Here is a 115343-nt window from a genome sequence, read left to right as displayed (position 1 = left end):
TACTCCGACCCGTTTCCAACCTTATTAACGGCTGCCATCGCGGCGTGAACGTTTGCCGCTTCGATTCTGACGTTGTTCATCCACGCGAGATGAATAACCTTGCCGGCACGGAGTTCCACCGTGCCTTTGCCACCTTCAACCGCGATCGGTTCCACTACCCTGCCCCCAAATCTGCATCATTGCAACCATCCCGGAATTCAGGAAGAAGTCAATAGACCTCGGCCGGGCAGCCGGGGATGACGGCCACGGTGTTGTCCACGACGCACGCCGTCAGAAAGGCCCGGTACGCCCGGTGGATCGGTGAAGGACAGCGGCTCAGTGGGGTGTAATCGGCGGGCGGCGTTTTGTTGGGGGGGGCCGTCAGTAGGAGTGCCGGCTGCGTGCCTGGCCGATGGCTCCTTGCAAGAACAGAACACGGTTGAGGACGTCCGCGCGTTGTTGGGTCGAGTAGACGGGGACCTGTTCGGTATAGGAGTAGCCGCGTGCCTGGATGTGGACGGCGACAAATCCGCTGATGCGGGTTTCACGGGCCAGCAGGAAAAGCAGGCTCAGCAGAAAGAACCAAATGAAGAGGAAGACCATAACGATGGCCCACGCTGGCGTGTGGGTTGTCGTTGAGGTCTGGTCCGAGGTCGTCACGTTCACATCAGCGAGGGGCCATGTACCAGCCGGCGTGATGACGTGCTGCTCGGTGACGTGCAGGTTGCCGATACTGAGCAAATGCTGCGGCACACCAGGTGAACGGACGGGGTCTAGGGTCATGGATTCTGACTCTAGCAGCGAGGACACCTTTAGCGATGGCGATCGCGGTGCGCCCCGACGAGCGAATGCTCGCCGGGGCGTTCTCTCGTGCGGGTGTCAGTTCTTCTTGAGGTTTACGGTTGTTGTGGTTCCAAGCATGCTGGCCTTGTAGCTGATGGTGCCACCTTCATACTTGAATTCCTTGGTGGCATCACCTGATGCCAGGAGCGCGGATTTAGTCGCCGCAACATCCTTCTGCGAGGTCCAGGTGTACGGTTCGCTGGCGGTGGTCGGGCCGGCAAACGTTCCAACCCAATAGATCGAGGTCGTATTACCACCATCGGTAACCCACTCGATTGTCATTTTGTCGGCGGCGATGGTCGCCTGCTGGTACGACTTCTCACTGTTGGGGTTGCTTTGCTTCCATCCACCGGACAGGTCAGGAATCTTGGGCGCCTCCTGGGCGGCTTTGGAATCGGCGGCACCCGTAATGGTCGTGCCTGCTCCGCCGCACCCCGTCAAAACAAGGACGGCAGCGAGAGCAATGGATGCGATGGATTTTTTCATGAATATTTCCCCCATAGGAAAAAGTGAATGATGCATCGAGAATCATATGCTGGTGCAGGCGCCCGTCCGCCTCGATCGCCGGATTCGCGCTTCCGGGAAGTCGGCAGCTGACCATATAGCCTGTGATCTGCACTGACACTTCTTTGGGGGAATCTTGAAACGCATCCTGACCGCAGCCCTGCTCGCACTTTTTGCCGTGCTCCTGCTGAGCGGATGTGGCAGTGAACCGGCCGCCGCGCCCAGCTCATCCAGTTCTTCCGCGATTGCGACCGCTACACCATCGCCGAACCGGACACCCAGCCCCACCCCCACGTCTACACCGACGCTCACGCCGTCACCAGCAGGTCTGAAGTATTCCCTGTCCTGCACTGCGAACCGTGAGTCCCGGACCACGGTCACCGATTACAAGGCAGCCTGGGCAACCCCGTTCGACCTGTGCACAGTAGGCACAGCCACGGGAACCCAGAGTGCCGCAGAGAAGGCCGCGGGCATTGCCTCCGGGGGAACGTCGCCGGACACAGCCAAGTATCTCTACGCGCTGTGCGCCACCAGCGCCGGGCACTACTTCGAGGGTGAAGTCAGCGCAGCCCAGGCCAAAGAAATTGCGGCAGCACTTACCCTTTGCCCGGATCACCCGAAGCGGGCTGCTTTGGAGGCAAGCGCTGGCGCCGGCGGCGCCCTGGATGCCGACCGCGCTAACGGCAAGCTTGTCTACACGGGCAAATACCTGGTCGGCAAAGACGTTACGCCAGGCACCTGGCAGTCCCAGGGCGACAAAGTAGAGAACTGCTACTGGGAGATCTCAGACGCACAGGGCAACATCCTCGCCAACAACTTCATCAGTGTCGCCCCACAGTTCACTATCGTCATCCCCGCCAGCGCCGCAGGATTTACGGTCGAGGGCTGTGGGTTCCGTTGGATAGGCGGTTAGCCGGGGTGATGAGCGACAACATACGGGGCGAGTGATGAGCGTTTTCCTGCTTATACCCGTGGTCACTCTGGTTCTCTGGCTTGGCCACGCGGGCCTGGCCATCGCCGGCAGCCCTGCTGCCCGCTACACCCGCTGGGTCCTCTTCGGTGGGCTTCCTGTTGTGGCCGCGGTGATGCTTTTGTCCGGCGGAATGGCAGGTTTCATACTCGCCCTTATTACCGCCCTGACTTGGCTTGGGACGATTCTCCTGGAGGTCTTCCTCACAGTTGGGCTGCTGGTTGCGCGGGATGCCCGGGTGAAGAAGGCAATTTGAAGCGCCGGGAAATCTGGGGGACCGCCGTGTTGATTGTCGCTGCCTTATGCGCCTGGGCAGACCATGCCATCAATGAGGCATATTGGGCCGCCGCACGGGAGGGCCTGCTGCTTTACATCGGCATACCCGCGGACTCCATCGCCTCCTGGTTCCGGATTGCGGCGCTCCTGGCTGGTGCCACGGGTCTGTTTCTCCTGGTGCCAGCACTGATTGGCCGCATAGCGCGGAAAATTCCAAGGCGGATCATCGGGTGGACAACTGCGGCAGCGGTTACGGCCGCTGTGCCGTACTTCGGCCTAATGTTCCTCTTCGCGTATTTCGGCGCCTTCGGCATAGGGGACACCGTGAAGATCACAGCCGCGGACGGCCCCTCCGTGCTCATCACCCAGGATGGTTTCGACGGCGACAGCGTCGACATCTACACCGAGCACGACGAGCTCCACTACAAGCGGGTCCGCAGCGCACCGGAAATTTCCGGGTGGCCGCGTGTGAAAGACCAGAATTGCAGGTTGAACACTGCCGGCGGGGCGCTGCGGCTGACCTGCGGGGCGACCACCTTGGTCGTTTGAACGGGTCTACCTGGTCCAAGTGAGTATTTGATGCCTTGAGAGCCACCCAATCTTGCGCTTCAGAGCCACCGATCGTGCGGAAGAGAGCCAGTGGTGGTGTGCTTGGGAGCCACTGGCCCTCGACCTGATCGTTAGGCGCTGGCCAGGGCGGTCTGCTCCCTCATGTTGTAGGTGCCGGTGTCGACCCAGGTGGTGTTGTGGATGATGCGGTCCATGATGGCGTCGGCGTGGACGCCGGCGCCGAGGCGGTGATGCCAGTCCTTCTGCTGATACTGGGTGCAGAACACCGTCGACGTCTCGCCGTAACGGCGCTCCATCAACTCCAGCAACATCGTCCGCATCGATTCCGTCGGCCGATCAAGTAACCACTCGTCTTATGTAGAGCAAACGATTATGCGAAGTGCACCGCTGTCGGGTCCTGTTCATCGGTCTGGGTAGGATCGATCGCTTCGCATAATCGTCTGTCGTCACAGTAGGTCGCGTAGCCATGCAACCAGTTCTGCCCGTTGCTCCTTCCCGTAGGGGCTTTCGGGAATGATGTTCGCTTGGGCGGCGTCGATGGCTCGGCGTTTGGCGTCAGTGCTGGCCCGTGCATAGATCTCCGTGGTTGTCACGCTTTCGTGGCCGAGGAAATCGCGGATGTAGATCAGGTTCACGCCGGCGTCGAGCAGGTGCATGGCTTTCGAGTGGCGCATCACGTGAGGGTGCGCTTTCGATGGAACTGTCTCAGGATGGGTGCTGTGCGCGGCTGCGACGCATTTTTGCAGCACGTAGGCGACTCCCGCCCGACCGAGCGGATTCCCGCTGCTATTCACAAACAGCGGCTCTGTAGGCGCGGCGTGGGAGCGTACTGAGGCGATGTAGCGAGACAGTATCTCGCCGACTTGCGAAGACAATGGGATAACGCGTGCTTTTCTCCCTTTCCCGATGACCCGGGCGGTGTGCGGGCGAGAGAACGTCAGGTCTCCGACCGTCATCCCGCAGATCTCGCTGACTCTGGCACCTGAGTCGTAGAGCACGGACACTATCGCGAGATCTCGCAAAGTGCCTGACGCGGCGGCGACTACGAGTTTCACGGCATCGACGTTCAAGAACTCGACCTCCGCGGGTTTTGGGGCCTTCATCGAGGGAATCTGAAGGAGGCGGCGGCAGATCTCGATGTGCTCGGGCGCCTGGGACTGAACGAACTTTGCGAATGATCTGATGGCAGCGATGCGCGCGTTCGAGGTTGAAGCGGCGCATCCGCGTTCTTCGCGAAGCCAATCGGTGAATCGGCCGATGTGGTCGGGGTCGAGGCTTGCCATGGTGACCTTGTCGGGTGTCATGCCCTCGCAACTGTTCATCCATTTGAGGAGCAGCACGAACGTGTCCCGGTATGAAGCGATGGTGTGAGGGCTGAGCCCTCGCCTTCTCGGCAGGTAGTCGATGAGGAAGGTTTGCAGCAGCGACTGGAACTCTCTCATGATGCACCCTCGAACACACGTTGCGATGTCTGCCGTTGCGCGTCGATGATTCGGAGCAACGTGTCCGTGGTGAATCTTAGGTAGTACTCGGTGCTCTGAATGTCGGCGTGGCCCATGTATGTGGCCAGAAGAGGTAGGGCGACGTAGATATCTGTTCCGTCATCGACCATTTTCTCGAGCGCGTGAACCGCATACGAATGCCTGAGATCGTGCGGGCGAATTGGTCTGCCCTGACGGGTGAGAACACCAGCCTGAGCGAAGATGAGGCTGAGGGCGACGCCCGCATTGCTGCTGCGCGGAAAGTTGCCGCGCGCCGTTGGTATCAGCGGCAGGGCGCCGTCTGCGCCCGCGAGCTCGCATCGTTCCAGATAGCCTGCGACGTACTCCCACAGAGATTCCGACATGGGCAGCAGCCTGGTCCTGTCGCCTTTGGCGTGCGTGATGAGAATCGTGCCCACGCTGACATCCACGTCGGAAAGGGCAAGCGCGCAGACTTCACCGATGCGCATACCGCAGCACCAAAGCAACCGGAGCAGCAACCTCCGCTGCTCGGATTGGGCGCGATCAGCAACGGTGAGGATGCTGGCCATCTCGGACTCTGACACGATCCTCGGCACAAAATCGGTGGTGTCGCGGGCGAGCCCCTCGGGCGGGATCGCCGGCGCGAAACCTTTGCTGGCAAGCCACACACAGAACTGCCGCAAGATGGCGATACGTTTGCACTGGGTTGACGCTGCCTCGTCCGGTTTCCTGGCGGTGAGCTCTTCCATAGCGGCGCGGGAAATGATGTCGAAATCAGTGTGGCGGGCGGCGATGAATCGCGCGATCTCTCGCAGCACGTACTGGTAGCTCACCGGGATGGCATAACCCAGCGAGCGTTTGAAACTCACATACCCGGCGAACTGTTCGCCGTGGGGGCCGGGGAACACGATGATGTCATCCACGAGGCACCTCCAAGCACAAGCAGCGGAGCTTTCCGACGTCGATGGCCATGTACTTGCGCGTGGTGTTCGCGTTCGAATGACCCAGTATTCCTGAGATCACCGGGTAGGGAGTGTCGCCGGAGAGCATGTTCGTAGCCGCGGAGTGACGCAGCGAATGCATCCCATGATGCTTACCGGACGTGTCCACCGAAGCACGGCCGAAGGCAGCGGTTACTACGTTGTGGAAAGAGTTCGAACGACCTTCGAAGCTGTCATGGGGTGCGCGATGGTGCAAGAACACGTGATCGTTAACGCTCAGTGGCCTCTCGTTGCGTAGATAGTCGGCAAGGGCGAGTATCACCTCCTCAGGGAGGGGGAGCCTGACTGGGCGGCCGGTCTTGGATTGTGTGAATCTCACCTCGTGCGCACGCCAATCGATGTCCTCCAGACGCAACGCTCTGATATCGCCTGCGCGCATTCCCAGAACAGCGGCCAGAAGCAGCATCGCCCGATCACGTTTGGGGCACTCTTCTCCTGGGGTAGCGACCATCGCCGCGACCTCGCTGACAGCATAGGCCGACGGCAGCGACGCATATTTGTGGCCGGGAATGACCGGCATCGCGGCCGCGACCGCGGGACTGCATAATTCCTCTTCGGCTGCCCACCTCGTAAACGCGCGGATGGCGTAGAGGATCCCGGCCCGGGTTTGCGCGGTCATCCTGGAACACGCTTCCATGTGGGCCGTGACATCCTCGACGGAGAGATCGTCGAAGTCTTCGATAACCAAACCTGCTATGAACTTTCTGATGATGCTGACCTGGCCAAGTCGTGTCGCGTGAGCGAGGCGGCACTGCTCCAAATGCGAGGCATACGCTCCGAACACCCGCCGAAACCGATCGGGCACATCGTCAGAGGCTGGCCTTGACAGAGCAGGAAGGCACCCATCGTTCTCCACGGAAAGCAGGGCTCGAATATGCCTGAGGACGTTGCGGTTGGCTGGCGAAAGCACATTCTCGTTCAGCCCCATCTGTTCGAGAAACTGGTGTTCCTCATCCGCCCCGAACCACTCGAGGTCACGTTCTGAACACCATCGCCGGGCTTTGCCCCAGGAGACTCTGTAGTGCTGAATCGTGCCGGACTTGTACCCCAGTTCGGCGAGCGTCTGAGCCGCCTGAGTGACGAGCTCCTCAATTGTCTTTCTCATCTCATTCCTCCGAATCTGCCTGAACGTCATACCGAGACAAACAGGCTTTCAGAGGAATCGATTATGCGAAGTAATGCTCTCTACTCGAGCAAGAAACCCGGCCGCACCTGGTCAACTTCGCATAACCATTTGCTCTACATAAGATGAGCTATGCGAAGCTTCGCATAGCTCGTCGATGACGAGCAGGGTGAAGGCAGCGTATTTCCGGAGGAACTTGCCGGCGCCGCCGGGGGTGTCTTGAGCTGCGACCCAGGCCTCTTCGAGGTCGGGCATCCGAACATAATGGGCGCGGATCCGATGTTCGCAGGCGCGTTTCGCGATCTCGCAGCCCAGATACGACTTCCCCGACCCGGTGAACCCCTGGAAGACGACGTTCTGCTGCCGAGTGACGAACAAGCAGGTCCCGAGTTGGGTCAGGAGCTGCCGGTTGAGGCCGCGCTCGTCGAGCAGGTCGATGCGCCGCAGGTCCGCGTTGGGGTAACGAAGCCCCGCCCGTCGGATCAGCCCGTCCACTTTCGAGTGCATGAAGGTGGAGTAGGCGTCGTCGACGACCAGGCGGACCCGTTCCTCGAACGACAAGCTGATGCTGAGGGTGTCGTCTTGGAGGTCGATGGCCTCCACCAGCTCGCCGGCGTTCATCTCGCGGAGCTTGCGTTTGGTCTCCCCATCCAGGACGCTCATCGGGTGCCTCCGGCGTAGTAGGCGCCGCCGCGAACATAACCGCCATCATCCGGCTCGGGCTCGGGGGTGTGCCCGGTTTTGTCCTGTCCGGTGTCGAGGATCGGCCGCAGGTGCGCATAGCGGGGTGAGCGGATCGGGCCCCGCAGCGCCAGCGCGCAGGCCGCTTCGAGGCGTGCCGGGGAGAATCGGCGCGACAGTTTCAGCACCGCCAGCGCCGCGTCGAAGCCGGCCTCATCGATGAACACGGTCTCGAAGATCTTGGCTGTCACTGCCGCCGTCGCAGGTCCGACCCGCGCCGCCCACTCCTCGATCCGGCCCCGGTCCCAGGCCTGGAAGCTGCGCCCCTCGGGCAGGTCCGCCTCGTTCGTCCGATACTGGTTGCTGGCCGTGGCCGGCAGCAGCAAATGGCTGGTCAGTCGCTCGTCACGCCGGTAAACCTCCAGCATCGTCTCCGTCACGCGCAAGTCAACGAGGGCGCCGATATGGCTGAAAGGAACGGAATAGAAGTTCTTCGCCCAAACCACGTGAGCGTTGGCGTTCACCTTGCGTTTATAGACCCACGTGCTGATCTCGAATGGGGCCGCCGGCAGCGCCTGCAACAACGGCTTCTCCTCCGCGGTGAACACACTGAGGCGTGACCCGTCACGTTTCTGGAACGGCTCCCGGTTATAGGCATCGATCTGTTCCCGGATCCGCAGGCGCAGCTGCGCCAGCGACGTAAACTTCTCGTGCCGGAGGCCGGCGATGACCCAGGTCGCGACATGGGAGACCGTGTTCTCGGCACCACTCTTGTCTCGAGGGTGGCGAACTCTGCCCGGGAGGACCGCTGCCGAGTAGTGCGCCGCCATCTCCCGGTAAGCGTCGTTGAGCACGACCTCGCCCTCCTTCGGGTGGGAAATCACCCCGGTCTTCAGATTGTCCGGGACCAGGCGCGGGACGCTGCCACCGAAGAACGCGAACATCGCCGTGTGGGCGCGCAGCCACGACTCCTGCTTCATGTCGAGGCTCGCTTCCACGAACGCATACCGGCTGAACGGCAGGCACGCGACGAACAAATACACCCTCGACAGCTCACCCGTCGTCGGATCCAACAGCTGCATCGTGGGTCCGGACCAGTCGACCTCGATACTGCGGCCGGCCTTGTGCCCGACCCTTGACGTCGCCCCCGAGACGGCGGCGTGTTCGCCATAGAGGCGGCAGAACCGGTCATAGCTCATCGTTGCCTGCGCCGTGGACGCTGCGTCGACATACTCCTGGTGCAACAGCTTCAGCGTCACCCCGACCCGGGCCAACTCAGTGTGAACCCGGGGCCAGTCCGGCTGCGCGAAGACGCTCTCATGAACGCCGCGGCCGGGGAACACGGCCGCATACACCTCGGCTTCCGACAGTTCCGCGACGTCATCCCAGACGACGCCGAGCCGGTCCGCTGCATCGAGCACCGCCTGGACGCTATTGCGCGCGATGCCCTGCGCCGAGGCGATCGACCTGCCTGATAAACCCTGATTTCGTAACTGCAAGACAAGTTTCGCCTTGATCTTCCGTACCATTACCGGTACTCCTCCCACCACGTGGCCATCACGTGGTGGGAGGAGCTTTTCAGGTGGCTCTCAACCACGCCAATCGTGGCTCTGAACGACACGATCCGTGATCTGGGCAGGTGGCTCTGCAGCGCACGACAGGTGGCTCCCTTGGAAGCCAGTATTCAGTCCAAGTTCTCCTGCTCTCCTGCAAGCCCTGCTCCGTATACGGGTGGACTGCCCTGAGGCCACTCGTTAGTCGTCCTTCCCTGGCACAGCAGAAGGCCCCGCCGTCGTTCTGACAGCGGGGCCATCCAGGGCGTTGCGCGCTGGTGACTAACTGGTTGGCTGGTCGTACTGCTGCCCGGCAGGGTCGGGCGGCAGGAGGACAAAGACCAGCAGGATGATTCCACCCACGAACGGAATCATGCTGAGCAGGTAGAGCCAGCCACTCTTGTTGCTGTCGTGCAGGCGACGCACGGTCAGGGCGATAGAGGGAACGATGATCACCAGGAACCAGAGGCCGATCAGGGCTACGCTGATGCCTGCAACTGCCCCAAACCGGGGCACCTGTCCATCGGAGTCCGGCTGCCACTGAAGCGACATGACGAGGCACAGGCCGATGCTGACGATGACAGACACCAGGGTCCACCACCAGTATTCGCTGCGGCTGGCACGCCCCGAGAACGTCGCGTACTTCTTGAAGAACCGCTTGACGGCCACCGCGATCGGTGCACCATAATACGGCGCCCAGAGCGGCGGTTCACCGCCAACTGCGGACGCGTACGGCTGTTGCTGTTGCTGTTGCGGATAGCTCAAAGTTTCCCCCAAAGACCAGAGTGATAAGACCCTGTTCATCGTACGGGAGACAGGGTTACCGGGCACGGGTGCTTCTGTAGTCCAGCCAGAGACTCGCGCTACCAGCGGAGGTCTTGTCCTCCCAACGAGCAACTGCCGAAATGTCAGCCGAGGCATGGAAGTGCGGCAGCGGGCTCTAGAGTCTGCCGGGGAGCAAATCGGTCTAGCGTCTGCGGCCCATGATGCGTTCGATCGCCTCTGCCTCACGTTGCGCCTCCCGTTCCGGGTCGATACGCGCAGCACTTGCGCTGGCTCCCAGTACCTGGCTGTAACTGGTGCGGCTCCGGTACTGCCTGAGTGCGTCCGTCCGCCGTTCCACCGGCGTCGCCTGCTGTCTGGACGTCCGCCGGGCAAGCGCCTCCCGATGGGCCGTGAGTTGTGCCAGTCGGGCCGGTTCCGGCTTGTGCCCAATGAATTCAACAATTCCTGGTGGAGGCACCAGGGATCCTGCGTCCGACAGTCTCCACTCCGACAGCGGGGCGGAGGCGTAGTGGGTGGGAGTCATGAGGTACTGCTCAGCCGTGGGGTGGCGGTAGCTGCCCGAGTACATAGCCACGAGGACACCGAGGGATTCGTACTCCATATCCAGGACGACGCTGGTCAGCGGCAGATCGAGAACCAGATCAGGAACGTCCGGAGACCACAGCCACACGTCACGGATGCCTGCCGTCTGATAGCCGCCGTGGCGGCGGTCCCACTCTTTGCTGTCCATTGGCTTGCGCTGGACCTCGAATGCCAGATGCCGGCCGGAGGTTATGTTGCTCTGACGTCGCTGCGCAGCCGGATGCCGGGGATCCAGACCTCATCTTCGACGGACCAAGGGAGGATGTGGTGCTGGTCTCTGGCCCAGTCCATGATGACGCGCTTGCCGTGCAGGTGCTCAGCGGTCTCGCCGTGGCGGCGCAGGCCGTCGGGGGCCTCGCCGGCCTGATGGCGGAAATGCTTGCACCGCGTTTTGGCGTCGACGAGCTGCACCGGGACTTCACGGCCGTCTTCCTTGCAGTCGATGCAGACGATCTCCTTGGAGCCCTTGTACCCGTAGCGGTCGTAGTAGGAATTGTTTCCCCTTTGCATGGCCGCTGCCACGACAATCTCCCCGTCCGCATTGTTGTAGGCGACGAGAGGCTCTGAGGGTTCCCACTGCCGGGGAAAGAGCCGGCGTATCTCGATCATGGGCACAGTATGCGGGGAAGGGCTGACATTTCGTCGTGGTGCGCAAAGCTCTGTGAGTATGGGCCGCCCACGCCGGCCCAGCTGTTAGTTCCGGTTCGATCGGCCCCTGTGGTCGTCATCTGGTGTCCTCCCAAGACTCTTCGTCCAAACATTCAGCATCCGAGCACAGAATCCGCGATCTGCTGCGCGGCTTGTCCTGGTGTGACGTGGGTGGTGTCGATGACCGCGGCTTCATTGTGCAGCCATGTCCGGGCGGCCTCGGCGTACGGTTCCAGGTAAGCGAAGCGGAACGTCGACGGTCCGAGAACTGAGTCATTTTGTATGCGGTCGCGCAACGTGGCCTGGTCAGCATGGAGCACGAAATGCTGGATCGGTATGCCGTGGGCAGTAAGACCGTCGCTGATTTCCCGCCAGTAGCTCTCGACCAGGACAGTCATCGGCATGACGAGCGTGCCTCCGGTGTACTCAAGCACGCGCCGCGCGGTTTCGACGACGAGCGGCCGCCATGGCTCCCAGTGCTGGAAGTTGTCCGTTGCAGGAAGTCCCGGGCTGATGTCCATGAGCACCTCGCCGATCTTCTCGGCATCTAGGACGCGCGCGTTGGGCAGCATTGGCTGCAAGAGGGCGCTGGTCGTTGTCTTTCCCGCTCCGTGGGTGCCGTTGAGCCAAACGATCATGGAACGAACACTACTTCCATGAAGTGTCATGCAGCCTACAGCTGCGGACGATGCTGTTTTCGGAGAAGAACCCACGGTTACCTTCCGTTGCAGATAAAGTCAGCGCATGGGGATATGGGACAAAGTGAAGGCAGCTTTTGGCGGGCAGGCAGAATCAGTGGTGGTTCCGGAGCCTCATCGGTCAGCAGTCACGCCGGGCCCTGCGCATGCACCGTCCGCCCCGGCGAGACCAGTGCCTGAAGAACCCGCAGCGCGCCCTCAGGAGCCGCCGGCCGTGCGTAACTACCAAGCGGAGAAGGTCAAAGCTGCCGCTGCGGGCCAAAGCGTCAAAAGCTTTCGTGCCGGTTATGCTCCGCCGGCAACTGCGAAGAGCCAGCTGGTGGCCGGTCCTGATGGTTTGCCGCCGCTCAGGTTGGTACCTTCCAACAACGGTCTCGACTTGGCGCTGCCTGACGGGGAGTTGGTTGATTACAAGATCCTGGCCCTGCGGCACTTCCAGATCTTCGCGTTCCGCGTCGTAGGCATGGGCTTCTACGAAGACCCGGAGAAGCCCATCAAGTTCCGGAACGGCCAGCGCGTCCAGGCTGTGCGGGAACCCGACAACGGACACGACGCCAACGCCGTCGCAATCCACGCCGGGCGGCCTGCGAAGAAAATCGGCTACGTGAACAAACAGCGGGCATCGTGGGTCGCAAGATTACTTGATTCCGGTCAGGAGCTTGACGGCATCATCATCCAGAGCAAGGCTTCCTCGCCACGCGTCCTCCTGACTACTCCAGAGATGCTGGCATATCTCCAGCGCGACTGACGTGCGGTCGCGATGAATCAGTACTGGCGCCCCAGAGCGATCCGCGACGGACGACACGCCGAAAGTGTCGCGTTCTTGGATATTTCTAAAGTGAGGATGTAGGTTTCAAGTAGAAAACTACAGGAGGTTGCTTTGAAGAACGCGGTCGACGTCGAATGGTCGTTTCGTCGCTTTAGTGCCCACGGAAAGAGCCTTCCTGAGATCATCCTGACAACTCTCACGGACTGCCACAATGAACATGCCGACGGCCAGGCGCTGATCCGGTCGAAGCATAAACGGTCCTACGGTCAGGTGAGTTACACCGTCCAGGAGAGGCTAGAAGAGGCGCTGGCAGGACTTGAGGGAGTCGAATTTAAGCGTCCTGGCCGCGGCAAGCCTAAGGTGCTCGTAGTAAACGGCACTGCTCTCGTTCCTTGGCGGTACTCCAGGTTGGCGACGGCAGATCTGAACCAACAGAAGTATGGAACTTCGGATTCCCGGATCGGCAACTTCTCAATGCCGGTGGGCCCCTCACAGGGCATGCTTGACCTCGGGGATGGCGCCCGCGCTTCCCTGACGCCCGAGGAAATCGAACTTGTTGACGCTCTGCAGGAGCTGGACGGTTCGGAGTCGCTCAAGCACCACCCGGTAGTAGTCGTTGCCTATGCCAGCAACCATCAGGCCCTGCATCATGCCCTGTGGGCTGACGCTCAGTTGGGCGAGGACGGCACGCTTATCCTGCAGAACACCCAGGAGCTGTTCCATGCGGATTCGGCGGATGCCGCAGCGAAGGCGGAGCCGAAGAGCTTCGATTCCGAGCCCCGCCGTGGCCTCAACCTGATGCCTAAGGAAGCATCCGGATCATGACGAAGCAGCTCACTCTGTTTTCAACCGAAGAACTTCTGTCGACTCAGGCTGTCAGGGATTCCTTTGACCCAGCAAGGTTGACCCAGGCACGGCGGCTGGCAGGGATTACCAAACAGACACTGGGGGACGCGGTCGGAGTTTCGGGAGCGGCCATAGGCCAATATGAGGCCGGCGTGACACCACGTCCTGAAATCGTGGGCCTGCTGGCCAGGGAATTAGGCCAACCCGTCGCCTTCTTTGCGATGGGTCGGCCGATTGGAAAACTGGACGTTTCCCAAGCCCATTTCCGCAGTCTTCGTTCGACGCGCGCGTCGGAGAGGCTCAAGGCCACGTCCTTTGTTGAACAGGTGTGGGAGGTGACTTTCGCGCTGGAAAAGCGGGTTGCCTTCCCGGACGTGAATGTCCCGTTCAATGAAGCGGACAGCAGCATGTCTCCCGTAGAAGCGGCGAGAGCCCTGAGGTCTTACTGGGAATTGCCGGAAGGGCCGATTCCCAACCTGGTGGAACTCATGGAGCTGAACGGCATCGTCGTGTCTGTTCTGACCCTTCGTGGCGACCAGGACGAAACTGCGCGTGTTGATGCCTTCTCGACAGCAGCGCTCAACCGCCCCATCGTCGTGGTGACCCCGGAAAGGGCCCGGTCTGTCTACCGGCACCGGTTCACGTGCGCTCACGAGCTCGGCCACCTCGTCCTCCATCGTGAACTTGCCGTAGGGGACCCTCGCCAGGAACGCGAGGCTGATGCCTTTGCCGCCGAATTCCTGATGCCACGGTCAGAAATAGAGCCGGTTCTCCCCGCAACCATCAACCTTCCAAGGCTCGGGCAGATCAGCCAGACGTGGGGTGTGTCACCGGAGGCTCTGGTGTTTCGCATGCAGGAACTCAAAGGCGCTTCAGACGTTTCTGTCCGGCGTGCGTACCAGAAGCTCAGATCCGGCAACCGGCAGGAGGCCTCCGTGGCAGATTACCCGGGAGAAGTCCCCATGCTGCTGACTGAGGCTATGAAGGTTGCCGACAAGTTTGGGTTTTCTGTGGCCGATCTGGCAAATGAACTCAGATGGGCACCGGAACGGGTTAGGCAAGTGCTGGGCCTCGTGGACGAACGGCCCAAGCTCACCTTGGTTCGCTGACGGGAAGCCCTGCATACGGTGCAGTGCATGGGGTGCAGCAGTTGGGGCGAAGTAGGTGCGCAGTAGCCCCCGCACTGTTGGTCCCGCTGGCGTTTGTCCCGCATCAAAAGCACAGTCCTGCAGATGGCGATCAGATCTGATCCACATCTCGTTTGAATTCGCCCACTGCCCGCAACGAACCGCGTAGGAATGGAACCTTGCTGAATTTACCGACCCAGGGGGTAACTGCATGTCACGTATCGAATGGACGAGATACAACGGGGATGACATCGAATCACTTGTTGCGATGTTCATCAGCGGTGATCATCCGGAGGCAGAACGGATTACCCCATCCAAGGGCGACGGTGGCATCGATGTCCTGGTGAAGACCGATAAGACTCGCGTCTATCAGGTGAAGAAGTTTTCAGGGCCTCTTTCATCCAGTCAGGCGAAGCAGATTAAGAAGTCGGTCGACAGGCTGTGCTCTGACCCTCGCCTCAAGGATCTGCAGGTCGACGAGTGGCATCTGGTCATGCCGTGGGACGCCACCCTGGAAACGAAGAAGTGGGTGACGGACTATGTCACGAAGAAAGGGCTGCCCGAGCCGATCTGGGATGGCCTGACTCAGTGTGACTTCTGGGCCAGCAAGTACCCGCACGTGGTTGATTACTACTTGCGGGGAAATGCCGAGCGTATCCGAGAGATGGCGGTGTCGATCGTCCAGGGATTGCGGCTGAAGGACATCAGGGAAAAAGAGGTACAGAGCAGGGACATTGCTGCCTTGGCGGACGAACTCAAGGAGACGGTGGCCATATTGAACCGTGAGGACCCTTTTTACGCCTACGGAATTCATGTTGAGCCACAGCTAAAAACTCCTGACAGGGACGATGTGTGCGAAGCGTTGACTAACGTCAAACCAGGTGTCGTTCTTTCAACGCTGATCGGGGACAGCCGTGTGGCCCTCCGGGTGGACGTATATGTCAAGAACCGCGTGGCCCTGCAGCTGGACCCGCTGAAGATCAACATGGTTATGACGGCAAAGCTTGGTTCCGAGCAAGCGGCTGCAATCGAAGACTTCAGAAAGTTCGGCAGCCCAATGGAGTTGTCGGCCGGCGTGAGTGGTTCATCCAACTTCCCGGGCGGACTTGGAGGAGAGTTCGCGAATGCCGGGGTCACCGTGCTTCCGGCATCCGATATTTCGGACCGGGACCGGGAACTTCGCCTTCTGCTCTTCGACGAGGACGACCGTCAGGTTGACTCACTGGTTGTCCACCGTGAATACACCACGACCGGTATTCCCAGCGAAGACAAAGGCCCGCGTGGCATGGAGTCGCGCCTGACTGATGCCCACAACGTCCTGGAGATTCTCCTGAGATTCGATGTGGATGAACAGAGTTCCGATATGGCCATAACTGCGCACGCTCCACAGGGAAAACTTGCTGTGGACGTCCTGCCCGCGCTGCGCTTCTTCAAGAAATCGACAGCTCCGAATCGGTTAACAGTTGCTCCCCGCTTCGGCCCCGTACCCGATCAACGTCAGCCCCTGATGCCGAGGGACAAGAACATCTCGGATCTCTGGGTTGACGTCGCTGCGGCGCTCAGCCTCATTCAGGAACATACCGCACACAGACTCCACTTTCCTGAACTCGAAAAAATGGAGGAAAGAGCAATCCGCGAGATTCTGCGTGCAGGCGCCCTGCTCCAATGCCAAACGATCACGGAGCACATGGCACTTATTGGAACGGATCACGACGCCACGCTGCCGGACGAAGTAAGAACGGTTACTTTCCTTCTGCCGTGGACGCTTGAATTGCATGAGGGGACTGTTGACCTGGGTTATCTTGCCTACGCTTTCTCGGGCTCCCTTCACAAGCGGGATCAAGAGTACGACGGTGCCAGATACGACGTATGGAGCGTTGATGATGGCAAGGTTCTTGTCAGATGGTCCTCGGAGGAAGAGCAGAAGGCCCTCCCTGGTCTTCCCGTCCTGGGCAGCGACACCTAGGCTGCCCATCGAGACAAAAGCATCTTGCCCGCTTTAGGGGAATTCCTGCTGCACCTAGTACGTTGCAGTCGCCGACAAACCCATCAACAGAAAAGAGATGCACCTTCGTGGCAACCGATTACGACGAACTCCGCACCGACGTCAAGGAGTCCCAGGAGAACTCGCTGGAGGCCCTGAAGACCGCCAAAGCGCCCGACGCCCGGTCCGTGGTCCAGGAGCTGGACGAGGCTGATACTTCGGACGGCCTGACCCCTGGTGGCGAGTTTATTGCCGAAGAGCTCGTCGTTCAGGTCATCCCGCAGGCTGACGATGAGTTCACCTGCTACTCCTGCTTCCTGGTCCGCCACCGTTCGCAGAAAGCGCGCGAGAAGGACGGCCATGCCTACTGCGTCGAGTGTGTTGGCTGAACCCCACTACTGGCCGGCTGTTCCGGAGCGCATCTGGGACAGCATCCGCGAAGAATTCACCCTGCCGACCGCAACGGACCTGGAGACGCATTTTCAGGCACTGGGTAATCCAGAAGCGATGCGCCGTGCAGTCCGGGTGTTCATCGGGGAGGACACATTCTGCCCGGGCTTCCAGCTCAAAGACGGGCTCTTTCACGAACCGGTGCTGTGGCTGTTTGATCAGGCGATGAACCTGAAGATTCCTCACAACGTGTTCGCCGCCTGGATGGTCAGTCGGCTGCATGGAGACGCCAGCTCCCGTTCCCGTCCCGTGGACATGCTGGGCAGCATGGCGCTGCTCCAGAACTCTCTGGCTGCCTTCTGTGACAGGTACCGGCCGGTCGAAAAGCGCCGGTGATGGCTGGCGGCGGTGACCGCACACCGTCTCGTAGACTGCCTCTGGAGCTTGAAAGCTATGGGGGAGACATGAAGAAGAGCAACATGGTGTTCAACACCAAACGGATGCCGGAGAAGTGGCGGCGTCACTTCAAGATCTACCGGGCCAAGATCAGCATCTATCTGGATACTGCGGACTTCGGCACCCCGCTCATGGTGGACGCTTCCGAGATGATGGAATTCCTGCCTGCGGGCGTAAATCAGGCGTCCTTCGTCGAGAACATTGGCCCAGTCAGACCAGGCGCCGAGGCAGTGTGGATAGAAGCAGAAGTCCCGGAAGGGCTGCCCTCGCGCCCAAATGTGCGGCGGATCGGGGCGATGGTGCACCGCAGCACCACGCGTACCAACTTCAAGGTCCAGCCCTTCACCGGCGCCCCGCATGAGTACTGGATCGAAGCATATCTCCGGGACGCGGACGGGCTCTCGATCCGGCTGGAGCAGGACGTCCGGTTCCGGCTCAATGACCGCGGCTTCCTGACTGGCATGGAATTCATGGTGTATCGGAGCGTGCTTCATCCCGGTGGCCCGTTCGGGGACACCAAGAGCATGTTCACCAGTGGCTTCGATGCCGAGGAGGGTCAGGCCCCGGCTGTTGAGGCGATGAACAGGGTGTTTTTTGCGCTGGCTCTCATGAATTGCCGCAACGTCACTTTGAGGGAGCGTGGCTCCAGCAAGGCGAATGGCCCCGGACCAACTGGGGACGCATTCCACGAGGTCGTGATTGATGGGACCGCCCGGAGTTCGGCAGGAGCGATTAGTGGCGCCGGGGACGGTACTGGCAGACGCCACTTGGCGCGCGGTCACTTCAAGACCTTTACCGAAGATGCGCCGCTGCTCGGTAAGCATGTGGGGACGTATTGGTGGGGCTGGCAGCTTCGTGGCCAGGAGGGCTCCGGCGTCATTGAGAAGACCTACACGCTGAGGGCCGACAGCCGCTGACCCTGCCCCTTCTCCAATTTCAAGCTACGCGCTCCCGCTGGCCGGCGGTATGATTGTTCGAATAGATGTTCACATGTTGATAACCCTGTGGAGAACATAGTTTCGATAATACCCGGGAGGTAGTAGGCCGATGAGCGCTGTCGTTCTCGCCACTCTTGATGTGTGGTCCTCGGACCAGCTCGGGCCCCTCTACTGTTCGGTGGCTGTGCCGGCCGGATTCCCGTCTGCCCAGGATTACTTCACCGGCCGCGTCGACCTGAACAAACACCTCATCAATGACATCACCAGCACGTTCCTGGTCAGGGTGTCCGGGCACTCGATGGACGGCGCTGGCATCTCCGATGGCGACGAGCTGGTCGTGGACAGATCGCTGACACCTGTCGACGGCAACGTCGTCGTCGCGATCATCGAGGGGGAACTGACCATCAAGAGGCTGCGGCTGGAGCACGGACGCGTGAGGCTGGCCGCGGAGAATCCGGCTTACCCTGACGTTGTTGTCCCGGAGCTCGCAGAGCTCAGCATCTGGGGCGTCGTTACCCGATGCCTCCATCGGCTTTAGGCCGGTTCGCGTCTGATGCACGATCTTTCAGGCGGCCGGGTCGAGCGGACGGCCCTCATTGACGTGAACTCGTTCTACGTTTCGTGTGAGCGTGCCTTCGACCCGAAGCTGGAGGGTAAGCCGGTGGTGGTCCTCTCCAACAATGATGGCTGCGTTGTCGCCAGATCCAATGAGGCGAAAGCCCTGGGCATCGAAAACGGCGACCCCTGGTTCAAGCTCAAGGCCGATCCCAGACTCGGGGAGCTCATTGCGAAATCCAGCAATTACGAGCTCTACGGAGATTTGAGTTCCAGGGTCATGGAGCTGATCGGCCGCTACAGCTATCTGGTCGAGGTGTATTCGATCGACGAAGCATTCGCCATGCTGCGGGGCGAGCCACACGAGCTGGAGCGCATCGGGCGGGAGATCAAAACTGCCGTGGCCAAGCACGTCGGCCTGCCGGTCTGTGTCGGTATTGCCCCCACGAAGACCCTGGCGAAGTTCGTGAATCGGGTTGCGAAGCAGAACCCTGCCCTCGGCGGGGTGTGCAGCTACGACACGCTTGCTGTGCCTCATCGGGACCACATCATGGCCCGGGTGCCGGTGACAGGTATCTGGGGGATTGCCGGGCGGCTCGGGAAGAAGCTGAACGCCCTGGGGATCTTCACGATCGCTGATCTCAAGGCGACAGACCCCGTGGTCATGCGGAAGAAGTTCTCGGTGCTGATGCAGCGCACGATCATGGAGCTCAACGAGATCCCCTGCATCCCGCTGGAAACCGAGATCGCCAGTAAGAAGCAGCTCATCTTTTCGAGGTCATTCTCGAAGCCGGTAACCTCGGCGGCCAGGATGCACGAGGTGATGGCGATCTACGCCCAGCAGGCTGCCATCCGGCTGGCGAAGGACCACCAGCAGACCAAGCTGATGTCCTGCTTCGCCGGCACGTCCCACTTCAACGAACGGTTCTCCTCGTTCCCGTCTGCGACCGTGAAACTGCCGGCGCCGACGGCAGATCCGGTAGTCCTGACCAAGGCTGCGACCTCAGCCCTGGAGCAGTGGATCGTGGACGGTGTGCCGTATGCCAGGGCCGGAGTGTTGCTGATGGATCTGTCGCCGGCCGGAGCTGCGCCGCAGCTACCCATGTTTGCCACCGCGCACGAGGAAAAACACATCGGGTCTCTGCTGGGGGACATCATGGACAGGTTCGGAACCGGCTCTATTGGCCTGGGCCGTGCCGGGATGGTCGAGGCGCCCGACTGGGGCATGAAGCGCGAGGCCCTGTCTCCGCGCTACACCACGGAATGGGACGAGCTGCTGGTCGTCAAGGCGGCCTGAGAGCAGCAGCCCACGGCCATGTTGCCCACAGGCCACCATTCTGAGTTGTAGCGTTCTAGCCATGGTCTATTCGCTGGATACAACCGAATCCGAAGAGGAAGTACAAGCTGGATTATGGCTGATCCGGAATGCTGGTCAACGCGTCGAAGTCCTGCTGGGCGAACCGGGCCTGCGCGATCCTGAAAAAGGCAGCCGGCTTGCTGCTGTGGATGCGCTTACGCCATATCAGCCCATGTCCAACCAGCTGTCCATCTTCGACATGGTTGCCGTCGACAACCTGCGCGCAGCGGTGAAGTACATCGAGAAGGCAAACGATGTGCCCATGATCGCCTTATATTCGATGATTCGGTCGGCAGTGGAAGCAACGTCTTATGGCCTCTGGCTGTTGCACGCAGGGAAGGTCAGCAAACAAGCCTTCCTGTCCCTGCGGATCTCCTATGAGAACAATGAAGATCTCGCCAGCCTGGGCAAGGTCTTTGCACCTGAACAGGGATCTGGAGACAACGTCCGGAAACGACTCCGCGAGCTTCAACAAGCCATTCCCGCTTACAGGAACCACGATATTTCAGCCCGCCCAACTACAACAGACGTGATTTTGAATGCTGACAAGGCAGTGCCCAAGAGGGATGGCTTCTCAGGGCTCCAGGTGTGGAAATCTTGCAGCGGCCTCGCCCACGCCAACAGCGCGGTTATCCCTCACATCCTGGAACGAAAGTTTGCCGGCGACGTGGAAAACGGCAAGATGTTCCGCCTCACCTCTCGGATGACTATGCTGGGCGCCTTCCTGATCGCGGGCGTCGAGAACGTCGAGACGTTGAGGACCTTGCACCAGGAGGCGACGGCGGCGCCTTCCTGGTTCAAGAAAGCCTAAGACGCCCGGCGGGTGCAAGGCGTCGCCAGTCGAAAAGTCCGAGGGGGGTCTCATCTCCACCGGCTCTGCACCTTTTTGGTGATCTCTGGCAGCCGGTAATCAACGACATCGCTGCTGCCGTATTCGAGCGGGACTTCGGCGGGACAGTCAGCCGGCACCAGGGACACGGACTGGGAATCCACGGTGAAATCAGCGCACGAGCGGGCTGAGTATCTGCCGGCGCCTTCCGCTTCTGTCTTCTGGATGTTGCTGCTGAAGGACACAGGAACGTGGAGGGCCCCGTCGTCCCAGCGGAATGCTCCGAATCCGCGGCGCGTCAATTCGGGCAGAGTTTGCAGCGAAATCTCGAAGGCTTTGTGGTCGCTTAGTCCTCCACGATGGGCGAGGTCCGCGGCGGCCACTGCCAGTTCGTCGGCGTCGTGCCTGATCTGGCTGTGAACCCGTGACTCCGGGTTGCGGCAGCCGGTGAGCAGGATTACACAGCACAGAAGTATGGCCACGGGCCAGCTTGCACGTCTCATTCATCCCCCAATAGACGGTTCCAGCCTCTCACGCCCTCGGGCGTCCAAGGCTGCCACGTTCACGGCCAACGATACAACGAACGATCCAGCGGGTTTTATGCTCATATCCGTGATTTTTTGGTAGCTTGAGCACATGACACTTGTAATCCTTGAGAGCCCGTACGCCGGTCCAACTCCTGAAGCCATCGCCAGCAACGAAGAGTATGCCCGGCGGGCGGTGAAGGACGCGCTGCAAAGAGGCGAGGCGCCTTTGGCCTCACACCTGCTCTATACGCAGCCAGGGATTCTCGATGACACGGTTCCCGAGGAACGAAAGACCGGCATCGACGCCGGCCACGCCTGGCTCGGCTCCGCTGACCAGATGGTCGTTTACGCAGACCTGGGCATCTCCCCGGGGATGCACATCGGCATCGAGCGGGCGAAAAAGCTCTCCGTGCCGGTCTCGTACAGGTACCTGGACGGGCCGGGGCAGTAGCTCAGGGACACTCTGCCTGAATCGGCACATAAACGAAGGGCTTCACGCTGGTACGCCAGCGGGAAGCCCTTTTATGTTGGCTGTGTGCATTTACTCCGTTTCTGTTGGTAGATGAGTCGATCTGTGGTTACACTGAGTCAAGAACTTAGCGAGACTGCACCACCCCCCTCGACACAGAAAGCGCTGGTAAACCATGACAATCGGATTGCTTACGGAAAAGCCAAGTGCGGCCCGCCACTTCGCCGCTGCACTGGGCGGAATGACAGGCACCTACAAGGGGGAGGACTACGTAATCGCGGCCGCCCGCGGCCACCTCTACGAGTTTGCTGATCCCGCCGCCATGGTGGCGCCGGGCCTGGCGGAGCAGTACAAGTCCTGGGAGCTGGAGCACCTGCCCTGGGACCTCAATGACCTGGACTGGAAGCGTGTGATGAAGCCAGGGGCGCAGGCAACGCTGAAGGAGATCAAGACCGCGCTCAGCGGTTGCAGTGAGATCGTCATCGCCACGGACGTGGACCCGTCCGGCGAAGGTACAGCCATCGCGATCAACATCCTCGATGAGCTGAAACTGACGGGCAAGAAGCTCAGCCGGATGTTTTTCACCGATGAAGCTCCTGCCTCGCTTCAGAAGTCCTTCTCGGCCCGCGTGGCAGTTCCGTCGGCACTGAATGACGGCGATTACCTGATGGCGGACTTCCGGGCGAAGTTCGACCTGGCCAGCGTCCAGTTCACCCGCATCGCCACCAAGAGCGCCGGCCAGCGGGCGGTGCTGCGGCAGGGCCGGCTCAAGTCCGCCATGGTGCAGCTGGTCGGCGACCAGCTCAAGGCGTACAACGGCTACCAGAAGGTGCCGTTTTATGAGAACCGGTTCAAGGACGAAAACGGTGTCCTCTACTCCAACGCCGACGAGCCCAGCTTCGCTGACAAGAACGATGTCCCGAACAAGTACGCCACGTCCCCGGTAGTGCTCGATGGCCGGGCCGACAAGCGCCAGGCGCCGCCCCGGCTTCTGGATCTGGCGGGACTGTCCTCGCTGCTCTCCACCAAGGGTGTGAAGGCGGCTCTCGTGCTCTCCACGTACCAAAAAATGTACGAGGATCAGGTCGTCAGCTACCCCAGAACCGAAGACAAGACCATCACCACGGAGCAGTTCAACGAACTGCTGCCGCACATCGACAAGATCGCCGACGTGGTTGGCGCGGACGCCAAGCTGCTCACCCAGCGCACGCCGCGCAAGACCCATGTGAAGGATTCCGGGGCCCACGGTGCCAACCGGCCCGGTCCCAAGGTTCCTGCATCCCTGGATGCGCTCAAGACCAAGTACGGCGTCATCGCTCCTCTGATCTACGAGACACTGGCGCGCAACTACCTGGCGATGCTCGCCGAGGACTACCTCTACGAGCGTCAGGAAGGGCACCTGGAGAAGTACCCGGAGTTCAAGGGAGCGGCGAATGTGCCGAAGTCCCTGGGCTACAAGGCGGTGTTTGATGATGCCGACGCTGATGACAAGGACGAGGACGAGAGCGCCACGGGCCTGGGCACCAGCGCTGATCCGTTCGTGCACGAGGGCTTCCCGAAGCGGCCAGCCCATCCGTCGATGAAGTGGCTCATGAAGCAGCTGGAGAAGCGCGACGTGGGCACCGGTGCCACCAGGACCAGCACCTACGCCGATGTCACCAATGACAAGGCGAAGTTCCCGCTGCTGAACGAGAAGCGCGGCAAGATCACGATGAGCGAATTCGGCGACATGGGCTACCTGCTGCTTCCGGGGACGCACATCGGTGACTTGAGCGTCACCGAATACGTCCAGGCCGAGATGAAGGCCGTTGCCGCCGGCAAGAAGAGTGCCGACGAGGCACTGAAGATCGTGGCGCAGTGGGTCGCCAGCGACATCGCGACGATGCAGACCAACGCCGTCTCGATGAAGAAGGAGCTCGGTGTGACCGAGGTCAAGACCAAGGAAAAGTTCGAGGGCACCTGGGCCAAGAGTGGCGAGCACGTCAGTTTCAACCGCGAGTGGGGCGCCAACGAGCACTGGAAGGGTCACCGTTTCACCGACGACGAGTGCACCAAGCTGCTCAGCGGTGCCGCGGTCTCCTTCGACGCTGTCTCGAAGAAGAAGAAGGCGTACACGGCGGTCGGCACCCTGGAGGAGGGCGTGTTCAACGACAAGAAGTTCTTCGGTTTCAAGCTGGACTTCGACAAGCAGGATCCGACGGCGTCCCCGGTTCCCAAGGTGCTGTGCGGCCACACGTTCACCGCCGACGAGCGTAAGCGCCTGGAGGCAGGGGAGAAGGTCTTCGTTGACGGCCTGAAGTCCTCGAAGGGCAACACCTTCGGAACGACCCTGTACGTGGGTGTGAAGGACGGCGAAAAGCGCGAGAGCCTGATCTTCGACTTCGGCAAGTAGCCCGTGGGGCAGGGGCTGGCCGGCGCTGTTCACCACGAACACAGCCGGTCAGCCCACAGTCCTGTGAGGGCTGATTTTGAGCAGGACATCAGTGTGACAACAACAAGAGAGAAGGTGTGACGTGCCGAAGAGTGTGTACAAGATTCCCACGTCCATTGCCCGAAGTTTCCTCGACCACGAGATCGCGCTCTCCGGCGGCGGCTTCCAGGCGAAGCCAGTGCCAATGAAGGTCCTGCTGTTCTGGGCGGCGTCGATCCTGACGCTGTTCTGGGTGGCCAGCAGCACCTTTGTCGCCTCGGCGGCATGGTGGCTCATCGTCCTGGTGGTCGTTTGGTGGCTGGCGACCACGGCGTTCCTGGGTCAGTACTCCAAGACCAAGGAGATGAAGTACATGTCCGTGCCCGCCCTGCTGGCATATGTGCCGGTTACGGCCCGCCGGGTGCTCACCCGCAAGTCGACCAACCCGAGTGCGTTCTACTCGGTGGTCGGCATCGACAGCATCAACGAGACCGGTCTGATCAAGTACGCGGATGGAACATACGGCCAGGGATACCTGGTCGTGGGTTCAGCGTCGATCCTGCTGTTCGAGGAGGACCGCAAGGCGATCCTGAACCGGGTGGACTCGTTTTGGCGCAAGGTCGACACCTCCTGCGAATACACCTGGGTCACCACCAAGGAGCCGCAGCGCGTCTATCACCAGATTGCCAACCTGGAACGGCGCAACCTGGCGATGGAGACCCGCGATCCTGAGCTGAAGGAACTGCTGGACGAGCAGTACGACATTCTAAAGGACTACGTCGGCGACCAGTTCAAGTCCATCCACCAGTACCTCCTGCTCAAGGGCGACTCGCTGGAGGCCCTGCGGCGCGCCCACAGCGTGCTGCAAGCCGAGGTGGAGACCTCCTCGCTGATGATCAAGGGCTGCACGATGCTCAACGGGGCAGAGGTGACCGAGATGTTCACGGTCCTCTATAAGGGCAAGCACGGCTAGGATCGACAGAACCGCACACGGTGTTTCAGTGTGTCTGGTAACACATGTTTCAATTGATAAGTCAGCGTAATCATCAACAGAGAAAAGAGAACGTTCATGGGTATTCAGGACACCAACGAAACGACCGACACCGCTGTGGACGCTGAGTTCGACGAAGCAGCAGCAGAAGGTCTCAGCGACGAGGACTACGTGGCAGCAGGAGTCGCCTCCGACGCGGACACCACTCCGGAATCATCCGAGTTCGACGAACTGGCCGCCGCCGGCCTCAGCGACGACGACTACCTGGCAGCCAAGCCGGCCAGCGCCTGACCGCCTGAGCAGCTGCCCCCGGCAGCGCCGCAGAGCCCCGTCACCCCTTCGGGTGGCGGGGCTTTCGCGTGTCTGCGTTCCTCTGGCGCTGATCCCAGGGGAAGCGGGGCGGCGTTTTCGGCACCGCGGACCTGCCGGATTCGCTTCACGATGCTGGTCTACAGAGTAGGCATATCTATGTCCAAAATGCTCGTTTCTGCTCAGGAAGCAACATTTTCTGCTTGGCCGTGCGTTGCTCTCGTGTAGGATGAATCTTGACCTCTATCACCTCATAAACCAGTCATTTTGAATACGAAGGGAGCCGGTGATTATGGACGTGCTAACCACAGGCGGATCACCACGCGGCAGCAGTGCTGAAACGGAGCCTTCCGGCGACGCCACAGGCGTTGCTGCGCTGATGGATCAGCTGGAGCAGCCGCAGGGCAGCGCTGAGTCCGTGGAAGCAGAGACGGCCGCTGACGCGCCACGGGGCGGCTTTGCTGCTTCTCTCGCCGCACTGAAGGCCGATGGGAGCGCCAACCCGGGGGACACCGGAAAGGAAACCCCTCAGACCAGGGCCGAGAAGCGCGCTGGACGCCAGGCACGCAAGGACGCCCGGCAGCTGAAGGGCTCGTTTGACGAGTATCCGCACCTGCTGGCGCTCAAGCCCAAGGAAAAGTACGTCTTCCGCTCGGACTACTTCCAGGTCGACGACAACTACGTCGCCTGCATCATGGGCTTTTTCCATGACGACGCCGCACGCGATGATTTCGGGGCGTTCTGGGGCATCAACCGGATTCCCAACGGCCTGGACGACGAGGTGACCGTGGTGGTCATGGAGCAGGTCCGCCGCATGGGCGAGAAGTGGATCGACGACCACATCAAGGTCGCCGAGAAGCTGGACAAGCTCGAAGAGGGTGAACAGGCCCAGTCGGGCACCATGAGCTCCAAGCGCAAGGCCGCGAAGGTGGCCGATGACATGGAGATCGTCTCCGGCGAGATCCAGGACGGCGCCAGCTATCTGCACGTCCACAACCGCCTGCTGATCAAGGCTCCGAACCTGGAGACGCTGGACGCGAGCATCGAGAAGATCAGCCGTTTGTTCATCGACCGCTTCGGCACCCTGACTGTCGCTGCGTACCCCGGTGAGCAGCGCCAGGAGCTCAGCAAGCTGTTCGCCAAGAACGAGAAGAAGCGCGGCAACGGTTTCCACTTCACCTCGATCGAGTTTGCCGGCAGCCACTCACTGGTCACCAACGGCCTCAATGACGCCACCGGCGAGTACGTCGGTTACATGGTCGGCGATGTGAACAACAGCGCCGTTCTCTTCGACGTGAACCGGTACAAGCACCATGTTGTGGTCGCTGATGCGGCGATGAATGACTTCCTGGAGCGTTCTTTCGTGGCCGACATGTGGGGATCGAAGATCTCCCAGTCCGCGATGCTGAACAACGGCAAGACTGTCCACCTGGTTCTCAACGGCGCTGACTTGAACAAGCTGGGTCCGGAATTCAACGGCCTGACCTCCCGGGTGGACATGAGCAGCGGAGACGTCAACATGTTCGAGATGTTCGGTGAGCGCGAGGATGAGCTGAGCATCTTCTCGGCGCACATGCAGAAGCTGGTGCTCATGGCCGAGCAGGCGTACGAACCCACGGAGAATGACCGCTCGATCATCCGTGGCGAGCTGGAAAAGACCGCGACCCGGTTCTACGTCGACCAGGGCATGTGGGCGTTCAACGCCAAGAACCAGCGGGACCGACTGCGCATCGTGGACATCCCGCACGAGCAGGTGCCCCGGCTCCAGCTCTTCGTGACTTATCTGGACACCGAGTACAAGGCCCTGGCCAACGGCTCGACCAGTGACCAGGGCATGATCCAGGCGTACTCGATCCTCTCCTCCGTGTTCGCGAACCTGCTGAATAACAACGGCGACCTCTTCAACACGCACACCAACGCTGCGATCGACGGAGTGCGGGATTCGCGCCGGGTGGTCTACGACTTTTCCAAGCTGATGCGCCGCGGCAAGGGGATTGCCATGGCCCAGCTGGTGAACATCGTGAGCTTCGCAGTGGGCAACCTGGGGCTGAACGACACTCTGGTGATCCACGGTGCCGAGCACATCGAGAAGGCCGTCAAGCCGTACATCGAGAACCAGCTGGAACACCTTTTCGCCCGCGGCGGCCGGGTGGCGTACCTGTACAACGATGTCGACAAGATGCTCGCTGACTCGGATTTCAACCGGTTTGATGCTGCTGACTACACGGTGCTGGGCCCGATGCGCGATGCCACAGTGGCCGCGTACCAGAAGCAGCTCCATCAGGACATCCCGCCGGACCTTGAGGGTCTGGTGACGCAGCGCGGTGAGAACCTCAGCTACCTGCGCCGGGGAGTGACGAACGTGGTGTTCTTCATGGATCTGGCCCTTGGGGTGAACCCGGCCCGGGCCGGGAAGCGGGTCAGGCTGCCGGGGGAGGCGAAGCCCGGAGCCAAGGCTTCCCTGGTCGAAGACCGCCAGACCCAGGAGCGCGAGAAACGTATCAACGACCACGGGGCACAGGCCCGAACGGGACTGCGGGGCCGGAATCAGCCGGCCGGCAGCAAGAAGGTTCTTGGAACCGGTCCTTCCAGGTAATGCGAGATCAGACGAAGAGGAAGGGACGACAAGACATGAAAACTGCGATCTCGCACAACCCTGCGAAGGACAGCGCAGGAGGTGCACGCACCCACACGGGCATCCAGCGTCCGACGTTCATCAAGCGGGCCATCACCCTGGTGATGATGGTCCTGCTGGCGGGTGTGGCTGCACTGGCTTTCAGCAACCCGGCGAAGGCGGCTGAGGACGATCCCGCCAACTACTCCTTCTACAAGCTCTCCAGCTCGCTGGCGGCGTTCTTCTCCAACGCGCAGTCCCCGGACGAGAATGCCGCACCGATTGACGGCGAGGTCTGGGGTTCGGTGATGTCCAACCCGGGCAGCGCCGGCTCGATGCTGGGCTACGTGGACCCCGACTTCAGCTTCTCGATGGAGTTCCTGAACTCCCAGATTTCTGGCTCCTCTTCGGCGGTCGGCTACAACACGCTGATCCAGAGCGCCCAGGGTAGCGACGTGAGTTCCACGCAGACCCCCGGAATGCTGGACTACGCCCACTTCGGTGCCACGCTGAACGCCATGGGGCTGGACTCCATGGGCACAGGCTTGTCGCTGGGCTTCTTTGCGCCGGTTGGTGGCGGTCTGATGATGATCCTCTACATCTTCACCGGCGTCGTTGATCTGCTCTTTGTCGGCATCATCACCACCCTGAAGGCCCTGAACCCGTTCAAGCTGTTCTACGAAGGCGTCAAGGCCGTGAGCCCCACCTTCGCGGAGGGCATGACCGGCGGCGCGGCCGCCCCGGGGTTCCTGGGCGGACTCTCCTCCTGGATCGGTGACTGGTACCAGGTGCTGAATAACATTGCGTGGGCGGTGCTCGTTCCGCTCTTCATCGGCGTGCTGCTGCTGGCGCTGCTGCTCGCCAAGAACATGAACCGCGGTTCGGCGCTGAAAAAGCTGGCAATCCGGGTGGTCTTTATCGGCCTCGGCCTGCCCCTGATCGGCTCGATGTACACCGGGGTGCTGAACTCGATGGGGGATGCCTCCAAATCCGGTTCGGCCGGTTCCACACAGGTCGTGCTGAGCACCTATGTTGATTTTCAGGGCTGGTCCTTCAAGAACCGGCTCTTTGTCCCTGAAGGTGCAGTGATTGAATGGAACGCCTCCGAGAACAAGCCCACGGGCAAGTCGCTGGCGAACGTCCGCAACACCGCCCTGGAGATCAATAAGGCGACCAACCCCAACTGGGCCTCGATCAAGTCCACCCTGAATGTCGCCCAGGACCAGAGCTGGACCAGCGCGGCGCTCAATGACAAGGAAGGCGACACCTCCGGCGGCCTGGGCGGCTACATGAGCACCATCGACCTGCTGGGCCGCTACATCAGCGGCGCGAAGATCGACGCGGCCTCCTACGAGACAGCGATCAAGGGTGACATCTCCACTTCGTCCCCGTACACCAGCGGTGCCGATGGCAAGAAGCAGGTCAGTGACTGGTTCACCAAGTTCAGCGATCCCAAGAAGGGTCTGCCTGAGATCAGCGATCCCGACGAGGTCAAGAACAACCCGGTGATCCGGGTGGCGGACAACACGGGCCTGGTGGCCACTCCTGCCGGGGCAACCAGCGGAGACAAGAAGTTCACCAGCCCGAGCCAGTGGGGCTGCGCCAACTGGGTCTCGAACAGCCAGGGCAAGCCGCTGAACTGCAACATGTCCACGCTGTCGATGTACAACTACCTGAACACCAGCTTCGGCGCGGATTCGATGACCATGTACTCCTCGAACAAGTCGACGTCCGGCGCCACGCGTGAGATGCACAATTCTGTGACGCAGGTCGGCACCGGCACCATGAGCGGACTGTACTGGCTCAACGCCATGGTCCTCCTGGGCAGCTTCGTCATCATCGGCCTGGGCTACGCGTTCTCGATGCTGTTCGCCAACATCAAGCGCAGCTTCCAGCTGATGACGGCAATCCCGTTCGCGACGATCGGTGCCATGTCCGGTATTGCCAAGGTGGTCATCTACGCAATGGCGATGATCCTCGAAGTGATCGTGACGCTGTTTATCTACCGGTTCATTCAGGTCTTCCTGATTTCGATCCCGCAGATCGTTGAGATGCCGTTCTCGGCTGTCCTCAACGGTGTCGCCGCCGGCGACGCCAGCGTGGCGAATCTGCTGACCGGTGGAACGCTCTCGATGGTGATGACGGTGCTTTCGATCATCGCCCTGATCATCTTCACGGTGCTCGCCCTGCGGGTCCGTAAGACGGTGGTGAAGTCGATCAACGAGATCGTGACCAAGCTGGTCGATAAGTTCATGGACACCAACGTGGCTCCTCCCGGCGGTAAGGGTGGCGGCATGATGCCGGCTCTCGCCGGTGGCCTGGCCTCGGGTGCAGGCATGGCCGCAGCCAACAAGGCAATGGGCGGCGGCGTCGGCGGAGCGAAGAAGTCCGGTGGTCCAGGTGGCGGCCCCGGTGGCGTTGTTGCCGGTGGTATTCCGTCCGCGGGCGGTCCTGGTGGTCCTGACGCAGGTGGACCGGCAGGTGCACTCACCGTCGGCGGCGGCGCAGGGATGGATGTTTCCGGTTCCGGCGGAGAAGCCGGTCCTGACGGTGACTCCGGTGGCCCGTTGGCTCTGACGGCTGGCTCCTCAGCCGATGGTTCAACCGGAATGCTGGGCGCGGGTTCCAGCGATCAGTCCACAGCCAAGGCCCTGCAAGCCCAGGGCGGCCTTTCCGAGCCGGGGAGCAAGGGAAGCGGCGACCTCACCGATTCAATGGCCGGCTCGATCGACAAGGCCCAGTCCCAGTACGGAGCCAAGGACAAGGCCATGGCTGATGGTGCAGTCTCCGGCGCGAAGGCGGTCACCAAGGGTGCCGAAGCAGCCGGACGCGGCATGGCCGGTGACGCAGCGGGTGCAGCATCTGCCGGGATGGACGCCTTGGGTCACGCCAGGAATGTCCAGGGCAGTGCACAGCAGGCACAGGCTATCCAGAAGGACATCGACGCCCCGGCTTCTTCAGCCAGCGCCGGTACTTCGGGAGGCACCTCAGCCGGCAGCAACGCAGGTGCCGCGGCAGGCGCAGCAGGGGCAGCTGCCCTGCTGGGCGGCAGCGCAGGCAAGGCGGCCACAGCGGGCAAGGCAGCCGGTGCAGCCAAGACCACGGGAACAGCGGGGAAGAGCCTGAACGCAGGGGCGGCCGCCAAGGGTGCTCCGAGCACCGCTGGTCGCCGTGCAGCACCGACGTCAGCCAGAACGAACAGCTCCGCTGCCCCCAGGCAGCAGGCCCCGTCAGGTCGCCGCACAGCGGTTCCGAACCGGCAGAACACCTCTGCTGCTCCGTCCGCACCGAAGCAGGCACCGCGTCAGCAGGCTCCGGCTTCCCGTCCCGCTCCGGCGGCTCCGCGGCGTCAGGCGCCCGCTCCGGCGGCTCCCCGTCAGCAGGCTCCGGCTCCCAAGGCGAATCCGGCCCCCCGGGCCACGCCGAGGCGGATTCCGGCCACCCGACCCTCGGCTTCCGTTCCGAAGCCGACTCCCCGCCGGCCCCGGAAGGACGGTGATGCATAGCGCGGAGGACTGATGTTGTGAGGTCACGATAGAGACGAAGGGGCTGTGCGAAGGGAAACCTTCCAACAGCCCCTTCGTATGTCTGAATCGAGTTTGTTCTAATTTTCGTTTTCTGCACGTTTTCGAGAAGATTAGAGTGCAATGCGGCTTGCTCTGAATCGCGGATACAGATAGTCTCTTCGATGGAGGGTGTCTTCAGACCCGACAAAACTGCACGTAATCGAACCGATAGTGAGGACATCCATGAACATCATCACGAGCCTGGCATCCCGCGCCGTGGAAACGGCCGCCGGGACAACCGAAGTTCCCGCCCTGCCAACAGCGGCCTGGGACGTTGTCTCGTTCTTCGAGAACGCCGGGGAATTCGTCAAGACCGCCGGCGGCGGGCTGCTGATCGCAATGGGTCTGATCGCCCTTGTCTGGGGCGGCGTCCTGCTTCTGAAGAAGCTGATGGCCGGACAGCAGAACCAGGATTCCTGGATCAAGATCATCATGCTGATGATCGTCGGCGGTGCCATCGCAGTGGGTGGCTTCTCGCTCATCTTCACCATCGGTTCCGGTGGCAAGACGACCATCGAGGACCTTGGCGGCGCCACCTTCCTGTTCGGGTCCCAGCTGCTGGGCCTTGGATAACAGCAGGTAGGCAGCGCCTTCGTCCAGATCATCGGTGAAGGAATGACGGGTCGGCGGCCAACAAGACCGCCGGCCCGTTTTTCTTTTCAGATTTGGGCTCCGGGGGATCGCCCCGTTCTCTCTCCCACCACACACCCACTCGATTCGGCGCATGGCCCGGCAGTTCCGGCCCTGTGAGCGTCATCCCCTCTCACGAAAGGCCCCCGGCTATGGGCATCAAAGATTCAGCAAAGGCACTCGGCACCCGGTTCAAGCTCGATTCGCACCATGCAATCGAGCGCTTTGGTGTTCTCTTCGGGGTGATCGCTGTGAGTTTCGTGGTCATCTTCGGCGCGACCGGCATCTCCGCCTACGCGAACACCGAGGCGTCCCTGAGCAGCAAGGCGCTGTACACACCGACTTTCCTGACTTCCAAGACCAACATCAGTGGCAACGTCCCCGGCATCTTCGTCAACAAGGACCGGACCCGGGCGATGGTGCTCATGCAGTTCAACGACACCAGCCAGGTCAGCGTGAACGCCGATGACTACCAGGGCTTCCTGACCGGTTCGACGAGGGAGCTGAACCAGCAGGGTCTGAACACCACGGTTGCCGGTTCGGTCTACGTGTTCGGCTCCACCGGCTACATGGCCGTGATGCTCGACAGCGACAAGCCGTTCAGTCCGCAGATTATGGACCTGACCATGCGGGCGAACTCCGAGCTGGTCTACAAGAAGGACGATGGCTCGACCAGCAACCGCAAGGACCTGGCTGCCACGGACAGTTCCTTCAAGAAGTACGACCAGTGGCGCGTGTTCTTCAACCCGGGCGGCTCCGAGGCCAAGGTCAGCGCCGCGCTGGACGGCGACAAGGTCGACGTGGGCGCGGTCTTCAACGAGGTCGTCGTCTCGACCGAAGAGCAGAAGATCCGCACCACCATGGATGCCCAGTTGGCCCTTATGCAGACTGACCTGAACCGCATCAAGGACGGCACTGCTGAGCTTGAGCGCACTACGGCAGACAGCGGCACGCTGCGCCTGATGCCTCCCGCGGTCCCGAAGCAGATTGCAGGGGATGCCGTGGACGGCAAAGCAGCAGTCGGCAACACCGCCTCGACGCTGGATCTCAAAACGAAGTTCACGATGCCCCTTGGCTACGACTTCGACTGGCGCAGCGGCAGCGTCAAAGAGGGCTACCTCAAGGGCCTGATCCCCAAGGGCTCCAACTACGTCAGCTACCTGGCCGGACGCGCCAAGGAGACGCCGGACGAGTTTCGGATCAACGACATGAAGTGGCTGCTCAACGACGGCACGGACCTGAAGAAGGACTACGACAGCGGCAACGCCACCGTGAAGCCCCTCTTCGACATCATGAACAAGCTCTCGCAGGCGTACCAGGACTACTACAAGGACAAAAAGGTCTACCAGGTGGACCAGCACAAGAAGCTGCTCGACCTTGAGGTGAGCCTGCGCAACGTGGAGTCGAACTTCACGATGAAGGACGGCGAAGACGTACTGCTCTCGTACTGACCAACAGCGAAACAGCAAGCACTGACCACAACAGATATTCGGCGCGAACACACAGAAGAGAGGGGAATAGCAGATGTCTATTCCGACAGGCGGCGCGGGTGGTCTTGCCAAGGCTGCGGGCTCTGGTGCATCCAATGCAGCAGTTGCCAAGTCAGGAGCTGCTGCGGCAGGTGAGGCGGTCAACGCCTCGGGTAAGGACACCGGCAACAACATGGCCCAGAAGGCCGGCTTTGGTCCCGGAGGCGGTGTCGGCAGCCAGGCTGCGGGTGTGAGCCCTGCGGGTGCTGCCAAGGAAGCGCTGGATAAGACTCCTGCCGGTATGGCAGTCGCAGGTGCGAAGGACGTAGCGAAGATGGGCGCCGGCGGCACGTCGGCGGCCGGTGAGCCCAATGCGAACGACGGCGGCGTAGGCAAGGCCAGCGGCGGTGACCTGGGAAAGGTTGCCGCCGCTGGCGCTGCTGTGCCCGCGGCAGGTGCCGCCGGGCAACTGATGTTCGCCATGATGCTCCTGAACTGGCTCAAGACCATGTTCTTCTCGGCCCTGGCCATGGCGGCAAACCTGATCAACATGATCATCGGCGTGGCTCTGGCGGTGGGAAAAGCCCTCGTTGGAGGCGCGATGGCAGCCGGTGCTGCGGTCTCCACGTTTATGGGCGGCGCCATTTCCGCGGTGACAGGTGCTGTGGCCGCCGCAGCCACAACAGCCCTGGTCGTTGGCGTCGGCGTGGTTTCGATTGTGAGCGGGGTCGGCAACGACACCGCTCAGCGTGACGGCGGACTGTTTGACTGCTCGATTGAGATTGTCGCGGCCTCTGATTCCACCGATGCCGGCCCGGTCGGTGGCGACATCCAGAAGACCACCGAGAATGCCAAGCTCGTCTTCGGTGTTCTCAGCGCCTGGGGGATGTCGGACGAGAACATCGCCGGCATCCTGGGTAACTGGGATGCCGAATCAGGCGTTGATCCCACGGGGGTGGAGACCATCTCCGGTGAGCCGTTCACGCTGGGGCCGAAGAAGGCTGATGCCGAGAGTAAGGGCTTCGACGTCGACCAGATCGCCCCCGCGTACGCTTCCCAGTTTCCCGGTGTGGATCTGCTCGGCATCGGGCTGGGCCAGTGGTCCAACGGCCGCAACACTCAGCTCCGGGACTACGCCAAGGGCGCGGGGAATTCTTCCTGGGCGACGCTGGAGACCCAGCTGGGCTTCATGATCTCCAAGGATTCCGGTGCCCCGGTGATCAAACACATGATCTCCACACCGATCGGTTCAGCCAAAGAGGCCGCTGTCTACTTCCACCACGAGTGGGAGAAATCGGCTGATAACTCGATGACCAAGCGCGAGACGGCCGCCATCAAGTGGTTCGCCCAGATGGGCGGCTGGGACAAGAACCAGTCGTTGGCTGATTCGATCCTCGCCCAGTCCGGTTCCACCCTGGATGCAGCAAACCAGAACCGCGTGAGCAACGCCCAGGCCAATTGTCTGACGGATAAGAAGGCCCAGACTGCCGGTTTGAAAGACGGCGGGATGAACCTCGGGGAGGCCAAGGCCCTGATGGAGAAGTACAAGTCCGAGGGCGACGCGGTACTCGCGGAAGCATTCGGCGGCGGCGGCCCCGGTGACTGCGGTTTCGGCAAGTCCGATAACTGCGTGGGGTTCTCCTCGTACTTCATGTACAAGTTCACCTCGTTCAAGGAATACGCCGCGGGCAACGGCATCGACACGGCAGCTTCAGTGGCAAAGATGACCGGCCGCGAGACCAGCACCACGCCGACGGCGTACTCGGTGTTCTCGATGGAGACCGGGCAGCCCGAGGGTCACACCGGCATCATCCTGGGCATCCAGGGCGACCAGGCAATCATCGGCGAGGCCAGCTGCGGCTCAAACCACGCCGGGACCAGGGCATACACCCGCCCGATTAGTGAACTGACAGGTGGCGGCTTCGTCTTCACTGACGTGACCGACCTGATTACCGACGAGGCGATGTCTTCATGAAAAGCCGATTCAATTTCCCGCAGATGAGCAAAAACGTAGAGGTGGAGCAGCGTGGTTGAGAAGAACCGAGTAGCCGGTGAAACCCCGGTGGTGCAGCGGATACCGCCTGCTGAAACCGTGAACACCGCCTCCGGGCAAGGGAACACAGCGAAGCCCGGGACCAAGCCCCGCAGGAAGGTCACCCCGGAAGAGGTCGAGGCCAAGTTCGCTGCACTGCGGGCCCGGCGCGAGGAGCGCCAGGCGAACCGGTCTCCGCGCGAGATGGGCAAGCTGGTCCGCGTGGTGATTGCCTCGGCCCTGGGGGTCGGTATCGTCGGCTTTGCCCTGGGCATCAACAACGCCGGGGAACAGCACACGGTCGAGGTCAGGACCAACCAGAACAAGGTAGCGGCCCTCACAGGAGCGCTGGAGACGCTGACGCCGGCCGACGGTGCCAACACCAAGCAGAAGCTGGTGGACGGCATCGCAGCCGCGCAGAAGCGCAGCGACGCGCTGGCAGCGGGACAGCAGCAGTTTGCCGGGATCGCCTACGCGGGCAACGCCGAGGCCGGCACCAACGACGGCAGGCCCAAGCAGGCGGTGCTCAAGTCGCTGGAACACCGCAAGGTGATCGCAGGGTTCTTCGCTCCGGAGGCACTGATCCTCACCGACGCCCAGGCGTACACGTTCAGGACCGAGGATCTACTGGGGCCGGGCAGGATCGACCCGCGCCAGCCCTGGTACACCCGGTACGAGCCCGCGAACGGAAACGAAGCCGCCCGTAAGGTCGCAGCCCCTGAGAGCTACACCTGGAAGACAGCCTCCGTCACTCTTTCGGGCACGCCCGATGTGCTGAGCGTGGTCTGGACAAACACCGACACCAAGACAGGCGATCTGCTGGCCTGGGCCACGGCCCGGTACTCGGTGGAGAGCGACACGTTCAGGAACCTGAGCGTGAACAGGACCACCCAGGGTGAGAGCCAGCAGTTGAAGGTCGGCACCGCCGGATCAGAGTCAGCCACAGCCAAGGGAGCCAAGCCGTAATGCGTGCTTTTTTCTATCGAAACGCACTGATCCTGCTTCTGGCCGGCGTGTTTGTCGCCGTGGGAATTTCCTATGCCGTGGTGACGAACACCCAGCACACGCAGGTGGTGACGCAGGAGCAGGAGATCTCAGAGCTCGATGCGCAGATGAAGACGGAACTGGCCACCGCCAGGGCCGATCAGCAGGCCGTGGTGGACAGCGCCCTGGGCACCAACGCCCAGCGGATCACTGCGGACACCGAGCTGATCCGCCAGTTCGTGAAGACCGCGGTGACCTGGAAGAGCGGTGAGGAGTACACCGCAGCCCGCGCCTCGCTCAAGCGCAAGTACAAGCTGGACGAGGGTTCGCAGTTCATGAAGGTGTACTTCCAGGAGCCGGTCTTCAACACCGATACCTCGGGGAACAAGTTCTACGTCGTGGACACCGAGGGTCTGAACTCGAATCTGTCCTCGGTCGACGTCAAGGCACTGGGCGTCGCGGGCACCGCGTACAAGTACATGGTGCTTGCGGACATTGGTTCCTCATCGAACGACGGCAAAGCAAGTGCCACCACGACTTCGGTGATCTACCTGACCCTGGATGGGGAGGGCCGGATGACTGATGTTTCCGGGTTCGCCTCGGTCTCCAAGGCGCTGACCTCCAAGTAGGGACCAGCCGCGGCGCCGCCGTCGGCATCCCGTTTGACCCGAGCAGCCGTATCCTGTGTAAACAGGGTGCGGCTGCTTTGTTCTTGCGGTAGGGTTGTGCACATATACCAGCAGATTATGCGCGTTGCGTATCCATCGACTTTACCGATTACCTCTCCGGAAGGAGTGCGAGCATGAGCCGCACCAAATCCAGCACGATCCGAAACAGCCCAGCCGTGAGTGCCCCGTCGGCGTCTTCGTCCAGGCAGTTGACCCTCGGTGACCGGGTGTACCTGAAGTTCGGCCGGTTCGGGACCAAGGTGATCCACCGCCTGGCGTCTGTGGCGGTGCTGGCCCTGGTGCTCTTCGTGGACTATCTGCTCGTGCTCTTCACCGCCGTCAACGTTCTGCCGAACATTGCCGTGCTGATCCAGCAGGGCACTGGAGTGACCTTGGATGCGCGGATCGACGCCGTGATCGCCGGGTGGCTGATTCCGGTGCTCTTTATCGTCGCAGCGGTGCTGGTTGGCGAGATCGTCGTAATGCGCCGGCTGTGGCGCTTTGCCACCGGCGTTACCCGCCGCATGGGGCAGTCCCTGTTCCGCCTGGCCGGCGAGGAACAGCAGAAGATGCCACTGGGCAAGGCATCCCTGAAGATCCGCGAGAGCTCCGCCGCCTAGACCACCAGCACGTCAAGCCATGAACGAGAACTAGCAAGGGAGTGCCGCAATGAAGGTTGCAGGGATCAAGATGACGGACCCGTGGGCATCACGGGTACTGCGCAGCAAGGGCGTCGAGACTGCGCGGGTGGCCAGTGCCCCGGTGGAAACCGTGGTGCTCATGGAGCGGGTCTCTTTTGAGCACCACGGCTCCGACAAGAATTACCGGCCACTGCTTCACCTGACCGGTGAGCTGCGGTCCATCCTGCCGGAGGAGGCTCTGCCGTATGGCGTCGAAGAGGTCACCTTCCGTTCCGGCCTGGGGCCCATCGTGGATGCGTTCTACGAGTTCGACGACGCCCAGCTCACCGAGCTGGTCAGCAAGGGCTACTTCACCGAGGGCTTCGAGCCGCCGGCGAACATGGCCGGGATTCCCTGGGAACTTCCCACCACGATCGACGCGCTGATCCTGGCACCGGAACACGACGGTGACGCTCCTGTGGTGTTCGTGACCATTCATGGACAGACCGAGCTCGCGCTGGACGCTGAGAACAGCGGTTATGACCTGGCGGAGTACTTCGAGAACAAGCTGACGCCCGAGGCGCAGCAGGAACAGGCTCTGCACAGCGCCCAGCGCGGCGTACCGACCCGATCCGGTGAGATCAACGACCTTTTCGCTGCCGAGAAGTTCACGACCCCTGATGCCGCACAGCGCTTCGAGTCCCTGACGAGGCAGTCCTCCGGTGAATTCCCTGTGGTTCGCGCCAGCATCTTCGAGGATCTGATGGCTGACTTCCGCCAGAAGCGCACCGACGAGGCTGCCGAACTGGCCGCACAGCCGGTGGAGTACGACCCGGAAACCGTTGAGGGTGTCTACCACCAGCGGATTGTTCCGGGGGTAGCCAAGGCACTGACCCTGCCGAGCGAGGACACGGTCACTCCTGACGTCGCGGAGCCGGAGGAAACAGCCACTGACGCGCCCGACGCCGGCGCTGGACAGGGTGCTCAGTCACCCGAGAAGGAGCAGGGTCTGCTGGACCTGTACGAGGAGGGCGAGGAGGACAAGGAACTGGACGTTGTTCCGGTTGCCATCACACCTGCCTCGGAGACGGTTTGGGAGCCGGAATCGGAGACTGCGGCCGCCGGTGCGCAGGAGGACACCACATCCGAGCAGCGCAACCGCCGCGTACACCGGACCCTGGAGCACGAAAAGGCTCTGGAACTGGACAACGACAAGGCAGGCACCGGCCCCGAACTGGGGTAGCCGGACCTGTTCAGGACAGATGTCCGCCGGACAAAGAGGCTGTGTTTGCTCAGGCAGCACAGCCTCTTTGCTTTTGAAATACCGACCCTGAGATGAACCCCGGAAAGAGCAAGCCATGAGCCTGAAGCAGTCGATCGTCGTGGTCAACGAGTACACGGTGAAATCCAAGAGCGGTAAAGCCAGCCGTGGAGCTACGCCCGGGGCATACGTCACCCGCTACATGGCCCGCGAGCTGGCCACCGAACCACTGGCACCCATCAGGCGCCAGCGCACCGACGACTTCATCCTGCGCTACATGGCACGGGAGAGTGCCACCGAGAGCGCCGTGAGCCGGCCGGATGTGAAGGCCCGGATCAAAGGTTCGCAGGGGGCTGGCGGAGTCGCCTTCGGCTATGGACAGGTGAGCCTGTCCGATGACCAGCTCACCTCGGCCAGCGCTGACGTCCAGGACTGGTTCGACAAGGGGCACACCGTCATGAAGACGGTGCTGAGCTTCGACCAGGAGTACCTGCGCAAGCACAACATCATCCCCGAGGACTTCGTGTGCCTGAAGAAGGGCGATTACCGCGGACACCTGGACCAGATGAAGCTCCGGCTTGCCGTCATGCGCGGCCTGGAGCGCATGGAGAGTTCCTTCTACGATGACCTGCGCTACGTCGGGGTCATCCAGGTCGACACAGAGCATGTTCACTGCCACCTAGCCATGGTCGACGCAGGCAAAGGCGTGGTGACCAAGGACGGCACCCAGCGCGGAAAGATCCATGCTCCCGCCAAGTCGCTGCTCCGGCGCAGCATGGATGCCTGGCTCGATGAGAAGCAGACGGTCAAGCACATGAGTTCGGCCGTCGGCTATGAGCGCCGCAACGTGACCACATTCGTGAAGCGCTGGGCCCACCAGCAGATGCTGCGCGAGTCACTGCCCCAGTTCCTGGTCGCGTGCCTGCCCGAAGACCGGCGGCTATGGCGTTCGAGCACCAACCACGAGTCGATGAAGAAGCCGAACCGGATCGTGCGCGAACTGGTCGAGGAAGTGCTGGCACGACCTGAGTCACCGCTGCCCCACGCGATGGAGCAGGTCCATGAGTATGCGAACCACCGCCGTGAGGCCGAGGAACTGAGCACGCCGCAGTGGCGCCGGCTGATCGAATCCGGCAGGGAGAAGATCATTGAGCGCGGCGTCAACGGCGTGTACGGGCTGCTGAGGGCCCTGCCCGATGATGCCCTGCGGGTCCGCACACCGATGCTCGACGCCATGGGCATGGACTACGAAGAGCTGGCCGCCAACGCCAGCGAGAGTTCACAGCAGGGGGAGCAGGACGATCTGCTCGGCTTCGGCTTCCGGCTGCGCAGCTACTCCTCGCGGATGGAACATCACCGGGAAAAGCGCAGCGTCTATCACGAGAACGCGCGGATGTGGGAGAAGGCCGACGACGCCGGAATTGCTTCGGTGTCCTCCCGGGTGCTCTACGAGTTCTATCTGGAGGAAGAGGATTACCACGCCCGGTGCGCAGCGAAATATCAGAAGTTCCTGGCCTTCGCGCCGCCCGCCGCTGACTGGTACAAGCAGTGGAACACCGTCGCGGAATACGGAGAACGGCTTCTGTCGCTTGAGTCCATGCGCAAGGACGGCTCACTGCGGAAGATGAAGGACGGCAACGAGGCCGAGAAGCTGGGCCGGGACATCTACGGTCAGCCGGGCGCGCATCTGTTGACCCTGACGGGCACCGCGGGAACCGACGTGCTCGATGACCGGATCGCACGGATGCGTCGGAGTTACGAGAGCCGTATCGCTGAGCTGCGCACTGAACTCGCTGCCCAGGGTCTGAAGCTGGAGATCACTGTCGATCCTGAGGGCAAGACACCTGATACTGCCCAGATCTCCGCCGGTGCGGAGTACGCCTTCGAGGACGTGAAGGGCTTGGACCTTCACCACATGCGCTACGACTTCTCCTCCGACGTTCAGGTGGGTGCCAAGGCGCGTTCGCAGTTTGTGCAGTGGGCACGTTCCCGGCGCGACCATCGGGACAGGGCGATGGAATACCTGCGGGCCTCGGGTCAGATTGCTGCGATCGAGAACATGCCGGTCGCCGACATCGACACCATGAACGAACTGGCGGACAAGCTCGGCCGCGACGCGACCACGGCCGTGCTCCCCTCCGAGGTGGCGGCGATCTCCAGGGAGCGGGAGGCGCTGCGGCGCTCACGCACCGTACGGCTGGGCACGGATCTGGTGGCACAGGTGGAAAACGAGGTTGACCGGTTCGCTGTGTACGTGCTGCCGGAGGTTGATGCGGTCACGTCCATAACGCCCCAAACAGCACAGGGGCAGTCACGTACAAATAACGGTCTCGGATAACAAATATGCTGGTTTACGGTTAAATGCGTGCACAACGCTGGCGCTTATAGTTTGGCTTGTATTAGGGTGTAAGAGTCTCGTCCAGTACTTCATTATTGGACACGGACAGCCACGACGGCACCGGGCGACTCGACGCGCGGATTGAATTCAAAGGAGACAAATCATGGCAAATCTCAGGGGTCCGGGTTCAATGAAGGCGATCAACCTGGTCGCAGTGACCTTTCCCAATAGCGTGACCAAGGATGGCAAGTCGCGTTACCTGGATGTTCAGGTCGACGCACAGGACTCCCGCGCTCCCGGTCAGACCAATCTCCACCTGGTCACCGAACGGGTGAAGGACAAGGAGGGCAAGGACCGCATCAACAACGGCGCTCCCTACTCGACTGCACAGTTCGCGTCCATCAAGGAAGCCGCCGGCGACAACGTCGTCACGCTCCCCAATGGCGCGGAAGTTTATTCGGTGAAGGCGGACCTCATGCCGTCCAGCCGGAAGTCTGGTCTGGTGCTCAACACCAAGACCGTCGAAGCATCCGATTTCAAGATCGACACCAAGGTGCTGGACAACCAGTTCGCGTCTGTCAAGGAAGCCAAGACCGCCCAGGCCGAAGCTCCGCAGGCTGACGCCGCCGAGGCACAGGCAGAGGCCCCGCAGGCCGAAGCCGCTGAGGCAAAGGTTGACGAGCCCGCACTTGGCTAAACAGTCGGTAACCAGCGAAAGCCCGGTTTGAGAGACAACCTCTCAAACCGGGCTTTCGTGCTTTATGCAGCAAAACGATCACGACCAAGGGGAACAGAGTCATGGCAGCAAACGAACACAGCAGAGATCAGAACGGGCCCGCGGCAGCCCAGGGTGGTCCGGGAGCAGGCAGGTCGGGATTTTCCTCGCAGACGGGTCTCGGCACTTTTCGGAGCCTGGCCAAGAGTTTGCCGTCCGCGCCCTCACCGGGTCAGCCCGGGTCGCGGTCCAATCCTCAGGTGGTCAGCCGCGAGGAACAGGCAGCTCGTCGGGCCGCAGGCAAGAGCGGTCCCGGAATGCAAGCGAAGGGTGCTGGCAAGAAGTCCCTGGACATCGGGATGCCGCCGGGCATGATCCAGAGGGCGTCCCCGGAGATTCTGAACCCCGGCGGCGCTGAGAAGCAGGAGCCGGGCGTGGTTGGCGCCTCCGCCCATGGCTTTGTCGGCGGCGTGATGGCCGGGGCGCAGATGAACATGGGCAGCACGACACCCGATGCCCCCGGCCAAGGTGACGATGTCCTCACGAAGGAAGATTCCGTGAAGAACGCTGAGGCAGCTGCTGCGTCCATCAACAAGGTGGTCATGAATCCGGAGCACATTGCCCGCCTGGAGGCGCTGACCAGCCAACAGAATGACGGCCTCGAAAGCGGCGGTGGCCGGTACGGTCGCTGAGCCAACTGACTGAGCACCCACAGGGCGGCCATCCCGGGAGACCGGAGTGGCCGCCCTTATCTGTGCACGTAACCATGGTGTTAGGATTATGCTGACTTATCAGGATAAATCGCGTATTTATAGCAAACGCTAGGCAGGTGGCATGTTCGACAACGATTCGCTCAAAGACCAGTACAAGATTCTGATGGAGTACTCACACCCGGTGAAGGAAGCGGAACGTGACATTGTCGGCCGGGATCACGAGATTTCCCAGCTCATGGCCGCGATGAGCCGACCGGAGCTGTGCAACGCACTGCTGCTGGCCCCTGCCGGTGCAGGCAAGAGCGCCCTGGTACAGGCCACCATGCTGCGGGACACCGCCCGGGTGTACCGCGAGGTGGACCTGGCAAACATGATCTCGGGGTTGGCCAACCTCGAAGAGATGGCCGGGCTGCTCAAGCGCTTCTTCGACGAGGCGGAGACCTTCGCCGAGAACGAGGACCAGGAGCTGGTGCTCTTCATGGACGAGTTCCACCAGATCGTCCAGCTTTCACCGGCTGCTGTGGAGGCCCTCAAGCCAATTCTGGCGGCCTCGGGCGCCCGGGGGATCAGGGTCATCGCCGCGACCACGTACGACGAGTTCAAGACGCACATTGCACCCAACCAGCCACTGGTGGAGCGACTTCAGCGCATCAACCTGACACCGAGCGACAAGGTCACCACCATCTCGATCCTGCGCGGCATGGCCGAGCGGTACAAGGTCGCGGACATGTTCTACGACGACCACCTCTTCGAGCAGATCTACGACTACACGCAGCGCTTCGTGCCGGCTTCCTCCCAGCCGCGCAAGTCGATCCTGGTGCTTGATTCCATGGTGGGCTGGCACCGGTTCACGAACCGGGACATGGACCGGACGCTGCTGGCGGACGTTCTCCTGGAGTCGATCAACGTCAACGTCGCCTTCCGGGTCGACGCGGTGAAGATCAAAGCACAGCTCGACGGGAAGGTGTTCAGTCAGCAGTACGCCACCCAGGCAGTGGCGCGCAGGCTTCAGCTCTGCGTGGCCGACCTGCACGACAAGACCAAGCCGATGAGCTCCTTCCTGTTTACCGGCTCGACCGGTGTGGGCAAGTCCGAGCTGACCAAGCAGCTGGCCCGCCTGCTCTTCGGTGATGACCAGCGCCGGCTGATCCGCTTCGACATGACCGAGTACGCCTCGGATGAATCCCTGGCCTCCTTCAAATCCGAGCTCTCTGCCCGGGTGTGGCAGCTGGGCCACGCAGTGGTCCTCTTTGACGAGATCGAAAAGGCATCTCCCATGGTCATCAGGCTGCTGCTGCAAGTCCTGGACGACGGCCGCCTCACCGATGACAACAGCCGCGAGGTCTCTTTCCTGAACACGTACGTGGTTCTGACGACCAACGCCGGCGCGGAGATCTACAAGACGATCGCTCAGTACGAGGAGGACGACACTGGCTCGGGGGAGAAGCTCAAGGATTACACCAAGCAGATCCGGCGCTCGATCACGAGCACCCAGGGCGAGAACAGGTTCCCGCCAGAGCTTCTGGGCCGCATTGATGCGATCGTTCCGTTCCAGCCGCTGAGCCGTGAGACCCAGCGCAAGATCGTGCTGAGCAAGATGCGTCAGATTGCCCAGGAAGTGCTCACCAAGCACAACGTGCGGGTGAAGATCGACGACAAGGTCCTCCAGTACCTCATTGACGACAAGGGCGACACGGAATCCGATGCGGGCGGTGCCCGCGCAGCAATCGGAAAGCTCACCGACGAGGTGACTACAGAGGTCGCAGCGTTCATCAACGCCCATCCCTCAGAGCGGACAATCCGCGTCGACGTGCAGGGCGATCTGGTCAGCGACAACAAAGATATGTTGAAGACCGATGCACGCATTGAAGTGACAGCAGTTAGGTAATAAGTTAGTCTGATAAACGAGCCGATTATTGCACCGTTGTACCGGTTCGAGCCGCGCACTATCCACATAACCGATACAGCGGTGCATCAGTCAAAAAAAGAGGGAAGGGACGACATGGTATTCAGGAAGAAGAACCGCGGCGCCGAAGAGACCGGCGGCAGCATTGCCGCTGAATCAGAAGGGGGCGGCGTTGCCGTTGCCACGGCACCGAAGAAGCGCAAGCCGCAGGAGATGCTCTCCAGCGTCGTCAAGGAATCCACGGTGGGTGCCGCTGTTGCCCTGCTGCGGGAAAACGAAAGTTTCGCCCTTCCCAGCGGAAAGTCCTGGGTGGTGATCGCACTGCCCGTGGAGAACATCGGCGGGCTGAGCATGAAGCAGAAGAACGACGAGGCCAAAGGCTCGCTCATCGAGCTGATCACCGCCGACGAGATCACCACGGTGGCCACCGCGGACATGCTGGATTCGGAGATCTTCGGGATCATTCCGTCCGCGAAGAGCCTGAACCGCATGGACGAGTTCAGCCTGCTGAAGAACGCGAAGTATGTCTGGGTGGTTCTCACCCAGACCCCCGAGGGCGCACTCTCTGCGGACCCGGTGGCTGATGCGACGTACGCCGAGGCCGTTGCCGTCTCCGAGGGCCACTCCTCGCTGGCGCAGATCCTTCCTGATGTCTGGACCTGGGGCGGTGGCGACGGCGCTGAAGCCGGCGACACCACTGCTTCGGCAGAGGGCACCGCAACGGTCGCTGTCCCCGTCGTGACAGCTTCGCTCGATGAGCCCCTGACCGGTGACGCCGAGCCGTTCTCCGACGATGACAGCCCGTTCGGGGCTGACGCCGCCGACGACGAGGAGCCGATCGACTACAGCGCCCTGGCTGATGAGGAAAACGGGGACCCGGAGTTTGACGCCGACCTGGGGGAGTTCGAGAAGCAGTTCGCTGACCAGGCGGATGAGGCAGATGGTCCCGGGGTGGCTGCGGCTGCCGCCGATGCCCCGGTTGTCGGCCAGGAGCAGGAGTTCTACCACGATGACCGTGTCGTCGACGAGGAGGAGGTCCGGGCATCCATCGCCCGCCGTTTCCTGAGTTCGGATCTGGACCTGGAGATCGACCTGGAGACCTTCGAGGTCAACTTCAACACGGCTACGCCGGTGATCTCCTTCCCGCTGGAAGACGATGCCACTGACTGGCTGGGCCGCCAGGTCAACCAGCTGGCGCGTCAGGCCAACACTGAGCTGGAGCTCCTGCACCTCAACAACGAAAACAGCCTGCGCGAGCTGTACGTGTCCTTGATGTCCCAGCACATCGAACGAGTCATCGTCGATGTTTCCCCGGACCGGGAGGGCTCGTACTACAACCGCCTGATGCGGGCTGCGAAGGATGATCTGGCCGGACGCCAGAAGGCAGGTCCCGAAGAGGTTTCCGCGCTGCGTAAGGAGCTCAACGCCCGCTATGACGCGGAGGCCGCCTCCCGCGGCCGCCAGGCCGCCGAGCAGGCCGTGCTGCGCTACAAGGAGCAGAACCGTCCCCGTCACGAGCGCGAGCTTGCCGAGGTCGGCCTGACCAACGAGCGTGCGTCGGAGGAGTTCTACGACGGGGCCCAGCAGATCATCCTGGACACGCGCCGCAAGGACGCACTGGCACGGATGGATCTGGGCAAGACGAAGATCCTCGATGTCCTCATGGAGCGCCAGCAGGCGCACCGTGACGCCGAGGAGGCCCTGCTCAAGGGCTGGAGCGCGGAGATGATGAAGTTCATCGACGAAAACCGCAAGGTCGATATTGCCCGCAGCGACGCTCTGGCCGAACAGCTCTCCCGCGACACCCAGATCGAGACGCTCAAGGCCGAACATGCAGCCCGCGTCCTGGAGATGCGTGCTGAACAGGATGCCCGCGTCGCCCAGCTCGACGGAGACATCCTGAAGGTCCGCAACGAGGCCGTCGCCGAGCTCAAGGCCCGGGAAGAGACCTGGAACCACACGCTCTCCCTGGAGCAGCAGAAGACCATCTCGGCCAACAGCCGGGTACAGGATCTGCTCAGCCAGTTCGATCAGCTGGGCACCTCGCTCGAAGGGCAGTACACCCAGCGGATCGCCACCCTGGAAAGGGACAAGGAATCGTATTCCCTGGAACTGGACCGGGCCTCAAAGATCCAGTCGCGAGCGAACAAGATCATGGTCGTCCTGGTCATTGTTCTGGCTCTCGCGGCTCTTGCGGTCGGCTTCATTGTCGGCTCTGTGGTGAGTGGCTCCAATGCGGGGCCGGCGGCGTCAGCAGCGACCGCGGGTGTGTGGCCGGGTGCCGGAGATCTTCTCCCGACGCTTTAGATTCCGCGCAGGCACAGGGCGGGGCATGGTGCGGTTCCTCTTCGGAGAGAACCCCCATGCCCCGTTTTGTTCGCGTAGACTAAAACTCAGAATCTGCTCATAAACGAGCATAAACGGGCAATATTTACAGAGGAGAGCCGCAATGGCAGGAAAGAGCAGCAGGCGGGCAGCCCGCCCGAATGCCAGTAACTGGGACAAGGTCTCGGCAAAGGACCACAGCGAGACGCTGGCCAACCGCGACGTCTACGAGGACCAGCAGCTTGACCGCTCAAAGATCAATGCCAAGCTCTCCAAGACCAGCCGGACCTGGGCTGCGGTTATCGCCGGGGTCGTGGTGTTTGTCCTGGCCTGGGGTGTCTTCACCATGGGCGCGGTGCTGTTCAGCAGCCTGGGCGGCGCGATCAGCGGTCTCGGCTCCGGGTCCGGGGGCGGTTCCTCCGCCGGGGCTCCGCAGTACTACGAATCGGTGATCGTGACTCCAGCCGAGGCGCGGAAGCTGGGGCTCGACAATCCGGGCGCCGGTGCCCGTGAGTGTGTCTTTGCCCTGGACCAGTCCGGCAAGATGCTCGACAAAACCTGCCACAAGAACAAGGACGAGATTGCCATCCCGCAGTGGTTCCTCGACCAGGAGGCCGCAGCCGGCTCTCCCGGCGCAAAGGGCAAAGACAGCACAGGTTTCAGCGCCGCCGGCATGATGGCGGACCTGTTGAGCGTGTCGCTGTGGAAGGTGCTGTTCTCGCTGCTGCTGGGCGGCATGACGTTCGGACTGCTCTATCCGTACCTGATGCGCAACCTTCAGGCACAGAACCTGATGAACGACACCACGGACATCAACCAGTACGCCAACGATCAGCACATCGCCCTGCCCGAGGAAATCCAGCGCAAATTCGACTGGTTCCCGGACGTGGGAGCACACAGCAACGTCCAGCCCAGCTCGATGATCAGCCACATGATGATGACCAACAAGGGCCTGAAAACGATCGGTGTCTCACGGCGTGCCGAGAAGGACATGCTCGATGCCGACGGCGACATGGAGTACCTCAAGGGCGAGATCCTGCGCGACGACCAGGACAGCGCGCTGTTGGAACAGCTGCCGATCATCGACGAGAAGTTCGGTTCGGCGCTCTTTGATGCCTCGGGCCTGCCCGAGGACAAGGCACTGCGGAAGTTCTACGACGTCTCCAAGATTCCTTACAACCCCGGCAACAAGGACCTGGACAAGCTCAAGGGCTTCGACACCGTGGGGGAGCTGATCAACGAGGACTGGGACTTCCCCGAGTACGAGGTCCAGCGCCCCGGCGGGGCCTACATTGTGGACACGGCTCCGGTGAACACGATGGTCCTGGCCATTACCCGTGCCGGTAAGGGTCAGACCTACATCGAGCCGATGCTCGATATGTGGATGCGCGAGAAGCGTCCCAACAACGTGGTCATCAACGACCCCAAGGGTGAACTGCTGGTCAAGAACTACGTGAAGGCCACCATGCGCGGCTTCCAGGTGGTCCAGTTCAACCTGATCAACGCCATGAAGACCGACATCTACAATCCGCTCGGCATGGCCGCAGACGCCGCCCGCGAGGGTGATGCGACCAAGTGCGCGATCTACGTGGAGAACATCGCCGATGTGTTCTTCCCGACCGACGGTGGCGAAGACCCGGTGTGGCCCAACGCGGCCAACAACGCGTTCAAGCGTGCCGCGTACGGCCTGATCGACTTCTACCTGGAGGAGGAGCGCGAACTGCGCGAGATGGCTGCCAGGACGGGCATGGACGCGCAGCAGCTGGAGGTCAAGCTCGACACCATGTGGGGCAAGGTGACCCTCTACAACTGCTACCAGCTGTTCGTGCAGCTGACCTCGAAGAAGATGAAAAACCCCATCAAGGAACTTGAAGCGCGCTTCAAGGCCGGGGAATTTGAGCACATGGAGGACGGCCAGGAGATCTACAACGCCGAGTTCGAGGTGGCACAGCGCAAGGCGGTGCTCTGGGAGGACAAGCCCGAAACGGACATGCTGACGCTGTATTTCTCGGCCACCGAGGCAATGCCGCAAAACACCATGCGGACCCTGATCGGCAACGCGAACAACGCACTGAAGGCCATGGCCGGCGCAGAGAAGATGCTGGCATCTGTCTACGGCATCGCGATCACCGCGATGAGCTTCTTCACCGATCCGACGATCTCGACGCTGACCTCGGGAACCCCGAGCCAGAACACGGACCTCGGCGGGCTGAGCTTCCCGCGGCGCATGGGTGTCCGGTTCGGCATGAACTACCTCAAGCGCGATCACCTGATCGGCTCGCAGGCCAAGTGGGACGCGTACAGCGACCCGATGTTCACCGAACCCCTGGGCAAGGATTTCGAGCACGAGGACATCGTTTCCCGTGAAGGCTGGGCCCGGTACTTCTTCCCGGGCAAGTTCCCGACAGACAACGCCTACCTGCGGCTGCGCCTGGTGAACCCGCAGACCCAGATGCTGATCCGGACGATGCACTTCCACTTCAAGAAGGATTACCAGAGCTCGCTCAACGGCCGGTATTACATCACCGATCCGGTCACGAGCAAGAAGATCGTCAAGAACGGCATCATCATGGAGCTCAAGCAGGTCCGGAATGAAGCCGGGGAGGTCATCCGATACGAGCCGGGGCACACCGTGTACCCGCAGATGCGCCTGGACAACGTCACTTCGTCCAGCCCGGAGAAGGTCATGGGCAAGGCCCAAGCCATCATCTCCACCATGGTCCGGTACTCGGAGTCCCCGAAGATGGTCTTCCTGGTCACGCCGCCGCACCTGATGAAGTACGCCAAGCTGATCCTGATCCTGATCAAGCAGCTGGTGGACCTGAACTTCGACAAGTCGTACATGACCAAGTCCAACCAGAAGCCGCTGTACAAGACCCGCTTCATGCTCGATGAGCTGGGCAACCTTCAGTCCGAGGGTCACGGCATCTCGGGCTTCGAGACCATGCTCTCCATCGGCCTGGGTCAGGAGCAGCAGTTCACGCTGATCCTCCAGACCCTCCAGCAGCTCCGGGACGTCTACGGCGAGAGTGTCGACAAGATCGTCCAGGGCAACACCTCGAACATCGTGTTCCTGAAGTCCACGGATGACTCGATGCTGGACACGCTCCAGAAGATGTCGGGCACCAAGCACCGGGCCTACACCGACTCCAAGACGGTGACCAAGGACATGGAGCGGATGCTCATGCAGACCGAAGGCAAGGTCTCCTACACCATGAGCGTGAAGGAGGAGCCGGTCATCAGCTACAACGACATGGCCTTCATCTCCGAACGCAACAGCATTGTCTTCCGCGCCGGCGACTCACCTGTCTGGAACAGGAACGAGACGATCCTGCCGATGTCCTGGCGCCTGTTCAAGAACACCATCGAGCACGCCGGCCACGATTACTCGCTGCAAACCATTCCGACGCTGTCTTCGGCGCTGGACTTTGATGTGCGGCTGAACCAGCCGGACTTCACCAAGATGCTGGCCAAGCGCATGGCCCAGGCCGAGCGCGCGGCCGAGGCCAAGGAGCTTTACCAGACGGCATACGACTACACCGAGTACGACATCTCCCGGTTGGACCCGGACGTTTACTCCGACGAAGTAATGGGCCTGATCGAGTCAATGGCGTGGGAGGAACTGGGCATAGATCCTCAGAATCTAGAGGAATTCGATGCAGATGCCTATGATTCATCCTTCATGATCAACGATGATGAGTACCAGGAAAACACCGAGGTGCTCGAAGCCACGGCCAAACGTATGGAGGCAATGGATCAGATGGGTCAGAAGATCTACGCGGGCAGTTCAATCAGCCGGGACATGTTGATCAAGCCCAATGGCCAGGCTCTGCTGAACACCCTGGACGCCGAGATCGTGGCCGCTTACAAGGCAGCCCGACCGCACCTGGAAAAGGACACCGAACACTTCTCCGTCGGCGGGGACGGCTCGCTGCGCAGTCGCGACGGCCGTGTCACCTACATCTCCAAGCTCGACGAGTCCCAGGCCCTGCGGGAGGCGCAGAAGGCGTCCCGCGACGAAGACTCCAGGGTCTTCGCCGAGGACGACCTGGAAGCTGATTTCGAGACGATCAGCAGTTTCCAGGTGCACAGCGAGTTCTATGAGTTCCTGGGCTCGCTCGATACCTGGCTGGGGCTGGCACGGGGTGAGTTCGACCGGGAGATGAGCGTGCAGATGCGGGTCCGCGAAGTGTAGCTGCCGGAAACGGCTTTTATGCTGATAGACCAACAAAAAAAGGCCACTAAGACGTAACAGTCTTGGTGGCCTTTTTGGTGCGTAGGTGTAATAATTGCTACATATTGAATGTAGCCGTAGTCGTCGCGGACGACTGATTTATCAGGAGAAAGCTATGAAAAGTACGACACCGGGTATGCGCGCTTATCTGTACGAATACATGTTTTACCGCACGATTCAGCGGACGCAGGAAAACATCGGGTCGACGATCATGGTTTCCCAGGCACGGCACCTCCGGGACGTAGTGGGCGAAAAGCTCGCTGCTCAGGGTCTCTCGATGACGGACGCGGACCTGAAGGTTTCCCCGGTTCTGAGGGCCTTCGAGGAGACAATGCGGGAGAACGTCCCCGGCTACAAGAGCCTCTTTTCCCAGACCCGCGAGGGCGGAACCCAGTTCACGACCGATTCCAAGGGCTACGGCCAGCTCAGCAACGAGTTCATGGGCATGGCCGGTCTCTCGGCCGCCGTCAGCACAGGCCCCGCCGGACCCCGGCTGCCGATCAGCCCGTACGATCCGCGCTGGGCGGTGCGCAGCACCGTGAAGCAGGCCGGCTCGCACCTGCTGAACATCCCGGACCAGCTCATCGAGGAGCTGGCCGAAGGCAAGGTGGCGCAGCTGGCCGGGACACGGGACAAGGATCTGATCCTCTACGGCACCGATGAAGACGGCAAGGCCGTTGAAGCGGGCCGGGCCATGACGGTCGATGATATTTCCGGCATGACTGAGCTGATGAACAAGATGTCCGCCCAGGAGTACCGCGATGTGCGCCAGTGGCTGGTTGACGGCGGAATCAACGAACAGGGCCGCATGGACTACAGCCGGTTCATGAGCGCCGAGGCGCTCTCCCGGTCCGTGGCCATCCTGAACGAGCTCGGCGAGCAGGGCACGCCGTACAAGGTGCTGCGTGACCGCAAGCAGGGTCAGGTCCGGGCGCAGATCGAGGGCACCAAGATCAGCGTGCGTCTGACCGACACCCGCGACCAGGAACACTTCGTCGGCCGGGTCTACGACGACGGCGTGGTGACCCGCTACACCACCAACCACAAGCTTCCGGGCTCGGATAAGACGGTCAACTACACCCCGACCGCCCAGGAGAGCGTGGATCTGCTGCGCATCGCCCAGGGACGTCCCGTGGAGCGTGCGGACGGCAAGGGTGCGGTGGGGGTTGTCGGTTCGCACAGCGAGATGGTCTGGAACAAGTCAGCCGGCAAGGCTGTCTCCACTGAGATCCAGGAGAGCTACTACAGCTCGGGGTCGGCCATGTTTGTCGTCGGTGACCTGGTAACAGATGACTCCGGCCGCCCCTCGGGCTCCCAGGTGATCATCCGGCGTGATGCCTCCCAGCGCAGCGCCTCCTCGAAGTTCTTCGTCGACGCCGAAGCCGCCGAAGCGTACCTGAAGACCGCTGTGGACAGCGCCCGGACCAACATCACGGCCTCCCTGAGCGTGGACGACCTGATCCAGGCCGTCGAGGACCACCGGGAGGATGCCGAGACCGGCGTCTGGTTCCCTGAATTCGACGGGGACCCGGAGATTGCCGGCATCCAGCGCAGCTACTGGGATGTGCTGCGTGGAGCGCAGAGCACCCTGCTGCGTCCCGGCGCCACCGAGGACGCCTACCTGGAAAAGCTCAGCTCCATTGGTGAGCTTGGCCAGGACGACGTTTCCGGCCTGAGCGACCATGATCTGCTGGTGGGCGATCTGGCCTACGTCGGCAGCGCTGAGCAGAAGGTCCGGGACCACTCCGCTGACACGCTCGATGCCCTGGTGGGCAGCTACGAACTGCACGAGGCGCGCGACGCCGACGGGCAGTGGAACCGGCAGCGGTTCGATCCGGTACGCCTGGCCAAGTACATGACCAGCGAGTTCGGTACCTGGCGCAACAACGACGACATCGTCGGGGCACTGCGGGCCGCTGATATTCCGGCTGATGAACTGATGGGGGACAGCTTCTACGCGAACACCATCCGGGACCGGCTGGTGAAGTTCAACGAGGCCACTGCACAGCAGCTCGGCGAGATCGAAGACCCCTTCGTGCAGCGCATGGCCGAAACGGTACGCGCGACCATCGAGCGCAACGGCGCCAGTGTCCAGCAGATCGCCGTGGACGACAACGGCATCGTGCTGTGGACGGCCGAGCGCCGCAAGGGCCTGAAGGGCGAGACGGAAACCGTGACCGGCCAGATCGGGCAGATCTTCTCCCGGGGCGAGCACGACGAGATCGTCACCAAGTTCGCCGGCGGCGACAACTATCTGTTCGTGCCCGGCTACGAAGCGGGCATCTCCGTGCAGAAGCCCGGGGAGAACAAAAGCGTCGAAGAGCGCACCAAGCTGCGCGGCTACGAGCAGATCATGACGGACCAGATCCAGTACAAGGTCTCCTCGGACCTGCTGGGCCAGCGCACACAGGCCGGTGAGCCGACGAGCCTGAACAGTGTTTACCGCCGGCTCTACGATGTGCGCCACGAGGTGGACTTCATCGAGCGTTCCGCCGAGGAGGGCCTGAGCGATGAATGGCGCGATGCCATCCTGGCGACCGAAGGCCGCCGGGTCCGCTACCCCAACACGGTGCGCGATGGTTCAACCATCAACGCCGAGTACCAGGCCGACAACGGCCGCGGCGTCGCAGCGCTGGACCCCGCCAACGACAACTCGCTCGACCCCTGGATTCTGACGGGTAACCGCAACATGGCCATCATGACCGAAGAGGGTGACGGGTACTTTGACCCGGTAGTGACCTCCGGCTCGATCAACCAGGGCGTGACCCGCTACCTGGTCGAGGGCGCGCAGGTGAGCCCCGAGGGACTCATCACTCCCGGCGCCAAGGATGACCGGACTCCGCTGATGAAGCACCCGGACACCAGTGCCATGCGGTTCAATCCCTTTGACCGCCAGCAGATGACTGCGAGCAACCTGATGCAGGCGGCCGCCGTGACCCCTCCGGTGAAGACGGCGATGATGACTTTCGGCGGCTGGACCGCTGATGATCCCATGGTCATCAGCCAGCGCTTCGCCCAGCAGCACCGCATCCGCGGCGTGGACGGAACCATGCGCGACCTGGTCGTGGGCGACAAGCTCTCGGACCTGCACGGGAACAAGGGAGTGATCTCCCTGGTGATTGACCCTGACATGAACCCGTTCGATGCCGAGGTCGAGAATCTCACCGAAGCGGTGGAATGGTTCAAGCAGAACCCCGAGCTGGACGTGGTGATGAGCCCGTTCTCGGCAGTGTCCCGGTTCAACGGCGGCTCGGCACGGGAGCTGATGCAGACCACTTCGGACCTGCGCTCCCCGGACGGGACTGTGCACGAGGGTTCGATGGGCGAGATGCGATTCATCGTCACGCACATGGCCGTGGACGCCAAGACACGGGTGTACGACGACGAGGCACTGGCCCAGGGGCGCGGCCGTAAGGCTTCCTCCCAGCTGGCCTGGGCCCTGGGTTCCCACGGTGCCGAGAAGGTCATGGCCGAGTGCTACGGCCCCAACAGCACCGCAGTGGGCAACTTCCGCGAGATGCTGGTGACGATGGGCCTGGACATGGAGCCTGACGGCACTCTGCGCGTCGGCTCGGACATCCTGGACGAGAACAGTGAGCGCCGGCTCTTTCCGATGCCGGAACTGATCAGGACCGCTGCCCGCAAGTCAGCCCGTGGCGAGAGCCGTCCTGGTCTGAACGTGAACCAGATGAAGCGGGAATTTGGCACCTTGATCGGGGACAAGGGTGGCGATCTCGAACTGCCGTTCCCGTTGAAGATGCCCACTGAATACCCGACGCCGGCGGCCACGGATTCTTCCTGGAAGCTGCCGGTCATGAGCTCGCACCTGCGCTCGGGCCAGGATCTGGACGATGGTTCCAGCACTGTGCACGACTACACGAACCACTACCTGACCATCCACGAGCAGGCCAGCCGGTTCAGGTTCGCCCAGGAGGAGCTGGCGGACGCCGCACTCACACCGGACCAGCGCAAGAAGCACACCGATACGCTGACCGAGGCTCCGCGTCTTGCGCAGTCGGCCTTCGACACGATCACCGACAGCCTCAAGGACAAGCGGTTTGCCGGGAAACACAACGTGTTCAAGGAACAACTCATGGCCTCCCGGCTGCCTCACTCGGCCACGGCTGTGTGGACCTCCGACCCGCGTCTGGACATCGACCAGGTGGCCATGGGTCCGGCAATGGCTGAGGCCCTCGGATTCGAGGCCGATGACCACGCGCTGATCTGGCGAGATCCGGTACTCCGCGACGGCGGCGTGCGCTACATGCGCGTCGCCATTGATCCCCGGCTCACCGGGGTGTCCATCAACCCGGTGATGGATGCCTGCTTCGATGGCGACTTCGACGGTGACGCTGTTGCCGTGGTCAGGCTTACCAGCGACGCTGCGAAAGCTGAAGCGAAACAGAAGCTGAGCGTGGAGGCGAATCTGCTCGATTTGGGCACCAAGCTCCCTGACGGCACGTACCCGCTGGCCATGCAGAACTCGCTGGACACCAAGGTTTCCCAGCATGTGAACCCGGATCTTGCCGTGCGGTTTGAGGAACTCCGGATGCGCGCCAACGACGTGAAGTTCGACCTCGACGAGGGCGACATCACGGCCCGGGAAGCGGCCCAGCGGAACGCCGATCTGACCCAGGAGCTGAGCGGCTACTACCGCGATGCGCTGAGCGGCCAGTACGGCGATGCCACGCTGAGCTTCAGCAGCGTCCCCGCCCACCTCAAGTCGGTCATGACAGCCTGTGTCGAGACCGGCGCCAAAGGCTCCGAGAAGAAAGTCCGCGATTACGCGCACTACCTCGGTGCCGATGCTGAGACGTTCGAGGATCTGGGTGACACCCAGGCGACGCAGGAAGATCACGAGGGCGTCATGTACGCCACCGCGATCAAGTCCTTCGGAACCGGTGTGGCCGGCACGTTCTCCCAGCGAGGCGTGAAGGCACTGCGCAACGAGGAGCTCAAAGCCGTTCTGGAGCTGACGTACCCCGTGACGCAGTCGGTGCTCCAAGCCAAGCACGATCCCAAGGAGGCCCGCCAGAAGTACGAAATGCTCATGGGGCCGGCGCGCGCACTGTGGAAGGGCCGCAAGCTCGAAGCCACGTCAGGTGCCGACGGCAACCGCCGCTGGGAGGCTGCCCGCGACGAGTCAGGCAAGGAGGTCCAGGCTGACACGGCAACGTGGAAGAAGCAGTTCCTGGACCTGTACACCTCCAAGGACGGGCTGAACGTCTCGATCAACGACGAGAACGTGGAGAAGGTCGCGGCGGCTCTCTCCGAGAGCGGCGTGATGATCGACATGGAAGAGCCCGCGACGGCTTCCTCGCAGGCACTTGGTTCAACCATGGACCGGTTGGCCTACGGCGGATCGTTCGAGGATGTTCTGGCGGCGGCCGCCGAGCGCGAGAACGTCTTCGAGGGTAAGCAGAACAGCCACTTCGCGCCGTACGCGCTGCGGAAGAACCAGCAGACCCTGGCTGAGTTCGACGAGCAGATTCTGGCCGGAGTGGATGCTCCTGTTCCTGAGCTGATCCCTCTCTCCAAGCGCGATGTGCTCCCCGAGCACCACGATCAGAGCAAGGCCCGCGGGGGTGTGCCGCGCAGTGCGGCAGCAGTCACTGTCTCCTCCGCCCCAGGCCGTGCACGGCGCTTCGCGCCGGTGATCCCGAAGCCCTCCACGCTTCCCGATGAGCCGTCAGCCGACACCGGCGCAGACGACTACCACCTCTAAAACGAGGCACCGGATGCCCGTCGCGGGCATCCGGCAGTTACTTTAAATCCATGCGGCTGGGCTCTGTTCATCAAGACCCAGCCGCACTGATATAAGAGCGTATTCGGGCTAGACTGGGTTTACTCAGAAGCGCCGTAAGCCTAGCAAAAAGGAGAGAACCATGGCCAGCAGCACGGACCAGGACCGGAAGAAGAAAAGCCTTCCGCTCCGGACTCATGAGGTTCCGCAGGACCAGCAGTTCGAGGGGGAGATCATCGACGGCGAGATCGTGGATGAGGACGGGCCGGCTGCGGCTGATTATGAGGCGCCGAAGAAGCAGCGAAGTCCCGGGCAGCCCGGGCAGCGGCGCTCTGAGCGGGAGCAGGAGCGCAGCCAGGCGCGGCAGGGCCGCCGCGCGTCGCAGAATCCCTCTGATCCGGTATCGCGGCTCCGCCAGGATGTCGACGAGGCCGGTAGGAAGTACATGGCCGAACTGCGTAGATCGGACATTCTGACGGCGAAGAAGACGCCGAAGGAGCGCAGTTCCCAGCTGACCGGCATCCACAAGGGGTACGTGTCGATGATGGTCCTCTCCTGCATCCAGCCGCTGAGCGAGGGCATCAACGCTAAGTCGGTGCTGAGCATGGTGGGCATGGGCACAGCCATGTGGGCACTGTCGCCGAACTTCCGGAACCAGGTCGGTGACTTCGGGGCTCAGATGAAGGAGTCGATCACCGCCAAGATTGATGATCGCAGGCAGAGCTCGATCGACAAGGTTGTGAAGCAGGTCGATGCGCGGAAGGAATCCGGCCTGCCCCTTTCGCAGAAGTGGCAGGAGAAGCTGGAGCGCGCCGAGCGTGCCGTCCGCGGCGGCCGGGATGCCTATACCGCCCAGTCGGCGGGGATGACCGAGGTCGCTCTGACCGAGAACGCCTATGCAGCCATGCGGGTGGAGGGCGCAGACGTCGACGAGATCCGCGATACCCACTCCTCGATGCTCAAGACGCTCTACGAGCAGGCCCACGAGGATGGAGTGGACGCCAGCGAAGTTGCGACGGCGGCACGGATGGTGGTCGGCCTGCGCCTGGAGGAAGAGCCCGAACTGGCCTCGGTCTTTGGGGAGCTTTCCCATGGGCAGTTTGCCAAGAGCAATCCCCGCGAGGTCAGGATCAGCGGTACCGGGGAACTCGCCCAGGTGTGGACCGGTGAATTCGAGTCCCGCCTCGGGCAGAGGATTGAGGCCGGCTCATTCGGACTGCGTCTTCCGATGGATGCGGACCAGCACCAGGCGGCCATTGCCGACACCATGGCTGCGGACATGATCTCCCTGACCCGGCAACACGGAGCGGACGGCCTGAACATGGGTGTGGTCGGCTACGCCTCAGCATGGGGCCTGAAAGACCGGCCCGACTTTGACGGCATGACAGCCATGGACAACCCGCTGGGGGAGCGTCTGCGCACGTCACGCGTGATGCTCAACGCGATGGGCTCGGACAGCATCAGTTCCTCCGAGCAGCAGCGGATCTACTCCAATGCCTACGTCGATGCGATGGAAAACGTCAGCGCGCTGTATCCGGAGGTGGAGCAGGAATGGGCCGCGAAGTTCGGTGCCAACTGGCGGGAGAACATGCGTGATTTCGTCAGTAACCCCAACAGCTACATGGATCAGCAGGGCGGGGAGAGTGCAGCGTCCGCGGATCAGCCGGGCGAATGGGAGCCGTCTCCGGCCTGGGAAGCCGGGCCCGCCGGCGAGAACGGGGACCGCCGCAACAACAGCGCCACCCAGCCCTCGCAGCAGCCCACGGACACCGCAGCGCAGACAGCCCGCAAGTATCGCAACGCGCGGATCAACCAGAACTACATCCAGACCTCGACAACCGGCGTGACCGGTCTGGGCTCGGATTCATCGGATTTCCGCGACCAGGACTTTGAGATGGGCGGCTAGAGATCCAGCGCGGGCCAGGGCACACGTCGGTTGCTCAAAAAAGACTGACACGCGTGTTCTTGGGATAGAATCAACACATAGACCAGTACAAATTGATGTTTACGGCTACATACAAAAGAGAAGGGACAGCAGTCATGGGACTTTTGGGTTTCCCCAGCGGCAAGGACTTGTCAGAGATGTTTGGCTTCGTGACCGAGGAGGACCGGTCCAAGTGGGAGCAGCAGCGCGAGGCCCACAAGGAGAAGGCGCCCGGCACTGCCCAGGACATGGCCAGCAAGTCGATTGCTCCGGCTCTGGATATGGCCAAGCACGGCGTTCAGGCGCAGATGCACGGAGCCCAGTTTGAGGCCCAGCGTGGTGCCCAGCCGAAGCAGAAGTCGCGGGTGGTTACCCGTGAAACGGTGACCGAACAAAGCCGGAACGTAGATGCCGCCGACGACTCAGGATACGGCCCGGATTTTTAGGCTGAAGTCTGGATTTTTGAAGTATTTTCTTACATCGAATCAGTTGCTTTGACTGCCGGTTATCATGCCGGATAGACTCGTATTCGAGAATATATGGAGGTTTTAAGTGACTGAAAAAGAGCAGCCGGAACAGCAGCGCGTTAGCAAGCGCGAGTTCCTTGCCCAGGTGTCAACCCGTTCACGGATTCCTGCCAAAACGGTCAACCGCGTGTACGACACGATTCTCGCTGAGCTGATGGACACCATGAGACGCGGTGATCAATTGATGCTCACCGGGTTCGGCAAGTTCTATCCGCAGGCCCACAAGGGTCACCGGGTCCAGTTCGCTGACAATGGCGTCGAGGCGATCGACGACTACTTCGTGCTCAAGTTCTCCGCCACGCGCAGCGTGAACAAGTCCTTGATGCAGGAACCCTCGGATGCTCAAGCTGAATTCACTGAGGACTTTGTCGATGAGGACTCAGAGCTGACGGAGGCCCCTGAGACCGACCAGGACGCGCTGTTCAAGACAGCAGCCCCTGCGGCCAAGACGAAAGCGCCGGCGAAAGCCAAAGCGGCACCCAGGACCACGGAGCCTAAGGTACGCAAGCCGACATCGGCCACAGTTTCATTGGCAGCGGCGGCGACGCAGAGTTCCCGGGCCATCAACAGAGCCAAACGCCAGGCAGTAGGACAGGCAGTAAAGGGTTTTCCTTCTGACCGAGCTATCTAGAGACTGAATGATGATTCGTTGGCGACGAAAAAAGAACCCCCATCCGGTGATCCGGATGGGGGTTCTTTGTTGTGCGGGGTGGCCTGCTCTCAGGCGCTGCCGACGATCGTGTATCCGCGGGAATGCGGGTACATTCTGGTCACCGCCAACTTGGGGGTGCGTTTGCCGTCAAAGACGGTGGCGATGCCGGCCTCGACCGAGGAGACCGAGATCATTCGGCCGTCGCTACGCGGGTTCATGTCCTTCCACATCTGACCTGGGCGGATCAGAATTCCTTCGCGGTTGGTGTTGAGAGCAGCCTCATGTTCCAGGGCTTCGAGCTCTTTCTCTGCTTTCGTTTTTCGTGCCATGACTGGCTTCTCTCTGTCGTGTGTGTGGGTGCGTGAGCATTGTGGGAGTGCTCAGATGCTGTCTTGTTTGGGGGATTCTTCAGCGGGCTCTGCGGTAGCCCCTTCCATGGCGGCGATGGCAGCCTTGGCGTCGGCCCTGGTCTCTTTGACGCCTCGGCGCCATTCAGGATCGTTGCGGACTTCGTCCCACTTCGGCCGTGCGCCCCTGACTACGGGGGCGGACCGGTTCCAGATGGCTTCGGCAGCGCGTTCTTCGACAGTGTCGGGGATGACCGTTACCGGGTCGATGAGGCGGTCGTCCTCGACCTTGCGCCAAAGTCCGGTCGTTGCCCACTCGATGGCATTCACTGATGCCTCAATTTCTTCCGGGGAGTAGCCCTCTTCACGCATGGCAGTGCGCTTGTTGTTCATCAGCGCTGTCTTGGCTGAGTAGGCTGCGCTGCGCGAGGTGAATGGCCCGTAGGCCCGGTTGAAGGAACTCTTGGGGGTTTCCGGAATGGTTGCCCAGAGAATGTATTCCCCTGTGGCTGCCATCTGTAGTCGTTTACCCATGGGGGGTAGGCTCCCTGATCGTTGGTATGCGAGATGAATCTCTGGTGTTGGACCGAATAACTCAACCCAACACCAGAGACCGGTGCGTGCAACAGCGTGTTGTGTACTCGACTTGTTACACGGAGACTCACCAGTACTTCCATGATCCCAGCCAATCCCCGGGTTCGCATAGCCGGACACAGTGGTTAGTGAACGAATGAGGTCTTTCGTTCATTGCCGGACCCTGAATCGCCTGTTTGTGTTGGTTCATCAGGACCAAGGACCGCAACAGCTGTGACCGTGGGGCCGGTGTAGCCGCCCCACGGATCAGGCCCGTAGTCGGCTTGGAACGCACTGTCCTTTAGGGTCAGGTAGTCCCGGAAGAGCAGGACGAATTCTGCCTCGGCTTCTTCCTGGGTCTGTCTGGCACCGGGCTTGATGGTGAGCTCTGTGATGATCTTGAGGCTCATGATGTGTTCACCGGCCCTTGTTCGGGTCGATGGCGAGCATCTCCATCAAATCGTCGACGTCGGTGACGATTGCGGCAGCGCCTTCCTTGATCAGAGCGTGGCAGCCTGCGGAGTTCGCGGAATGCACGCTGCCAGGCATAGCTGCCACGCCTCTTCCAAGAGATCCTGCGATCCTGGCTGTACCCAAAGCAGCCGAGCGCGAGCGGGCCTCGACCACGCAGGTGACCCCGGAAAGAGCCGCAATGATCCTGTTCCTGGCCAGGAACCTGTGCCGCGTAGGTGCCGAGCCCGGAGGCATCTCGGAGAGCGTGAGTCCGTTGCCGCGGATCGCGGCCGCCAAATCAGCGTTTCCGGACGGGTAGTCCCGGTCCAGGCCGCCGGCCACCACAGCGATGGTCGCAGGCTGATTGCTCTGGCCTCCTGCCAGGGCAGCGCGCGCAGCGTGCGCATCCACTCCGTAAGCCAGGCCGGAAATTACGCAGATCCCGCGCTGGGCCAAGCCGTAGGAAATATCGCCTGTGACGGCGGCGCCGTAGCTGGTGCAGTCCCGCGAACCGGTCACGGCCACGCACTTCTCCGGCGCCGGGATGCCGTTGCTGATGTTGCCGCGGTACCAGAGGCCCATCGGGGCGTCTGGGAGGTCGTTCAGGGCCGCCGGCCAGTGTTCGTCTCCGGGGATCAGGAAGCCGCCGCCGAGGCGCTCGATAGTGGCGAAGTCTTTCTCAGGCTCCAGGTCGTGGAAGCGGAGGACCCAGCGGCTGAGTCCTTGGGCCAGCTCGTCGGCGGTGACGTCGCCGAATGCGTGGGCAGGTTTGGCGCCGATGGCAATTCTCAGGGCAGGATATGCACCGTGTTTGGCCACCAGGGCGCGGCCGACAGTGTCGCCGGGCTCAAAAAGACGGGTCAGGGCTGCGCGTGCGGTGCGGTCGCTCATGGTTGTGGACAACATGGTCATTTCTTCTCTCTGGAGAGGGTATGGGGGGGTGTGTGTTACGGGTGTGTGGAGTGCTTTGCAGTTCCTATGCGGGTGCAAAGCAGTTGGTACGAAGTTGCCGCGCAGTTGCAACGCAGTAGAGACACTGGCGTGTGAAGTGAAGGCAGACCTGGAGAGGTGACAGTGGGATTCCGTACCACTGTCACCTCTCGCACACTGCTGAGACCTTGGCGAGCTGCTGCTTGGCTGTGTCGAGGTCGTGCTGGGCCTTGGCCACGGCACGCCTGGCCTTTTCGGTGTTTGCGCGGGCTTCGCGCTGGGCGCGGACCTTCGCTTCGTGGATCGCTGACCAGTATTGGTCGCGGGCCCACCGGGTGATCTCCGATTCCTGGGCATCGAGAAGTTCTACAGGGAACCGCAGTGTGATCGTTTTCGAGAAGAACGTGGAGATCACCAAAACGATCTCCTCACCCTTGGTGGACCGGCGCACCGCAATGTCCCAATGACGCTGTACGAACGGGAGCAGGGCCGGCGAGAGCGTGTTTTGCGGATACTTCGAGAGGACTCTTCCGATTGTCGCGGTGACCCGCTCGACAGAGGCATTGACTTGATCGAGCGCGGCGGCATTGGTGGTTATCTTGGGGCTGGGCATGGGCCAACGCTCCTTTTAGATTGGATCGGGTGAGGTGGTGTTCTTACGCGGCGGGCAGGCTGGCGCGGTCCAGGTATGCGTGGACCGCGGCGTTGATGGCGTAGCACGCGACCTGGAAGTGGAAGGTGTAGTTCTTGAAGTCGTTCTCCCAGGAGTCCGGGAATTCGTCCTCGTGGTTGCTAAGCCAGTCCCGAGCCTCTGACTCGTAGTGCTCCAGGCTGTTGACTTCGGCGATGAGCTCAGCGACATGTTCTTCGGTCAAACCGTCGTGGTAGCCGTCGGCCAGACGTTCGGTGAGGGTCTCGGTGACGAACTGAACGAATTCCTCGTGGACGTAGGCTTTGGCCGTGTTGCGCTGATCGCCCTGGAGCTTCTCGGCCCAGTAGCCGAAGTCGATGCTCGGGGCACCGTCTGCGTAGTAGGCACGCTTGCCGTTGGTCAGGGCGAAGAACTCGATCATGTCTTGCACACGCGAGAAGGTCAGTCCATCGGCGATGTCGCCGCTGGTGGCCAGATGATCTGGCCAGGTCACGATGTCCCAGGACCACATGCGTGTCCCCGGCTCGGACATCCGGAAGTGCCGGTACAGGCCATGTTCATGGAGCACGGTGAGCCGGTGGCCAGCGGAGTTCTCCCGGAAGGAAGCCCACGCTTTGGCGGCTGGGTTGATACGAAGCTTCGGGGTGGGAACAGGTGCAGCGGCCTGATCGTCCTGGCTGATGGCAGGCGCTGGCCCCATGGCGTCGTACCACTGCGTGTCTGCCAGCTCATCGTCGTTTTCGGAGATACCCGGCGTGTAGCGGGGGTCGTTGAGTTTGGGGCTCGTTGTGGATGCAGTCATAATTTCGGGTCTCCTGGTGTGAGAGTGAGCGCGAGAGGTGGGGAGCGTGATGTGGGTGGCAAGGGTGGGCCCCTTCTGGCCGGGAACAGCCCGAAAGCATCCCGGACACGACAAAGGTGCGACCGGATCTGTGATCCAGCCGCACCTTGGGTGCCTTATTTGGTTCTATATGGTGCAGATTGTGGCCTGTGGCTGCCCGTGATCGGGCAGAAGTGACGGCGGCCGGCGGTCAGCGCCCGGTGTCGTCGAAGATGAACAGCAGGAACGCGATGTGGGGAATCACGATGACCGCGAGTCCGACTAGCCATCCGCCCCAGTCAATGCCGAGAGGATCGTTGATCAGCGCCGCAGCAGTACTCAGGAACGGCTCGACGGTCATGATCACCGGGTCTGCCAGGCCAGAGAAGAAGCCCACCCAGATAATCCCCCAGATCACCGTCAGGATGATGAGCACGCCGATGAGGCGGCGGATGCTGAGACGCCGGCGGTGGCGGGCGTAACGCTCGTCCTCGTATTCATGGACTCTTCGACCAAACATGGAACTGCTCCTTGGGGTGGGAATGTGCTGGTTTTGCGTACGGTTTTGGGCACTACGGATTTTCAGCACACATCCCCAAAGGAGGTGCCTTAGATGTTGGGGAATTCTTTGAGGGTCACAGTGAGCGAGCTGATGTTCTCGTCGAACAGCGTATGGATGCGCGGGCTGTCGATCGTCTTGTCCAGAACGGATTCGTCCTCGCTGAGCAGCAGCCACTCGTCGTTGTCCGGGTCGATGACCAGCAGGCTGTAGGTCTTGGTCCCGTCGCTGTTTCCGATGAGGATGTCGTCGCCGGCTTTGACTTCCAGGCCAAGGTCTTTGATGCGGACTGCGAGCATGACGTCGGTGTGCAGGGCGCCGTTCCGGGTCATGTGCTGGAGCAGTCCGTTGTGGATTACGGCCCGGAGGGGGTGGTCCTTCTCCAGTGTCGCGGCCAGCTTGAACATGTTGGAAGCGTTCAGCTCCCTGGTGCTCATGCTCAGCAGGTGCGAGATGTCGATCTGAACATCGGCCATTGCCAACATCGCGTGGACGTGGGCAGAAGCGATGGCTTCTGCGGTGCCCGCCGGCGGACGGATGTTGCCGAGCAGGCTCAGGGCTTCGGCGCGGTGGTCCATACCCTTGACCGGGGTTTCTTGCTTTTCTGCGTGGTCAGCCATGGCTGCCTTTCGGGGGTCGAAGGAGTTCTTGTGAAACCGACCTTACGTGATCCTCGAAGGCATCCTTGAAACTGACCAGCTTTACCGCTGGTTTGCCAGCAGAAAACAGTTATTCAGTATCTATGCTTGTTTCCTGAAAATGGTCGCAATAGGGCCTGCCTTGCTATTCCTTAGGAGCTTAAACCGGGAGCACTTCTTGCAAATAGCGCGGTTGCGATCCTGGCACAGGAAGTTGGATGCGTGCTCTGCTTGGTGTTGGAAGCCTGAAGCGGGCACGATGGCGTTCCCAGGAAGAGACGGCGGCTTGCTGCAAGGGCCCGGGCAACGCCGCAAAAGCCGCGGCCCGTTCAGTCGTCCGCAGGAGAACGACCTCAGGGGAAAGATTCTCTCGCCATCGCGAGTATCGGACCGGCTCGCTCATGCCCGCTGCTGTGCGGCGTGTGGCGAGCTGTGCTTTAAGTTCTTCCTGGGCAGGCAGAGGAAGTCTTTGGAATGTCCGGGCATACCGTTCCTGGCGTTTCCGGCGTTCTTCCGCGGGCAGTTTGTCCCACCAGGCTTGGTAGCGTGCGTGGTCTTTGGCCAGAGCACAACGGCGCTGGACCGCCCACGTGCCGGCCTGCCGCTGCCGGTAGAACTTCCTCTCAGCATGGATCTGTTCTTCCAGCAAGGTGGCTTCTGCGACAGCCGCTGCGGCGTGCTCTGAAGTAACCCTGCTGGTCGCGGTCCAAACACCATTACCGTCGCAGCTTGCGAGGCCCGCTGCGGCGAGAGCTGCGAGAGCGGTGCGTCCGGTGCGTAGCGTGCTGGGGCCGGGAGAGATATTCAGCAACTCGGGCAGAGCAGCAGAGCGGCAGAGGGTGGTGAGGGCGGTGGGGCCGTTCTGGCGGAGAGTTTGCCAGAGGCGCCGGGCGGGGCGGGGTAGGTTCAGCCAGGTGGAGGAGCGGGGGAGGGGGGCGTGACTACGAGGTGGGTAGGATTCCAACACAGCTCCACCCTGGACCGGAACCAGTTCAAACTCGAAGCTTCCTGACTCCGGTGACGCGTAATCCAAGGTGTCTCTGTGCAGGGTGCCGAGCTTGCCGTCGATGAAGCGCAGGGCTTCGCGGATCGCGGGTCGGGAAACGATGCCCGTGTCCAGGACGAGGTTTCTCTCCGGGACCGGGACACGGAGTACACCCGTGCGTTCGATCCTGTCCAGGACGGCGTGCCCGACGGCGGCCAGAGTGTCTCTGCGCCGGACTGGGTACTCCCACAGCAGCACGTGCAATCGCCGCCTGGCAGCGTCCACGATGGCCAGCACCTCCGGTGAAGTCTGCTCGGCAGACCTGGCCGTCGTAAGGTGTTCCTCGACGAACGCCTTGAGATCCTCTACACAGTGGTTCCAGACGTTGTTCACCCAGCGTTTCTGGCTCAGGCAAGCCTTGGGCATGGCGGACGGGTGAGCGGAGGATATGGCGGTCCATGCCTGTGTGGGTGTGTAGCCGGCGACCACCATCTGCTTTGTCGCGATCAGCTCAAACGTCGACCCTGAATGATCTGTTCCGCCGATGGTCGGGCGGGTCCCGTGTGCCAGGTACTCGTCCCAGGCATCCGGCAACTTCCGGCGGCCGGTCACAGGGGAGGGCAGTGCAGCACGCAGCCAATTGGCTGGGCTACGGGGTGCGGCCGCAAGCGGCGTCTTTTCGTGGGAACCATGTTGGGAGCGGTGGGAGGTGTCGATTTGGCGACGTCGTCCAGTGATCTTTGCGGCAGGAACTTCAGGGCAGGTTATTAGTGCTTCCCGCAGTGCTCTTGCGCCGCCCAAGACGGTTGTTGTTGTACCTGTACGGTGAGGGGCGCTCAGCGGACGGACCGCCGTACGCACGTCAATGCTGGAGGTGTTGACGTGGAAGCTCTTGCGCAGCTGCGCGACATGCTCCCGGAGGGCCGGAAGTGTGGTGACGTCCACATGGATGAACACGTGGTGACGACCGGCGGCTCCGCCGGAAGGGCGAATCAGGTGCCAACGGCTGTGCACGGCGGCCCAGTCCGCTACGAGGTCGGTCACAGCGTCACCGCGATCACCGGACAGGTCAACGTCGATCACCTGGAAACCCGCCCGCAGCCGGCCAAACACAGTGGCCACAGGACCGGTGCCGATCCATTCCAGGGCGGCGTCCATTGAACCAGCAACCAGCCCCGGCACAGCCACATTGGAGGAGTCCAGAGCCCGCCAGGAGCCGGGCTCGAACAGCGCCTGGTCAAGGCGGCTCAGCTGATCCTGGGTCATGACGACTCACCCGTATGTGTGAGTGCGCCAGGGATCAGCGGGGCGAGAGCGGACCATGCCTGGGCATGGTCTGACACGGCGACCGACACCGTGGTGTGGGCATCATTTGGGCAATTTTTGCCCAAATCTGGGCAACATCCACCCAAAAAGGCGTGTGCGTGTATTATGAGATCAGTCCTCACCAAGGAGGGCATAACAAAGCCCTTGTGGTTGAAGTAGCTGGAAACTAAGAAACTTGCCGGGATCCGAGTTTTTAGCTACATAATTGAATCGCAGTGAAGGCCCGCTTAGAGCGGGCCTTCCTTTTTAAGAGGCGACGCGGAAAGCCTCCTCTTGAATTGGTCTTGGGCCTAGCTGAGCGAAGTCGAAGCTCTCGATCCACTCAATGACGCGCTCGGTAGTGAGCGGTCCGGGCTTGGCGCACGTGGAGTCAGCGATTGCTTGAAGCTTTGCCCAGTGCTCGGGGCCAAGCTTTACTGCCACGGTGTGGCGGTCTTTGCTTCCGGGAAGCGGAGGGCGTCCAGGGCCTTGTCGAGTTGCCATGTGACTGACGCTAGCGAATTTAAATAAAAAGGTTGGTGGGTGACACGCCGGACGCCAGCGAATTTAAATAAAAAAGACTGGCGCGCCTTCACGCATGCGTGACGCTTGAATTTTTTGACTTGCATATACCAACGGTCGGCACGTAGTCTCTAGGTGAACCCGGCAACCCTTGATGGGTTGCGATTCCCGCAATGGCGGTGGCCGTGTTGCGAAAGCAACGCAGCCACCGCCATTGTTGTGCCCGGCCGCTGTGCTGCCAATCTGAGTGCAGAGGTCGCCGGCTACAGCGCACTCGCTTCCTGGAGGCGCGTCTTGCCGTAGTAGCGGCCTTCGCAGTTCGGCTCAGACCATCTGGTGAAGGGTAGCGGGAAGCCGAGGTCCCGCATGAACCGGGCGAAGGTCTTGTCCGTGTACTGGGGGTACACGCGCTTGCTCGGGCGGAGAAGCCCAAAGTAGATGGAACACTTTTCCTATGAGTAAGACTCCTGCTTCTAGCGATCACGGCGCGTTTCCTTCTTCCCTAAGGACCGCCGCGGGCATTGCGACTGTGTTTATGCTCGTCTTGATTCTGGTGGCGTTCACGGTCGTTCCATCATTCTCGCCTGTCCACCAGTCATTTCTGTCCGGCGTGATCGGCAGCTTCGCAGGCAGCATCCTTGCGTTTTTGTTGGCTGTCGTTCTCTGGCGCATCGAGCGGGCGGTTCTCGTAGCAGAGCGTGCTCAGGATCGTGCGGATGCCCGCCGCAGCGAGATGGAACGCAACGATAAGAATCTGCTTCGGGAGTGTCTGGGAGCGGCCAATCAGCTGCGGGCTTTGGACTATTCGGTGCTGAAGGAAGATTCCTCCAGCACTGCTCGGGAGAAGTACTTCACGGGACTGAGAATCTCCCAGGCTGTTTCCTTGATTGCGGACAATGCGCTGAGGGACGAAGCCACATTCATCAATAGCCTCACAGGCAGGGATGAGTATCTCGATCACATGGTGGCAGGCAGAGCTACCCGCCTTCGTACAGCCGCTACATGGTTCGGTCGCTTGGTGTCGCTGGACCCGGACGTCGATGTCAGCGAAGCAAGGCCCGACAACTATGCAGACTTGCAAAAATTGATGAGCGAATATCATGACCACAAAGCTGAAGAAGCTGAGATGTATGACGCGCATGAACGTGAAGAACGGGAGCGCCTGGCCAAAGAGTATGCGTCATCCATGGAGCATCAAGGAACCGATCCCGGTCCCGCTACCGGTTAGTAACAGCCCAGCCCGGACACCGGCGCGGTAAAGCGATCCATCGCGGGTGTCCAGGCGGTCCTGCGCTTACGGGCGCTGCTCTGCTTCTTTGATGATGTCCATGGGTCCGGTGACGATCTCCTGGACGAGGTCCAGGGCACCGGGCATCTCCTGGCTGGTCTCGTAGAGACTCTTGTAGGAGTTCCGTTCGCTGGTGACCAGAGCCAGGGCCCGTGAGAGAGCCTCGACGCGCTGGTCGGTGGTGTGACCGGCCAGGGCCTGGATCTCACCGGCCATGTCGATGCCGTGGAGCTGGATGTACTTTTCCCATTTCTTGAAGAGTGCGTAGCTGTCCGGATTCCGGCCGATCGACAATGTGAGCGCGATGGCTTGATCAATGTCGTGCATCCGATTCCGGCTCAGTGTGCCCAGGGGTTTCCTGAGCCGTGAGACGTCGACGGTGTGAATCTGCTCGCACAGCGCCATGGCTTCAGCCTGGGGCTGGTTCTTGCCGGTCATAGGGGCAGGAACCAGGATATGCGTGGGGCCTGAGCGCTTGCGCGCTGAGGTGGTCAAGTAGACGATCTGCACAAACCCAGAGTGGTTCCCCGTGACGTTGTTGGAGACAATGATCGCGGGGCGGTTGCTCCACAATTCAGTGCCCACTGGCGGGCGTAAGGGATCTTCAGCGACCATCCATATGTCTCCGCGCAGGTAGCGCGCTTCCTGCGGGGCGGGGAGCGGGCCCTGGTGGCTGGTCGGAGCCGAAGGCGCGCTTCGCAGGTGAGGCGAGTGTGAAGAAACAGTGCTCGGAAGCGGTGCGGCGGCGGTCGGGCGCGGAAGAGGTTTGGTGAGGGTGGCGGTAGACATGCGGACACAATGTCCTTTCAGGAGAGAAGTGGGCACCCGGCTGGTGCGCAGGGGCATCATCCGGCCGGATGCAAGAGCGTGGCTAGAGCCAGGTTGGCGAAAACGAGGTCACCAGGTGGACGCTGACCTTCTGGTCGATCAGCCCCTGAAGGGTCTGCTCCACCTTTGAGGCCAGCTCGGTGTCGGAGAATGCAGCGTCCGGCGGTACGGCGGCCGTCAGGTTGTTCAGCTGCCGGCGCAGGTGGTCAGTCCGGGCTTCTTTGGTCGGGAAGTGCAGGATGGTGTTCATGGCGCTGTTGTCGTAGCTCTGGAGCACCGAGTGCATTGCGACGGGGACGCCGGCGACGGGTTCCTCGGGAACAGGCTGGTCTTCGAGGTAGATGTCGATGCCGTAGCTGGTGTAATGCTCTGAGATCGCGTCGATGGCGCTATCGGGATCCGCACCGCCGAAGCTGAGCAGGATGTCGGTGACATCGACCTGCCGGACGTCCCTGCGATTGTCCTTCAGCGCTTCAACGCAGGCGTCCCGGCGTTCGGCTCGGGTGGCGTGCACTGTGTTGTTGAGCAGCCTGCCGTCTTCAGTGATGACGAGGGCGAATCGGGCTGTGTCGGGTTTCTGATGGGGCATGGCGGTCATGGTTGATTTCTTCTCTCTGGAGTGGGAGGTGGTGGGGAGGGCTGGTTGGCTAAACCAGCGGTTCTGCCGCGGCGATGAGCGCCTTGGCGATGGACAGAATGCCGTCCCAGCCAATGGCTGACCGGTCCTGGATCAGTTCCTTCACGTCAGCAGTCGTCGATCGGTACGTTCCCGTGGCTTCGTCGCGGAGGTCGAGGACGGTGAAGTTGTCATCGAAGTCGCCGACCAGCGTGATGCTCAGGCCCGGCAGCAGCGTGTCCCGGAGGATCGTCGCCACTGATTCAACTGTGTCCGTGAAATCGGCTTGCTCATAGATGACCTTGCCGGCGTAGTCGTCGGGGTGCAGCGTCTCGGGCCCGGCTACCGGCTCGTCGCCTTCCTGCCGGAGCAGCGCATCGGTGAGTTCCTGGTCGCTGAAGTACAGCGCCTCAGAAGGGATAACTTCCTCGACCGAAGTGATGCTGTGCTTTCTGTGGTCCGTGAGGTTGATTGCTTCGTTGAGGGCCACCAGGACATCCGGTGCGTCGACGTAGGTGACAACGCGCTGGATGCTGTCGTCGCCGCGTACACGTCGATGCGTGGGGACGGTGGGTGAAAAGCGATCGAGCCGGTAGGGCTCGGAAATGACGCGGTACTTGGTCATGGCTGATTTCTTCTCTGTGGTGAGTGAGGGTGGGGGCTGTGGGGTACAGCAAAGCCAATGGGCGAGACTGGCGTGATGCCAGGCTCGCCCATTGGCTGTTTACGGTTCTGCTGTGTTGTGGTGCCGCGGCCGCGGAGAACTACCTGTCCGCTAAGCCACAGCGCCGGCCAGGACGCCTTCTTTCTTGTCGGCGTCGGCCGCTGCTTCGTCCTCCGCTGCGTCATCGGCGGCCGCGCTCATGAGCACAGGTGCGCCCAGGAGGATCGGGGCCGGGTCGGCTTCAGCCGTGATGTCGGTTCCGCTGGTGCCGTCGACGACATCGACCTCTTCAACGTCTCCGTCGATGATGGTCGGCTCGTCTCCGACGACGGAGATACGCGCAGCGTTCTGGATGTCGCGTTCCTCTAGGGCGGTGAGCAGCAGCTTGTGATCAGTTTCGATCCGAGCGTTCTTCACCGTCCCGTAGCTGAGGATGTACTCCGTGTTCATGGCCCGGGTGAAGGCCACGTAGTACATGCGCTTGGCTGACTCGTCCATCTGGGAGTCGTACTTGTGGATGACCACGACGTTGTCGAATTCCAGGCCCTTGCAGCCGTGGATGGTGCTCACGACCAGGTCGGCCTTCGCCGCGAGGTTCTTCTCCTTGCGCTCCTTGTTCTTCTGGTTCATCAACGACTGCTTGATGGAGTTGTGGCGGATCTCGTAATCGAGCAGGCATCCGCGCAGGTTGTCGAAGAACACGGCGTTGGTCATCTGACCGGCGCCGCAGAGTGCTACCCAGCCGTTGATGGCCGAGCTGTTGGCCAGCCACCAGTCCTGCATCATCTTGATGACGGGCTTCTCAGCTTTGTCAGCGTTGCGGGTGAGCTGATCGAGCTTCTTGATGATCTCCTGGGTCACCGTGAAGGAGGCGTTTGCCGGGCTGACTTGGCACACGTCGTTCCAGAACTTCTTGATGAACTCGCTGAACACAGTCGTCGAGTAGGTCCGGTCAGAGACCAGGTTGGCGACGTTCCGCCCCGGGTACATCACCTTCAGAACTTCCTCCATCGCCGTGACTTCGCGGCGGCTGAAGGCCAGGAACGCAACTTGCTCACCCCGTGCCAGGCACTTGTCGATGTACTCCTTCACAGAGACCCGGATGATGCCCGGCAGATCGGCGCCAAAGGCGGTGACCCGCGGGTACGGCCGGTAATCGACGGTGACCTTCTCCTGGAAGGACGCCGCAGTCGGCAGCGCCAGGCTGTTGGCCTGAAGCTGGATATTGGCGTACTGGTTCGCCTCGATGTCCGAGAGGGACACGTTGGCGAAGTCCAGGATCTCCTGGTTGGACCGGTAGTTCGTCGTCAGTTTGAAGGTGGTGAAGACTCCGGAACCTTCGAGCGCGTTCAGCGCCTTGGGGTTCGAGGACCTGAACTCATACAGGGTCTGGGAGGAGTCCCCGACGATGTACATGTTCTCCTTGTGCTTGGCGACGTACTTGAGCACGTAGATGAACTCAAAGATCGAGTTATCCTGCACCTCGTCGATGATCAGGTAGCGCGACTTCACATGCGCCGGCTCGATCATCGTCTCGATCTTCTGGTAGCAAACGATGATCTCCAGTTCCAGGGAGGTCTGGCCGATCCGGTCGAGCACGGCCATGACATCGTCGAAGTGCGACTCGATGAAGGTGTTCATCGAGGTGAAGGCGCCACTGGCGTTCTTGGCCACCTCAATCAGGCGCTTGCGGAACGCGGCTGCGAGATCGCTCTTCGGGTAGAAAATGTCCAGGCTGTTGATGATGGTGTCGATGCTGGAGAGCTCGTGCTTGGTGTAGTTCGCGGTGTAGATGTCGTGGATCATCCTGGAGATCGTCATCGAGCCCACGTTCGGGTTCTTGGCGATGATGTTGTCGGCCGCGGCGTTCGTGAACGACAGGACCGTGATGTCCTTGGGGTTCACACCCCGGGACGCCAGGTGGTCGATCCTTCCCAGGATGACCGTGGACTTTCCGGTGCCGGCCCCGGCCTGCACCAGGACCAGCGGGTCATCGGTGATGACCGCGTTGCGCTGCTGGTTGGAGAAGTGCCCGGGGACAACTGCCGTGGCCGTTACAGCCGGCGGTGAGGTCAGCTGGGTCTTGATCTGGCTCAGGTGCTCCAGCGTGTGGCTCATCAGCAGGGAGAGGTTCTGTTTGGAGAACATCAGTGCGATGTCAGGAGGGCAGATGGCTGCCAGCGCCGTGTGGATCTGGCGGTAGGCGTCCAGTGAGACGTTGTAGGTCTCCAGGTAGCGCAGCTGGAAGGCGAGTCCGTTCAGGGCGGTGTTGCTGGGGCTTCCCTTGGCAAACAGCTCCGTGATGTGCGTGCAGATTTCATCGGCGAGGTCATCGCTGGCCCAGAAATCAGCCAACCGGCAGATGCGCTCGTACACGTCGTACTCGCTCATCCACTCGGCCAGATCGTCGATGTTGACCGAGACCGAGTGGCCGGAGACGCCGCGGCCGGAGGTAGCCCTTTTGATCAGGTCTTCGATGTGGTCCAGGGGCGTGTAGCTCCAGTCGATCACGGCGAATTCCTTGTGGCTCTTGCGCGACGCGTAGTCGATCAGCGTGACGGCGTCCGAAGGCGCAGCCTTGTCGACGACGTAGACCTCCATGCGGTATTGCATGTTGAGTTCTTTGGTGATCTTGTCCCCGGCTGCGTCCTCGTAAAAGATGATGCCCTGGGGCGTCAGGTCCACGAAGACGTCGAAGTCGAGCTTCGGTGCGTTGGCGGTGACATGGAAGCGGTCGTCAACATGGGGCACGGCCATCTTCAGTCCCATATCGCGATTGTCGCGCAGCGAGCTGGCGAGCAGTGGAGCCATGGGGATCATGTGCGTGGTGACAGCACCCGAAGTGGTCTTGGCTTTACGGGTGATTTCGTCGTGCGGAGAGGTGAAGGCGCTGACACTTACGGTGTCGCGGCCCGGGCGGACGGTCTGGTTGATCAGGCCAATGGACTTGCCGTTGCCGGTTAGAATCTTGCTGAAGAATTTGGGGCCGTTGGTGCTGGAGGTCTTGGCGACAGCGGTCAGTTTATCGAGTTCGATAGGCATGATGGGTCCTTGATTTTCTCGTGTGTGAGGGTGTGTGTGGTGACATGCCGCAGCGCAGCGGGCGCTGTGTTGTTGAGCCGGCAGCTGCGCTGCGACATGGTCAAACAGGGGTCAAACAAGCCCGAAGATCAGCGGTGGGAGTCGCTGTATTCTTCGGTGTGCTCCGTGGCTGCCCCGGCCTCTGTGGTGCCGTCGGCGGCGCTTTCGGCGTCGTCGGTGCTCTCCTCGGAGGGTCCGGCGGCAGGCCAAGCCTGGGAAGCTGACTTGGCGTTGAGGGCAGCGTGGAGCAGGGTGTCCTCGATGTGGCGGCGTGCCGTGCGGATTGCCGGTCGGGCGCCCTGGGATTCCAGGTACGTCGTCTCAGCCAGCCGGTACAGCTCGTCTTCAGGGATGGTGCCCGGCAACAGGGCTGCCTTGCGGGGCTGGTTCTTGCAGATCAGCTCGCGCTCACGCACGTAGCTGCCCTGGAGAATTTCCCGGTAGACATCAGCGTTGAGCGGGTTGAAGCCCACGATCTCGCTGAACCGTGCCAGGAACTCGGTGTCGAAGTGCTGTTCCAGATCGCGCACGAGGTTGCCGTGCGTGGGAACATTCCGTGCACCGAAGCCCGCGAACTTGGTGCTCATCGTCTCCTTCGCGGCGTTGGTCGTGGCGATCACGATTGCCTTGGAGAAGTCCACTGCCTTGCCCTGGCTGGTCCTGATGTAGCCCTCGTCGAAGGCCGACAGGAACAGCCTCTGCACCGACTGGTCGCTCTTCTCGATCTCGTCGAGCAGGATCACCCGGTACGGGTTGGACTCCAGGCAATCGAAGGGCAGCTCGGCGTTCGAGGTGGAACCGACATAGCCGGCCGGAGCCCCGATGATGCGGTTGATGGCCGCCGGGGAGTGGTACTCGGTCATGTTCAGGATGATCGGGGGCTGTCCCGTCAGCTCCTTGGCGATGATCTTGGCGATTTCGGTTTTGCCGACGCCGGAGGCTCCCGCAAACAGCCACGCAAGGGGCGTGGTGCGCGGGAAGACTCCCAGGTCATCCCGGTGGAGGGTCTCCACCAGTTTTTCCGTGATGCTGTCCTGGCCCTGGATGCGCGAGAGCTCCTGACTGAGCTGCTGCACATTCAGGCTCTCCTTCTGCGCGTGCCCGGTCATGAGGCGCATGGCGACCTGACGGACGCGGCGTTCAGTGGTCGGGATGGTGGCGGTGGCATTGAGCATCGCAATTGCGGCGGTGTTCTGGGTCGCTGTTGCCTCGGCCAGCCGCTTGTTGAAATCGAGCACGGTGTCGGCCATGGCACGATCCAGCAGCGTGAGGGCGTTGTCCGGGCGGTGGTGGCCCGCCTTGGCATACTCATCGGCCACCGCTGTGACTGTCGCCAGCACATCGTCGGTGACGGTGATCTGGTGCTTGTAGTGGGAGGTCAGCCCGGCGCGGGCTGCGAGCAGGATCTCCAGGGTTTGTTCGCGGTTTAGCTCGTCCACGATGAGCCGGGAGAACCGGCGGTTGAAGGCCGGATCGTCGTCGAAGGACCGCGACTCCTGAAGAGTCGTGGCACCGATGACGTGCATGTCGCCCCGCGCCAGTGCTGGCTTGATGATCTGCGCGATCTTCTCGTAGGTCGAGCTGCGGTCCGTGGTCAGCTGGTGGATCTCGTCAATGAAGAGAATCGCCTTGTTCTTGGGATCGCAGATGAAGTCGACGAGTGCGGTGACGCGCTCTTCGAGCTGGCCCACGATGCCGGCCCCTGCCACCAGGGAGGACAGCGGCAGTTCGTAGATGGTGTGGCCTTTGAGGTTCTTCGGGATCAGCGGATCGTCGTTGGCGATACGCCGGGCGATGTCTTCGACGATCTTGGTCTTGCCCACACCAGCGGCACCGACGAGCAGCGCGTTGGGCTTGTTCTTGCCGATGATGACCGAGATCGTCTGGGTGATGACGTCGTCGCGGAACAGCGTGGCACCAGCGTTCTTGAAGCGGTCGTTGTAGTTGAGCAGGATGTCGGTGATGTCGTCCATCGACCCGGTCATGCTGGCCATGGAGGGCATCGGAGGAGGGTTGGAGCCGGCGCCGCCCGAGGGAGGTGTGTTGCCGTTGCCTGAGTTGCCCGTGGTGAAGTTGTTGAGACCCATGACGGGGCTCCTTCCTGATGATTTATGGAGCCTCCGGCTGTTTGCACAGAGGCTGTAAACGCCTGTGGGGCGACTGGCTTGGTGCCAATCGCCCCACAGGACTTGCGCTGCTTGGTGGTGCTGTCTTGCTGAATCGAGCTAGAGGATCAGCCCCAGCATTCGCTGGGCGATGGCCGGCTCGATGTGGTGCATGTTGGTCGTGTACTTGTGCGCGTAGTGGGTGATCGTCGCCCAGTCCATGGAGGAGCAGGGCGCGTAGTAGAGGTTCTTCGGGTGTTCCTCCCGGGTGGTGGGCGGGAACCACTCGAAGTCAGTGATCACCAGGGACAGGCGCCGCTTCCGGGCCGAGGACATGTTGATGTAGTCCCAGATCTGCTTGAACTCCGTGCCACCGGAGACCTTGGGGATCTTCCGGAACTCATTCCAGATCTGGCCGACTGATTTGTTGGCCGTGCGCAGCAGCACCTCCTGGGAGAGCATGTGCGAGAAGGAGTTGAAGTAAAGATTGACGTTCAGCTTCTTGGCCATCGAGATCAGCATGATCACGGACTGCTGGTAGTTCTCCTCACTGATCGAACCGGAGGTATCCACGTAGACGTGGATGTCAGGCATGTAGTGGGTGGAGACCATCCGGCCGGGCTTGTTCCAGTCATCCGGGTCGCGGCGGTTGGCTTTGACGAAGGAGGACTTGACCTTCCGGTAGATGTTCTGTGACCGGTTGACCTGGCCCATGCGCTTGAGTGCACGCGTCAGATCCTTGATCAGATCGACCTTGCTGGGGGCCTGCTTGCGGAACTTCACCTGTGCGGAACGGCCGTGCTGCTGGTTGGCCTTGTTCATGTTCGTGGCAGCCGCCTGGGCCTTGGCTGCTGCACGGGGCAGAGCCGTCAGCTTGGAAAGAGACTTGTTCGAGAGGATCTTCACCGGCGAAGCGATCGAGGTGTTGATCATCTTCCACTCGGAGGCGACCTTGTTTCCGGTCGCCCGGGCGTGGGCTTCGACGTTGACGATGACCAGGGTCCGCGGCGAGTACAGCTCCGAGAGCAGGAACGGCATGACGCCGGTCTCCGGGGTGGTGTTCGCCTGTGCTGCCGTTGCTTCGTTCTGACGGACGTACTCCATCAGCATGTGGATGATGACCCGGGCGAAGGAGTATTCTTCGTTCTCGTCCCCGTCGTCCTTGCGCAGCAGCAGCGACTCCGTGAGTCCCTTCAGCGAGATTTTGCTGAACTCGTTCAGCAGCTTGGTGGTGTCGGCAGGCAGGACAGCGCTCAACGTGGCCGTGGTTCCGCTGAGCCAGGTCTTGAAGTCATCGAAAGCGGCACTGGACTGGAACCAGAACGCCAGGGTTTCCGGGTGGTAGGCGTAGGCGATGGAGGCGAAGAGCTCTCCGGCGTCATTGACCTGTCCGGCCAGGAGTTTCTTGGCCGCGGGAATCACGTCCGACTGCGCGGTGTAAATGCAGGTGGGCGTGGGGGTCGGCAGCTTGCACTGGACCCCGGCCTGGACGGCGAACATCTCGTTGACCAGCAGTGGTGACTTCTGGTCGTAGTAGATGCTGCCCTGGGCGATTAGGGATTTCACGGTGTTTTCGGCCTGGGCGTCCACGGTGTCGCCGAGGCAGTTCAGGACCAGTTGCGTGGTCTCATCCTGGTCCAGGGTGTTTCCCTTGGAGTCGCTGATGGCAACGGGGTGGGTCTGGTTGAGCGGGGTGTAGAGCGGCTCAACGATGGTTGCGGTGATGCCCGCCACGGGATCGTAATCGCCCGAAACGGGGAGCTTGTGCACAGGGCTGAACTGCGTGGGCTTCTGATTGGTGATGGTCAGAACCATGGTGGGCCTTCTTTCTGATTTAGGGGGAGCAATGCAACGGAGCCGACTCTGATGAGTCGGCTCCGTTGCAGCACTCTGTGCGGGATGGAACTGGGTTGGGGTGCCGGGCTCCTCGAGCGGGACCCCGCACGAGGAGCCCGGGGGCTGGTTAGAAGATGCCCAGGACCATGCGCATGGACTCGGCGATGGGCTCACCGGTGTCCAGGAAGGCGTTGACGTTGCCTTCATCGAGCTGGGAGTTGGAGGCCAGCTTCACCAGATCCTTGGTGTGCTCGGTTTCCAGCTTTGCGGTGACCGCGGCGAGTTCCGCGATGAGACGGCTGTTGTCGGCCTTCTCGTAGAGGGCGTAGAGCAGGCTGCCGCTCTTCTCGCGGTCGCTGAGGCCCTTGAGCAGGTCCATCAGGTCTGAAGCCGTCTGGGCGCCCTTGAGCTGGTCGTAGACCTTGGGCTTGGGGGCTTTGTGCGTGACGGTGTTTCCGGCCCCGCCGCTGGCCAGGGTCTCGGAGATGTTCGAGACCAGGTGCGTGGTGAAGTCGGTGTTGCCGATGTGGCCTTCCAGGATCTCGTTGAGCAGGGTCGTGTCGCGGCCCTCGATCGAGACGGGGGTCTGGAGGTACTCCTGGAGCGTCTCGTTCTTCACCTTGTTGAGCCACCGGCTCACGGCGTCGATGGTTCGGGGAGTGGTCAGCTGGAGCATCTCCTCCCCGGAGTCGAAGAGATCGGCCACGGAAGCCTGCGCGGTCTTGTCGTCGTCATCGGCGTCCCCGTCAACGGCGATGCCGTTAGGGGCCGACTTCTGGAAGACCAGGTTCGGGTACTGGGTAAGCACCTTGGCAACCCAGTGGTTCAAGCCGTCACCGAGGATGTTCACCAGGGTGGCAGCATCAGGCTCGACGTTGTAGAGCGCAAAGCGCGAGAGGGACGCTTCATCCAGGGTGGTCACGTTGCCCTTGTTGTTCCCGGCAATCATCAGGCGCAGGTTGTCGGGCAGAGCCACAGAACCCAGGCGGCGCAGGGTCACCAGCGTCAGTGCAGCGGAGGTGACATCCGGAGTGGTCCGGTTGATCTCATCCAGGAACAGCAGCGGGTTCTCGCGCGGGTTCGCCAGAGCGTACTCGATGGATTCCTGCACGACGTGGTGCGGGTAGAAGACCTGCGAGTAGCTCTTGCCGTTGGCGGTGGGCACCAGGCGCGCACCGGTCAGGTCAGCCTTGTCAGCCAGCTGGTTGCAGGGAAGTACGAACGCCTTGGTGTTCATGCTCCGGGCCAGTTCCTCGACGAAGGAGGACTTGCCGATGCCCGGCTCACCCATCAGGGCGGGGACGATTTCCATGTCGAGGTCAACGGCGATGACGTCAATGAGGGTCTGAGTGAACTTCATGATGATTTCCTTTGGCTTAGGTGTGTGTTGTGCGTGGTGGGAGCTTTGGTGTGTGGCTTTTTGAATGCTTTTCGGTGGCGTGAAGCGGGTGTCAGGGCCCCATGTAGGCGACGGCTTTGTAGCCGCCGATGCTGGTTTCGTCGCAGATGAGGCAGTCGAAGTAGCCGTTGCCGGCGTCTTCCTCATCGGCACAGCTGATGTGCCTGGCGGATTCAGCGAATGCGCGGGCGCTGTCGCTGAAGGTGGAGCTGGTCTCGGGGTCCAGACCCAGCTCCTGTTCGTCGAAGCCGCCAACCCAGGCGAGTCGGCAGTGGTTGCAGATATGGCCGTGGATTTGATCCAGGCCATCAAGATCACTGGCGCTGCTGCCGGCGGCCTCGGACTCGGGTTCCTGGGTCCCCTGTGGCGCGCTCATCGCGGTGCCTTGCAGACGCAAACAACCGACTCGTCGGAAACCAGGACCTTCGTGGTGCTCTCACCAGCGAAGTAGAGCGAGCCGATCTCGGTCTCAGCGACGATGAATCCGGGGCTGATGTTGCTGGGGTACACCTCGCCACTGATGGCGAGCGTGTCCCCGGCCGGAATGACGATTTTCATGCCTGTTTTCAGGTCTGTGTTGTTGACGATGCTGATGGTGGAGGACATGATTCTGGTCTTTTCTCGTGTCGGTGACGCGAAGGATGGACGAGGGTCAAGCTCGTGGTGGAAGAGAAAGAAAAAGACTCCAGCGCCGGGGTGCAGGTGGAATTCATCGCAAGCGCAACATCGCTGTCTGTCTCTAGACAGCAGCCGAAGCCCAAACTGGATGTACCTGCACCCCGGAACCTTCATCTCGCGGCGGGCGAGGCGCTCAGTAGCGCTCCCCGCCATCGCATCTCCCGGCTACGCATCGCGTAGCAAACAGCCAGAGGCTGGATATGGCGCAGCCATGCCTCACGCAGTGAGGTTTTATGCCGTTGCTCTTTTGCCGTCCCTCGCCACGGCACAAAAAAGACCGCCATCCCGGTAAGGGCTGACGGTCTTTTTTGGACGGGCTTGACGGCCCGGAGGAGGGGTTTGGTTAGACGGGCGGCATGCCGGCGGCTATCGCGGTCCGGTTCCACTCCTTGATCTTCGCCATGAGTTCCTTGTTGAGCGTCCGGGCGGCGGCCCCGCCTGCGCGGTGCTCTACTCCGTGGACCGTGATGCGGACGGGCTGGCCGTTGAGGGCGAGCAGCATGTTGCTGAGCTCGCGCGCAGTGCTGGAGTGCAGGAAGTGGCGCGTATCGCCCATATCGAGCGCGAGACATTCGTCCTCGGCGTCATCCGTGAGCGTCACGGCGACGTTCGAGGTGAGCAGGTCTGCTAAGACCCCGTCCCGCTCAGCCCTGGCGACGGCAACGTGACCGTGCGGCCAGTCGGTCGGCATATCCGGTTCATGGGTCTCGGCGGGTATTGGGTGCGTGCTCATGGGTCTCCGTTGTACTGGGTTGGAAGGAGGACAGGCGTTCTATCGCCTCAGTTCTGGTAGAGACCTTTTTGGATCAGGACGTCCTTCCCCGGGAAAGGCCCCATCTTGAGTTGGCTTTCTATCCCGTGCCAGGTGTGTCCCTTTGCGGTGTCAACTGCATTGGGCAACATGTACCCATCATGAGTCCACATCGGGTAGACCTTTCCATCCGGGGATGCCCACGTTTCAAACGGAGCAAAGAGCCTGTATTCCCGCGGAGGACTTGCTTTTACGGCGTCCTCCACCACTTTGATGACCACAGGCGGGAGCAGCACCGAGTAACTGAAATGGCCGCCGCGTGACGGTGCCAGCTCCGCAAAGTCCTCGTCTGCCTCCTTCGGTCCCTTTACCTTGACCTCATACACCGACCCCAGCGCAGGACCCTTGTAGTTCGGCAGCAGTCCAAGTGCGACCCGGGCAAAGAGCAGGGCGTATGCGGTTGCCAACTCCAGTGATGTCGTGACGAACATCTTTTTGGGGTCGAACAAATCGTAGTTCCGCCTCAAGCTGAGGGCTGTGTCTGTGTAAGGCAGGATGCAATCGCCGGGAACAAGTCCCGGAAAGCCGCCGTGGTAGAACCTGATTTCGTCAGGCTTCTTCTTCATGTTGTTTTTCCCCATTTCAGAATTATGCCTAAGAGATGGATGCTTTCTTTCCGTCATGGCGCGGTGGCGCTTCCACCGGCGGTCATCTGGGCCTGGAACGACTCGAAGAGTGCCCCGTGGTCCAACCTGCCGCGGGTGATGTCCTCGACAGCTGTCTGCACGTCGTCCGCTGAGCCGTAGAGGTCCGGGTCCATGGGCTCTGTGTCCCACTTCAGAACTGTTTCCCCGGTGCTGTAGTCGTGCGTGAGCAGGCAGCCGGTCCGGTCCATGGTGCTCAGGTCGATCGTGACCGTGCTGGCGGTGGTCCCGTCACCTGGCGTATAACTCGCTCCGACGATCTCGTAGTAGCCATCGCTGGTGCCGGCGTTGAACAGTGCGTCCTCGGGGTGTATCTCAGACATGTTGGAGTGCTCCTCGGGTGTTGGTCCTGGATGGCGGGTGCACTGCTTGTGTGGGGGTGACGGTGCTCAGTGCGTAGCTCCACCTGGAGCCGAAGCGCTTCTCTTCGATGAAGCCAGCGGTGACGACGACGTTGGCCGGCCGGTCCTGCATGATGGCGGCGAGCTGCCTGTTGAGCAGTTCTTCCGCATTCTTGCGGGTGGACATACGCAGGTCATGGAAGGTGATGTGGATGATGCCGGTGCCTTCGGTGGGGCGATAGACACTGTTGAGGGTGTAAGTTTTGCGCGACATTGGACTTCCTTCTTTCTGCTGGGCTGTCAGCACAGGAATTGCGTATTTGTGCACAGCCCATCCCGGTAGCTGGCAAGCTACTGGCCTTTGCGGTTGGTCCATGGGCAGAAAAAACAGAGACCACGAGGTGGTCTCTGTTTTTGAGGTGATGAAGTGGGGGCAGTGCGCTCAGTTCGGGTTGTTGCTCAATCCAAAAGCTGCCGCGGTTGCTTCGATGCGGTCGGGCCTGAAGCCGGACCAATGATTGTGCTCATCGACCACGACGATAGGTGCCATGCTGTAGCCGAGCTCTTCGGTGACGTACTCCAGGGATTCCTCCGACTCAGTGAGATCGACCTCGCGGTAGACCAAGCCTTTCTTGTCCAGGGCCCGTTTTGTGGCGGTGCACTGTACGCAAGCAGGTTTGCTGTAGACGGTGACGTGATATTCCGCGTCGGGCGCTGCCGGCAAATCTACTGTGCTCATACTGCACTCCCCATTCATAGCTACTGCCGAGCCTCGGTGTTGCTGCTGGCAGATCGGCGGGCGATCAGTGACACTGTTGCGTTCATCAGCAGCGGCATCTCGTTGCGGTATTCGTCGTGCTTGGTCCTGGGCGGGATGACCTGCTGGGCGGCCGTAAAGACCAACCACGCCTGGTCGTTCTCGTCGTAAGGGTGGTCCACGACATCCTTGATGGCCACCAGAATGGCGGTCAGCCGGTTGTAGAGCACTCCCAAAATGGAGAACTCCCAGCGGGAGTAGTCCCCGTGGAACGTCGCCAGGTCGCGCTTGTGCGGCTGGCGGGTCATCAGGTCCACGATCTGTGCCTCTCTGGGGATCTCGGGCTTCTCTGCGTTGATGTCCAGCTCGACGGTCGGCGTCTCCACTGCCTTCTCAGCCAGGCTGGCGTAGAGCTCAGCCCACTCGGGAGCCACCGGCAGGACATCTTCATCCGGACCCAGGAAGCGCTCTGCCGGAACATCGGTGCGGGTGAAGGTCACCCAGTGGTCCAGCAGGATCTCGTACCAGCCGTGTTCTTCCCGGAGCACCCGCTTGCCGGTGGCCAGCGGATAGTCCCAGAAATTCGCTGGCAGCGGCATCAGGAGGTGGTAGCCGCGGCCTGACATGGAGAGTTCGCTGTACAGGGTCTCGGACATGCCCAGCAGCTCCGCTGCGACCTCCGGTGGGCAGGTCTTCTCGATGTCGAGCACCAGCAGGCCGTCGGTCTGGGCCTTGAGGTAGAAGGCGTTGTTGGCAGCATTGGGCAGGACGGCTTTGAGTTCGTTGAGCGTCACCAGGCAGGTCTCGCTGATCTCCCGTGCGCCCCAGAGCCGTCCGGTTACCATGAGTTCGCGCATGTCGATGGGCATCTTCTCGTTGTCGGAGACGGACCAGCGTGAGTGGCCAGCCAACAGCTGCACGGCAGGGTTGGTATAGAAATCCGGGAAAAGTGCGCCGGGGTCTATATCGGTCGGGCACAGAGCTTGTGGCTGAGTCATGGAGCTGTCACTTTTCTGATGATTTAGGGGATGAATTTGGGGGGCGTCGTGAAAAAAGACCCGGAGTGCAAAGCGAGGGATTCTCGTTGCACTCCGGGTCAATTCGTGGGGTAGTGCGGTGTTTCAATTCCGGCTGACGGTTCTAGCCGGAGTAGGAGATGCCCTGTCCCACCGGCTGCTTGGCCGGGTCGTTCCAGGGGCTCTCGTCCCCGGCAGGCGCATCGCCGAAGGCCGAATCGCCGCCGGAGTTGGCGCTGGCAGCATCACGGGCCGCCAGCTGGGCACGCAGACGGGCGAGCTCCTGTTCGGGGGTCTCGACCACCTGCACAGCCGGCGCGACCTGTGCCGCGGGGGCCGCAGGTGCCGGAGCCGGACGAACGACCGGGGGAGTGGCCACGACAGCAGGTGCTGCCGGGGCCGGGGCGGGAAGGCCCGTCGCCGCGTCGGTGTTGGCCGGCAGAGACTCCGCGGCCGCGTAGGTCTCGCCGGTGCTGGTGGCGCCAGCTGCAACAGCGTCCGCACCGGAGACCTGCTTCGGCGGAGCCGCGAAGATGATGCCGCGTGCGGCGAGCTCTCCGGTGTTCACTCCCGGGTTGTAGTACCGGACCGGCTCGTGCAGCAGGACCAGGTCCAGGGACAGCCCGCAGTTGGAGTAGCCCTTGGGCTTGTAGACCCGAAGCACCAGGGTGACTTCGAGACCGGCCGCGAGGTCGCTTTCCAGGACGATCTGCTCGACCTCGCCGGCTTCGTTGGTCACGCCGACGATCGGCAGGTTCGTGGACTTGTTGTCCATCGAGTAGCACTGGCCGTGATCGGCGTGCTTGGAGGAAATGTAGCGGCGTTCGCTCACGAAGATCTCTTCGGGAGTCGGGCTGGCCGGGTTGGCGAAGACAACTTCGGCTTCGGAGAGGTTCACGGAGGTGTGGGCCCGGCCGATGGCGTTCATGTTGTTCTTCAGGCGCATGGCGTCTGCTTTGGCCAGATCCTCACCGTCGACCAGCTTCGCCAGGCGGGAGTACGTGAGCTTTCCCTTGATGTGGACGGTCGTGTTCGGGGTGAGCTGGGATGCGGTTACCTGGTAGTTAGCCATGTCGGTAAGCCTTTCGATAAAAGGGGGCGTATTTGGGGATTGACATTGGAAAACCAGCGCATTTTGCAAGGTTTTCCGGTGAACGTTGTTTGGCATTCCGGCGTAGCACTAGGGTAGCAGAAAGCCCTGAATTATGAGTAGAATCTAATTATTATGTGAGTGACACGCGCTCCGTTTTCGATGAGAGGTTGGCAACTGTGGGAACTGAAGTGAGCACGGCACCCAAGGCAGGTCCGCTGGGATATGGAATGGCCCCAGTGGCCGTCGCCGGAGGGTTCACATTGATCTGTGCGCTTGGGTTGCTGGGCGGAGGCTACGGCGTGCTGACGAACGCCTTCGCGTCTCTTGCCACTCCGCCTGCAATCCATGCCGCACCGGTCGCCGGTGCTGACCAGGCCGCAGCCAACGAAACCGGCGACGGGACTGGAACCAGTACCGCCGGACCCACTACACCCCCGGAGCGCGGAAGCGCTCCTGAAAAAGCTCAGCCCGCCGACACGGTGTATTTGATTCGCTGGGGAGACACCCTGTCTCAGATTTCACGGGACACCGGGGTCAGTGTGGAGCGTCTTGCGCAGTACAACTCGATCCCCAACGTGGATCTGATCTACGCCGATGCACTCCTGCGCATTCCTTACATCCTGATTCCAGGCCAGGACAACACAGCGGCGCCCCAGAAATAACGCCATGGGGAAATCACGCACCCGCCGGCCGCCGAAGCGGCTGCGCGCGGTCGTGGTTTTGGCACAGAAACACGGATGGTCTTTCAGCCTGACCACGCGGGGTCATCCGCGCCTCTCACCTCCTTCCCACGTCAACACTTCGTCGGTCGTGTTTTCCAGCACCCCCAGTGATGGACACGGGGACAAAAACTCCATTGCCCGTCTTCGACGGGCAGGGGTTCCGGTGCCGCACCGGTAAGCTCTGACATCCAGTCACTCAAGGCACGTTGCGCCGGTAGAGTTCCCATGGGCTGCCAACGATCCGGGGAAGACCCGAGTGGCTATTTGATAGGGAAGGTCCGGGAGAATGCTCGACGACACCTGGCGCATTGACGTTGAAGTGCTCACTGATGAGGCGTCAGCGGAGAATGCGGCGAAATACTGGGCTTGCCGGGCAGGGGCGAGGGGAAAAATCGCCTGGGAACACCAGTCCTCCGATCTCTTTGGGACGGTAAGTGCCAGCGAGGCTGCCACCCTTGCGGCCGAACACGTCGTGGCGACCTTTATCGGGGCGGCGTGCCCGGGCTGCGGGGCGATACCCGAGGGGATTGTGGTTGCTTCCCGGGCCGCAGCGTCAACAACGCGCTCCAGCAGCACCGGTTTGCGATGCGCGGCCTGCACGGCGACTCAAGCGATGGAAGCAGACCGTCACCGGGAACAGGTCAAGAACTGGCTCGCCTCCTTCGGCGGCCCGTTGCCTGATGAGCTGGTAACGATCGACGAGATGTTGCTGCTGGACAGGCTCAGCCAGTCGGACCCCTTCAAAGACAAACGGCTGCGCGGCGCGCTCCTCAAGAAGGCCGGGTTCTCCTCAAACGACGTCGGCCGGCTCTTCGACCTGGGAATCATCTATCCCGCGGCCGTACCTCAGCCGGCGAACATCGAATTCCTCGACGAACACATCAACTACCGCCCGCTTGAGATCGACTGGCACCCGTTCGGCGAAGGCACTCTCGATGAGCGCTTTGAATCCATCGAACGACTCGTTTCCGAAGAACTGCACGGGGCCGCTGAGAAGTTCCCCGCGGACCTCGAAACGCTCGCCAGGAAGTCGATCGTGTGGGAAGCCGAGCGGTACCTTACGTTGCAGCTCTACGACCGCGGCATTGATGACCCGACAGAAGCCCAGCTGACCCGCTTCCGGGAGTCCATCGTGGAAGCCTGGGCAGACCACTCCCTTGGGGAGTTCTACTATGCGATCTGGCCGGGGTGCGCCAAAGCAGCAGACAACAAAGCCCGCAATCCGCGGATGGGCAGGGACGCTGTGACAGGCTCCGCGGTGAATGCGATCGTGAATACGTTGAGCGAGTTCAGTTCAGGGCAAAGGCCGGCGAAACGGTACACGCAGCCCTACAACCTGCCGCTGGGTTCAACGACGGTGTCAGTCTTCCGGATTGCGCTTGACCTCGATCCGATGTCAGCAATTGAAGGCGATGTTGCCGCCGTCCTGGGCACAGATTCCCGGCCGTTGCCTGCTCCGGAGGCGATCCTGGAAGGGGTCCGGCACGTCTACTCAACGTGTCTCCGGTCAATGCCCGAAGAACACGCCTACGTCGCAGCGATGGTCGGCCTGGATCTGTTGGTGGGCCACTACGACACTGAGACGATCAATGCAGCGCGCGCAGCCTTCACCGGAGGACGGTTCTCCGCGCGTATTCCGGACTGAGTCCGCTTCCGAAAACCACCCCGCAACGGCACCCCCTGAATCGAGAAAAAGCTTGTGAATGAGAATAAGTTCTTCCCGCAGAACTCCGGCGAGTGTCAGCAGATGCACGGGGAAGTGTCCGCCGGTCAGCGAAAGTTCGTTGTCAGCTATTGGACCGGGCTGGAAATCTTCCACGCCCACATCCGTCCGGAGCCAGGTCACACCGGCGTCGTTGAGGACCCTGAGCTTGGTCAGTTTCTGAGCCAGACGATCCTCAGCTACAAAATCCTGGAAGCCGACAAGCCCTTCCAGCGCGGAAGGTTCCAGCAGATCGAAACTGTTCCCGACGAACAGAGGATGGGGTGGGCCTCAGACATGGTCCGCGCACTGCTGACCTTTTTCCCCACCACTTATTGGAACAACGAGAATCTCAATGAGATGAGCGGCCCGTTGTTCATGAAGTTGCAGGCTGAATTCCCGCAGCGGATAGCAGCGATCACTGACAAGGGTGACGGCACCTACCGGGTCGCTGAGAACCCGATCCCGGGTGCATAACCGAGTCCGCAACGGGACACCTCCCGGGGATTGTGATGTCCCCATGAGGTGTCCCGGGAATCAGGCTCAGAACACAGCTGCGTTCAGGTCGTAGAGATCGCTGGCGAATTCCTCGGCCAGCGCCGCGAACTCGTCGTTACCCAGGAACACCGCGCTAAGCAGACCCTCCTGGACCTGGTGCTTGCGCTCCAGGTTCAGCGGCAGACGGGTGTCGTGCGTGCCCTTGGTGATCAGCCTGTAGATGGTGACCGGCTTCTTCTGACCCATCCGGTCCAGGCGGCCGTTGGTCTGGATGTAGTGCTCCAGCGAGTACGGCACGGTGTACCAGATCAGCGTGTTGCCGCCGTCCTGAAGGTTCAGTCCGTGGCCGGCGCTTGCCGGGTGCAGCAGCATCACCGGGACTTTCCCCTGGTTCCATTCCTTGACCATGGCCCGGGAGCCGTCGAAGGGCCGGGCGTCGTGGCCCAGCTCCGTAAGTCTGCGCAGGATCTCTGCCCTGTCCGAGCGGAACATGTAGGCCACGATCACGGGGCCGTCGGTGTTCCGGATCAGGTAGTCGGTCATCTCGACCTTGTGCCCGTGGATGACCCGGTAGTTGTGGTCCTCGTCGGTGTACAGGGTGCCCGAGGCGAACTGGACGAGCTTGTTCGTCAGTACCGCTTGGTTCTGGGCGATGATCGTCTGGATCGGCTCGCCGGGGTTCTCGGCCGCCAGGTCCAGGACCAGATTGGTCTTGAAGTCCCGATATGCCGCCAGCTCGTCCTTGGTCATCGAGATGTTGACGTCCTCGATGGTGGCGTCGGGCATGGTGATGCTGGTGTTCTTTGTGCTCATCACCAGGTGGGCCACGCGAGCATAAATCTCCTCTTCAGCACCTGGCAGGGGCTCCCACGCAATGGGCCGGTTGTTGGCGTACTTAGTGACCCTGAAGTACTTCTGCTTGTAGGAGGTCATCGTCTCGCCCAGCGCCAGGCCCTGATCCAGCAGGTAGACCTGTGCCCAGAGGTCAAGCAGCCCGTTGGGGGTGGGTGTGCCAGTGAGCTCGATCAGCCGGATGATGGCCGGCCGCGCCTGCTTCAGGGCCTTGAAGCGCTCGGATGAGGGGTTCTTCACGCCCTGGGACTCGTCGATGATCACTGTCTGGAAGGGCCACTGGAAGACCTTGTTCCTGCCGGTGCCCAGCATCGGCATGTTGTCGACCAGATCCTTGGCCAGCTCCTGGTTGATGAAGTACATCGTGGGCGGCTCGGTGAAGACCTCTTTGTAGCGTTCCAGGCGCTTGGCGCGGGTGAGCTTCTTGTCGTTGTCATTGACGATCAGCGACCGGGTGCGCAGGGGAATGCCCCATTTCTCGATCTCGTCGATCCAGGTGGAGCGGGCAATATTGACCGGGGCGATGACCAGAATGTGTCCGGACGGCCTGATCGAGGACAGCGAATGCAGAACTGTGAGTGTCTTGCCGCCGCCAACCCCAAGGAAGATTCCGCAGTGGGGATGGTCGATTACGTACTGCTTGATGAGCGCCTGGTGCGGCAGCAGGTCGGGCATGGTGATGGGCACGGGGCAGCCGTCCTTTCGTCTGTTTGTGGGTGTGTGCGGCGGCGGGCAGGGGGACTGCTCCGGCCTAGAGGTTGGTCTTGTGGGCCGCGCGTTCATTGACGGGGATGGTGGCGTCGAGCTTCTCGAAGAGCTGGATGAGCGCGATCATCTTGTCGTGCCGGCGGCCGGTCCAGGCGTCGCCCCAGGTGCCGTTCTCGACGACGACGACAGGCATGGACTTCCCGTAGCGCTCCACGACGTGCTCGAACGCGGTCTTGTTGCCGAACTCGGCACGGGGTTCGGTGTCTGTCTCGACGTTGATCTCGCGGAAGGGGATGCCGCGTTCGGTGAACTTGGCTTCGGTGGCGACGCAGATCGAGCAGTCGTTTTTGCTGAAGACGGTGACCGTGGGAAGGGTTTCGGCGTTTGCTGCGGTGGTGATGCTCATGGAGCACCTCGCTTTCAGGGCATAGGAAAAGCCCCCGTCGACTGGACGGGGGCTTTCTCGGGTATTGGGCGTGGAGTCAGGTCTATTTGCGGTTGAGGGCGTTTCGGAAAGCGGTCACGACGATGTCTATCTGTTCGGCGGACATGGGCGGGGCTTCGGCGGCTTTCTTCTTAGCCCAGGCTTTGAGTTCGGCGTTTTCTTTGTCCGCCGCCGTCCCCTTGCCGGGTTTGACGTTCAGGCGTGCGTCGACTTCGGGATGTTCGTTCTCACCGTGGGCCACGGCCTTGTCGTAGGTCAGGTGGGCCTCCAAGGCGGGCACTTTCCAGGTCGTGCCGCACTCTCCGCAGTGGACGTGCGTGGGTTGCTCGGGCCGGGGATGGATCAGTGATTCGGTGACGGGAATGTTGGGGATGATCACGAGACCAGCTCACTCTCAGTGAGTACGGCGAGGACTTCGATGTGCGACAAGGCAATTCCACCGGGGCGACCCTCGACCCTAACGACGGGCTCGCCCGAGGGCAGTGCCCACGCTTCGCCGCGCGTACGGGATTTCAAGGGCGCGGCTTGGTGTATGCCCGGCCAGAAGTGGACGGGAGTTCCCTGCGGGTGTTTCTGGTTGAAGGCATCTGCGGTCTCGACGGCGCGCTGGTACTTGGTCTTGCGGGGGCTCATGGCTGGTCGCTGCTTTCTTCAGGATTTTCGGTGGTGTGAGGAGGTCCGACGGGGCGCATGTGTTGGCGCCAGGTGATGGTCGGCACGGTGCCGGTGGACAGTGGATCTGTGGTGTCCTGCCAGGACACGCTCTCCGGGCCCCAGGAGGTCACCGGATCGTTGGCGACGTATTGCGGACCCAACTCGATGTTGGTGACCCACACAGTGCGCCCGGTGGCTGCGTGCAGCCACACCTGGCCGGTCTCGACCGGGATGCTCATGGGATCAGCCGGAAGCTGCGCACTGATGCTGTATTCGGCGAGCAGCTGCTCGGTGAGGGCTTTGGACTGGGTGAGGTTCAAGGCTGTGTTGTCGCGCACGAAGCCCGACAACACAGCCTTGGTGACGGACTTGGTGCTGGTTGCTGCCATGGTGAGGTTCTCCGTTCTGCGTCCTGGCCGGATGCGGGGATCGTTTTAGCGGCTCTTGGCCGGTTCGTGGTGATCGCAGCGCGGGTCGCATGTCAGGTGTGAGCCGAGGCCCATCCTGCATTCCGGGCACTGGTGTCGGCAGGCGTCCCCACAGGTGGGGACCGGCTCAGGAACAGCCGGGCCGCTGTAGCTCCAGGTGACGCCGTCGATGTCCTGGGACAGCTCGATGAATCCCGGACGCAGCTGCGTCTCCGGCCCGTCGTAGAGCTCGGGGATGAAGCCGGGGTCTGCGTTGAGACTGCTGATGACCCCGCACTCGCCCTGGTCCGTCAGAACGTGGCCCTCGTGCCCTTCCTGGGCTTCTTCTCTGCAATCGGGCATGTCGCACCACATGCGGCACGGCGTGCCGTTCTGGGCGTCACAGACACCCCTGAAGGTGATGTCGCCCCGAAGACCTCCGGGGAAACCACCGGAGATCCGGATTTCGATGCGATGAACGTGCTGAGCTGCTGGTTCGGCTCTTTCAAGCTGGTCATTCGTGGACATGGGTGTGCTCCTTCGACGGGGCTGATGGGTTGGGGTGATGCGTAAATCGGCGAGGTGGTTATCGGGCGCTGTAGCGTGTGTGCCATGACAGAGGACGTGCCCCCGGCTCTGCGCCCTCCTGTTTCGCTGGCATTGGCCAAGGCTGTGGAATCGGTGCCGGCCGAGAGCGCGCTGCCCGGTGGCTGCATGTACGAACCGAAATGGGACGGTTATCGTTTGTGCGCCCAGGTGAGCGCCGGCGGGGTCTCTTTGTGGTCTCGCCAAGGCAAGGATTTGACGCGGTATCTGCCCGATCTCCAGGAGGCCATCGAGGCTCAGGTTCCCCCTGGCTGTGTGCTGGATGGGGAGGCCGTGATCTGGACGGCTGACCGGCTGGACTTTGATGCTCTACAGCGGCGCCTGGTGGCCTCAAAGGTGGGGTTGCGTGACTTGGTCCGGGAACAGCCGGCATCGTTCGTGGCGTTTGATCTGCTGGCCGTGGCCGGGCATGACATCAGGGACGCGCCCCTGATACAGCGGCGGGAGCTGCTGGAGCAGTTGGCGGCTGACTGGGAGCCTCCGCTGAACCTCTCGCCCGTGACCAGGGCCCGCGCCCAGGCGCTGACATGGTTCGAGGAACTTCACCACGCAGGGCTGGAAGGGTTGGTCTGCAAAGCGGCAGCGCAAAAATATGAAGGCGGCGTTAGGCAATGGTGGAAGGTTAAGCACCGCGAATCTGTGGATGTGGTCTGTGCCGCCGTGATCGGTCCGATGTCGCGTCCGCAGTCCATCGTGGTGGGCCTTCCTGTTGAGGGTCGGCTACGGATCGTTGGCAGGTCCACACCGCTGACGGCGAAGGCGGCACAGGATCTGGCTGCATACTTGCAGCCGCCGCAAGGCGCTCATCCGTGGCCGGAGGTCATCACTGAGACCACGCTGAACAGGTTCAGCAAGGACAAAGGGTCTGTGACCCTGACCCGGGTGGAACCTCTGGTCGTGGAAATCTCAGCAGACACGGCCTGGACGGGGAACGCCTTCCGTCATGCCGTCAGGTATCTGCGGTCGCGGCCCGAACTGGCAGTCGCCGACGTGCGATCCCGGCAAACTTGAAAGTAAGCATGCTTGCTATTAGGTTGGTGTCAGCTTCTCCGTCAGGCCCCCATCAGGCGGAGCGGTTCTCAGGAAGGCCCCGCTTTACGAATCGTGCTGCGGGGCTTTTCAGTATCTGCGCTTGTGCAGCAGTGTTGTCAGAATCCGGAACGGCAGAGGGAGTGTTCAGTGGCTCAGGGTGACATCGAGACGTACTACGAAAATGGTGCGTGGAAGAACAAGCGCGAGGGCAACGGTCGTGCATTCGGCGCCGACTACAGCACCAAGGATGAAGCAGTAGCTGCCGGCCGTGAAGCCGCGAAAACCGACAAGGTCGAGCACGTCATCAAGAATCAGGACGGCCAGATTGCGGAGAAGAACAGCTACGGCAACGACCCCCGGAACGTCCCGGGCTGACGCAGGCTGTTTCTGAACGCGTGCTGGTGAAGACCGCGCTTATTCAGCCGGCTCGATCAACTCGGGCCCGTTGTTCCGGACGCTGTTCACCCTCGTGCTGACGATTCGAGGTGTCAGGACCGGCTCAGGCAGGGAGTCCAGCGAGTGCTGGACGTCGTTCTTGTCTGTCATATCGGGGTCGAGCCACTCAGCGAATCTGTCTTTCGGGATGATGACCGGTGACCTGTCGTGGACGTGGCCTAGGGCGTCCTGGGCGGTCGTGGTCAGCACCGTGCAGCTGAGCATCCACCGTGCGGGGTCATCTTCGGGCACCGCCGGATCTGCCCACCATTCGTACAGCCCGGCGAAGCCCAGAACTGGCTCGTTTTCCGAGTAGAGGTAGTTGGGGATCTTCTTGCCGTCTTCGGTCTTCTGCCACTCAAAGTAGCCGTCGGCCGGGACAATAGCTCTGCGCTTGACGGCGGCTTTCCGGAACGACGGTTTCTCCAGGATGGTCTCGCTGCGGGCGTTGATCAGCTTGTTGCCGATCTTGATGTCTTTGGCCCAGGACGGCACCAGGCCCCAGTGGGCCACCAGCAGATGCCGCTCGATACTGCCTTCGTCGAGCCGTTCAGCCACGATGGGCACGTCCTGGGTGGGCGCCACGTTCCAGCTGGGCGGGGGAGGAGTTCCCTCTACTTCCTTGGCATCGAAGTAGCTCAGAAGGTCACCGGTCGCCTTGGACATCACGTATCTGCCGCACATGAGGCCATTCTGCCTGACGCGGGCGCGGCTTAGCTGTCGGCGCGAATGACGATGAGCTTTTGGCCGTCCTTGAGAAGCGCGTAGAGGTTCCCGCGTGCTTCGTCGTAGGTCGCGCCTTCGGCGCTGATGTGGTCGTAATTCTCGTCTGAAGTGGTGACGGTGCCGGTAAGTATCACCGGAAGAGTTTATTTGGTCTCTGCGACTGTCGAAGCCGCCGGCCTGTGTCCCAGTTCCATGCGGGTACCGCAGGTGTCGCACCTGGCCGCGGAGAGCGTGCAGTCACGATTGCAGCCAGACCAGTCCCGGCAGAGGTGGCACTCTTCGTGATCGTGCTCAGTGGTGGCGAACCTGAAGCACTCGTTGCAGCGCCAGCTGCTGACTGCCACGGGGCTGGAAGGAGGTCGCTGCGTCATGCGGTGAAACAGCCCCCGCACGCTGTAGGAGCCCCACTCGGTCTCAACGGTGGTGCCTGAATCACTGAGGCGTCGGTCCGCGTAGGCGGCAGTTGCCTCCTGGCGGTCCTGGTTTCGCTGGCGGATTACGGCGACGGCATCCTGGATTTCCTGTTCGCTGACCATCCAGCGGGACCCGACCTTGAAGACCGCCACGCGAGTGGGCCCGAAATACGCTGACCCGTGCAGGGCCGCCTGGCCCCGGTAGTAGCTATATGCGTTCATCCGGACATGCTGGGCGCATCTTTCGATGGCGTCTTTCAAGACGATATTTGTGCCGGCGTCCTGCTTCTCTGGCGAGTCCATGGAAGCCAGTTTGCCACGGTCAGGCTCCTGTCCCGGGCACACGGGTGTAAGCGCACATATGCAAGAAACCCGCACCCCACGGGAACGTGGAGTGCGGGTTTCTCTTGTAATCAATTACTGGGGAGGAGTCAGGGTGAAGGTGGACGCCTTGTCGCCGAATTCATCGTTGACCACGACCTGGACCGGGCCCTTCTTGATGTCGAATGCGATCACTCCCTGGCTGACATCGCCGGCGGCAACTTCCTGGTTTGGCAGGCCGCCCATTCCCTCCTCAAGGTAGATCCGCTCGCCCTCTTTACCCTCCGAGTCGAAGACCTCGAAGTTGGTCGGAGCGGAGTTGGTGCTTCCCGTCAGGGTCTGCCAGGAAACATCGACCAAGAGGAACCCTCCGTTCTGCGGCTTCATGTATGACATGCCGGGGATCTCAGCGGTGTAGAGGGAGTCAAGGACGCCGACCCTCACGGTGTTGCCCTTGGCCACCGTGACCACGATGGAGTTCGCATCGCTGGCGGTGGTGGAGCCTGCTGACGGCTTGGCCGAGGCGCTCGGTGCGGCCAGTGAAGCGGAGGGAATCGGCGGAGCAACCGGGAGGTTCCGTCCTTCAAGCAGCTGTGAGGCCATGGCAAAGGACATCGCGGTGTAGATGATTCCGAGGACGACACTGACCGCCCAGAGGCTGGCGGTGACGATCCAGGCCATCTTCTTGTGTTCCGGGTAGCCTTCCAGCGGACGGCCGTCCTTGTCCTTGGTATTCCCGGTCAGAGTGATGATCAGATCCACGATGGACCAGATGCCCAGGCCACCGAGCGTCAGGAGCTTGGCGACACCGGAGCCGATCTTGCCGAGGTAGAAGCGGTCTACACCCAGGTTGCCGAGCAGGAGGGACAGAATCCAGGTGGTCACGAAGGACTTTCCCGGTCCACCGGCGTAGGGAATTTGCCCGGAGGGCCCGGGCTGGTATCCGCCGAACTGCTCTCCTTGATACTGGCCCGGGCCCCCGAAGCCGGGGGAGGGCTGTGGGACGGGCGGCGCCGTGGTCCCTTCGTTCTGGGGCGCGTGGGGATAACTGGGATGGCTCATTGGTGTCCTTCTGTGGAGGTATGCGGAAGTGAGTGAGTGTTAGGGTAAACCAGCATAAAATGCCACTTTGAACAAAGCATATGGTACTTCTATGCTGCTGTGTGAATTGTGGATCGAAGTGAGCCCGGGTTCCTGTGAACCGGGGATAGCTCAGGGGTCGTTGGCCTCAATGGCTGCTTCCTGAGCGAAAGGGTGCATTCTGTGGTTGAGGCAGTTGGAGCAGGTGGTGTTCCAGTGGTCCGTGTCGCGTTCGGTGCTCCGCCGGCCGACGGCGTCTGCCCCACAGAGATACGTTGAGGAGGTTGGCCAGGTGAGGTGGTGGACAGGACCCCCGCCGGCCTCAGTTCTGCCCGTAGCGGCGGCCATGGTCATGAGTTCCTCGACCTGATCCGGTGTCGCGCTCGGCAGTGTCTCTGCCAGCTGCTGGCGCAGCAGATCCTTGGTCTCCGATGTCTCGGTCATGGTGGCTCCTGTTCAGTGGTTTATTGGACGGCGCCCGAAGGGCTGCGAATCAGCTCTGCGAGCAGGTCGTCGACCTGCTCGGTGGTGTTGGCCACGCGGACTTCCGCCCCGTGGCTGCGCATCTCGGCGATGACTTCTTTCTGAAGCCGTCTGGGCCCCTTACCGGGGCGCTTGAGCTCGATGAAGACCGTCTGGCCGTTGCCAATGACGACCCTGTCAGGGACGCCGTTGTTGCCGGGGGAGGTGAATTTCAGGCACATGAATTTCAGCGCCTTGCACTGCTTGAGGAGGTGCTTGTCGATGATGCCTTCTGGTGTGGTCATGGCGGAGTTCAGCGATTCTTTGCTCAGGTAGGGATGGGATGGGCAAACAGTGAAGTGGGGCTGACACAACAGCAGGCGGCAACCCGGACTTTTCAGTCCGAATCACCGCCTGCCGTTGGATCGAAGGTGCTACGCGTTGGCTGTGGCCGGCTCCTCTTCGGGTTCCTGAACCAGGGGGCCGTTCAGAAGAGCGTCGTTGTCCGTCTCGTTCATCCAGTTGCCCTCGAACGACTCGGCCAGCATCTGGTTGTAGATGTCCAGGTCCAGGCAGCCGAGCAGCTCCCGCAGCTCGTTCTCCGGAAGGCAGTGCAGGTCATCGTTGATGATCAGCACGCTCCACTTGGGATCAATGCCCGAGATCTTCCTGACGGCAACGTCCTGGTTCGCAGGCAGCAGTGTCAGGTTGTTCTTCATTGCGTCCATGTGATCCCTGGCCAGACCCTGCTGACGCAGGATGGCCCTGGCGATCGGATCGGTGGCCACCGGATTTGCCCCGTCGCGCTGGCGCTTGGCCACGGACACTGCCGTGACCACCCAGGCGCCGGCCGCCCGCAGGTTCACCGCGCCGGGGGTTCCCGGCCTGACGATGAACATGCGGTTGAAGTGCTGGAGCGCCCGCGGGTTCCGGATCTCATCAGGATCTTCGCCCTCCACCCAGGCATCGGATGCGAAGGGGTAGGTGATGGACCCGAATGAAGCGGCGATCACGTTCTGGAACAGCTGGGCTGCGTGGACGGGGTCATCATTGCTGATGACATCGGTAAGAAGGTTCTTGCCGATTTCCCGGTCCAGCGGTTCCTCCAGTGAGAGGGGCGTATTGCGCCAGACGGGCTGGTACTCGCCAATGATGAGTCGGAGGTACTGCGCCAGACCGTGATCGAGCACAGCGGGATGCGCCAGGCTCTTGGTCGGGTGCGGTCCCGCGTGGCAGGACAGCGAAGCTCCCGAAGCGGAGATGATCTTCGTTTCCCACTTCCTGGACGGGTCCTTGGGGACTTCAAGTTCCATGCGGTTGTTGGAGTCCTTGCTGACCAGCAGCAGCGGTTCGGGCTCGATGTCGACGTGGATCAACGCTGCCTGCTCCGCGAGCACACGGTTGTTGGTCTCCTCGTCCAGGACCGAGTACAGACCATCAGTGTTGGTGGAGATGATCCGGGCCCCGGCCAGTGTCTGGGCCTGGCCGATGCGCCAGGAGAACAGCTGGCCGATGATCCGCATCGAGATGATCTGGTTGTTCATCCGGATGGGGGTCTTGTGCGTCGTGTCGCCGGCGCCGGAAGCTGTGTTCAGGATCAGCTTGGTGCCGTTGCGCAGAGCAGCAAGATGGGTCTTCTCTGCTGCGCTGATACCGGGTGCTTTCATCTCGCGTCCGTAGCGTTCCTTGTCGAAGAAGATCTTCGCGTAGCGGTCTGCCCCAAGTTCTTCGTTGTAGAACGCGCTCATGTTTCGGAGCATGTTGGGGTAGTAGCTGGTGAAGTCCTCATGCGTCGCGGCCGCGGCCGAGGTGAACGTGTACTTCGGATTGAGCTTGTTGGAGCCGTCGGTCTTGGCGACAAACAGTTCGGGGCTCTTCTTCTGTGGCGTATCGCGGTAGGCGGCGTCCTTTTGGGTCGAGTTGGAAAGTACTTTGCGGTAGTCCACGACGCGGCCATTGGGCAGCGTGAGGTTGTGCGGCTCCGCCTTGGCCAGAGCCAGCAGGTCCGCGGGGTTCGGGTAGAACTCCTGGGCCTTGGCGATCATCCCGTCCCAGTCAGTGCCCGCTTCCACTTCAGCCTTGGGGGCTGATTTGCGGTAGTGGACCTTCTCTGGGTTGCTCCCCAGCAAAACGGCCTTGTAGCTGATCTCGGTACCGTCAGGGAGCACCACCAGGGCCGCCTGCCGCTTGGCCTCGGCCAGCAGCTCCCCGGCATCCGGGAAGCAGGCTTTCGCTTCGTCCAGCGCAAGCTGAGCTTCCAGGTACTCGATAACGTCCGTCTTGTAGGCAGCCGTGTTGGCTTCTGCCCCATGGATGCCGCCGGTGGAGAAGGTCGCGAAGCAGGTCGACGGAGTGCCGTCTGCTGCGAAGTACGACAGGTTGTTTGGGGCCTTGGGGATGTTCGCCAGGTAGGAAACGCCGAGCCTGGATAACGGGAAGCACTGCCGGTACTCCTCGGAGTCGTTGAAGTTCTTGCCCTCGATGGACTTGTAGTAGTCGTGGACCTTCATGAACTCAGCCCGGGCGTCCGGATCTTCAATGTTCTCGAAGAAGAACTCCCTGGAGGAATCCAGGACGTTCACCCGGGGGATGTTCTGCTCCCGCGCGACCGACTCGGAGGGGTACATGAAGCTGACGGTCTCGATGTCGTTCAGGTTTCCGTAGGGGCTCAGAATGAGACCCACGAACTTGGCTGAGGAGGCATCGGGGGTCAGCCGGCCCCGGCGGACCTTGTGGGGGCGTATATCCGGGGCATAGGAGTCGTACTTCTTCTCGTAGATCGTCTCCGGGTATTCGTCCAGGAGTGCCTTCTTCAGGTCGAAGGCGCTGGCGTAGGTGGAGTGCTCAAAGAGCTTGTCCAGGCCCACCACGTCCGAGACGTTGTAGGCCAGCAGGTCCATCAGCTCCTCGACGGTGTTGATGTTGGCGTTGTGGCTGCCGAGCTTGTCCGACTCCAGGATCTGGCGTCCGAGCATCCCCAGCAGGCGCTTGAGGCCCACAAACTGCTGGGCCTCGTTCAGGCGCGCGACGTCGATATGCCGTCCCGTGTTGATCATGGACTGGCGGATCTTGTGCACAATCGAGTTCCAGCCCGCACCATCGGCCACAGGGCCTTTGGTGAGGTAGCCGGGCATGTAGGAACGGAACTCGTCGCTAAAGAGGTTGTTGTTGTGCGCACGCATCGCCGATGCCTTGACCGGAACAAACTCCGTGCCGGGTCCGATGTGACCGAAGGCTTCCATCAGGTACACCGCCAGCATGACGGTGTCATAGGCAAAGGAGTTGTAGCCGGCCAGGAAGGGGTGCTTGGTCAGCGGGTCATAGTCGGGGTCCGTGTCACAGACGATCCTGAACTTTGACGGATACGTCGATTCGGACTTCGAGTTGTTCACATGTTCGGCGTCGGAGAGGCCGAAAATGCTGACCAGGCGTTCGTTGGCCTCCAGGGTGCTCAGATCCCAGAAAGCGATGGGCCGCTGACCGGGGCCGCCGGCGTAGGCAGGGTTCTTCTCAACGATGGTGTGCCAGGTCCGGGGCACGTCAATCAGCGAGCCGCCGAGTTCAGTGACAAGCTCCGTGTTGGCCGGGTCCACGAGGTAGAAGACCTCGATCTGGTTGGTGTGCGGGGTGAACGTGCAGAGCGTGAAGACGTTGTTCAAAGACTCGATGTCGTAGAACGTGAAGAGGGCGTTGCGCGATGTCACCGGAGTCTTTGTGGCGGACATGAGGGTGACCTCCTTTGAGGTGGGTTTAGGTGGATGAGCTTGCGAACTCGGCGCTCGGGTCAACGGATGCTGACCCAGGCGCGTCATTTGCGGTGAAGGGTGTCGCTGAAGTGTCGACGAAGCCACCGGCACCGTTGGTGCTGCCGGTGTCATCGGGATCAGGGTCGTCCGGGTCCTGCACAGACTGCGGCACACGCCGCAGCAGTCCTCGGTAGGACGCCTTCAGCGGATAGGGCAGCGCCCGCTGCGCCACCGTGGTTCCGGTGTATGTCTTGTTGGTCCAGTCCTTGAGGTCGTATTCCACCACCAGTGGCTCCGGGGTGGAGAGCTTGTTGCTGGGCCGGATCTTCAGTTCTTTGTCCGTGCAGTACCAGGTCGGCGACTGCTTGACGATGGCCACCAGATCCTTGATGAAGATGTTCCTGCCCACCGGCGAACCGGAGGGCGAAGTCTGGCCAAACCAGACGCGGTACAGGTCGTACAGGAACGGGAAGGGCAGCAGATCCCAGGTGAACTGGTCCTCGAACTCCTCGAAGAAGGCCCGGACGGGGTCGTTGAACTGCTTGTATTCTGCGAGCACCAGCTGGGTGGCCAGTGGTTCCGACAACGAGTAATAGTCCATATGCAGGACCCGCTTGAGCACGTATTGCAGAACGTCATCGCGGTGCAGGTAGTCATTTTTGATGTACTTCCGCTCCACGCCTGTAAAGCATTTGGTGAAGGGCACAAACAGCTGCCTGCGGTAGAAGGAATCCGACTTGTCCTTGATTCTGGGGAACTCGTTCAGGCACTGCACCATGAAGCCCCAGAACTGGAAGGCAATCGGCATCTTGTGCTTGCGGTTGATGGAGATCACGTCGTTGGTGATGATCGCTTTCAGATTCGCCGCCTTGTCGACGAAGGTGCCGACGTCGTTCTCGTCAACGATGATGGCGCTGGCCCTGGTCAGCGGCTCAAGCAGGAACTCCTTGCCGAAGTCGCTGATGGGAATCGAGGCGTAAGTCGCCGGCCCGGTAAGGTTGCGCATCAGTTCGCACAAAGTGCCCTTACCGTTGTTGCCCTGCTCCGCGTAGAACCATGCGGATTTGTTCCAGCGGACGTGTGGGCGGATGATGGCGCCGAGGATCTCCCACAGCAGCTCCACGATCTCCGGATCGTCGGAAAGTTCGGACATCCAGGACTCAACGTCCCAGACGGTTTTGTCTCCGGGGTGGGTGATGGGGACATTGATGGCGTTGGGGTTGTATTCGACCTGAGACTTGGACAGGAACACCAGGTTGGGACTGAAGTCGCGCAACTTCTTGGTGTGGAAGTCGAAGACACCGTTCTTGACGGCAATCAAGTCGCGGTCGTCGCAGCGGTAGGTGCGAGGGGCGCTATCTTTCAGGGCCGCGTGGACTTCACGGAAGTCATTGGTGGTCAGATCGTAGTTGTAGCTGCGGGCCACGCTGCGGAATCCGTCGTCGCTGGTGAGGTAGACACCCTCGTCGTCGCCTTCCGAGGCGTAGATGGCCAGCAGGTCGTAGTCCCGGTCGGTGTTCTTGCCCGAGGGGGCGATACGCACCACGCGGTGAAGCTTCAGCATGATCTGGGCGATCTGGGTGCAGGTGAGCTTCCTAAGCAAAATGATTTTGTTGCCGGGTGCGCGGCCTTCGTTTTCGATCGTGAACTCGGCGTTCACCTTGTCGAGGATTTCCTGCTCGATAATCGGCGGTGCCGGAGGATTTTTGGGATCAAGGTCAGCCAGGTATTTCTGCGTGGCAGACCGGATGATTTCGTTCTGTGGGACAGCCATAGCGAGACCTTTCGGGTGTGGGCGGCTGTTTCGACTGCCGGACAGAGTTACATTGTGGGAGTGCAAATCTGCTCGTAATTGCGAAGAAACGGCTAGTCATGAGTTTATGTATATTCGTTGGATCAAGCAACCTCTCAAGGGAAAACGAGGCCGCATCCCCGTGTAGGGTGGCGACCTCGTTTTGGCTGGTTTTCGTGGATTCCACGCCGCAAATGCGTAACTGACCGACAGGCAGTACCAGACCCGTCTGGCCGCCTTTAGCGTGTCAGCCGTTCTGGGCAGTGGCAGCGAGGCCGACGAGGAAGAGCACTCCGAAGACTAGGGCGGTAAGGAGGATCGGAATCCAGCTGATAATCACGGCGGCCAGGGCCAGCCGCCGGCCGGACTCGCGCCCATCGCTGTGCTTGATCCGGGACAGGGCGATGTGTCCGAAGATGACCCCGCCGAAGAAGCCGACGGCAGTGACAAAGCCCAGGGCGGCCGACACGGCGGCACCCATGGCCATGCTGTTGATTTTTGGTTGGGTCCGGGTGCTTGACCCGAGGCCCAGCTCCTTGGGTGAGAAGTAGGAGCCTGAGAAGAAGTTGCTGCTCATGACGAATTTTCCGATCTTCGGTGGGTGGGAGGTGGGACGGCATGGTGATGCGGGTGCCGCGGCACCCAGCGTCCAACCATGCCCCCGAGCGCGCATCGCGCGCTGAAGAGGTTCAGTGAGCACACGCAGTGCTCACTGAACCGGGCGGCCAGGGCTCAGCCGTGTGGTTCTGATGATCAGTCGCCCAGGGAACCAGGGGCCGCACAGGCAGAGGGCCCGGGGAGCAGATGTACCGCTTGTACCGTTTCTTCCAAAAAAATACGGTACATATTCCGATGCCCGCACATCGTTGGATTGGCGGGCTTTTTAGGGGCTCAAAGGGGGGTGTGGATATATATCTATGATCTATCTAAAAAAATACGGTACACACCTAAAACCCTTAGTTATCAAGGGTTTTGCCCCTCTGAACACCCATTTGTACCGTTTGTACCGCCGATATTCGCACTCCTGTACGCACGCCTGCGCCCGCACACACGCACACGCATTGATCTGAAAAAATCCGGTACATCCGGTACAGGGGTGCTTTAGCGGTCGATTCCCTTGGTTTAGCAACAAAAAAGCCTGTACCGTTTCTGAGATCAGAAACGGTACAGGCTTTTCGGCGGCGGGTGAATGAAGGCGTTTACCCGTGTCAGCACGGGGTTTTTCCGGTTGTACCGTTTTTGGGAAAAACGGTACAACGGCCCTGCGGTGCCCTGGACAAGCGGCTTAGGAAGTGAGCGTCTTGCCGACGGTGCCGCAGGTGGCCCAGGCGCCGACCTTCTGGCCCTTGGCGATCTGAGCAGCCTTGGTGTAGTCGGCAAACTTCCGGGGCTCGGGTTCGCTCTGGGGCTTCTCATACCAAGCGCCCGCGAAGCCGTTCTTGATCAGCGTGGAGCCGATGTCGTTGGGCGATCCGGAGCCGTCGTTCGCGGTGAGGTAGCCCTGCGCGTTGCCATGGCTGTCCGTACGGGCGGACTTGGGGTCGTACGTGACCCGGAAGAAGCCCTCGACGTTGATGACGCGTTTCAGTTCCGCTGCGGCCTCGGGGCCGCCACAGGCGTCAATCGCGGGGGCATCAATGCCGAGGATGTGCACAGTGGTCTTCGGTGCGCCAGTGGGCTTGCCGTCCTTGTCGCTCACAGGCAGGAGCTCGATGGTGTCCCCGTCGACGACGCTGACGAAGGTCCCGCGGAGCGACTCCGGCTGGGCCTGCGTGGGAGTAGCCGATGCTGTGCCCGGAGTGCCATTGTCAGGAGCAGGGGTGGCCTGACCTGAAGCGCAGCCGGTGAGTGCTGCGAACAGGGAGCCGGCCAGGACACCGGCGCCGATGAATTTCGCGGTGCGTGTATGAGTATTCATGGGGGTGTCTCCTGGCTAATTCGTTGGTTTATGGCTACTCCAGTGTTGCATTGCTTGTAGCCGACCGGCTATTCTGAAGGCACGCTACAGCGGGTTTACGTGTGCGTGTGTGGGTTGCGAAAAGCGACTTTATCGGAGGGTTTCCTGTGGGAGGGAAGCCCTTCGATTTTTTTGTGCGTTCCCGGCAATGGAGCGGATTGACCGCAGAATTCTTAAAAAAAATAAGGGCCGTGCGCAGCCTCGCTGCCGTTGCAGTCGAGAAGCCGCGACGGCCCTTATCGTAGAAACCGCAGTCTCACAGGGTGAGGCTCGGGAGTGTGTGGTTCTACCGGACGCCGGCGCAGGCGCGTTCGACGACGTAGACGATGTCCAGGCCGGTGCGGTAGTAGTTGCCGAAGCGGACTTCGTACGGCCGGAGGCTCAAGGTGCTGAATCCCGGCACCTGGCCCATGAGACTGAAGAAGCGCTTGGTCTTGGCCGCGAGCTGGGCTGCGTCCGGTGCCTCGAACTTGAAGCGGTGATAGAAGCCTGCATCCGTGGTCGGCATCCCGCCAAGAAAGGCGTGGATGCTCATCAGGTCCGAGGGGCGCGGAGCCAGCAGCTCGCCGTCGTTGTTGTATGTGGTCTGGTTGATGAGCATGGCCCGCACCTCCTTTTTCCGGTAGTTGTCTGTTCCTGGCATGTTTGAGGGGCTTTTCCCTGACCAAGAACTGTTCATCCCCACCCCCGGTGACCTGGGCCAGGTCACCAACCCGGAATCCCGCGCTTTCTTGATGCACAAATACCCGACGCCGACACCGTGGCCGGGTATTTGTGCCATCAGCCATCTGGCGCACAGCCAAAAAAGAGGGCCCGAGTGCGTCTGTGAAGACACACTCGGGCCCTGCGCTGTGCTGGTCACAGCACGCGCTACTTACTGACCTCGGACCCCAAACCGGACTCCTTGGCGCCGGACAGTTCTGATTCCCGAACCGCTGGGGGCACCGGGCGGTACAGCCGGACCAGCAGCAGAGCCAGCACGGCGCCGCCGAGCGACACGAAAGTCAGCGAGCTGAGCGCTGATACCAGGGCAGCCGGAACCACCACCGAGAACAGGTTGAAGACTGCGTGCAGCAGGATCACGGGTGTCAGCCGGCCGGTTTGTTCGTAGACCATCGCCAGTAGGATCCCCAGCGGCAGGGTGACCACGATCTGCACCAGGTTCAGGTGCATGAGCGAAAACAGCCCGGTGCTGAGCACGGCAGCCGCCAAGGGCGGCATGTGCCTGCGCATCCGGGAGTAGGTCACGCCCCGCATGAGCATTTCCTCGCCCATGGGGGCCAGGACCAGAACCACGAGGAGCATCAGCAGAACAGGAGCCTCCGCCTTGGTGGCCGCGTGCGCATCGAAGTCCGATGACCCCACGAGGCCATAGAGCCACACGGCGGTCGCCTGCCCGACCAGCCAGCAGACGCCCAGGAGGATCGACACCAGCGCCCAGAAGCCCGGTCCCCGGCTAAGATCCCCGTTCTTGCGAACGGGGATCTCTGAGCCGCCCTGGGGCCTGTTTGAGCGCAGCCAGAACAGGCCCGCCGTGAACAGCACCGCGTTGGAGACCACGGCGCCGATCATCGAGCTGCCCGAGATCAGCGTGGTGATGATGGCGGTGCTCAGGTACAGCGCCAGGGCACCCACGATCACGGCCGCGGACGTGACCCAGCCCCGCAGGGTGTTGTTGGGATTGGGCATGGGTTCCTCTCTAGTGGTTTTCTTCGACGGGGTTGTCTTCAACGACGCGGGAGACCATGGCCTGGACCGAGACATTTCCCCGGAAGTGGTTCATGGAGAACTCGACGCGCAGCCGGATGTTCCGCTCCTCGGGAAGCGGGGAGTCGGCCCGTTCCTTGAGGTCCAGGAACAGGTCCGCCGAGTTCCACCACAGGCACTTGAGCCCGTTGCGGGTGGTGAGCCTGATGTGCTGGTTCTCGGTACCCAGGGTGGTGATGCGGCACTGCGCCAGATCCAGGACCAGCTCGAACTCGGGTCGGGTGAAGCCGTGACCGAAGGGCACGAGCATCTCGATCCGCTCGGTCATGGTGGCGATCTCCTCGATGTCACTGAGGTTGGCATCGCAGTCCTCGGTGGACCCGAACCGCAGATCAGGGGCCGTCGCATCAGCGAGCTGCCCGCTGGCCAGCAGATCCGCCATGATCCGTTGCGCGGCCGCCGCCATGACTTGATGGAAGCGCAGCAGCTCGTCGTTGCTGGCCACGCGCACACCGCAGGCATTCTCGTGCCCGATGGCCGTGAATCCAGCCGCCGTCATGGTCTCGATGATCGGGAACCAGAACGGGGAGCGTGCAGAGCCTCCCGTGGGTTCACTGTCGGCGCTGGCCCGATGCAGCACCACGGTGGGCGTACCCGTGCGGTGCATGAGCTGGGAAGCGATGAGCCCCAACATGCCCGCCGGCGCATCCGAGAAGTAGACGTACGGAGCCAGTGGCTGGTCCGTTGTCTCGATCTCTTCGAGGTGCTGGACAGTTAGCTCCTTGCGGAGGTTGTTGCCCTCGACGACCCGCTGCATACATGCAGTCTTCTCCGCGGAGGTGGGTGCAATGAAGACGCCGAAGCAGTCCGACATCGACCCGCCGATCCTGCGGGCTGCGTTGAACGCAGGGGCCAGGTAGAAGCCGTAGAAGCCCTCATTGATGTCCGAGATGGAGCGCAGCTTCCCGACTCTGGTGAACTCCTTCAGCGCGATGCTGAAGCCCTCGAAGGCCGCGAGAAACACCGGGTGGTGTCCGCCGGCCTTGAGCAGAGTCATCAGGGTCGTTGAGTTGATGTCGATCTCCTCCTCGGGGTCCTGCGGGGGAGCGACGTAGAGCAGACGTGCCAGCGAGAGTGAATCCCGCACGAGCTGCCGGTTCTCGAACAGCAGCGGCATGACATCCGAGACAGTTCCGATGCCCGCGAAGAGTTTGAGCATGTGAATGCTGTCCAGCTTCCGGGGCAGGTATTGGAGCGCCCAGGCTTCGAGCACCTGGTAAAGCACATGCGCACCGCAGATGCCCGGGTTCGCGTAGGTCTCGTTGATCCTGGCAGGGTCCACGGTGACGTCAGCGATCGAGCCCGGATGGAGTTCGACGTGGTGGTCCGTCACCAGGGTGGTGATGCCCAGGCTGCGGGCCAGTGCGATTCCTTCGCGCGAGTTCACCCCGCCGTCACAGGTGATGATGGCCTTCACGTTGGGGTACTGGCTGTGCACCTCGGCGATGTCCTCAGTCGTGACATCGTGGCCTCGGTTGTAGTCCGGGATGTGCAGTGTCACGTTGAAGCCCAGCTCGCTGAATCCGGCGTAGCCGAGCACACCGGAGGTGATGCCGTCCATATCGAAGTCAGGCACGACGACCAGCAGTTCCTGGGAGTCATGGATGCGCTTGAGCTCGACAAGCATCCGGTCCATGTCCAGGAGCGTGTCATGGTCCGGCTGGTCGATGGCGGTCAGGTATTCGTCTGTCCACCCGCGGCGCTCCCGCAGGAGGCTGAACAGGTCAGGGGACTCGTCGTTGTAATTGGTGCCTGCAATCCCGGGCAGCGCAGGTGGGGCGAGCTGTGTTTCCATGCTCATGGTTATCTCCTGGGGGTATTGGGTAAGGGGAAGGCAAGCCGGGGGATCACTCCGACACCCTCAGAGTCAGGCGCACGTAGCTGCCGTCGTTCTGACGGCGTAGTCCCGACTCCGGAGGCAGGACCAGCAGACAGTTCAGCTCGGCCGCTTTCAATTGGTCCATCACCACTGCGGTGATGGTTCCGTCGGTGGCATCAATACCGGGGCCCGCGTCAGTGGCCGGCGCAGGCATCAACACGATGTTCGCGTCGATGGCGGCAATGTTTCCGGGGTCGAAGGGCACGGTGCCCCTGGTCTCGGAGAGAACCTGCTCCACGAGAGGACGGGTCGTGAGGTCCCACTTCGGCGGCACGGTGTCGAAGATGCTGTACTCGATCCCGGCTTCCAGCAGCTGGTGGGCGGTGACCACTCCGGCTTCGGTGGAGATGTCGACGATGGCGGACTGGATCTCCTGTCGGGAGACCAGGGCTGCGACGGTCTCGGCCAGCAGGAAGGGGCTCGTTCGCCCGTCCGCCAGGAAGGCTGCGGTCCGAACCAGCGTGGGCTCTGCGTCTGTGTCCTCGGAGGAGGCGGTTTGGGCGTCCTCGAAGATGAGCTCGTCAGGAAGGATTTCCACCTCGGTGGTTTCGCCGGCGGCAGCGGCGGCCGCCGGGGATGGTGCTTCGGTCATAACGATGTACTCCGGTTCTGTGGAAATGGCGCGATGATGTTGGTTATTGAGCAAAAAACGGCGTTACCCTATGGTGCCACTGTAAGCAGGGGAATCTGACCCGTGGTGAGGTTGTGCCTGGGGCACAGGGTCGGAGAGACGGACCAGCCCATCTCGTTGAGCCGGGCGGTGATCTCTTCCTCGGTGAGGTGCTTACTCTCCTCGATCCGCGCGGTCTGCTTGCAGGTGAGGTCCTCACCGATGCACTCGACCTGCGCGTACTCCGGTCCGCGATCGTGGTCAGTCATGATCGCGTTCAGTCGTGAACCGGCGGAAGTTGACTCCGGCTGGGCAGGGGTTTTGGGTGCAGCATCAGGCGCCGGAATCTCGAAGCTGAAACTCTGCTGCGGTGCCGCCCAGGCGGCGCGCTCTCCGGTGTTGCGCTCGACCCAGGCCATGGCATCGAGGATGCAGGGCCGCCGGTGACAGACCCGGGTCATGGTCAGCGGCTTGTCTTTGGCGATCCCGTCGCCGGTCTGGCTCTCATTGACGACGCGGTGTGAGTATTCATCGTGGTCGCAGCGTGTGTCGTCGTCGGCCGAGCCCTGGATCTCGTCCTGGTGCTGGTCGCCCTGCTCGGTGTACCAGTCGGCAAGACCCAGGGTGGTGTTGAGGTCCCGGACTTCGTACTGCCAGTCCATGACGGCACTGGCAGGGACGTCGACATGGCGACCGTCATCAAGATAGGCGGTGGTGAATGTGGACATGATGATTTCACGGTTCCTTCGGGGGATTGATTTGGGTGTTGGTGCGGAAACAAAGCAGCGCCTGCACTCCCGGGGGAGACAGGCGCTGCTTTGAGGTACTGGAGTGTGACGGCGGGCTTGCCGGCTTTTTTAGAACGGCGGCTCTGCATCGGGGCCGTTGCCCCATCCGCCGCCTGCATTGCTGACGCCGGGCGTTGCCCAGGGGTCATCCTGCTTTGCGGGCTGGTTACCGCCCCAGCTTCCGCCGGAGTTACCGCCCTGGTTGCCGTTGCCGTTGCCGCCGGCGAAGCCGCCGTTGTTACCGCCGCCGAAGCCACCCTGCCCCTGATTGCTGGACCGTTGGGTTTTGTTGACCTTGGCGTTGGCGTACCGCAGGCTCGGGCCGATTTCATCGACTTCGAGCTCAATAACGGTGCGCTTCTCGCCTTCTTTGGTTTCGTAGGAACGGCTCTTGAGTCGGCCGCTGACAATCACTCGCATGCCCTTGGTCAGGGACTCGGCGACGTTTTCGGCCGCTTCGCGCCATACCGATGCGCGGAGGAACAGGGTTTCCCCGTCCTTCCACTCATTGGACTGGCGGTCAAAGGTTCGCGGGGTGGATGCGATGGTGAAATTGGCCACCGCTGATCCGCTCGGGGTGAACCTGAGCTCAGGATCACTGGTCAGATTGCCTATCACGGTAATGGTGGTTTCGCCGGCCATGGTTTCGTCTCTTCTCTGGTTTCGTTCGGGTGGTGGTTGCGGCTCGTGGGTGTTCTTCAGACCCCGGGGGTCTCTTCATCATCGAGAAGGCTGTCGAGCAGCTGTCCCGGCGGATGGTCGCGGTGGCCTTCGTTGTCAGGGTCTTCACCCTCGATGTCATCGTCGTCGTCGCTCGGCGCGTACCAGACGGCTTCGATCTCCTGGTCCCACGCTTCCTCGGTGAGGAGGTAGCCAATGCGGTTCACACGGTGCAGGCCGGTCACGGCGTACAGGGAACCTTCTGCGTCCAGGATTGTCCAGAGATGCTTGGAGTCCGCGGGAATTCCCTCGAAGGTGGGTCGCACGCTGTCGCCCCGGGTATCCGGGATGACGGTGAACCGGGCGTCAAATTCGTCTTCGGTGAGGTTCTTCATGGTGGTGCTCCTGAAATCTGTCTTGGGTTAGTCGTCGAGACATTCCCGGATGTGTGTGGTGTAGGAAACGATGAATTCGGTGCCGGAGACGCCGATGATGCGGCTGGAGCTCTCACGGGGAGCACCGAAGCCGAAGGCGACGTCGTGTGCGTAGTCCTCGGGTGAGTTGGCGCCGTCCGAGGCAGCGGCGATGACGTGGTCGAAGTACTTCTCCTGATCCAGGAGAAGAGTGACCGTGATATTGCCGTCCCTGTCCATGCGGTCTTCTGCCCGACGGGAATCCAAGGGGAGGCCAACGTTGCTCTTCGCAATTTCGGTCGTCTCCAGGATGTTGCTGCCGGGCACGCGGCGGGCAATGTCGTGGGCGACGCTTTCCTCAAGGGCGAGGGTCATGATGGTCATAGTCATGGCGGGGTAGCCTTCCGGCTGATGGTGGGACAGGTCAAGGTCAAACGATTTTCACGCGTGATTCACGCATGCGTGAATTGCTGTGTGTGAACAGCCTACCTGCCACCCCCGACTCGTCCGGGTCACCTCCGGTGACCACGCGACGAGTCTGACGGAGACAGAGCAAAAAGAACCCCGTGCAGCTGCCGGCGGGTAAGCCAGGGCTGCACGGGGTTACGGATGGTGCTGAACTTTCAAATCTGTCAGCTGAACGTGGCCGGTTTCGGGTTCAGGCCACTCATGGTGTGGTCGTTGACAGAGATCCTGCCATCGGTGAGACGCTGCCACCGGCCGTTGTTCTGGCGGCGCCACGGGCTGCGGTCGATGCTGCCTTCATCCATGTCAGCCAGGACGTAATCGGAAGTCATCCAGGCCGCGACAGGCGCTTCCGTGCGGATCAGCCTGCGCACGAAGGATGCGATTTCATCGGTCGGGCCTGCGTTGATCAGGGCGATGCGCCTGGCTTCGTTCGGTGGCCGGCTTGGCGTGGCGACGCGGAACGCTGGGGTGGCTCCAGCCGAATTGCGGAACTTGGTGATGTACCAGTCCCCGAAGTATCGCTCGGCAGCGTGGGACTCTGTGATTTCTTCAGCAGCCTCCCACCAGTCTTCGGGGGTGCCCTGGAACACTGGCTGTGTTGTTGTTTCTGCTCCCTCTTCTGCGGCGTCGATGTTCATCGTGTATTCACTTTCTGCTGTGGGGGTGCGGGCGTGTCGCACTTGTCGGGGTTTGGTTCAGGTCCAGCTGCTTGCGCCCGGTACGCGCTATCGGGCTCGAATGAGGAGCACGCCACGGTCGGTAACCAGCGCGCCCAGGGCCTCGTCGATGGAATGAGCGGCCGGGGCTTCGGCACGGAAGGTGGAATCACTACAGCGATCCAGCCTCATCGGCTTTAGCCGTTCAGGCACCTTGGTGATCAGCGCTTCCACCCGTGCCCGTACGGTCTTCTCGTCCAAGGGGCTGCGCCCGAGAAGATCCGGGTGGCCCCCTGTGAGAACGGCCTGGGCTACAGAGGCAATGAAATTCCAGGCGTCGTCTTCTCGATGCAGGCCGGCCAGCAAGGGAAGATCATGCTGGAGTGGTGCCAGGAGGTCGTGGATCTGCTGGTAGGACGCATCAAAGTGCATGATCTGCCACAGCGCATCGTCTGACTTTTCGAGGGATTTCTTCAGGTTGTCCAGCTCGGGAGGGTTGATTGACCACGATGGCAGCTTGGCCAGTTCACTTTCAATGTGCTCGTGGTGCTTGTTCTCCACCTGGAATTCGTCGATGGCCCCCGTGGTCTGCCAGGTGTCGGCCGGCCCCGCTTCGAGGAATCTGTAGATCGTCTCGCCCTGGTGGAAAATCTCGTAGACAGCGCAGACCATTCGTCGAATGCGCAACCGTGCGGGCAGTTCCATGGTCACGCCCGGGGCATATGTCGCAAGCGATCCCAACTCGACCTTTATGACCTCCAGGTCAGCGATGAGCCGGTCCACGTCATGCAGGGGGTCGGGGCTGTGCTTGTCCCGGTTCGCACCTTGGCGGATGCGGTCGATCTTCGCAGGCGCCTTCGACCATCCCGCCAGGCGGAGAGCCTCGGTCATCTGGAACAGCGAACTGTTGCTGCTGGTCCAGCTGGAATTTGATGCTTTGAGCATCCGCTCCCACACTGCTGCGGCATCCCGGGCGACCTCTCCGAGCTCGTCCTGGTCGTACCCACGCAGCTTGAGTCTCTTGGCCTGCTGAATAGCCCTGTCAGTTCCATTCTCAAGCTGGTCGATAACACGCATGACTTACTGACTCCTCGTGGGGATCTGATCGGATGATGTACTGCGTCGGCGGCTGATCTTGCTGATGACCGCCATGAAGTCCTCCCGGGGCTCCCGAAAGTTCTTCATGCCATGTTCTGCGGCGGCGGCACCGCTTTCAAAGAGCGGCACGTCCGTGGTGTAGTCCAGGCAGCTGGGATCCAGAACGCCGCAAATGAGCCCCAGTCGCACTGCGAGCATGTCCTCGGGGTTCCGGTGGCCCAGCCAGCCGGAGCACGCGCAGCCGTCTGCCTGATGGCACAGGAACGTCGCTGTGGCGTCCTGCTCGAAGGTCTCTCCGTCGTAGCCGGCGAGCTTCTGATATTCGCTCTCGTCCCAGACACCCGAGGGCACGTTCTTCCGGTAGGGACACGAGCCGCAGGGACTCTTCCGGGGCTTCGCGGGACTGCTGTTGCTGCTCATGTTGTGCCTCCTTTCAGGTGAGGGTTTCTGTGCTCCATGTGGTGGCCGCCGTGGCGCCAGTGCAGTATCGCACCGAAGGTGTTCCGGGCGACGTGGTTGCACTGGCTGAACAGACAGCCGTAGGGCACCCGGCCTTCCAGCCGCGTCAGTTTCTCGTAGCTGTCGCTCCAATCCATGGCGATTTATCCTTGTGACATTATTTACGGAAATCATTTTGTGAATGATTAAGGGCAGGTCCGCGGCGGGCCCGGACTCCATTCGGGTCCCGACTTCACTCTGGATCTGCTTCAGATGCGGGGTACCCGGATGGTCTGCTGACTCGATGTCAGCGGGTCCACGAGGATGAACAGAGCTGTCTTCGGCGCACGTTCTGCGACGTACCTGATCTGCTCAAGGCACAGCCCCTGGATCTTCACCACAGCGCGCTGCACATACGGCAGGCGGGTGACTGCGACCAGCTCATCGAGCTGTTGCTGGGTAGCTGCCGGGGGAGCTACCAGGACATCGTTGGAGGTGTTCCATGACCAGGTCAAGAGATGGTTTTCCATCCACTGCTTCTGCCGCCGGCTCAGCCGGTGGGCACTCGGATGGGATGCCCGCGCAAGCTGCGTTTCCAGAGCGTGCCTGCGGGCCTTCCTCGCTACCTTGCGCTTGTCCCACAGCACGTCACCGGAAGCGACTGCCCTGGCTGCTGCGCGGTTCGTCTTCCGGGGCATGGTGATCTTCACTCCCAGGTCCGGAACGGCCGCGAGCTCTACGGGTTCTTTGCGCTCTTCGCGCCGGCTGAAACTTCGGTTGCATGCCATGGGCGAAGCACCTCCTTCAATGGATATTCGAGACAGCCATCTGAAACCTCAGATGCCTGCCGATGGTTTGGGTGGGGTTGCGGAGCGTGGAACGACTCTGCGACAACCCCCGGGTCGGCGGCAGCCGACCGGTGCCTCACGGCACCCCACACTGCCCCTGTCGACAGGAGCCGCGAGGCGTCTGCACTGGCTCTTCTCAGAGACGCCTGGGACGGAGTCACAGCGGCTCTGTCCGAGGGCCGCGACAGCGGACATCGGGAGCTGGTGCCACTCGCGAAGCGATGGCTCCAGGGGCACCCCAACGACGCGCAGCGTTGTGGGGCAAGAGAGCGCCAGCGAACGCAGTAGGGGGCCCGGAGCGCAGCGGAGGGTGAGGGAGCGAAGCGACCGAAGGGGAGTCGGCTGTGCCGACCACCGAGCGTAGCGAGGTGCCACCCCCCCTTATGCCCTTTCTCTTTCTCCCTCGCATCTGGAGCTTTAGCGGAAGATCGGGGGGAGTTCTGTTGACATGTCGCGGGAAAGTAGCGCCTACCACTTGATTCCTACCCACCCATTTATGGTTCCTACTCGTAGGGGGTGGGTTGGAAGTGGCGCTAGTTTCCGGCGGTTGAAGGCTTTTGAGTTCCTACCGGGTCTTTAGGTGCATGGCACCCGGTAGGAACGTTGCTGCAACGCAGCGTCATGGCCCGTGCGACGAAGGAGTAGGGACGTGTTTGGCCTTCATTTGATGCTCGTGTCAACAGGCGCTGTGACGAAGGATCAGCGGTTCCATACGAGGTACCAATGGGGCGCAGTCTGAGGAACGAAGACGGAGTACCAGGGGTGCCGAGGGAGCTGCGCAGCAGCTGATGCAAGCACTTCGTCGTGTTGGGTTTCGCAGGCCCGCAGGGGTCCATCCACACGCCTTCACAGGATCGCCCCAGGGCTGAAGTAGTCGCCGCTCCAGCGGCTGAGACATCTCTGGTTTCAGTGGTCGTGGCATCATCGTCAGGATTCTGCTGCGGGGTCTCTGACGGTCGATGCAGACACCGCTTCCTCGAAGGTCGCCGGCTTTCGTGGTGCTCTCACCGCGGCTCAGCAGAGTTGCTCCGACGTCGTGGTGGCACCTCTGGATCTTCTCTTCGCCAGGGGAACTGTCACGGTGTCCAGGGCAGCAGATTGCGTTACAGCAGCTGCTTGCTGCCCGGTGCCTGGGCGGCGTCAGCTCCAGCGTCCCATCCTCGGCCTTTTACCTTCCGGGCTGGGGAACTTGTTCATCCAGCCGGGCCAAGCACTGTATGCCCGGGGACCGGCACGGGCTCTGATGCAGTGTCCTCAGCGTGCGGTCCGACGCTGCATCAACGGGCTTAGAAGGAGCCGGTTTTTCGAGTCCAGGAGAAAGCCCTCAAAGGGGGTGGTTGGCGGCCGTCATCTGACTGGCCTTCCATCCTGTATCGCCCCGGCCTAACCCCATCTGCTCCTTGGCTCACCTGGTGGTTTGGGGACTCTCTGACACACGGTTGTCACGAGCAGAAATAGAGATCTGCTCCTCCTTTGGAGCTCTATTTCTGCTCGTGGCAACCGGACTCCCGGACCACCTGGTGAGCGGTGGGGCTTTGCGCCAGTGCATCGCCACCCGCCCCCGCCCCTCACTCCTTTTAGCACCGTGCATCCAGCCCAGCATGGCGCTCGTCAGAGTGCCGGTGATGAAAAAAATGCAGCCCACAGGCTGCAATCTTCTGGAC

The 115343-nt window shown here is 61.6% G+C and carries 109 protein-coding genes and 2 pseudogenes (1 of these 111 running past the window's edge); 42 read left to right on the top strand and 69 right to left on the bottom strand.

The genetic code is table 11. The features are described 5' to 3' along the window. The 3 genes from ACVWY0_RS05785 to ACVWY0_RS05775 form a co-directional block, all read right to left on the bottom strand. Positions 1-155 carry the 5' portion of a DUF7793 family protein gene (locus tag ACVWY0_RS05785; RefSeq protein WP_354249759.1) on the bottom strand. The gene continues 232 nt to the left of window position 1, outside the view, so 155 of the gene's 387 nt are visible here — the first part of the coding sequence; the start codon lies at positions 153-155; the stop codon falls past the left edge of the window. A gap of 205 nt (positions 156-360) precedes the next feature. Continuing rightward, on the bottom strand, positions 361-762 hold the full coding sequence (locus ACVWY0_RS05780) for a hypothetical protein (protein ID WP_485835836.1): 402 nt from the start codon (positions 760-762) through the stop codon (positions 361-363). Between the two features lie 96 nt (positions 763-858). Then, positions 859-1308 (bottom strand): hypothetical protein, encoded by a 450-nt coding sequence (locus ACVWY0_RS05775; protein WP_354249761.1) that lies wholly within the window; start codon positions 1306-1308, stop codon positions 859-861. A gap of 154 nt (positions 1309-1462) precedes the next feature. Between ACVWY0_RS05775 and ACVWY0_RS05770 the strand changes: the two genes are divergently transcribed. From ACVWY0_RS05770 to ACVWY0_RS05760, 3 genes are read left to right on the top strand one after another with little or no spacing between them, the layout of a single operon-like run. Beyond that, complete coding sequence (locus tag ACVWY0_RS05770; RefSeq protein ID WP_354249762.1) at positions 1463-2239, top strand: Rv1352/Rv1906c domain-containing protein; 777 nt, start codon at positions 1463-1465, stop codon at positions 2237-2239. A 34-nt stretch (positions 2240-2273) separates the two neighbouring features. Continuing rightward, positions 2274-2552 carry a hypothetical protein gene (locus ACVWY0_RS05765; RefSeq protein WP_485835835.1) on the top strand — a complete coding sequence of 93 codons (279 nt, stop codon included), beginning with the start codon at positions 2274-2276 and terminating at the stop codon, positions 2550-2552. Beyond that, positions 2549-3121: a hypothetical protein gene (locus ACVWY0_RS05760; protein WP_354249764.1), complete on the top strand. Its 573-nt coding sequence runs from the start codon at positions 2549-2551 to the stop codon at positions 3119-3121. The genes ACVWY0_RS05765 and ACVWY0_RS05760 overlap by 4 nt, the downstream gene beginning before the upstream one ends. A 131-nt stretch (positions 3122-3252) precedes the next feature. Here ACVWY0_RS05760 and ACVWY0_RS05755 read toward each other — a convergent pair. The 10 genes and pseudogenes from ACVWY0_RS05755 to ACVWY0_RS05710 all read right to left on the bottom strand — a co-directional run. Further along, positions 3253-3495: pseudogene (locus ACVWY0_RS05755) on the bottom strand (ATP-binding protein); the annotation flags it as partial. Between the two features lie 93 nt (positions 3496-3588). After that, on the bottom strand, positions 3589-4584 hold the full coding sequence (locus ACVWY0_RS05750) for a tyrosine-type recombinase/integrase (protein ID WP_485835834.1): 996 nt from the start codon (positions 4582-4584) through the stop codon (positions 3589-3591). Further along, entirely contained in the window at positions 4581-5528 is a 948-nt protein-coding gene (locus ACVWY0_RS05745) for a tyrosine-type recombinase/integrase (protein ID WP_485835833.1), read from the bottom strand. The genes ACVWY0_RS05750 and ACVWY0_RS05745 overlap by 4 nt, the downstream gene beginning before the upstream one ends. Further along, positions 5521-6711 carry a site-specific integrase gene (locus ACVWY0_RS05740; RefSeq protein ID WP_485835832.1) on the bottom strand — a complete coding sequence of 397 codons (1191 nt, stop codon included), beginning with the start codon at positions 6709-6711 and terminating at the stop codon, positions 5521-5523. Before ACVWY0_RS05740 ends, ACVWY0_RS05745 begins: the two co-directional genes overlap by 8 nt. Before the next feature lie 168 nt (positions 6712-6879). After that, a pseudogene (locus tag ACVWY0_RS05735) lies at positions 6880-7392 on the bottom strand (ATP-binding protein); the annotation flags it as partial. Further along, positions 7389-8939 carry an IS21 family transposase gene (gene istA / locus ACVWY0_RS05730; RefSeq protein ID WP_485835831.1) on the bottom strand — a complete coding sequence of 517 codons (1551 nt, stop codon included), beginning with the start codon at positions 8937-8939 and terminating at the stop codon, positions 7389-7391. The gene istA and the pseudogene ACVWY0_RS05735, both read right to left, overlap by 4 nt. A 306-nt stretch (positions 8940-9245) precedes the next feature. After that, on the bottom strand, positions 9246-9728 hold the full coding sequence (locus tag ACVWY0_RS05725; protein WP_485835830.1) for a DUF805 domain-containing protein: 483 nt from the start codon (positions 9726-9728) through the stop codon (positions 9246-9248). Positions 9729-9930: 202 nt separating this feature from the next. Then, complete coding sequence (locus ACVWY0_RS05720; protein ID WP_485835829.1) at positions 9931-10479, bottom strand: hypothetical protein; 549 nt, start codon at positions 10477-10479, stop codon at positions 9931-9933. Between the two features lie 41 nt (positions 10480-10520). Next, positions 10521-10940, bottom strand: coding sequence for a hypothetical protein (locus ACVWY0_RS05715; RefSeq protein ID WP_485835828.1), 420 nt, complete (start codon positions 10938-10940; stop codon positions 10521-10523). 152 nt (positions 10941-11092) lie between these two features. After that, the gene (locus ACVWY0_RS05710) at positions 11093-11617 is read right to left on the bottom strand and encodes an AAA family ATPase (RefSeq protein WP_485835827.1); all 525 of its coding nucleotides are present in this window, start codon (positions 11615-11617) and stop codon (positions 11093-11095) included. 274 nt (positions 11618-11891) lie between these two features. On the opposite strand from ACVWY0_RS05710, the gene ACVWY0_RS05705 reads away from it, so the two are divergent. The 10 genes from ACVWY0_RS05705 (at position 11892) to ACVWY0_RS05660 (ending at position 20910) form a co-directional block, all read left to right on the top strand. Continuing rightward, positions 11892-12425, top strand: a complete 534-nt coding sequence (locus ACVWY0_RS05705; RefSeq protein ID WP_485835826.1) for an HIRAN domain-containing protein — start codon at positions 11892-11894, stop codon at positions 12423-12425. A gap of 132 nt (positions 12426-12557) precedes the next feature. Continuing rightward, positions 12558-13271: a hypothetical protein gene (locus tag ACVWY0_RS05700; RefSeq protein ID WP_485835825.1), complete on the top strand. Its 714-nt coding sequence runs from the start codon at positions 12558-12560 to the stop codon at positions 13269-13271. Further along, entirely contained in the window at positions 13268-14401 is a 1134-nt protein-coding gene (locus tag ACVWY0_RS05695; RefSeq protein ID WP_485835824.1) for an ImmA/IrrE family metallo-endopeptidase, read from the top strand. The genes ACVWY0_RS05700 and ACVWY0_RS05695 overlap by 4 nt, the downstream gene beginning before the upstream one ends. Before the next feature lie 229 nt (positions 14402-14630). Continuing rightward, the gene (locus tag ACVWY0_RS05690) at positions 14631-16385 is read left to right on the top strand and encodes a hypothetical protein (protein ID WP_485835823.1); all 1755 of its coding nucleotides are present in this window, start codon (positions 14631-14633) and stop codon (positions 16383-16385) included. A gap of 107 nt (positions 16386-16492) precedes the next feature. Continuing rightward, complete coding sequence (locus tag ACVWY0_RS05685) at positions 16493-16792, top strand: DUF4193 domain-containing protein (RefSeq protein WP_485835822.1); 300 nt, start codon at positions 16493-16495, stop codon at positions 16790-16792. Further along, on the top strand, positions 16764-17189 hold the full coding sequence (locus ACVWY0_RS05680; RefSeq protein ID WP_485835821.1) for a hypothetical protein: 426 nt from the start codon (positions 16764-16766) through the stop codon (positions 17187-17189). The genes ACVWY0_RS05685 and ACVWY0_RS05680 overlap by 29 nt, the downstream gene beginning before the upstream one ends. 68 nt (positions 17190-17257) lie before the next feature. Further along, positions 17258-18166 (top strand): hypothetical protein, encoded by a 909-nt coding sequence (locus tag ACVWY0_RS05675; protein ID WP_485835820.1) that lies wholly within the window; start codon positions 17258-17260, stop codon positions 18164-18166. Positions 18167-18296: 130 nt separating this feature from the next. Continuing rightward, positions 18297-18725 carry a LexA family protein gene (locus ACVWY0_RS05670; protein WP_485835819.1) on the top strand — a complete coding sequence of 143 codons (429 nt, stop codon included), beginning with the start codon at positions 18297-18299 and terminating at the stop codon, positions 18723-18725. Positions 18726-18740: 15 nt separating this feature from the next. Further along, a complete protein-coding gene (locus tag ACVWY0_RS05665; RefSeq protein ID WP_485835818.1) occupies positions 18741-20039 on the top strand; it encodes a Y-family DNA polymerase in 1299 nt (432 codons plus the stop codon). Between the two features lie 61 nt (positions 20040-20100). After that, positions 20101-20910 (top strand): hypothetical protein, encoded by an 810-nt coding sequence (locus ACVWY0_RS05660; protein WP_485835817.1) that lies wholly within the window; start codon positions 20101-20103, stop codon positions 20908-20910. 50 nt (positions 20911-20960) lie between these two features. On the opposite strand, the gene ACVWY0_RS05655 is transcribed toward ACVWY0_RS05660, so the two are convergent. Continuing rightward, complete coding sequence (locus tag ACVWY0_RS05655; RefSeq protein WP_485835816.1) at positions 20961-21431, bottom strand: hypothetical protein; 471 nt, start codon at positions 21429-21431, stop codon at positions 20961-20963. A gap of 133 nt (positions 21432-21564) precedes the next feature. Here ACVWY0_RS05655 and ACVWY0_RS05650 point away from each other — a divergent pair, with 133 nt between their 5' ends. From ACVWY0_RS05650 to ACVWY0_RS05540, 23 genes are all read left to right on the top strand, one after another. Continuing rightward, positions 21565-21906, top strand: a complete 342-nt coding sequence (locus tag ACVWY0_RS05650) for a DUF7768 domain-containing protein (RefSeq protein WP_485835815.1) — start codon at positions 21565-21567, stop codon at positions 21904-21906. Positions 21907-22099: 193 nt separating this feature from the next. Further along, entirely contained in the window at positions 22100-24316 is a 2217-nt protein-coding gene (locus ACVWY0_RS05645; protein WP_485835814.1) for a DNA topoisomerase, read from the top strand. Between the two features lie 121 nt (positions 24317-24437). Beyond that, positions 24438-25307 carry a hypothetical protein gene (locus ACVWY0_RS05640; protein ID WP_485835813.1) on the top strand — a complete coding sequence of 290 codons (870 nt, stop codon included), beginning with the start codon at positions 24438-24440 and terminating at the stop codon, positions 25305-25307. Between the two features lie 96 nt (positions 25308-25403). Further along, on the top strand, positions 25404-25616 hold the full coding sequence (locus ACVWY0_RS05635) for a hypothetical protein (RefSeq protein ID WP_485835812.1): 213 nt from the start codon (positions 25404-25406) through the stop codon (positions 25614-25616). 310 nt (positions 25617-25926) lie between these two features. Next, positions 25927-28230, top strand: a complete 2304-nt coding sequence (locus ACVWY0_RS05630; RefSeq protein ID WP_485835811.1) for a hypothetical protein — start codon at positions 25927-25929, stop codon at positions 28228-28230. Between the two features lie 35 nt (positions 28231-28265). Further along, complete coding sequence (locus ACVWY0_RS05625; RefSeq protein ID WP_485835810.1) at positions 28266-31754, top strand: hypothetical protein; 3489 nt, start codon at positions 28266-28268, stop codon at positions 31752-31754. A gap of 243 nt (positions 31755-31997) precedes the next feature. Continuing rightward, positions 31998-32387: a hypothetical protein gene (locus tag ACVWY0_RS05620; protein WP_354249780.1), complete on the top strand. Its 390-nt coding sequence runs from the start codon at positions 31998-32000 to the stop codon at positions 32385-32387. A 209-nt stretch (positions 32388-32596) separates the two neighbouring features. Beyond that, positions 32597-33895: a hypothetical protein gene (locus ACVWY0_RS05615; RefSeq protein WP_485835809.1), complete on the top strand. Its 1299-nt coding sequence runs from the start codon at positions 32597-32599 to the stop codon at positions 33893-33895. Positions 33896-33968: 73 nt separating this feature from the next. Next, complete coding sequence (locus ACVWY0_RS05610; protein WP_485835808.1) at positions 33969-35888, top strand: phage tail tip lysozyme; 1920 nt, start codon at positions 33969-33971, stop codon at positions 35886-35888. A 51-nt stretch (positions 35889-35939) separates the two neighbouring features. Beyond that, positions 35940-36911 carry a hypothetical protein gene (locus ACVWY0_RS05605; RefSeq protein WP_485835807.1) on the top strand — a complete coding sequence of 324 codons (972 nt, stop codon included), beginning with the start codon at positions 35940-35942 and terminating at the stop codon, positions 36909-36911. Then, positions 36911-37558 carry a hypothetical protein gene (locus tag ACVWY0_RS05600; protein WP_485835806.1) on the top strand — a complete coding sequence of 216 codons (648 nt, stop codon included), beginning with the start codon at positions 36911-36913 and terminating at the stop codon, positions 37556-37558. Before ACVWY0_RS05605 ends, ACVWY0_RS05600 begins: the two co-directional genes overlap by 1 nt. Before the next feature lie 173 nt (positions 37559-37731). Then, positions 37732-38217: a hypothetical protein gene (locus ACVWY0_RS05595; RefSeq protein WP_485835805.1), complete on the top strand. Its 486-nt coding sequence runs from the start codon at positions 37732-37734 to the stop codon at positions 38215-38217. 49 nt (positions 38218-38266) lie between these two features. Then, positions 38267-39460 (top strand): hypothetical protein, encoded by a 1194-nt coding sequence (locus ACVWY0_RS05590; protein WP_485835804.1) that lies wholly within the window; start codon positions 38267-38269, stop codon positions 39458-39460. A gap of 115 nt (positions 39461-39575) precedes the next feature. Then, positions 39576-41816 carry a relaxase MobL gene (gene mobL / locus ACVWY0_RS05585; RefSeq protein ID WP_485835803.1) on the top strand — a complete coding sequence of 747 codons (2241 nt, stop codon included), beginning with the start codon at positions 39576-39578 and terminating at the stop codon, positions 41814-41816. A gap of 163 nt (positions 41817-41979) precedes the next feature. After that, a complete protein-coding gene (locus ACVWY0_RS05580) occupies positions 41980-42513 on the top strand; it encodes a hypothetical protein (protein WP_485835802.1) in 534 nt (177 codons plus the stop codon). A gap of 278 nt (positions 42514-42791) precedes the next feature. Beyond that, positions 42792-43223 (top strand): hypothetical protein, encoded by a 432-nt coding sequence (locus ACVWY0_RS05575; RefSeq protein ID WP_485835801.1) that lies wholly within the window; start codon positions 42792-42794, stop codon positions 43221-43223. Positions 43224-43365: 142 nt separating this feature from the next. Beyond that, positions 43366-45132 (top strand): AAA family ATPase, encoded by a 1767-nt coding sequence (locus ACVWY0_RS05570; protein WP_485835800.1) that lies wholly within the window; start codon positions 43366-43368, stop codon positions 45130-45132. Positions 45133-45246: 114 nt separating this feature from the next. Further along, the gene (locus ACVWY0_RS05565; RefSeq protein ID WP_485835799.1) at positions 45247-47457 is read left to right on the top strand and encodes a hypothetical protein; all 2211 of its coding nucleotides are present in this window, start codon (positions 45247-45249) and stop codon (positions 47455-47457) included. Positions 47458-47599: 142 nt separating this feature from the next. After that, on the top strand, positions 47600-51670 hold the full coding sequence (locus ACVWY0_RS05560) for a type IV secretory system conjugative DNA transfer family protein (protein ID WP_485835798.1): 4071 nt from the start codon (positions 47600-47602) through the stop codon (positions 51668-51670). Between the two features lie 154 nt (positions 51671-51824). Beyond that, positions 51825-57434: a hypothetical protein gene (locus ACVWY0_RS05555; protein ID WP_485835797.1), complete on the top strand. Its 5610-nt coding sequence runs from the start codon at positions 51825-51827 to the stop codon at positions 57432-57434. 160 nt (positions 57435-57594) lie between these two features. Then, positions 57595-59358, top strand: coding sequence for a hypothetical protein (locus ACVWY0_RS05550; protein ID WP_485835796.1), 1764 nt, complete (start codon positions 57595-57597; stop codon positions 59356-59358). Between the two features lie 134 nt (positions 59359-59492). Next, positions 59493-59822, top strand: a complete 330-nt coding sequence (locus tag ACVWY0_RS05545; protein WP_485835795.1) for a hypothetical protein — start codon at positions 59493-59495, stop codon at positions 59820-59822. Positions 59823-59928: 106 nt separating this feature from the next. Then, positions 59929-60534: an HU family DNA-binding protein gene (locus ACVWY0_RS05540; RefSeq protein ID WP_485835794.1), complete on the top strand. Its 606-nt coding sequence runs from the start codon at positions 59929-59931 to the stop codon at positions 60532-60534. Between the two features lie 89 nt (positions 60535-60623). Here the strand turns inward: ACVWY0_RS05540 and ACVWY0_RS05535 are convergent, their stop codons facing one another. The 10 genes from ACVWY0_RS05535 to ACVWY0_RS05490 form a co-directional block, all read right to left on the bottom strand. Further along, a complete protein-coding gene (locus ACVWY0_RS05535) occupies positions 60624-60884 on the bottom strand; it encodes a hypothetical protein (protein WP_485835793.1) in 261 nt (86 codons plus the stop codon). Positions 60885-60935: 51 nt separating this feature from the next. Beyond that, a complete protein-coding gene (locus ACVWY0_RS05530) occupies positions 60936-61436 on the bottom strand; it encodes a hypothetical protein (RefSeq protein ID WP_485835792.1) in 501 nt (166 codons plus the stop codon). 185 nt (positions 61437-61621) lie between these two features. Next, positions 61622-61885, bottom strand: coding sequence for a hypothetical protein (locus ACVWY0_RS05525; RefSeq protein WP_485835791.1), 264 nt, complete (start codon positions 61883-61885; stop codon positions 61622-61624). Positions 61886-61892: 7 nt separating this feature from the next. Then, positions 61893-62834, bottom strand: coding sequence for a DNA-processing protein DprA (gene dprA / locus ACVWY0_RS05520; RefSeq protein ID WP_485835790.1), 942 nt, complete (start codon positions 62832-62834; stop codon positions 61893-61895). Between the two features lie 187 nt (positions 62835-63021). After that, positions 63022-63471 (bottom strand): hypothetical protein, encoded by a 450-nt coding sequence (locus ACVWY0_RS05515; protein WP_485835789.1) that lies wholly within the window; start codon positions 63469-63471, stop codon positions 63022-63024. Between the two features lie 43 nt (positions 63472-63514). Further along, positions 63515-64312: a hypothetical protein gene (locus ACVWY0_RS05510; RefSeq protein WP_485835788.1), complete on the bottom strand. Its 798-nt coding sequence runs from the start codon at positions 64310-64312 to the stop codon at positions 63515-63517. A 229-nt stretch (positions 64313-64541) separates the two neighbouring features. Beyond that, positions 64542-64850 (bottom strand): hypothetical protein, encoded by a 309-nt coding sequence (locus tag ACVWY0_RS05505; protein WP_485835787.1) that lies wholly within the window; start codon positions 64848-64850, stop codon positions 64542-64544. Between the two features lie 89 nt (positions 64851-64939). After that, positions 64940-65509 (bottom strand): hypothetical protein, encoded by a 570-nt coding sequence (locus ACVWY0_RS05500; protein ID WP_485835786.1) that lies wholly within the window; start codon positions 65507-65509, stop codon positions 64940-64942. 178 nt (positions 65510-65687) lie between these two features. Next, a complete protein-coding gene (locus ACVWY0_RS05495; RefSeq protein WP_485835785.1) occupies positions 65688-67778 on the bottom strand; it encodes a hypothetical protein in 2091 nt (696 codons plus the stop codon). 824 nt (positions 67779-68602) lie between these two features. Next, a complete protein-coding gene (locus tag ACVWY0_RS05490) occupies positions 68603-68746 on the bottom strand; it encodes a hypothetical protein (RefSeq protein ID WP_485835784.1) in 144 nt (47 codons plus the stop codon). 47 nt (positions 68747-68793) lie between these two features. On the opposite strand from ACVWY0_RS05490, the gene ACVWY0_RS05485 reads away from it, so the two are divergent. Then, on the top strand, positions 68794-69567 hold the full coding sequence (locus ACVWY0_RS05485) for a hypothetical protein (RefSeq protein WP_485835783.1): 774 nt from the start codon (positions 68794-68796) through the stop codon (positions 69565-69567). Between the two features lie 66 nt (positions 69568-69633). Here ACVWY0_RS05485 and ACVWY0_RS05480 read toward each other — a convergent pair whose 3' ends face one another. From ACVWY0_RS05480 to ACVWY0_RS05405, 16 genes are all read right to left on the bottom strand, one after another. After that, positions 69634-70416, bottom strand: coding sequence for a type II toxin-antitoxin system PemK/MazF family toxin (locus ACVWY0_RS05480; RefSeq protein WP_485835782.1), 783 nt, complete (start codon positions 70414-70416; stop codon positions 69634-69636). Between the two features lie 82 nt (positions 70417-70498). Continuing rightward, positions 70499-71053, bottom strand: a complete 555-nt coding sequence (locus ACVWY0_RS05475) for a hypothetical protein (RefSeq protein ID WP_485835781.1) — start codon at positions 71051-71053, stop codon at positions 70499-70501. A gap of 49 nt (positions 71054-71102) precedes the next feature. Next, complete coding sequence (locus ACVWY0_RS05470; protein ID WP_485835780.1) at positions 71103-71696, bottom strand: hypothetical protein; 594 nt, start codon at positions 71694-71696, stop codon at positions 71103-71105. Positions 71697-71846: 150 nt separating this feature from the next. Next, positions 71847-74777, bottom strand: a complete 2931-nt coding sequence (locus tag ACVWY0_RS05465) for a UvrD-helicase domain-containing protein (RefSeq protein ID WP_485835779.1) — start codon at positions 74775-74777, stop codon at positions 71847-71849. Positions 74778-74905: 128 nt separating this feature from the next. Further along, entirely contained in the window at positions 74906-76903 is a 1998-nt protein-coding gene (locus ACVWY0_RS05460; protein WP_485835778.1) for an AAA family ATPase, read from the bottom strand. 138 nt (positions 76904-77041) lie between these two features. Beyond that, positions 77042-78736, bottom strand: a complete 1695-nt coding sequence (locus ACVWY0_RS05455) for a hypothetical protein (protein ID WP_485835777.1) — start codon at positions 78734-78736, stop codon at positions 77042-77044. Positions 78737-78884: 148 nt separating this feature from the next. Then, complete coding sequence (locus ACVWY0_RS05450; RefSeq protein WP_485835776.1) at positions 78885-80117, bottom strand: AAA family ATPase; 1233 nt, start codon at positions 80115-80117, stop codon at positions 78885-78887. 91 nt (positions 80118-80208) lie between these two features. Next, complete coding sequence (locus tag ACVWY0_RS05445; protein WP_485835775.1) at positions 80209-80532, bottom strand: hypothetical protein; 324 nt, start codon at positions 80530-80532, stop codon at positions 80209-80211. Continuing rightward, the gene (locus ACVWY0_RS05440) at positions 80529-80762 is read right to left on the bottom strand and encodes a hypothetical protein (protein WP_485835774.1); all 234 of its coding nucleotides are present in this window, start codon (positions 80760-80762) and stop codon (positions 80529-80531) included. The genes ACVWY0_RS05445 and ACVWY0_RS05440 overlap by 4 nt, the downstream gene beginning before the upstream one ends. A gap of 415 nt (positions 80763-81177) precedes the next feature. Next, positions 81178-81567 (bottom strand): hypothetical protein, encoded by a 390-nt coding sequence (locus ACVWY0_RS05435; protein WP_485835773.1) that lies wholly within the window; start codon positions 81565-81567, stop codon positions 81178-81180. A 47-nt stretch (positions 81568-81614) separates the two neighbouring features. After that, positions 81615-82226, bottom strand: coding sequence for a hypothetical protein (locus ACVWY0_RS05430; RefSeq protein WP_485835772.1), 612 nt, complete (start codon positions 82224-82226; stop codon positions 81615-81617). Positions 82227-82264: 38 nt separating this feature from the next. After that, positions 82265-82612, bottom strand: a complete 348-nt coding sequence (locus ACVWY0_RS05425) for a hypothetical protein (protein ID WP_485835771.1) — start codon at positions 82610-82612, stop codon at positions 82265-82267. Continuing rightward, positions 82605-82904 (bottom strand): hypothetical protein, encoded by a 300-nt coding sequence (locus ACVWY0_RS05420; protein ID WP_485835770.1) that lies wholly within the window; start codon positions 82902-82904, stop codon positions 82605-82607. Before ACVWY0_RS05420 ends, ACVWY0_RS05425 begins: the two co-directional genes overlap by 8 nt. A gap of 168 nt (positions 82905-83072) precedes the next feature. Then, entirely contained in the window at positions 83073-83369 is a 297-nt protein-coding gene (gene nrdH, locus ACVWY0_RS05415; protein WP_485835769.1) for a glutaredoxin-like protein NrdH, read from the bottom strand. A 20-nt stretch (positions 83370-83389) separates the two neighbouring features. Beyond that, positions 83390-84385 carry a hypothetical protein gene (locus tag ACVWY0_RS05410; RefSeq protein WP_485835768.1) on the bottom strand — a complete coding sequence of 332 codons (996 nt, stop codon included), beginning with the start codon at positions 84383-84385 and terminating at the stop codon, positions 83390-83392. Positions 84386-84527: 142 nt separating this feature from the next. Further along, on the bottom strand, positions 84528-85475 hold the full coding sequence (locus tag ACVWY0_RS05405) for a hypothetical protein (protein WP_485835767.1): 948 nt from the start codon (positions 85473-85475) through the stop codon (positions 84528-84530). 209 nt (positions 85476-85684) lie between these two features. On the opposite strand from ACVWY0_RS05405, the gene ACVWY0_RS05400 reads away from it, so the two are divergent. The 3 genes from ACVWY0_RS05400 to ACVWY0_RS05390 all read left to right on the top strand — a co-directional run bounded on the left by ACVWY0_RS05400 (position 85685) and on the right by ACVWY0_RS05390 (position 88397). Continuing rightward, positions 85685-86158, top strand: a complete 474-nt coding sequence (locus tag ACVWY0_RS05400) for a LysM peptidoglycan-binding domain-containing protein (protein WP_485835766.1) — start codon at positions 85685-85687, stop codon at positions 86156-86158. Between the two features lie 346 nt (positions 86159-86504). Next, positions 86505-87863 carry a hypothetical protein gene (locus tag ACVWY0_RS05395; RefSeq protein ID WP_485835765.1) on the top strand — a complete coding sequence of 453 codons (1359 nt, stop codon included), beginning with the start codon at positions 86505-86507 and terminating at the stop codon, positions 87861-87863. A gap of 54 nt (positions 87864-87917) precedes the next feature. Then, the gene (locus ACVWY0_RS05390) at positions 87918-88397 is read left to right on the top strand and encodes a hypothetical protein (protein WP_485835764.1); all 480 of its coding nucleotides are present in this window, start codon (positions 87918-87920) and stop codon (positions 88395-88397) included. Between the two features lie 66 nt (positions 88398-88463). On the opposite strand, the gene ACVWY0_RS05385 is transcribed toward ACVWY0_RS05390, so the two are convergent. From ACVWY0_RS05385 to ACVWY0_RS05360, 6 genes are all read right to left on the bottom strand, one after another. Beyond that, on the bottom strand, positions 88464-89957 hold the full coding sequence (locus ACVWY0_RS05385; RefSeq protein ID WP_485835763.1) for an SNF2-related protein: 1494 nt from the start codon (positions 89955-89957) through the stop codon (positions 88464-88466). 64 nt (positions 89958-90021) lie between these two features. Beyond that, positions 90022-90384 (bottom strand): glutaredoxin family protein, encoded by a 363-nt coding sequence (locus ACVWY0_RS05380; RefSeq protein WP_485835762.1) that lies wholly within the window; start codon positions 90382-90384, stop codon positions 90022-90024. 82 nt (positions 90385-90466) lie between these two features. Then, entirely contained in the window at positions 90467-90802 is a 336-nt protein-coding gene (locus ACVWY0_RS05375; RefSeq protein ID WP_485835761.1) for a hypothetical protein, read from the bottom strand. After that, the gene (locus ACVWY0_RS05370) at positions 90799-91056 is read right to left on the bottom strand and encodes a hypothetical protein (protein WP_485835760.1); all 258 of its coding nucleotides are present in this window, start codon (positions 91054-91056) and stop codon (positions 90799-90801) included. Before ACVWY0_RS05370 ends, ACVWY0_RS05375 begins: the two co-directional genes overlap by 4 nt. Further along, entirely contained in the window at positions 91053-91466 is a 414-nt protein-coding gene (locus tag ACVWY0_RS05365; protein WP_485835759.1) for a hypothetical protein, read from the bottom strand. The genes ACVWY0_RS05370 and ACVWY0_RS05365 overlap by 4 nt, the downstream gene beginning before the upstream one ends. A gap of 45 nt (positions 91467-91511) precedes the next feature. Beyond that, positions 91512-92012 carry a hypothetical protein gene (locus ACVWY0_RS05360; RefSeq protein WP_485835758.1) on the bottom strand — a complete coding sequence of 167 codons (501 nt, stop codon included), beginning with the start codon at positions 92010-92012 and terminating at the stop codon, positions 91512-91514. A gap of 84 nt (positions 92013-92096) precedes the next feature. On the opposite strand from ACVWY0_RS05360, the gene ACVWY0_RS05355 reads away from it, so the two are divergent. Both ACVWY0_RS05355 and ACVWY0_RS05350 read left to right on the top strand, forming a co-directional pair. Next, entirely contained in the window at positions 92097-93101 is a 1005-nt protein-coding gene (locus ACVWY0_RS05355) for an ATP-dependent DNA ligase (RefSeq protein ID WP_485835757.1), read from the top strand. Positions 93102-93269: 168 nt separating this feature from the next. After that, positions 93270-93497 (top strand): DUF2188 domain-containing protein, encoded by a 228-nt coding sequence (locus tag ACVWY0_RS05350; protein WP_485835756.1) that lies wholly within the window; start codon positions 93270-93272, stop codon positions 93495-93497. 39 nt (positions 93498-93536) lie between these two features. Here the strand turns inward: ACVWY0_RS05350 and ACVWY0_RS05345 are convergent, their stop codons facing one another. The 23 genes from ACVWY0_RS05345 to ACVWY0_RS05235 form a co-directional block, all read right to left on the bottom strand. Continuing rightward, positions 93537-94241 (bottom strand): SOS response-associated peptidase, encoded by a 705-nt coding sequence (locus ACVWY0_RS05345; RefSeq protein ID WP_485835755.1) that lies wholly within the window; start codon positions 94239-94241, stop codon positions 93537-93539. 29 nt (positions 94242-94270) lie between these two features. Further along, positions 94271-94417, bottom strand: coding sequence for a hypothetical protein (locus ACVWY0_RS05340; protein ID WP_485835754.1), 147 nt, complete (start codon positions 94415-94417; stop codon positions 94271-94273). A gap of 9 nt (positions 94418-94426) precedes the next feature. After that, positions 94427-94918, bottom strand: a complete 492-nt coding sequence (locus ACVWY0_RS05335; protein WP_485835753.1) for a hypothetical protein — start codon at positions 94916-94918, stop codon at positions 94427-94429. Between the two features lie 195 nt (positions 94919-95113). Then, a complete protein-coding gene (locus ACVWY0_RS05330) occupies positions 95114-96079 on the bottom strand; it encodes a TM2 domain-containing protein (protein WP_485835752.1) in 966 nt (321 codons plus the stop codon). Positions 96080-96229: 150 nt separating this feature from the next. Next, the gene (locus ACVWY0_RS05325; RefSeq protein WP_485835751.1) at positions 96230-96541 is read right to left on the bottom strand and encodes a hypothetical protein; all 312 of its coding nucleotides are present in this window, start codon (positions 96539-96541) and stop codon (positions 96230-96232) included. A 20-nt stretch (positions 96542-96561) separates the two neighbouring features. Beyond that, positions 96562-96864, bottom strand: a complete 303-nt coding sequence (locus ACVWY0_RS05320; RefSeq protein ID WP_485835750.1) for a PDDEXK family nuclease — start codon at positions 96862-96864, stop codon at positions 96562-96564. A gap of 129 nt (positions 96865-96993) precedes the next feature. Then, the gene (locus ACVWY0_RS05315; protein ID WP_485835749.1) at positions 96994-100284 is read right to left on the bottom strand and encodes a hypothetical protein; all 3291 of its coding nucleotides are present in this window, start codon (positions 100282-100284) and stop codon (positions 96994-96996) included. Between the two features lie 25 nt (positions 100285-100309). Next, complete coding sequence (locus tag ACVWY0_RS05310) at positions 100310-102079, bottom strand: DNA primase family protein (RefSeq protein WP_485835748.1); 1770 nt, start codon at positions 102077-102079, stop codon at positions 100310-100312. Positions 102080-102344: 265 nt separating this feature from the next. Further along, the gene (locus tag ACVWY0_RS05305; protein ID WP_485835747.1) at positions 102345-102674 is read right to left on the bottom strand and encodes a DUF4190 domain-containing protein; all 330 of its coding nucleotides are present in this window, start codon (positions 102672-102674) and stop codon (positions 102345-102347) included. A gap of 708 nt (positions 102675-103382) precedes the next feature. After that, entirely contained in the window at positions 103383-104015 is a 633-nt protein-coding gene (locus ACVWY0_RS05300; RefSeq protein ID WP_485835746.1) for a thermonuclease family protein, read from the bottom strand. Positions 104016-104340: 325 nt separating this feature from the next. Next, positions 104341-104655, bottom strand: a complete 315-nt coding sequence (locus ACVWY0_RS05295) for a hypothetical protein (protein ID WP_485835745.1) — start codon at positions 104653-104655, stop codon at positions 104341-104343. 269 nt (positions 104656-104924) lie between these two features. Beyond that, on the bottom strand, positions 104925-105743 hold the full coding sequence (locus ACVWY0_RS05290; RefSeq protein ID WP_485835744.1) for a CPBP family intramembrane glutamic endopeptidase: 819 nt from the start codon (positions 105741-105743) through the stop codon (positions 104925-104927). A gap of 10 nt (positions 105744-105753) precedes the next feature. Next, positions 105754-107622 carry a DHH family phosphoesterase gene (locus tag ACVWY0_RS05285; protein ID WP_485835743.1) on the bottom strand — a complete coding sequence of 623 codons (1869 nt, stop codon included), beginning with the start codon at positions 107620-107622 and terminating at the stop codon, positions 105754-105756. Between the two features lie 46 nt (positions 107623-107668). Continuing rightward, a complete protein-coding gene (locus ACVWY0_RS05280) occupies positions 107669-108292 on the bottom strand; it encodes a hypothetical protein (protein WP_485835742.1) in 624 nt (207 codons plus the stop codon). A gap of 68 nt (positions 108293-108360) precedes the next feature. Next, entirely contained in the window at positions 108361-109038 is a 678-nt protein-coding gene (locus ACVWY0_RS05275) for a hypothetical protein (RefSeq protein ID WP_485835741.1), read from the bottom strand. Between the two features lie 129 nt (positions 109039-109167). Further along, positions 109168-109740, bottom strand: a complete 573-nt coding sequence (locus tag ACVWY0_RS05270) for a single-stranded DNA-binding protein (RefSeq protein WP_485835740.1) — start codon at positions 109738-109740, stop codon at positions 109168-109170. Between the two features lie 56 nt (positions 109741-109796). Further along, the gene (locus ACVWY0_RS05265) at positions 109797-110153 is read right to left on the bottom strand and encodes a hypothetical protein (protein ID WP_485835739.1); all 357 of its coding nucleotides are present in this window, start codon (positions 110151-110153) and stop codon (positions 109797-109799) included. 27 nt (positions 110154-110180) lie between these two features. After that, entirely contained in the window at positions 110181-110561 is a 381-nt protein-coding gene (locus tag ACVWY0_RS05260; RefSeq protein WP_485835738.1) for a hypothetical protein, read from the bottom strand. Positions 110562-110803: 242 nt separating this feature from the next. After that, on the bottom strand, positions 110804-111319 hold the full coding sequence (locus ACVWY0_RS05255; RefSeq protein ID WP_485835737.1) for a hypothetical protein: 516 nt from the start codon (positions 111317-111319) through the stop codon (positions 110804-110806). Between the two features lie 45 nt (positions 111320-111364). Next, complete coding sequence (locus ACVWY0_RS05250; RefSeq protein ID WP_485835736.1) at positions 111365-112372, bottom strand: hypothetical protein; 1008 nt, start codon at positions 112370-112372, stop codon at positions 111365-111367. 3 nt (positions 112373-112375) lie between these two features. After that, positions 112376-112813, bottom strand: a complete 438-nt coding sequence (locus ACVWY0_RS05245; protein ID WP_485835735.1) for a DUF6283 family protein — start codon at positions 112811-112813, stop codon at positions 112376-112378. Next, positions 112810-112989 carry a hypothetical protein gene (locus ACVWY0_RS05240; RefSeq protein ID WP_485835734.1) on the bottom strand — a complete coding sequence of 60 codons (180 nt, stop codon included), beginning with the start codon at positions 112987-112989 and terminating at the stop codon, positions 112810-112812. Before ACVWY0_RS05240 ends, ACVWY0_RS05245 begins: the two co-directional genes overlap by 4 nt. Positions 112990-113100: 111 nt before the next feature. Further along, positions 113101-113619: a hypothetical protein gene (locus tag ACVWY0_RS05235; protein ID WP_485835733.1), complete on the bottom strand. Its 519-nt coding sequence runs from the start codon at positions 113617-113619 to the stop codon at positions 113101-113103. Between the last annotated feature and the right edge of the window lie 1724 nt (positions 113620-115343).

The organism is Arthrobacter sp. UYNi723 (genome assembly GCF_054057635.1).
The sequence above is the reverse complement of the archived record's forward strand: the minus strand, read 5'-3'. Positions and strand labels throughout refer to the sequence as shown.

What these genes read in the sequence shown, in the direction of transcription:
- ACVWY0_RS05780 (WP_485835836.1), bottom strand. Translation starts at nt 762, where the DNA reads ATGACCCTAGACCCCGTCCGTTCACCTGGTGTGCCGCAGCATTTGCTC.
- ACVWY0_RS05775 (WP_354249761.1), bottom strand. Translation starts at nt 1,308, where the DNA reads ATGAAAAAATCCATCGCATCCATTGCTCTCGCTGCCGTCCTTGTTTTG.
- ACVWY0_RS05765 (WP_485835835.1), top strand. Translation starts at nt 2,274, where the DNA reads ATGAGCGTTTTCCTGCTTATACCCGTGGTCACTCTGGTTCTCTGGCTT.
- ACVWY0_RS05750 (WP_485835834.1), bottom strand. Translation starts at nt 4,584, where the DNA reads ATGAGAGAGTTCCAGTCGCTGCTGCAAACCTTCCTCATCGACTACCTG.
- ACVWY0_RS05740 (WP_485835832.1), bottom strand. Translation starts at nt 6,711, where the DNA reads ATGAGAAAGACAATTGAGGAGCTCGTCACTCAGGCGGCTCAGACGCTC.
- istA (WP_485835831.1), bottom strand. Translation starts at nt 8,939, where the DNA reads ATGGTACGGAAGATCAAGGCGAAACTTGTCTTGCAGTTACGAAATCAG.
- ACVWY0_RS05720 (WP_485835829.1), bottom strand. Translation starts at nt 10,479, where the DNA reads ATGGACAGCAAAGAGTGGGACCGCCGCCACGGCGGCTATCAGACGGCA.
- ACVWY0_RS05715 (WP_485835828.1), bottom strand. Translation starts at nt 10,940, where the DNA reads ATGATCGAGATACGCCGGCTCTTTCCCCGGCAGTGGGAACCCTCAGAG.
- ACVWY0_RS05710 (WP_485835827.1), bottom strand. Translation starts at nt 11,617, where the DNA reads ATGATCGTTTGGCTCAACGGCACCCACGGAGCGGGAAAGACAACGACC.
- ACVWY0_RS05695 (WP_485835824.1), top strand. Translation starts at nt 13,268, where the DNA reads ATGACGAAGCAGCTCACTCTGTTTTCAACCGAAGAACTTCTGTCGACT.
- ACVWY0_RS05690 (WP_485835823.1), top strand. Translation starts at nt 14,631, where the DNA reads ATGTCACGTATCGAATGGACGAGATACAACGGGGATGACATCGAATCA.
- ACVWY0_RS05680 (WP_485835821.1), top strand. Translation starts at nt 16,764, where the DNA reads ATGCCTACTGCGTCGAGTGTGTTGGCTGAACCCCACTACTGGCCGGCT.
- ACVWY0_RS05675 (WP_485835820.1), top strand. Translation starts at nt 17,258, where the DNA reads ATGAAGAAGAGCAACATGGTGTTCAACACCAAACGGATGCCGGAGAAG.
- ACVWY0_RS05670 (WP_485835819.1), top strand. Translation starts at nt 18,297, where the DNA reads ATGAGCGCTGTCGTTCTCGCCACTCTTGATGTGTGGTCCTCGGACCAG.
- ACVWY0_RS05665 (WP_485835818.1), top strand. Translation starts at nt 18,741, where the DNA reads ATGCACGATCTTTCAGGCGGCCGGGTCGAGCGGACGGCCCTCATTGAC.
- ACVWY0_RS05660 (WP_485835817.1), top strand. Translation starts at nt 20,101, where the DNA reads ATGGTCTATTCGCTGGATACAACCGAATCCGAAGAGGAAGTACAAGCT.
- ACVWY0_RS05655 (WP_485835816.1), bottom strand. Translation starts at nt 21,431, where the DNA reads ATGAGACGTGCAAGCTGGCCCGTGGCCATACTTCTGTGCTGTGTAATC.
- ACVWY0_RS05650 (WP_485835815.1), top strand. Translation starts at nt 21,565, where the DNA reads ATGACACTTGTAATCCTTGAGAGCCCGTACGCCGGTCCAACTCCTGAA.
- ACVWY0_RS05645 (WP_485835814.1), top strand. Translation starts at nt 22,100, where the DNA reads ATGACAATCGGATTGCTTACGGAAAAGCCAAGTGCGGCCCGCCACTTC.
- ACVWY0_RS05635 (WP_485835812.1), top strand. Translation starts at nt 25,404, where the DNA reads ATGGGTATTCAGGACACCAACGAAACGACCGACACCGCTGTGGACGCT.
- ACVWY0_RS05630 (WP_485835811.1), top strand. Translation starts at nt 25,927, where the DNA reads ATGGACGTGCTAACCACAGGCGGATCACCACGCGGCAGCAGTGCTGAA.
- ACVWY0_RS05625 (WP_485835810.1), top strand. Translation starts at nt 28,266, where the DNA reads ATGAAAACTGCGATCTCGCACAACCCTGCGAAGGACAGCGCAGGAGGT.
- ACVWY0_RS05620 (WP_354249780.1), top strand. Translation starts at nt 31,998, where the DNA reads ATGAACATCATCACGAGCCTGGCATCCCGCGCCGTGGAAACGGCCGCC.
- ACVWY0_RS05615 (WP_485835809.1), top strand. Translation starts at nt 32,597, where the DNA reads ATGGGCATCAAAGATTCAGCAAAGGCACTCGGCACCCGGTTCAAGCTC.
- ACVWY0_RS05610 (WP_485835808.1), top strand. Translation starts at nt 33,969, where the DNA reads ATGTCTATTCCGACAGGCGGCGCGGGTGGTCTTGCCAAGGCTGCGGGC.
- ACVWY0_RS05600 (WP_485835806.1), top strand. Translation starts at nt 36,911, where the DNA reads ATGCGTGCTTTTTTCTATCGAAACGCACTGATCCTGCTTCTGGCCGGC.
- ACVWY0_RS05595 (WP_485835805.1), top strand. Translation starts at nt 37,732, where the DNA reads ATGAGCCGCACCAAATCCAGCACGATCCGAAACAGCCCAGCCGTGAGT.
- ACVWY0_RS05590 (WP_485835804.1), top strand. Translation starts at nt 38,267, where the DNA reads ATGAAGGTTGCAGGGATCAAGATGACGGACCCGTGGGCATCACGGGTA.
- mobL (WP_485835803.1), top strand. Translation starts at nt 39,576, where the DNA reads ATGAGCCTGAAGCAGTCGATCGTCGTGGTCAACGAGTACACGGTGAAA.
- ACVWY0_RS05580 (WP_485835802.1), top strand. Translation starts at nt 41,980, where the DNA reads ATGGCAAATCTCAGGGGTCCGGGTTCAATGAAGGCGATCAACCTGGTC.
- ACVWY0_RS05570 (WP_485835800.1), top strand. Translation starts at nt 43,366, where the DNA reads ATGTTCGACAACGATTCGCTCAAAGACCAGTACAAGATTCTGATGGAG.
- ACVWY0_RS05565 (WP_485835799.1), top strand. Translation starts at nt 45,247, where the DNA reads ATGGTATTCAGGAAGAAGAACCGCGGCGCCGAAGAGACCGGCGGCAGC.
- ACVWY0_RS05560 (WP_485835798.1), top strand. Translation starts at nt 47,600, where the DNA reads ATGGCAGGAAAGAGCAGCAGGCGGGCAGCCCGCCCGAATGCCAGTAAC.
- ACVWY0_RS05555 (WP_485835797.1), top strand. Translation starts at nt 51,825, where the DNA reads ATGAAAAGTACGACACCGGGTATGCGCGCTTATCTGTACGAATACATG.
- ACVWY0_RS05550 (WP_485835796.1), top strand. Translation starts at nt 57,595, where the DNA reads ATGGCCAGCAGCACGGACCAGGACCGGAAGAAGAAAAGCCTTCCGCTC.
- ACVWY0_RS05545 (WP_485835795.1), top strand. Translation starts at nt 59,493, where the DNA reads ATGGGACTTTTGGGTTTCCCCAGCGGCAAGGACTTGTCAGAGATGTTT.
- ACVWY0_RS05535 (WP_485835793.1), bottom strand. Translation starts at nt 60,884, where the DNA reads ATGGCACGAAAAACGAAAGCAGAGAAAGAGCTCGAAGCCCTGGAACAT.
- ACVWY0_RS05530 (WP_485835792.1), bottom strand. Translation starts at nt 61,436, where the DNA reads ATGGGTAAACGACTACAGATGGCAGCCACAGGGGAATACATTCTCTGG.
- ACVWY0_RS05525 (WP_485835791.1), bottom strand. Translation starts at nt 61,885, where the DNA reads ATGAGCCTCAAGATCATCACAGAGCTCACCATCAAGCCCGGTGCCAGA.
- dprA (WP_485835790.1), bottom strand. Translation starts at nt 62,834, where the DNA reads ATGTTGTCCACAACCATGAGCGACCGCACCGCACGCGCAGCCCTGACC.
- ACVWY0_RS05515 (WP_485835789.1), bottom strand. Translation starts at nt 63,471, where the DNA reads ATGCCCAGCCCCAAGATAACCACCAATGCCGCCGCGCTCGATCAAGTC.
- ACVWY0_RS05510 (WP_485835788.1), bottom strand. Translation starts at nt 64,312, where the DNA reads ATGACTGCATCCACAACGAGCCCCAAACTCAACGACCCCCGCTACACG.
- ACVWY0_RS05505 (WP_485835787.1), bottom strand. Translation starts at nt 64,850, where the DNA reads ATGTTTGGTCGAAGAGTCCATGAATACGAGGACGAGCGTTACGCCCGC.
- ACVWY0_RS05500 (WP_485835786.1), bottom strand. Translation starts at nt 65,509, where the DNA reads ATGGCTGACCACGCAGAAAAGCAAGAAACCCCGGTCAAGGGTATGGAC.
- ACVWY0_RS05495 (WP_485835785.1), bottom strand. Translation starts at nt 67,778, where the DNA reads ATGACCCAGGATCAGCTGAGCCGCCTTGACCAGGCGCTGTTCGAGCCC.
- ACVWY0_RS05485 (WP_485835783.1), top strand. Translation starts at nt 68,794, where the DNA reads ATGAGTAAGACTCCTGCTTCTAGCGATCACGGCGCGTTTCCTTCTTCC.
- ACVWY0_RS05480 (WP_485835782.1), bottom strand. Translation starts at nt 70,416, where the DNA reads ATGTCTACCGCCACCCTCACCAAACCTCTTCCGCGCCCGACCGCCGCC.
- ACVWY0_RS05475 (WP_485835781.1), bottom strand. Translation starts at nt 71,053, where the DNA reads ATGACCGCCATGCCCCATCAGAAACCCGACACAGCCCGATTCGCCCTC.
- ACVWY0_RS05470 (WP_485835780.1), bottom strand. Translation starts at nt 71,696, where the DNA reads ATGACCAAGTACCGCGTCATTTCCGAGCCCTACCGGCTCGATCGCTTT.
- ACVWY0_RS05465 (WP_485835779.1), bottom strand. Translation starts at nt 74,777, where the DNA reads ATGCCTATCGAACTCGATAAACTGACCGCTGTCGCCAAGACCTCCAGC.
- ACVWY0_RS05460 (WP_485835778.1), bottom strand. Translation starts at nt 76,903, where the DNA reads ATGGGTCTCAACAACTTCACCACGGGCAACTCAGGCAACGGCAACACA.
- ACVWY0_RS05455 (WP_485835777.1), bottom strand. Translation starts at nt 78,736, where the DNA reads ATGGTTCTGACCATCACCAATCAGAAGCCCACGCAGTTCAGCCCTGTG.
- ACVWY0_RS05450 (WP_485835776.1), bottom strand. Translation starts at nt 80,117, where the DNA reads ATGAAGTTCACTCAGACCCTCATTGACGTCATCGCCGTTGACCTCGAC.
- ACVWY0_RS05445 (WP_485835775.1), bottom strand. Translation starts at nt 80,532, where the DNA reads ATGAGCGCGCCACAGGGGACCCAGGAACCCGAGTCCGAGGCCGCCGGC.
- ACVWY0_RS05440 (WP_485835774.1), bottom strand. Translation starts at nt 80,762, where the DNA reads ATGTCCTCCACCATCAGCATCGTCAACAACACAGACCTGAAAACAGGC.
- ACVWY0_RS05435 (WP_485835773.1), bottom strand. Translation starts at nt 81,567, where the DNA reads ATGAGCACGCACCCAATACCCGCCGAGACCCATGAACCGGATATGCCG.
- ACVWY0_RS05430 (WP_485835772.1), bottom strand. Translation starts at nt 82,226, where the DNA reads ATGGGGAAAAACAACATGAAGAAGAAGCCTGACGAAATCAGGTTCTAC.
- ACVWY0_RS05425 (WP_485835771.1), bottom strand. Translation starts at nt 82,612, where the DNA reads ATGTCTGAGATACACCCCGAGGACGCACTGTTCAACGCCGGCACCAGC.
- ACVWY0_RS05420 (WP_485835770.1), bottom strand. Translation starts at nt 82,904, where the DNA reads ATGTCGCGCAAAACTTACACCCTCAACAGTGTCTATCGCCCCACCGAA.
- nrdH (WP_485835769.1), bottom strand. Translation starts at nt 83,369, where the DNA reads ATGAGCACAGTAGATTTGCCGGCAGCGCCCGACGCGGAATATCACGTC.
- ACVWY0_RS05410 (WP_485835768.1), bottom strand. Translation starts at nt 84,385, where the DNA reads ATGACTCAGCCACAAGCTCTGTGCCCGACCGATATAGACCCCGGCGCA.
- ACVWY0_RS05405 (WP_485835767.1), bottom strand. Translation starts at nt 85,475, where the DNA reads ATGGCTAACTACCAGGTAACCGCATCCCAGCTCACCCCGAACACGACC.
- ACVWY0_RS05395 (WP_485835765.1), top strand. Translation starts at nt 86,505, where the DNA reads ATGCTCGACGACACCTGGCGCATTGACGTTGAAGTGCTCACTGATGAG.
- ACVWY0_RS05380 (WP_485835762.1), bottom strand. Translation starts at nt 90,384, where the DNA reads ATGAGCATCACCACCGCAGCAAACGCCGAAACCCTTCCCACGGTCACC.
- ACVWY0_RS05370 (WP_485835760.1), bottom strand. Translation starts at nt 91,056, where the DNA reads ATGAGCCCCCGCAAGACCAAGTACCAGCGCGCCGTCGAGACCGCAGAT.
- ACVWY0_RS05365 (WP_485835759.1), bottom strand. Translation starts at nt 91,466, where the DNA reads ATGGCAGCAACCAGCACCAAGTCCGTCACCAAGGCTGTGTTGTCGGGC.
- ACVWY0_RS05360 (WP_485835758.1), bottom strand. Translation starts at nt 92,012, where the DNA reads ATGTCCACGAATGACCAGCTTGAAAGAGCCGAACCAGCAGCTCAGCAC.
- ACVWY0_RS05355 (WP_485835757.1), top strand. Translation starts at nt 92,097, where the DNA reads ATGACAGAGGACGTGCCCCCGGCTCTGCGCCCTCCTGTTTCGCTGGCA.
- ACVWY0_RS05345 (WP_485835755.1), bottom strand. Translation starts at nt 94,241, where the DNA reads ATGTGCGGCAGATACGTGATGTCCAAGGCGACCGGTGACCTTCTGAGC.
- ACVWY0_RS05335 (WP_485835753.1), bottom strand. Translation starts at nt 94,918, where the DNA reads ATGAACGCATATAGCTACTACCGGGGCCAGGCGGCCCTGCACGGGTCA.
- ACVWY0_RS05330 (WP_485835752.1), bottom strand. Translation starts at nt 96,079, where the DNA reads ATGAGCCATCCCAGTTATCCCCACGCGCCCCAGAACGAAGGGACCACG.
- ACVWY0_RS05325 (WP_485835751.1), bottom strand. Translation starts at nt 96,541, where the DNA reads ATGACCGAGACATCGGAGACCAAGGATCTGCTGCGCCAGCAGCTGGCA.
- ACVWY0_RS05320 (WP_485835750.1), bottom strand. Translation starts at nt 96,864, where the DNA reads ATGACCACACCAGAAGGCATCATCGACAAGCACCTCCTCAAGCAGTGC.
- ACVWY0_RS05315 (WP_485835749.1), bottom strand. Translation starts at nt 100,284, where the DNA reads ATGTCCGCCACAAAGACTCCGGTGACATCGCGCAACGCCCTCTTCACG.
- ACVWY0_RS05310 (WP_485835748.1), bottom strand. Translation starts at nt 102,079, where the DNA reads ATGGCTGTCCCACAGAACGAAATCATCCGGTCTGCCACGCAGAAATAC.
- ACVWY0_RS05305 (WP_485835747.1), bottom strand. Translation starts at nt 102,674, where the DNA reads ATGAGCAGCAACTTCTTCTCAGGCTCCTACTTCTCACCCAAGGAGCTG.
- ACVWY0_RS05300 (WP_485835746.1), bottom strand. Translation starts at nt 104,015, where the DNA reads ATGAATACTCATACACGCACCGCGAAATTCATCGGCGCCGGTGTCCTG.
- ACVWY0_RS05295 (WP_485835745.1), bottom strand. Translation starts at nt 104,655, where the DNA reads ATGCTCATCAACCAGACCACATACAACAACGACGGCGAGCTGCTGGCT.
- ACVWY0_RS05290 (WP_485835744.1), bottom strand. Translation starts at nt 105,743, where the DNA reads ATGCCCAATCCCAACAACACCCTGCGGGGCTGGGTCACGTCCGCGGCC.
- ACVWY0_RS05285 (WP_485835743.1), bottom strand. Translation starts at nt 107,622, where the DNA reads ATGAGCATGGAAACACAGCTCGCCCCACCTGCGCTGCCCGGGATTGCA.
- ACVWY0_RS05280 (WP_485835742.1), bottom strand. Translation starts at nt 108,292, where the DNA reads ATGACCGAAGCACCATCCCCGGCGGCCGCCGCTGCCGCCGGCGAAACC.
- ACVWY0_RS05275 (WP_485835741.1), bottom strand. Translation starts at nt 109,038, where the DNA reads ATGTCCACATTCACCACCGCCTATCTTGATGACGGTCGCCATGTCGAC.
- ACVWY0_RS05270 (WP_485835740.1), bottom strand. Translation starts at nt 109,740, where the DNA reads ATGGCCGGCGAAACCACCATTACCGTGATAGGCAATCTGACCAGTGAT.
- ACVWY0_RS05265 (WP_485835739.1), bottom strand. Translation starts at nt 110,153, where the DNA reads ATGAAGAACCTCACCGAAGACGAATTTGACGCCCGGTTCACCGTCATC.
- ACVWY0_RS05260 (WP_485835738.1), bottom strand. Translation starts at nt 110,561, where the DNA reads ATGACTATGACCATCATGACCCTCGCCCTTGAGGAAAGCGTCGCCCAC.
- ACVWY0_RS05250 (WP_485835736.1), bottom strand. Translation starts at nt 112,372, where the DNA reads ATGCGTGTTATCGACCAGCTTGAGAATGGAACTGACAGGGCTATTCAG.
- ACVWY0_RS05245 (WP_485835735.1), bottom strand. Translation starts at nt 112,813, where the DNA reads ATGAGCAGCAACAGCAGTCCCGCGAAGCCCCGGAAGAGTCCCTGCGGC.
- ACVWY0_RS05240 (WP_485835734.1), bottom strand. Translation starts at nt 112,989, where the DNA reads ATGGATTGGAGCGACAGCTACGAGAAACTGACGCGGCTGGAAGGCCGG.
- ACVWY0_RS05235 (WP_485835733.1), bottom strand. Translation starts at nt 113,619, where the DNA reads ATGGCATGCAACCGAAGTTTCAGCCGGCGCGAAGAGCGCAAAGAACCC.